Annotated in this window: 107 protein-coding genes, 1 tRNA gene and 1 riboswitch (2 of these 109 running past the window's edge); of the genes, 70 read left to right on the top strand and 38 right to left on the bottom strand. The window is 62.1% G+C overall.

The window, feature by feature from the left end; genetic code table 11:
• On the bottom strand, window positions 1–418 hold the 5' portion of the coding sequence (locus tag B4F27_RS07505; RefSeq protein ID WP_286759310.1) for a penicillin-binding protein activator. It extends 767 nt beyond the left edge of the window; 418 of the gene's 1,185 nt are visible here — the first part of the coding sequence; the start codon lies at window positions 416–418; its stop codon lies beyond the left edge, outside the window.
• Between the two features lie 89 nt (window positions 419–507).
• Between B4F27_RS07505 and rsmI the strand changes: the two genes are divergently transcribed.
• From rsmI to B4F27_RS07485, 4 genes are read left to right on the top strand one after another with little or no spacing between them, the layout of a single operon-like run.
• Window positions 508–1,368 carry a 16S rRNA (cytidine(1402)-2'-O)-methyltransferase gene (rsmI, locus tag B4F27_RS07500; protein WP_286759309.1) on the top strand — a complete coding sequence of 287 codons (861 nt, stop codon included), beginning with the start codon at window positions 508–510 and terminating at the stop codon, window positions 1,366–1,368.
• Window position 1,369: 1 nt separating this feature from the next.
• Complete coding sequence (locus B4F27_RS07495) at window positions 1,370–1,759, top strand: YraN family protein (RefSeq protein WP_286759308.1); 390 nt, start codon at window positions 1,370–1,372, stop codon at window positions 1,757–1,759.
• Window positions 1,760–1,817: 58 nt separating this feature from the next.
• Window positions 1,818–2,753, top strand: coding sequence for a glutathione synthase (gshB, locus tag B4F27_RS07490; RefSeq protein ID WP_037943139.1), 936 nt, complete (start codon window positions 1,818–1,820; stop codon window positions 2,751–2,753).
• A complete protein-coding gene (locus tag B4F27_RS07485; RefSeq protein WP_286759307.1) occupies window positions 2,750–3,667 on the top strand; it encodes an alpha/beta hydrolase in 918 nt (305 codons plus the stop codon). Before gshB ends, B4F27_RS07485 begins: the two co-directional genes overlap by 4 nt.
• On the opposite strand, the gene B4F27_RS07480 is transcribed toward B4F27_RS07485, so the two are convergent.
• Window positions 3,633–5,147: a YifB family Mg chelatase-like AAA ATPase gene (locus tag B4F27_RS07480; protein WP_286759306.1), complete on the bottom strand. Its 1,515-nt coding sequence runs from the start codon at window positions 5,145–5,147 to the stop codon at window positions 3,633–3,635. The genes B4F27_RS07485 and B4F27_RS07480 overlap by 35 nt on opposite strands.
• A 120-nt stretch (window positions 5,148–5,267) precedes the next feature.
• Complete coding sequence (locus B4F27_RS07475; protein ID WP_286759305.1) at window positions 5,268–5,849, bottom strand: histidine phosphatase family protein; 582 nt, start codon at window positions 5,847–5,849, stop codon at window positions 5,268–5,270.
• A 172-nt stretch (window positions 5,850–6,021) separates the two neighbouring features.
• Between B4F27_RS07475 and B4F27_RS07470 the strand changes: the two genes are divergently transcribed.
• The 8 genes from B4F27_RS07470 to B4F27_RS07435 all read left to right on the top strand — a co-directional run bounded on the left by B4F27_RS07470 (window position 6,022) and on the right by B4F27_RS07435 (window position 13,477).
• Window positions 6,022–6,909 carry an RNA polymerase factor sigma-32 gene (locus B4F27_RS07470; protein WP_414717691.1) on the top strand — a complete coding sequence of 296 codons (888 nt, stop codon included), beginning with the start codon at window positions 6,022–6,024 and terminating at the stop codon, window positions 6,907–6,909.
• Between the two features lie 107 nt (window positions 6,910–7,016).
• Complete coding sequence (gene coaBC / locus B4F27_RS07465; RefSeq protein ID WP_286759303.1) at window positions 7,017–8,210, top strand: bifunctional phosphopantothenoylcysteine decarboxylase/phosphopantothenate--cysteine ligase CoaBC; 1,194 nt, start codon at window positions 7,017–7,019, stop codon at window positions 8,208–8,210.
• Between the two features lie 64 nt (window positions 8,211–8,274).
• The gene (gene dut, locus B4F27_RS07460) at window positions 8,275–8,724 is read left to right on the top strand and encodes a dUTP diphosphatase (RefSeq protein ID WP_037944894.1); all 450 of its coding nucleotides are present in this window, start codon (window positions 8,275–8,277) and stop codon (window positions 8,722–8,724) included.
• A gap of 99 nt (window positions 8,725–8,823) precedes the next feature.
• Window positions 8,824–9,633, top strand: coding sequence for a phosphonate ABC transporter ATP-binding protein (gene phnC, locus B4F27_RS07455; protein WP_286759302.1), 810 nt, complete (start codon window positions 8,824–8,826; stop codon window positions 9,631–9,633).
• 67 nt (window positions 9,634–9,700) lie between these two features.
• Window positions 9,701–10,612, top strand: a complete 912-nt coding sequence (gene phnD, locus B4F27_RS07450) for a phosphonate ABC transporter substrate-binding protein (RefSeq protein WP_286759301.1) — start codon at window positions 9,701–9,703, stop codon at window positions 10,610–10,612.
• A 71-nt stretch (window positions 10,613–10,683) separates the two neighbouring features.
• Window positions 10,684–11,568, top strand: a complete 885-nt coding sequence (gene phnE, locus B4F27_RS07445) for a phosphonate ABC transporter, permease protein PhnE (protein ID WP_005851294.1) — start codon at window positions 10,684–10,686, stop codon at window positions 11,566–11,568.
• On the top strand, window positions 11,565–12,863 hold the full coding sequence (gene phnE / locus B4F27_RS07440; protein ID WP_286759300.1) for a phosphonate ABC transporter, permease protein PhnE: 1,299 nt from the start codon (window positions 11,565–11,567) through the stop codon (window positions 12,861–12,863). Before phnE (B4F27_RS07445) ends, phnE (B4F27_RS07440) begins: the two co-directional genes overlap by 4 nt.
• Entirely contained in the window at window positions 12,863–13,477 is a 615-nt protein-coding gene (locus B4F27_RS07435; RefSeq protein ID WP_286759299.1) for a chloramphenicol acetyltransferase, read from the top strand. Before phnE (B4F27_RS07440) ends, B4F27_RS07435 begins: the two co-directional genes overlap by 1 nt.
• Window positions 13,478–13,489: 12 nt before the next feature.
• On the opposite strand, the gene phnF is transcribed toward B4F27_RS07435, so the two are convergent.
• Window positions 13,490–14,203 (bottom strand): phosphonate metabolism transcriptional regulator PhnF, encoded by a 714-nt coding sequence (gene phnF, locus B4F27_RS07430; RefSeq protein ID WP_005851300.1) that lies wholly within the window; start codon window positions 14,201–14,203, stop codon window positions 13,490–13,492.
• Window positions 14,204–14,305: 102 nt separating this feature from the next.
• On the opposite strand from phnF, the gene phnG reads away from it, so the two are divergent.
• From phnG to B4F27_RS07380, 10 genes are all read left to right on the top strand, one after another.
• Complete coding sequence (phnG, locus tag B4F27_RS07425) at window positions 14,306–14,761, top strand: phosphonate C-P lyase system protein PhnG (protein ID WP_168592813.1); 456 nt, start codon at window positions 14,306–14,308, stop codon at window positions 14,759–14,761.
• Window positions 14,761–15,321, top strand: a complete 561-nt coding sequence (gene phnH / locus B4F27_RS07420) for a phosphonate C-P lyase system protein PhnH (RefSeq protein WP_286759297.1) — start codon at window positions 14,761–14,763, stop codon at window positions 15,319–15,321. Before phnG ends, phnH begins: the two co-directional genes overlap by 1 nt.
• On the top strand, window positions 15,321–16,469 hold the full coding sequence (locus tag B4F27_RS07415) for a carbon-phosphorus lyase complex subunit PhnI (RefSeq protein WP_286759296.1): 1,149 nt from the start codon (window positions 15,321–15,323) through the stop codon (window positions 16,467–16,469). The genes phnH and B4F27_RS07415 overlap by 1 nt, the downstream gene beginning before the upstream one ends.
• The gene (locus B4F27_RS07410) at window positions 16,466–17,335 is read left to right on the top strand and encodes an alpha-D-ribose 1-methylphosphonate 5-phosphate C-P-lyase PhnJ (RefSeq protein ID WP_009825972.1); all 870 of its coding nucleotides are present in this window, start codon (window positions 16,466–16,468) and stop codon (window positions 17,333–17,335) included. The genes B4F27_RS07415 and B4F27_RS07410 overlap by 4 nt, the downstream gene beginning before the upstream one ends.
• The gene (gene phnK, locus B4F27_RS07405) at window positions 17,332–18,102 is read left to right on the top strand and encodes a phosphonate C-P lyase system protein PhnK (RefSeq protein WP_005851310.1); all 771 of its coding nucleotides are present in this window, start codon (window positions 17,332–17,334) and stop codon (window positions 18,100–18,102) included. The genes B4F27_RS07410 and phnK overlap by 4 nt, the downstream gene beginning before the upstream one ends.
• Before the next feature lie 5 nt (window positions 18,103–18,107).
• Complete coding sequence (gene phnL, locus B4F27_RS07400; RefSeq protein ID WP_286759295.1) at window positions 18,108–18,791, top strand: phosphonate C-P lyase system protein PhnL; 684 nt, start codon at window positions 18,108–18,110, stop codon at window positions 18,789–18,791.
• Complete coding sequence (gene phnN / locus B4F27_RS07395) at window positions 18,788–19,363, top strand: phosphonate metabolism protein/1,5-bisphosphokinase (PRPP-forming) PhnN (RefSeq protein WP_009825974.1); 576 nt, start codon at window positions 18,788–18,790, stop codon at window positions 19,361–19,363. Before phnL ends, phnN begins: the two co-directional genes overlap by 4 nt.
• The gene (locus B4F27_RS07390; protein WP_286759294.1) at window positions 19,360–20,502 is read left to right on the top strand and encodes an alpha-D-ribose 1-methylphosphonate 5-triphosphate diphosphatase; all 1,143 of its coding nucleotides are present in this window, start codon (window positions 19,360–19,362) and stop codon (window positions 20,500–20,502) included. Before phnN ends, B4F27_RS07390 begins: the two co-directional genes overlap by 4 nt.
• A gap of 182 nt (window positions 20,503–20,684) precedes the next feature.
• Complete coding sequence (locus tag B4F27_RS07385) at window positions 20,685–21,734, top strand: HesA/MoeB/ThiF family protein (RefSeq protein WP_286759293.1); 1,050 nt, start codon at window positions 20,685–20,687, stop codon at window positions 21,732–21,734.
• Between the two features lie 87 nt (window positions 21,735–21,821).
• Window positions 21,822–23,837 (top strand): M3 family metallopeptidase, encoded by a 2,016-nt coding sequence (locus B4F27_RS07380; protein WP_286759292.1) that lies wholly within the window; start codon window positions 21,822–21,824, stop codon window positions 23,835–23,837.
• Between the two features lie 114 nt (window positions 23,838–23,951).
• On the opposite strand, the gene B4F27_RS07375 is transcribed toward B4F27_RS07380, so the two are convergent.
• The 6 genes from B4F27_RS07375 to B4F27_RS07350 all read right to left on the bottom strand — a co-directional run bounded on the left by B4F27_RS07375 (window position 23,952) and on the right by B4F27_RS07350 (window position 30,635).
• Window positions 23,952–24,884 (bottom strand): 2-hydroxyacid dehydrogenase, encoded by a 933-nt coding sequence (locus tag B4F27_RS07375; RefSeq protein WP_286759291.1) that lies wholly within the window; start codon window positions 24,882–24,884, stop codon window positions 23,952–23,954.
• A gap of 7 nt (window positions 24,885–24,891) precedes the next feature.
• Window positions 24,892–26,031 carry a rod shape-determining protein RodA gene (gene rodA / locus B4F27_RS07370; RefSeq protein ID WP_005851324.1) on the bottom strand — a complete coding sequence of 380 codons (1,140 nt, stop codon included), beginning with the start codon at window positions 26,029–26,031 and terminating at the stop codon, window positions 24,892–24,894.
• A complete protein-coding gene (gene mrdA, locus B4F27_RS07365) occupies window positions 26,028–27,971 on the bottom strand; it encodes a penicillin-binding protein 2 (protein ID WP_005851326.1) in 1,944 nt (647 codons plus the stop codon). Before mrdA ends, rodA begins: the two co-directional genes overlap by 4 nt.
• A 10-nt stretch (window positions 27,972–27,981) precedes the next feature.
• On the bottom strand, window positions 27,982–28,617 hold the full coding sequence (locus B4F27_RS07360) for a hypothetical protein (RefSeq protein WP_005851327.1): 636 nt from the start codon (window positions 28,615–28,617) through the stop codon (window positions 27,982–27,984).
• Complete coding sequence (mreC, locus tag B4F27_RS07355; RefSeq protein WP_009825979.1) at window positions 28,614–29,519, bottom strand: rod shape-determining protein MreC; 906 nt, start codon at window positions 29,517–29,519, stop codon at window positions 28,614–28,616. The genes B4F27_RS07360 and mreC overlap by 4 nt, the downstream gene beginning before the upstream one ends.
• Before the next feature lie 69 nt (window positions 29,520–29,588).
• Window positions 29,589–30,635, bottom strand: coding sequence for a rod shape-determining protein (locus B4F27_RS07350; RefSeq protein WP_037944896.1), 1,047 nt, complete (start codon window positions 30,633–30,635; stop codon window positions 29,589–29,591).
• A 174-nt stretch (window positions 30,636–30,809) separates the two neighbouring features.
• Between B4F27_RS07350 and B4F27_RS07345 the strand changes: the two genes are divergently transcribed.
• Window positions 30,810–31,394 (top strand): VOC family protein, encoded by a 585-nt coding sequence (locus B4F27_RS07345; protein ID WP_005851333.1) that lies wholly within the window; start codon window positions 30,810–30,812, stop codon window positions 31,392–31,394.
• Window positions 31,395–31,539: 145 nt separating this feature from the next.
• A complete protein-coding gene (locus B4F27_RS07340; protein ID WP_286759290.1) occupies window positions 31,540–32,403 on the top strand; it encodes a porin in 864 nt (287 codons plus the stop codon).
• A gap of 82 nt (window positions 32,404–32,485) precedes the next feature.
• On the opposite strand, the gene B4F27_RS07335 is transcribed toward B4F27_RS07340, so the two are convergent.
• Window positions 32,486–34,057: a 2-isopropylmalate synthase gene (locus tag B4F27_RS07335; RefSeq protein WP_286759289.1), complete on the bottom strand. Its 1,572-nt coding sequence runs from the start codon at window positions 34,055–34,057 to the stop codon at window positions 32,486–32,488.
• A gap of 265 nt (window positions 34,058–34,322) precedes the next feature.
• Between B4F27_RS07335 and B4F27_RS07330 the strand changes: the two genes are divergently transcribed.
• Window positions 34,323–34,988: an SDR family NAD(P)-dependent oxidoreductase gene (locus tag B4F27_RS07330; RefSeq protein WP_286759288.1), complete on the top strand. Its 666-nt coding sequence runs from the start codon at window positions 34,323–34,325 to the stop codon at window positions 34,986–34,988.
• Entirely contained in the window at window positions 34,982–36,511 is a 1,530-nt protein-coding gene (locus B4F27_RS07325; protein WP_286759287.1) for a cryptochrome/photolyase family protein, read from the top strand. Before B4F27_RS07330 ends, B4F27_RS07325 begins: the two co-directional genes overlap by 7 nt.
• On the opposite strand, the gene B4F27_RS07320 is transcribed toward B4F27_RS07325, so the two are convergent.
• On the bottom strand, window positions 36,508–38,031 hold the full coding sequence (locus B4F27_RS07320) for an MORN repeat-containing protein (protein WP_286759286.1): 1,524 nt from the start codon (window positions 38,029–38,031) through the stop codon (window positions 36,508–36,510). The two genes, B4F27_RS07325 and B4F27_RS07320, sit on opposite strands and share 4 nt — an antisense overlap.
• Before the next feature lie 173 nt (window positions 38,032–38,204).
• On the opposite strand from B4F27_RS07320, the gene B4F27_RS07315 reads away from it, so the two are divergent.
• The 3 genes from B4F27_RS07315 (at window position 38,205) to B4F27_RS07305 (ending at window position 42,760) form a co-directional block, all read left to right on the top strand.
• Complete coding sequence (locus tag B4F27_RS07315; RefSeq protein ID WP_184583242.1) at window positions 38,205–39,863, top strand: NAD+ synthase; 1,659 nt, start codon at window positions 38,205–38,207, stop codon at window positions 39,861–39,863.
• A gap of 77 nt (window positions 39,864–39,940) precedes the next feature.
• Window positions 39,941–41,266 (top strand): glutamate--tRNA ligase, encoded by a 1,326-nt coding sequence (gene gltX / locus B4F27_RS07310; protein WP_286759285.1) that lies wholly within the window; start codon window positions 39,941–39,943, stop codon window positions 41,264–41,266.
• Between the two features lie 96 nt (window positions 41,267–41,362).
• Window positions 41,363–42,760 (top strand): MATE family efflux transporter, encoded by a 1,398-nt coding sequence (locus B4F27_RS07305; protein ID WP_286759284.1) that lies wholly within the window; start codon window positions 41,363–41,365, stop codon window positions 42,758–42,760.
• On the opposite strand, the gene B4F27_RS07300 is transcribed toward B4F27_RS07305, so the two are convergent.
• Window positions 42,740–43,294 carry a gamma-glutamylcyclotransferase family protein gene (locus B4F27_RS07300; protein ID WP_037944899.1) on the bottom strand — a complete coding sequence of 185 codons (555 nt, stop codon included), beginning with the start codon at window positions 43,292–43,294 and terminating at the stop codon, window positions 42,740–42,742. The genes B4F27_RS07305 and B4F27_RS07300 overlap by 21 nt on opposite strands.
• Window positions 43,295–43,446: 152 nt before the next feature.
• Window positions 43,447–43,533, top strand: a riboswitch (glycine riboswitch).
• 153 nt (window positions 43,534–43,686) lie between these two features.
• On the opposite strand from B4F27_RS07300, the gene gcvT reads away from it, so the two are divergent.
• From gcvT to gcvP, 3 genes are all read left to right on the top strand, one after another.
• Window positions 43,687–44,811: a glycine cleavage system aminomethyltransferase GcvT gene (gene gcvT, locus B4F27_RS07295; RefSeq protein ID WP_286759283.1), complete on the top strand. Its 1,125-nt coding sequence runs from the start codon at window positions 43,687–43,689 to the stop codon at window positions 44,809–44,811.
• Between the two features lie 19 nt (window positions 44,812–44,830).
• A complete protein-coding gene (gene gcvH / locus B4F27_RS07290) occupies window positions 44,831–45,190 on the top strand; it encodes a glycine cleavage system protein GcvH (protein WP_037943184.1) in 360 nt (119 codons plus the stop codon).
• A gap of 67 nt (window positions 45,191–45,257) precedes the next feature.
• Window positions 45,258–48,101 carry an aminomethyl-transferring glycine dehydrogenase gene (gene gcvP / locus B4F27_RS07285; protein WP_286759282.1) on the top strand — a complete coding sequence of 948 codons (2,844 nt, stop codon included), beginning with the start codon at window positions 45,258–45,260 and terminating at the stop codon, window positions 48,099–48,101.
• A gap of 66 nt (window positions 48,102–48,167) precedes the next feature.
• On the opposite strand, the gene B4F27_RS07280 is transcribed toward gcvP, so the two are convergent.
• Genes B4F27_RS07280 through B4F27_RS07270 form a run of 3 tightly spaced genes read right to left on the bottom strand, consistent with a single transcriptional unit; the run spans window position 48,168 to window position 52,285 of the window.
• Window positions 48,168–49,043, bottom strand: a complete 876-nt coding sequence (locus B4F27_RS07280; RefSeq protein WP_286759281.1) for an inositol monophosphatase family protein — start codon at window positions 49,041–49,043, stop codon at window positions 48,168–48,170.
• 33 nt (window positions 49,044–49,076) lie between these two features.
• Window positions 49,077–51,605 carry an ABC transporter permease gene (locus B4F27_RS07275; protein ID WP_286759280.1) on the bottom strand — a complete coding sequence of 843 codons (2,529 nt, stop codon included), beginning with the start codon at window positions 51,603–51,605 and terminating at the stop codon, window positions 49,077–49,079.
• Window positions 51,602–52,285, bottom strand: a complete 684-nt coding sequence (locus tag B4F27_RS07270; protein ID WP_286759279.1) for an ABC transporter ATP-binding protein — start codon at window positions 52,283–52,285, stop codon at window positions 51,602–51,604. Before B4F27_RS07270 ends, B4F27_RS07275 begins: the two co-directional genes overlap by 4 nt.
• A 48-nt stretch (window positions 52,286–52,333) precedes the next feature.
• Between B4F27_RS07270 and B4F27_RS07265 the strand changes: the two genes are divergently transcribed.
• A complete protein-coding gene (locus B4F27_RS07265; protein WP_286759278.1) occupies window positions 52,334–52,984 on the top strand; it encodes an arylesterase in 651 nt (216 codons plus the stop codon).
• 66 nt (window positions 52,985–53,050) lie between these two features.
• Here the strand turns inward: B4F27_RS07265 and B4F27_RS07260 are convergent, their stop codons facing one another.
• Window positions 53,051–53,257: a cold-shock protein gene (locus tag B4F27_RS07260; RefSeq protein ID WP_005851368.1), complete on the bottom strand. Its 207-nt coding sequence runs from the start codon at window positions 53,255–53,257 to the stop codon at window positions 53,051–53,053.
• A 284-nt stretch (window positions 53,258–53,541) separates the two neighbouring features.
• On the opposite strand from B4F27_RS07260, the gene B4F27_RS07255 reads away from it, so the two are divergent.
• Both B4F27_RS07255 and preA read left to right on the top strand, forming a co-directional pair.
• Window positions 53,542–54,864: an NAD(P)-dependent oxidoreductase gene (locus B4F27_RS07255; protein ID WP_286759277.1), complete on the top strand. Its 1,323-nt coding sequence runs from the start codon at window positions 53,542–53,544 to the stop codon at window positions 54,862–54,864.
• Window positions 54,865–54,884: 20 nt separating this feature from the next.
• Entirely contained in the window at window positions 54,885–56,189 is a 1,305-nt protein-coding gene (gene preA, locus B4F27_RS07250) for an NAD-dependent dihydropyrimidine dehydrogenase subunit PreA (RefSeq protein ID WP_005851372.1), read from the top strand.
• 15 nt (window positions 56,190–56,204) lie between these two features.
• Here preA and B4F27_RS07245 read toward each other — a convergent pair whose 3' ends face one another.
• Window positions 56,205–56,840, bottom strand: coding sequence for a TetR family transcriptional regulator C-terminal domain-containing protein (locus tag B4F27_RS07245; protein ID WP_286759276.1), 636 nt, complete (start codon window positions 56,838–56,840; stop codon window positions 56,205–56,207).
• A gap of 169 nt (window positions 56,841–57,009) precedes the next feature.
• Between B4F27_RS07245 and B4F27_RS07240 the strand changes: the two genes are divergently transcribed.
• The 6 genes from B4F27_RS07240 (at window position 57,010) to B4F27_RS07215 (ending at window position 63,501) form a co-directional block, all read left to right on the top strand.
• Entirely contained in the window at window positions 57,010–58,260 is a 1,251-nt protein-coding gene (locus B4F27_RS07240) for a Zn-dependent hydrolase (RefSeq protein WP_005851376.1), read from the top strand.
• Between the two features lie 93 nt (window positions 58,261–58,353).
• On the top strand, window positions 58,354–59,814 hold the full coding sequence (gene hydA / locus B4F27_RS07235) for a dihydropyrimidinase (protein ID WP_037943194.1): 1,461 nt from the start codon (window positions 58,354–58,356) through the stop codon (window positions 59,812–59,814).
• Window positions 59,815–59,920: 106 nt separating this feature from the next.
• Window positions 59,921–60,703 (top strand): ABC transporter ATP-binding protein, encoded by a 783-nt coding sequence (locus tag B4F27_RS07230; protein ID WP_005851381.1) that lies wholly within the window; start codon window positions 59,921–59,923, stop codon window positions 60,701–60,703.
• Between the two features lie 69 nt (window positions 60,704–60,772).
• On the top strand, window positions 60,773–61,639 hold the full coding sequence (locus B4F27_RS07225) for an ABC transporter permease (RefSeq protein ID WP_009826002.1): 867 nt from the start codon (window positions 60,773–60,775) through the stop codon (window positions 61,637–61,639).
• The gene (locus B4F27_RS07220; protein WP_037943197.1) at window positions 61,636–62,475 is read left to right on the top strand and encodes an ABC transporter permease; all 840 of its coding nucleotides are present in this window, start codon (window positions 61,636–61,638) and stop codon (window positions 62,473–62,475) included. The genes B4F27_RS07225 and B4F27_RS07220 overlap by 4 nt, the downstream gene beginning before the upstream one ends.
• Before the next feature lie 36 nt (window positions 62,476–62,511).
• Window positions 62,512–63,501: an ABC transporter substrate-binding protein gene (locus tag B4F27_RS07215; protein ID WP_286759275.1), complete on the top strand. Its 990-nt coding sequence runs from the start codon at window positions 62,512–62,514 to the stop codon at window positions 63,499–63,501.
• A gap of 102 nt (window positions 63,502–63,603) precedes the next feature.
• Here B4F27_RS07215 and B4F27_RS07210 read toward each other — a convergent pair whose 3' ends face one another.
• Window positions 63,604–64,155 carry a L,D-transpeptidase gene (locus B4F27_RS07210; protein ID WP_005851389.1) on the bottom strand — a complete coding sequence of 184 codons (552 nt, stop codon included), beginning with the start codon at window positions 64,153–64,155 and terminating at the stop codon, window positions 63,604–63,606.
• Window positions 64,156–64,292: 137 nt separating this feature from the next.
• Window positions 64,293–64,499 carry a cold-shock protein gene (locus tag B4F27_RS07205; RefSeq protein ID WP_005851393.1) on the bottom strand — a complete coding sequence of 69 codons (207 nt, stop codon included), beginning with the start codon at window positions 64,497–64,499 and terminating at the stop codon, window positions 64,293–64,295.
• A 395-nt stretch (window positions 64,500–64,894) separates the two neighbouring features.
• Between B4F27_RS07205 and B4F27_RS07200 the strand changes: the two genes are divergently transcribed.
• Entirely contained in the window at window positions 64,895–65,854 is a 960-nt protein-coding gene (locus B4F27_RS07200; protein ID WP_074635983.1) for a response regulator, read from the top strand.
• Between the two features lie 100 nt (window positions 65,855–65,954).
• Here the strand turns inward: B4F27_RS07200 and ettA are convergent, their stop codons facing one another.
• The gene (ettA, locus tag B4F27_RS07195; RefSeq protein WP_286759274.1) at window positions 65,955–67,610 is read right to left on the bottom strand and encodes an energy-dependent translational throttle protein EttA; all 1,656 of its coding nucleotides are present in this window, start codon (window positions 67,608–67,610) and stop codon (window positions 65,955–65,957) included.
• Between the two features lie 368 nt (window positions 67,611–67,978).
• On the opposite strand from ettA, the gene B4F27_RS07190 reads away from it, so the two are divergent.
• The 3 genes from B4F27_RS07190 (at window position 67,979) to B4F27_RS07180 (ending at window position 70,691) form a co-directional block, all read left to right on the top strand.
• Entirely contained in the window at window positions 67,979–68,419 is a 441-nt protein-coding gene (locus B4F27_RS07190; RefSeq protein ID WP_286759273.1) for a universal stress protein, read from the top strand.
• 11 nt (window positions 68,420–68,430) lie between these two features.
• Window positions 68,431–69,984 (top strand): alanine/glycine:cation symporter family protein, encoded by a 1,554-nt coding sequence (locus tag B4F27_RS07185; RefSeq protein WP_005851401.1) that lies wholly within the window; start codon window positions 68,431–68,433, stop codon window positions 69,982–69,984.
• A 77-nt stretch (window positions 69,985–70,061) separates the two neighbouring features.
• Window positions 70,062–70,691 carry a nicotinate-nucleotide adenylyltransferase gene (locus tag B4F27_RS07180; RefSeq protein ID WP_286759272.1) on the top strand — a complete coding sequence of 210 codons (630 nt, stop codon included), beginning with the start codon at window positions 70,062–70,064 and terminating at the stop codon, window positions 70,689–70,691.
• On the opposite strand, the gene B4F27_RS07175 is transcribed toward B4F27_RS07180, so the two are convergent.
• Window positions 70,656–71,480 (bottom strand): DMT family transporter, encoded by an 825-nt coding sequence (locus B4F27_RS07175; protein WP_286759271.1) that lies wholly within the window; start codon window positions 71,478–71,480, stop codon window positions 70,656–70,658. The two genes, B4F27_RS07180 and B4F27_RS07175, sit on opposite strands and share 36 nt — an antisense overlap.
• An 88-nt stretch (window positions 71,481–71,568) precedes the next feature.
• Here B4F27_RS07175 and B4F27_RS07170 point away from each other — a divergent pair, with 88 nt between their 5' ends.
• Window positions 71,569–73,080: a D-alanyl-D-alanine carboxypeptidase/D-alanyl-D-alanine-endopeptidase gene (locus B4F27_RS07170; protein WP_286759270.1), complete on the top strand. Its 1,512-nt coding sequence runs from the start codon at window positions 71,569–71,571 to the stop codon at window positions 73,078–73,080.
• Between the two features lie 15 nt (window positions 73,081–73,095).
• On the opposite strand, the gene B4F27_RS07165 is transcribed toward B4F27_RS07170, so the two are convergent.
• A complete protein-coding gene (locus B4F27_RS07165) occupies window positions 73,096–73,518 on the bottom strand; it encodes a tellurite resistance TerB family protein (RefSeq protein WP_037944901.1) in 423 nt (140 codons plus the stop codon).
• Between the two features lie 119 nt (window positions 73,519–73,637).
• Here B4F27_RS07165 and B4F27_RS07160 point away from each other — a divergent pair, with 119 nt between their 5' ends.
• The 3 genes from B4F27_RS07160 (at window position 73,638) to B4F27_RS07150 (ending at window position 78,143) form a co-directional block, all read left to right on the top strand.
• The gene (locus tag B4F27_RS07160) at window positions 73,638–75,218 is read left to right on the top strand and encodes a lysine--tRNA ligase (protein ID WP_286759269.1); all 1,581 of its coding nucleotides are present in this window, start codon (window positions 73,638–73,640) and stop codon (window positions 75,216–75,218) included.
• A 62-nt stretch (window positions 75,219–75,280) separates the two neighbouring features.
• The gene (locus B4F27_RS07155; RefSeq protein ID WP_286759268.1) at window positions 75,281–75,694 is read left to right on the top strand and encodes a DUF4864 domain-containing protein; all 414 of its coding nucleotides are present in this window, start codon (window positions 75,281–75,283) and stop codon (window positions 75,692–75,694) included.
• Window positions 75,695–75,854: 160 nt separating this feature from the next.
• On the top strand, window positions 75,855–78,143 hold the full coding sequence (locus B4F27_RS07150; RefSeq protein ID WP_286759267.1) for a glycosyl hydrolase family 28-related protein: 2,289 nt from the start codon (window positions 75,855–75,857) through the stop codon (window positions 78,141–78,143).
• Here the strand turns inward: B4F27_RS07150 and B4F27_RS07145 are convergent.
• Both B4F27_RS07145 and B4F27_RS07140 read right to left on the bottom strand, forming a co-directional pair.
• Window positions 78,140–78,814, bottom strand: a complete 675-nt coding sequence (locus B4F27_RS07145) for a hypothetical protein (protein WP_286759266.1) — start codon at window positions 78,812–78,814, stop codon at window positions 78,140–78,142. The two genes, B4F27_RS07150 and B4F27_RS07145, sit on opposite strands and share 4 nt — an antisense overlap.
• Before the next feature lie 128 nt (window positions 78,815–78,942).
• The gene (locus tag B4F27_RS07140) at window positions 78,943–79,128 is read right to left on the bottom strand and encodes a PLDc N-terminal domain-containing protein (RefSeq protein ID WP_005851419.1); all 186 of its coding nucleotides are present in this window, start codon (window positions 79,126–79,128) and stop codon (window positions 78,943–78,945) included.
• Window positions 79,129–79,283: 155 nt separating this feature from the next.
• On the opposite strand from B4F27_RS07140, the gene B4F27_RS07135 reads away from it, so the two are divergent.
• Complete coding sequence (locus B4F27_RS07135) at window positions 79,284–79,562, top strand: hypothetical protein (protein WP_037964936.1); 279 nt, start codon at window positions 79,284–79,286, stop codon at window positions 79,560–79,562.
• A 73-nt stretch (window positions 79,563–79,635) separates the two neighbouring features.
• On the opposite strand, the gene B4F27_RS07130 is transcribed toward B4F27_RS07135, so the two are convergent.
• Window positions 79,636–79,890, bottom strand: a complete 255-nt coding sequence (locus tag B4F27_RS07130; protein WP_005851424.1) for a hypothetical protein — start codon at window positions 79,888–79,890, stop codon at window positions 79,636–79,638.
• 167 nt (window positions 79,891–80,057) lie between these two features.
• On the opposite strand from B4F27_RS07130, the gene B4F27_RS07125 reads away from it, so the two are divergent.
• Complete coding sequence (locus B4F27_RS07125) at window positions 80,058–80,243, top strand: DUF3008 family protein (protein WP_005851426.1); 186 nt, start codon at window positions 80,058–80,060, stop codon at window positions 80,241–80,243.
• Window positions 80,244–80,252: 9 nt separating this feature from the next.
• Here the strand turns inward: B4F27_RS07125 and uvrB are convergent, their stop codons facing one another.
• Window positions 80,253–82,469, bottom strand: coding sequence for an excinuclease ABC subunit UvrB (uvrB, locus tag B4F27_RS07120; RefSeq protein ID WP_037964938.1), 2,217 nt, complete (start codon window positions 82,467–82,469; stop codon window positions 80,253–80,255).
• 100 nt (window positions 82,470–82,569) lie between these two features.
• A complete protein-coding gene (locus B4F27_RS07115) occupies window positions 82,570–82,854 on the bottom strand; it encodes an antifreeze protein (RefSeq protein ID WP_184583214.1) in 285 nt (94 codons plus the stop codon).
• A gap of 140 nt (window positions 82,855–82,994) precedes the next feature.
• Here B4F27_RS07115 and B4F27_RS07110 point away from each other — a divergent pair, with 140 nt between their 5' ends.
• The 7 genes from B4F27_RS07110 to B4F27_RS07080 all read left to right on the top strand — a co-directional run bounded on the left by B4F27_RS07110 (window position 82,995) and on the right by B4F27_RS07080 (window position 90,063).
• Window positions 82,995–83,306, top strand: a complete 312-nt coding sequence (locus B4F27_RS07110; RefSeq protein WP_005851432.1) for an ETC complex I subunit — start codon at window positions 82,995–82,997, stop codon at window positions 83,304–83,306.
• A 130-nt stretch (window positions 83,307–83,436) separates the two neighbouring features.
• Window positions 83,437–84,363 carry an MYG1 family protein gene (locus tag B4F27_RS07105; RefSeq protein ID WP_005851434.1) on the top strand — a complete coding sequence of 309 codons (927 nt, stop codon included), beginning with the start codon at window positions 83,437–83,439 and terminating at the stop codon, window positions 84,361–84,363.
• A gap of 105 nt (window positions 84,364–84,468) precedes the next feature.
• Entirely contained in the window at window positions 84,469–85,860 is a 1,392-nt protein-coding gene (gene selA / locus B4F27_RS07100; RefSeq protein WP_286759265.1) for an L-seryl-tRNA(Sec) selenium transferase, read from the top strand.
• Entirely contained in the window at window positions 85,857–87,728 is a 1,872-nt protein-coding gene (gene selB, locus B4F27_RS07095) for a selenocysteine-specific translation elongation factor (protein ID WP_286759264.1), read from the top strand. The genes selA and selB overlap by 4 nt, the downstream gene beginning before the upstream one ends.
• A gap of 41 nt (window positions 87,729–87,769) precedes the next feature.
• Window positions 87,770–87,864: transfer RNA gene (locus B4F27_RS07090), tRNA-Sec, on the top strand.
• Window positions 87,865–87,927: 63 nt separating this feature from the next.
• The gene (locus tag B4F27_RS07085) at window positions 87,928–89,517 is read left to right on the top strand and encodes a TlpA family protein disulfide reductase (protein WP_286759263.1); all 1,590 of its coding nucleotides are present in this window, start codon (window positions 87,928–87,930) and stop codon (window positions 89,515–89,517) included.
• Between the two features lie 24 nt (window positions 89,518–89,541).
• Window positions 89,542–90,063: a UGSC family (seleno)protein gene (locus B4F27_RS07080; RefSeq protein WP_258182285.1), complete on the top strand. Its 522-nt coding sequence runs from the start codon at window positions 89,542–89,544 to the stop codon at window positions 90,061–90,063.
• An 86-nt stretch (window positions 90,064–90,149) separates the two neighbouring features.
• On the opposite strand, the gene nagA is transcribed toward B4F27_RS07080, so the two are convergent.
• Complete coding sequence (gene nagA / locus B4F27_RS07075) at window positions 90,150–91,280, bottom strand: N-acetylglucosamine-6-phosphate deacetylase (protein ID WP_286759262.1); 1,131 nt, start codon at window positions 91,278–91,280, stop codon at window positions 90,150–90,152.
• Window positions 91,277–92,152, bottom strand: a complete 876-nt coding sequence (locus tag B4F27_RS07070; protein WP_286759261.1) for a BadF/BadG/BcrA/BcrD ATPase family protein — start codon at window positions 92,150–92,152, stop codon at window positions 91,277–91,279. The genes nagA and B4F27_RS07070 overlap by 4 nt, the downstream gene beginning before the upstream one ends.
• 169 nt (window positions 92,153–92,321) lie before the next feature.
• Here B4F27_RS07070 and edd point away from each other — a divergent pair, with 169 nt between their 5' ends.
• Window positions 92,322–94,124: a phosphogluconate dehydratase gene (gene edd / locus B4F27_RS07065; protein WP_286759260.1), complete on the top strand. Its 1,803-nt coding sequence runs from the start codon at window positions 92,322–92,324 to the stop codon at window positions 94,122–94,124.
• Between the two features lie 21 nt (window positions 94,125–94,145).
• On the top strand, window positions 94,146–94,793 hold the full coding sequence (gene eda / locus B4F27_RS07060; protein WP_005851466.1) for a bifunctional 4-hydroxy-2-oxoglutarate aldolase/2-dehydro-3-deoxy-phosphogluconate aldolase: 648 nt from the start codon (window positions 94,146–94,148) through the stop codon (window positions 94,791–94,793).
• On the opposite strand, the gene B4F27_RS07055 is transcribed toward eda, so the two are convergent.
• Entirely contained in the window at window positions 94,790–95,314 is a 525-nt protein-coding gene (locus B4F27_RS07055; RefSeq protein ID WP_174226595.1) for a winged helix DNA-binding protein, read from the bottom strand. The two genes, eda and B4F27_RS07055, sit on opposite strands and share 4 nt — an antisense overlap.
• Before the next feature lie 184 nt (window positions 95,315–95,498).
• Here B4F27_RS07055 and B4F27_RS07050 point away from each other — a divergent pair, with 184 nt between their 5' ends.
• Both B4F27_RS07050 and B4F27_RS07045 read left to right on the top strand, forming a co-directional pair.
• A complete protein-coding gene (locus B4F27_RS07050; protein ID WP_286759259.1) occupies window positions 95,499–96,416 on the top strand; it encodes a lipid A-modifier LpxR family protein in 918 nt (305 codons plus the stop codon).
• Between the two features lie 93 nt (window positions 96,417–96,509).
• Window positions 96,510–97,583: a Hint domain-containing protein gene (locus B4F27_RS07045; RefSeq protein ID WP_286759258.1), complete on the top strand. Its 1,074-nt coding sequence runs from the start codon at window positions 96,510–96,512 to the stop codon at window positions 97,581–97,583.
• Window positions 97,584–97,616: 33 nt separating this feature from the next.
• On the opposite strand, the gene B4F27_RS07040 is transcribed toward B4F27_RS07045, so the two are convergent.
• Entirely contained in the window at window positions 97,617–98,186 is a 570-nt protein-coding gene (locus B4F27_RS07040) for a TlpA disulfide reductase family protein (RefSeq protein WP_009826027.1), read from the bottom strand.
• Window positions 98,187–98,208: 22 nt separating this feature from the next.
• Between B4F27_RS07040 and argH the strand changes: the two genes are divergently transcribed.
• From argH to B4F27_RS07015, 5 genes are all read left to right on the top strand, one after another.
• The gene (gene argH / locus B4F27_RS07035; protein ID WP_286759257.1) at window positions 98,209–99,600 is read left to right on the top strand and encodes an argininosuccinate lyase; all 1,392 of its coding nucleotides are present in this window, start codon (window positions 98,209–98,211) and stop codon (window positions 99,598–99,600) included.
• A complete protein-coding gene (locus tag B4F27_RS07030) occupies window positions 99,597–99,776 on the top strand; it encodes a hypothetical protein (protein WP_005851482.1) in 180 nt (59 codons plus the stop codon). Before argH ends, B4F27_RS07030 begins: the two co-directional genes overlap by 4 nt.
• Window positions 99,773–99,976 carry a hypothetical protein gene (locus B4F27_RS07025; RefSeq protein ID WP_005851483.1) on the top strand — a complete coding sequence of 68 codons (204 nt, stop codon included), beginning with the start codon at window positions 99,773–99,775 and terminating at the stop codon, window positions 99,974–99,976. The genes B4F27_RS07030 and B4F27_RS07025 overlap by 4 nt, the downstream gene beginning before the upstream one ends.
• Window positions 99,977–100,124: 148 nt before the next feature.
• A complete protein-coding gene (gene lysA / locus B4F27_RS07020; RefSeq protein WP_037943238.1) occupies window positions 100,125–101,390 on the top strand; it encodes a diaminopimelate decarboxylase in 1,266 nt (421 codons plus the stop codon).
• Window positions 101,391–101,429: 39 nt separating this feature from the next.
• Window positions 101,430–104,021, top strand: coding sequence for a TIGR02302 family protein (locus tag B4F27_RS07015; protein ID WP_286759256.1), 2,592 nt, complete (start codon window positions 101,430–101,432; stop codon window positions 104,019–104,021).
• Between the two features lie 52 nt (window positions 104,022–104,073).
• On the opposite strand, the gene B4F27_RS07010 is transcribed toward B4F27_RS07015, so the two are convergent.
• Entirely contained in the window at window positions 104,074–104,982 is a 909-nt protein-coding gene (locus B4F27_RS07010; protein ID WP_286759255.1) for a zinc-ribbon domain-containing protein, read from the bottom strand.
• Between the two features lie 165 nt (window positions 104,983–105,147).
• Between B4F27_RS07010 and B4F27_RS07005 the strand changes: the two genes are divergently transcribed.
• Genes B4F27_RS07005 through B4F27_RS06995 form a run of 3 tightly spaced genes read left to right on the top strand, consistent with a single transcriptional unit; the run spans window position 105,148 to window position 107,458 of the window.
• A complete protein-coding gene (locus B4F27_RS07005) occupies window positions 105,148–105,825 on the top strand; it encodes a cell division ATP-binding protein FtsE (protein WP_074636275.1) in 678 nt (225 codons plus the stop codon).
• Entirely contained in the window at window positions 105,822–106,727 is a 906-nt protein-coding gene (locus B4F27_RS07000; protein ID WP_005851493.1) for a cell division protein FtsX, read from the top strand. The genes B4F27_RS07005 and B4F27_RS07000 overlap by 4 nt, the downstream gene beginning before the upstream one ends.
• Window positions 106,727–107,458 (top strand): lysophospholipid acyltransferase family protein, encoded by a 732-nt coding sequence (locus B4F27_RS06995; protein WP_286759254.1) that lies wholly within the window; start codon window positions 106,727–106,729, stop codon window positions 107,456–107,458. The genes B4F27_RS07000 and B4F27_RS06995 overlap by 1 nt, the downstream gene beginning before the upstream one ends.
• A gap of 110 nt (window positions 107,459–107,568) precedes the next feature.
• Here B4F27_RS06995 and lpdA read toward each other — a convergent pair whose 3' ends face one another.
• The 5 genes from lpdA to B4F27_RS06970 all read right to left on the bottom strand — a co-directional run.
• Entirely contained in the window at window positions 107,569–108,957 is a 1,389-nt protein-coding gene (gene lpdA / locus B4F27_RS06990; RefSeq protein WP_286759253.1) for a dihydrolipoyl dehydrogenase, read from the bottom strand.
• Between the two features lie 147 nt (window positions 108,958–109,104).
• Window positions 109,105–109,500 carry an MAPEG family protein gene (locus B4F27_RS06985; protein ID WP_180828696.1) on the bottom strand — a complete coding sequence of 132 codons (396 nt, stop codon included), beginning with the start codon at window positions 109,498–109,500 and terminating at the stop codon, window positions 109,105–109,107.
• A gap of 12 nt (window positions 109,501–109,512) precedes the next feature.
• Complete coding sequence (locus B4F27_RS06980) at window positions 109,513–109,899, bottom strand: MAPEG family protein (RefSeq protein WP_005851501.1); 387 nt, start codon at window positions 109,897–109,899, stop codon at window positions 109,513–109,515.
• Between the two features lie 30 nt (window positions 109,900–109,929).
• Entirely contained in the window at window positions 109,930–111,459 is a 1,530-nt protein-coding gene (gene odhB / locus B4F27_RS06975; protein ID WP_005851503.1) for a 2-oxoglutarate dehydrogenase complex dihydrolipoyllysine-residue succinyltransferase, read from the bottom strand.
• A 2-nt stretch (window positions 111,460–111,461) separates the two neighbouring features.
• A protein-coding gene (locus tag B4F27_RS06970; RefSeq protein WP_286759252.1) for a 2-oxoglutarate dehydrogenase E1 component crosses the window boundary here: on the bottom strand, window positions 111,462–113,306 show its 3' portion. 1,119 nt of this gene lie beyond the right edge of the window; the window shows 1,845 of its 2,964 coding nt (coding positions 1,120–2,964); the start codon falls outside the window, past its right edge — the gene reads right to left on this strand; the stop codon is at window positions 111,462–111,464.

Here is a 113,306-nt window from a genome sequence, read left to right as displayed (position 1 = left end):
ACAGGACATTCACGCCCTGCGCGGCAACCGCGTTACCCGCCGCATTTGCGGCCTCGCCATAAAGCGGCCCCAGAATGATCTGCGCCCCGTCGGTGACGGCCTGCGCCGCCGCGGTGCCGGCAGTGCCAGCATTGCCGCCCGTGCCATAGACCCGCAGGTCAATCTGCACGCCGCCCAGATCGCGGATCGCCAGACGCGCGGCGTTCTCAAGCTCTTGCGCCAGCAAGTTATCTGCCGCCGATCCGCCGCGTGGGATCAGCAAGGCCACCGGAATAGGTTTGCTCGAGTCGACTTTGGGGCCCTTGGACCCGTTCATATTGGTCAGCGCCACAGGTTCACAGGCGGCAAGCGCCAATGCAATCAGTGGCAGGATCAAAAGCCGCAGTGGCTTGCGAAGGATGTTGAAAACAGCGATCATAACGGTGTCACTCCATTGGTGGCAGGTCGGCGGCGATGGCCCCGGGGACATATGCACTGATCATAGAGGGTGCGAAAGGCGGGTCCAGCTTGAATTATCAAAAGATTCCCCTTGCGGCGGGGCTTTACTTTGTCGGGGTGCCGATCGGCTCTGCCCGCGACATAACCTTGCGGGCGCTCGACGTGCTGGCCTCGGCTGATGTGCTGGCGGCGGAAGACACGCGGAGCCTGCGTAAGTTGATGGATATCCACGGGGTGCCTCTCAACGGGCGGCAGATTGTGGCGCTGCACGACCATTCGGGCAGTGGCGTGCAGGACAAGCTTGTCGCCGCGATCCGCGATGGGCAATCCGTCGCCTATGCCTCTGAGGCTGGCATGCCGCTGATCGCGGATCCGGGGTTTGAACTGTCCCGCGGTGTGGGCGAGGCAGGGCTCATGCTGACCTGCGCCCCGGGCCCCTCGGCGGTGCTGACCGCGCTGGCTTTGGCAGGGCTGCCGACGGACGCCTTCTTTTTCGCAGGTTTCCTGCCCAATGCGAAAGGCGCACGGCTCACGGCGCTGCAAAAGTTGAAAGAGGTGCAAGGCACGCTGGCTTTCTACGAATCACCCAAGCGGGTGGGGGCGATGCTGCGCGATGCCGCACAGGCGCTGGGCGGGGAACGTCCGGCGGCTGTCTGTCGCGAGCTGACCAAGAAGTTCGAGGAAATTCAGCGCGGTACCCTGGGTGAGTTGACCGAACACTACAGCGGTAAAGCCCCGAAAGGCGAGATTGTTGTGCTGATCGATCGCGGGCGTTTACCGGCTGTTAGCGAAAGTGATCTAACCTCTGACCTTGCGAACGCATTGGAAACGAATTCGATGCGCGATGCCGTCGATATGGTGGCGCAGGCATATGATGTGCCGCGCCGACAGGTGTATCAGGCGGCATTGGAACTGGGGAAAGAAACCTAAGATGACCGACACATTGACGACATTGGCGAAATCCGTTCAAGGCGCTGTTTCCTATCACGCAGGTCGTGCGGCTGAACTGCAGGTTTCGGATGACTACCGCCGCCGCGGCTTTGATCTGGCACATGAACGGTGGCGCGGTAAGGCGGGCGAAATTGATCTGATCATGCGCGACGGCGACGGGATCGTCTTTGTCGAAGTGAAGAAAAGCAGAAGCCATGACAGCGCCCTGCAGCGCCTGAACCGGAAACAGATGCGCCGTATCTATCGATCCGCCGAAGAATTCATTGGCGGCGAACCCAAAGGCGCGCTGACGGATGTGCGGTTTGACGTGGCTTTGGTCGATCAGACCGGTGCCCTGCGGATCCTTGAAAACGCCTTCGGGCACGACTGACCCATTGCACCCCACGCCCTGCTGCGCCATCTAGAAAGGAACAACAGGGAGACCCCTTATGAAAATCGCCTTTCAGATGGACCCGATCGGGGACGTGAACATCAACGCGGACAGCAGCTTTCGCCTGGCCGAGGAAGCACAGGCGCGCGGGCACGCGCTTTTCTACTACACCCCCGATCACCTTGCCTATCAAGAGGGGCGCATAACCGCACGGGGTCATGATCTGACCGTGCAGCGGGTACAGGGCGATCACGCCACCTTGGGGCCTGAACGCGAGGTTGATCTGGCGGATTTCGACGTTGTCTGGCTGCGGCAGGATCCGCCGTTCGACATGCATTACATCACCTCGACCCATTTGCTGGATCGTCTGAAAAAGACAACGCTGGTGGTGAATGACCCGTTCTGGGTGCGGAACTACCCCGAAAAACTGCTGGTGCTCGATTTCCCGCAGCTGACCCCGCCGACCACAATCGCCCGTGATCTGGACACGATCAAAGCGTTCAAGGCGAAACATAAGGATGTCATCCTCAAGCCGCTATACGGGAACGGGGGCGCGGGTGTCTTCCGTCTGGACACGAATGATCGCAACCTCAGCTCTTTGCACGAACTGTTCACCGGTTTCTCGCGCGAGCCGTTGATCGTACAGAAATTCCTGCCGGCTGTGTCCAAGGGCGATAAACGGGTGATCCTGGTGGATGGCGAAGCCGTCGGGGCCATCAACCGCGTCCCGGCAGAGGGGGAAACCCGGTCGAACATGCACGTGGGCGGCCGCCCTGAGAAGGTCGGCCTGACAGAGCGTGACCTTGAAATTTGCGCCGCCATCGGCCCGTTGCTACGCGAGAAAGGGCAGATTTTCGTCGGCATCGATGTCATTGGCGATTATCTGACAGAGATCAACGTGACCTCTCCCACGGGCATACAAGAACTGGAACGTTTCGACGGCACCAATATCGCGGCTAAGATATGGGAAGCGATCGAACGTAAGCGCGCATGAGCCTTTTGCGCCCTCTGCTGAACGGCTATTTACGTTTGGTAGAGAAGCGCAAGCTGGCGCGCACGCGTGATGTGCATAAGATACGTCGTGATTTCGCGAAAACCGCGCGGCTGCTGTTTCGCGCACCGCGCGGCACCCAGATCACCCGCAGCCGCTTGGTTGGTGCGGGCGAGGTTCTGCGGGTGACCCCTGCGCAGACACGCTCTGATCTGGTGATCTTTTACATTCATGGGGGTGGTTTTGTGTTCGGCAGCCCCGATACCCACGGGGCGATGCTGGGGGCCTTGGCGCAGCGTCTGGGGGCTGTGGCGGTATTGCCCTACTATCGTCTTGCCCCCGAAGCGCCGTTTCCCGCCGCAATCGACGATGTCGCCGCGGCCTATCAGGCGTTGCTCGACAGCGGTGTGTCGGCGCAGAATATCATTGTCGGCGGTGATAGCGCGGGCGGCGCGCTGGCTTTCAATCTGCTTAGCCGGCTTTGTGCAGGCAGTGGCCCCCTGCCGCGCGCGCTTTTTGCCTTTTCACCGCTGACCGATTTTCTGCACGAGGGGGCCAGCTTCCGCGAGAATGCGGCACGAGAGGCCGTGTTGCCCGCCGCGCAGGCCGGTCTTATGGCAGAGATGTATCTGGCCGGTGCAGACCCCCGAGATCCCGATATAAGCCCCTTGCTTGCGAGCTATCCGGGGGCACCGCCAGTCTGGATCACCGTCGGGTCCACAGAGATTTTACGCGATGACGCGCGCCGGATGACAGCGCATTTGCGGGATCAAGGTGTTAGCGCGTCGTTGGAAGAGGAGCATGACCTGCCCCACGTCTGGCCGATATTCCACAATACCCTGCCCGAAGCGCGGGTCACGTTAGACGCATTGGCGCGCTGGATCACGCAACTGCCACCGACGGCAACCGAAAGCTGAGCGCTTCGGCCAGATGCGGTTTGCGCACGTCGCCGGCCCCGTCCAGATCCGCGATGGTGCGCGCCACACGCAATACCCTGTGATACCCACGTGCCGATAGGTGAAACCGCTCTGCCGCGCGGGACAGCAGCTGTCGCGCCTCCGTATCCGGGGCGGCGATCTGTTCCAGCAGGTCCCCTTCGGCATCTGCGTTCAGGGCTGCTGTGGGATGGTCGGCAAAGCGGTCGTGCTGGCGCCGCCGCGCGGCTTGCACCCTTTGGGCGACCTCCGCCGAGCCTTCCGTACTGGGGGGCAGGTCGAGGTCGGTATAGCCCACGGGCGGCACATCTATGCGCAGGTCGAAGCGGTCGCGCAGCGGGCCCGAGACGCGATTCATATAATCCTCTCCGCAAGCGGGGGCCTTGCTGCATGCGCGGGACGGATCGCTGAGGTAGCCGCATTTGCAGGGGTTCGCGGCGGCGACGAGCATGAATTTGCACGGGTATTTCACATGTGCATTGGCGCGGGCGATCATCACCTCGCCCGTCTCAACGGGCTGGCGCAGGGTTTCCAGCACGGTGCGCGGGAATTCGGGGAATTCATCCATGAACAGCACGCCGTTATGGGCAAGGCTGACCTCCCCCGGTTTGGCCAACCGACCGCCGCCAATGATCGCCGCCATAGACGCCGTGTGGTGCGGTTCGCGGAACGGGCGCAGACGAGAGATGCCGCCGTCATTCAGAAGCCCGGCAAGCGAGTGGATCATAGAGGTGCTGAGCGCTTCTTGTGGGGTCAGTGGGGGGAGGATGGAGGGTAAACGCGCCGCCAGCATGGATTTACCCGAGCCGGGCGTGCCGACAAACATCAGGTGATGACGTCCCGCGGCCGCGATTTCCAAGGCGCGTTTAGCGCGTTCCTGACCTTTGACATCACGCAGGTCATGCTGGCTGGGGCTTTGCGAGACTTCGCCCGGTGTGGCAGGCGGCAGCGGGGTTTGGCCGGTATAATGCCGCACCACCGCGCCGAGGCTAGGAGCAGCGATCACCTGCGCATTGCCGACCCAAGCCGCTTCGGCACCAGAGGCAGCGGGACAAAGCAGGCTACGCCCGTTTTCCGCCGCAGCCATCGCCGCGGGCAGCGCGCCGATCACGGGGATCAGGCTCCCGTCCAGCGACAGTTCGCCCAAGGCGACGGTGCTTTGGATGACATCATTCGGCAGGATATCGATCGCCCCCAGCAGGGCCAGCGCGATCGGCAGGTCGAAATGGCTGCCTTCTTTGGGCAGGTCGGCAGGGCTGAGGTTGATCGTGATCCGTTTGCTGGGCAGGGCGATGGCCATCGCACCAAGCGCGGCACGGACCCTTTCGCGCGCTTCTGACACCGCTTTGTCGGGCAGGCCCACGATTGAAAAGGCGGGCATACCGGCAGAGAGCGCGCATTGCACCTCGACGATGCGCGCGTCGATGCCCTGGAATGCGACCGTATATGCCCGTGCGACCATTCTACCCCTGATGCCTTGCGATACCTCAGGGGTAGGGCGGGGGTATTTAATAAGCGTTAACGAACGAGTGAAGCGCGGGATTTGAGTTTAATTGGCAAAATGAAGGTAGGGGCGGGGCCGTCAGACCTGATGGTTGATGGTGCCGATGTCCCACCCCTGCGGGGTGATGTGGATATCCGTGACCGATAGGTTGTCGATCTTATGGGCCATCGCGGCATGGGCATCCACGCCAAGCGCGCGTTGGACCTGTGTCAGGATCACGCCGAAATGCGCCACGGCGATGATGTCTGTGTTCGGATGGGCCTGTGTGATCCGGTCAACGGCGGCGTTGATCCGGCGGGCCGCGTCGTTCCAGCTTTCGCCTTCGGGAGCGGCGATGTCACCCGGGGTGGTCCAATAGGCGCGGCTGAGCTCGGGGTGGCTTTGCGATACATCGCGGGCGTGCATGCCGTCCCACAGCCCGAAATCAAGCTCGCGCAGGTCGCGGTCATGGGGCAGGCGCAGGCGGCTGACAGAGGCCAGCGTATCGGCGGTGGCAGAAGCGCGGATAAGGTCCGAAGATACCATCACGGCAGTCTGCGGCAGATGCGCGTTGAGCCGCCCGAGCTGTGCGACATCGGACAGATCGGCAGGGACATCGCGCCAGCCAACAAAGTTTTTCTCGTGGGTCGGGCCGTGGCGCACCCAATGCCAGTTAGTCATGATCAGCGCGCCTTATTCGCCCAGTGGTTTGCGATTTATTTAGCGTCATTGTCACAAAGTCAAAGCAAGCTGCGCGGAAAAAAGCCGATTCTTTTTCGATTCCGCGTGAACCAACTGGCGGTTTTCCGCGTTTAGATGAAAAGGCGCAGACAGATGTGCCTCAATAGTAGGGATGGACATCATGACGCTGGCGCAATCACGTGAATTTTCTTTGACCCGCACCGCAATGAAGGCAGAGCTTTTAGATGCGGAGACAGAACTGAAGCTTGCCTATGCCTGGCGGGACGAACGCGACGAGGAAGCGCTGCACCGGCTGATCACAGCCTACATGCGTCTAGCTATCTCGATGGCGGGTAAATTCAAGCGCTATGGCGCGTCGATGAATGATCTGATCCAAGAGGCCGGATTGGGTCTTATGAAAGCTGCCGACAAGTTCGACCCCGACCGCGGGGTGCGCTTTTCTACCTATGCCGTCTGGTGGATCAAGGCGAGCATTCAGGACCACGTCATGCGCAACTGGTCGATGGTGCGCACCGGCTCTACGTCCTCTCAGAAATCGCTGTTCTTCAACATGCGCCGCGTACAGGCACGGCTTGAGCGCGAGGCTCAGGCCGCGGGCAAAACGTTGGACAAGCATCAGTTGCGTCAGATGATCTCTACCGAGATTGGCGTGCCGATGCATGACGTCGAGATGATGGAGGGGCGTTTGTCCGGCTCTGACTTCTCGTTGAACGCGACGCAATCCGCAGAGGACGAGGGCCGCGAGTGGATCGACGCGCTGGTGGATGACAGCGCGCAGGCCGCCGAACGTGTCGAGGAAAGCCACGACACGCTGACATTGCGCAGCTGGCTCTTGTCGGCGATGCAGGCCCTGAACGAACGCGAACAATTCATTGTGCGCGAACGCAAGCTGCGCGACCAGCCGCGGACGCTTGAAAGTCTGGGTGCCGAGCTGAGCCTGTCGAAAGAACGCGTGCGCCAGCTGGAGGCCGCGGCCTTTGGCAAGATGCGCAAAACGCTTGAGACACAATCCTCCGAAGTGCGCCACTTCCTGATGTGATCCCCCAGATATGATCCCGCGGTCTGCGCGCACTGCCGCAGGAACAGGCTGGCGGAAAATGAACCGCCCCCCTATGGTCGGGACGAACACCGACGACGGGGGCGATCATGCTGGCTGGCAAACATATTCTGCTGATAATCGGGGGCGGCATTGCCGCTTTCAAATCCCTTGATCTGATCCGTCGCCTGCGCGACCGCGGGGCCACTGTGACGCCCGTGCTGACCCGCGCGGGCGAAGAATTTGTGACGCCTTTGTCCGTTTCAGCGTTGGCGGGGCAGAAGCTGTATCGCGACTTGTTCGATCTGGGCGACGAGGCCGAGATGGGACATATCCAGCTAAGCCGTGTCGCGGATCTGGTTGTGGTGGCCCCTGCCACGGCGGATCTGATGGCCAAGATGGCGAGCGGTGTGGCGAATGATCTGGCCTCTACCCTATTGTTGGCGACAGATACGCCGGTGCTGATTGCGCCGGCGATGAACGTGCGCATGTGGGACCACCCCGCGACGCAGCGCAACCTTGCGACCCTGCGCGGTGATGGCATCCATGTGGTCGGCCCGAATGATGGTGATATGGCCTGCGGGGAATTCGGCCCCGGACGCATGTCTGAACCGCTTGAGATCGTCGCCGCGGTCGAGGCGCAGCTGGCCGATGGTCCGCTAAAGGGGCGGCGTATTCTGGTGACCTCCGGCCCGACGCATGAGCCGATTGACCCTGTCCGCTATATCGCGAACCGGTCCTCGGGCGCGCAGGGCACCGCGATCGCGCGCGCGCTGGCGGCGTTGGGGGCTCAGGTGATCTTTGTCACTGGCCCTGCCGACGTGCCCCCGCCCGACGGGGTAGAGGTGATCCGCGTGCAAACGGCGCAGCAGATGCAGGAGGCGGTAGAGGCCGCCTTGCCCGTCGACGCAGGCGTATTTGCCGCGGCGGTGGCGGACTGGCGCATGGCCAGTGCCAGTGATCGAAAGCTCAAGAAATCGAAAGACGGGCTGCCGGTACTGAGCTTTGCGGAAAATCCCGATATTCTGAAAACCGTCAGCGCGGCGGGGGCGCGGCGGCCCAAGCTGGTTGTGGGCTTTGCTGCCGAGACGAATGACGTCGTCGAAAACGCCACGGCGAAACGGCTGCGCAAAGGCTGCGACTGGATCGTTGCGAATGATGTCTCACCCGCGACAGGCATTATGGGCGGGGCGGAAAATGCTGTGACCCTGATCACGGATGCGGGTGCCGAAAGCTGGCCGCGCATGGGCAAGAATCAGGTGGCACAGCAGTTGGCCGCACGCATTGCGGAAGCGTTGTGCTAGAGTTTTCTTGCCTTCGGCGAGGATTTAGAACCATTTGGAAAGCGCGCGTGCGGTGGAGCGGATGATGAGCGAGATCAAATTCAAACGGGTCAGCGGCAATGATGATCTGCCGCTGCCGTCCTATGCCACTGCCGGGGCGGCGGGCATGGATTTGCGGGCCTTTCTGCCAGACGGGCCGATGGAATTTGTAAAAGGGCAGATCAGTCTGATCTCTATCGGGTTCTCGGTCGAGCTGCCGCGCGGGACGGAGATGCAGATCCGGCCACGGTCGGGCCTGGCGTTGAAGCACGGGTTTCTGATTCCCAATGCGCCCGGCACGGTGGATGAGGATTACCGCGGCGTGGTGATGGTCGGGCTGTACTATGTAGGGGATGCGCCTTTCGTTATCCGGCACGGGGATAGGATCGCGCAGGCTGTTATTGCGCAGGTTCAACAATACGTCTGTGTCGAGGTCGATGCCTTGTCCGATACCACGCGCGGGGACGGTGGATTTGGCTCTACCGGCCTGAAATAGACTGGGATCGTGAAAGGTTCCGCTGTCGTGAAACTTTCATAAAGCTGAAACGAATGTGAATTAATGCCGCCCTAGGTTCCCCGAAAAAAGGGGAACCGAATGCTTCAGCTTCAAGCCGTCACAAAAACATTTGGCGCGAATACAGCCGTTCACGCAGCGAGCTTTTCCGTCGACCGCCCGATGATGATTGGCATCATCGGCAGTTCCGGTGCCGGTAAGTCGACGCTGCTGCGGATGATGAATTGCCTAACCCCTGCCAGTTCGGGCGAGATTCTGGTCAACGGGCGCGACATCACCAAGCTGCGCGGGGCCGAGAAGCGCGACTGGCAATCCCATTGCGCGATGATCTTTCAGCAGTTCAATCTGGTGCCGCGTCTGGATGTGGTGTCGAACGTGCTGCACGGCACGTTGAACCGCCGATCGACATTGGCGACGATGTTCAACCTCTACCCCGAGAACGACATCATCCGCGCCATCGATATTCTGGACCGTCTGGGCATTGCCGAGCACGCTCCCAAACGCGCCGAGGCCCTGTCGGGCGGGCAGCAGCAACGTGTCGCCATCGCGCGCGCGCTGATGCAGGACCCCACGATTATTCTGGCCGATGAACCCATTGCCTCGCTTGATCCGATGAACGCGCAGCTGGTGATGCAGGCGCTGCGGGATATCCACGAACAGGACGGGCGCATGGTGATCGCGAACCTGCACACGCTGGACACCGCGCGTCGCTATTGCGACCGCGTGATCGGCATGCGGCAGGGGCGCATCGTGTTTGACGGCACGCCCGCGCAGCTGACCACCGGTGTGGCGCGCGACATTTACGGGGCGGATGCCAGCTTTTCCGAAGCGACGACATCGACCCAGATCGAAACGCTGCCCGCCCGTCCCGAAACGGTGGCGGCGCAATAACCCCAATTATCTTTTCATCCCCAGCCTCCGATCCTCGGGGGCCTATCTGCAAAAAGAGAGACGACCGATGAACAAACTACTTGCTGCTGCTTTCGCGACGACCGCCCTTGCGACGGGTGCTGTGGCCCAAACCGAAGCCATTTCCGAATTCCGCATCGGTATTCTGGGTGGCGAGAACGCGCAGGACCGGATGAATTCGAACGAATGTATGCGCGCCATGACCGAGGATGCCTTGGGCGTCCCGACCAAACTGTTCGCCCCTGCCGATTATAACGGCGTTATCCAGGGTCTGCTGGGCGGCACGCTGGATATGGCATGGTTGGGTGCTTCGGCCTATGCCGCAGTGTATCTGCAAGACGCTGAAGCGGTCGAGCCTGTGCTAGTGAAAATCAACGTGGACGGGTCCTATGGCTACCACTCCATCGGGTTCGCCCGCGCCGACAGCGGCATCACCAAGCTTGAAGACGTCAAGGGCAAGGTCTTTGGTTTCGGTGACCCGAACTCCACCTCGGGCTATCTGATCCCGTCGATCGAGATCCCCCAGATGGGCGAAGAGATCACCATGGACTCCGGCGCATATTTTGGCGAAGTCAAGTTCACCGGCGGTCACGAGCAGACCATCGTTGCGGTCAACAATGGCGACATCGATGCAGGCGTGACCTGGGCTGATGGTCAGGGCAACTGGGAAGACGGCTACAACTCCGGCGCGCTGCGCAAGGCCGTGGACGCAGGCCTGGTCGATATGAACGATCTGGTGGAAATCTGGCGTTCCAAGCCGATCCCTGAAGGCCCCGTCGTGCTGCGCACCAGCCTGCCTCAGGACGTCAAAGACAAGATGACCGCGCTGGTCGACAACCTGTACGAGAACGACCCCGAGTGCGCCTATGGCGTGGCGGCGGGCGAAAGCCTTGGGTTCGATCCGATCACCCATGACGCCTATGTGTCGATCATCGAAGCCCGCAAGGCAAAATCGAATTGATCCAAGTGATTTAAGCACTGTCGCTGGCTCCGATCCGCATCGGGGCCAGCATTTTTACGTAAGGGCTTCCCATGACCGCGACATCGCAAACCGACCCTGATCTGGCAGGGATTCAGGAAAACTATCTGGCACTGGCCCGATCAAAACGCTGGATGAATCTGGTGCTGCTGATCCTTTTCGTAGCGCTGCTGGTGGGTGGATTTAACACCGCAGGCAACCGCAATGCGGGCGGGTTCTGGGACGGCTTGCCGAATATTCTGGATTTCCCCGCGGATGTGATCGGCGAAGCGATAGAACGCGGGCACCTGCTGCCCGGCTATATGGCGAAATACCTGCCCTCGCTGATAGAGACGGTGAATATCGCCGCCGCCTCGACCCTGCTGGGGGCGATGGTCGGACTGTTCTTGTCGCTGATGGTCACGCGCGGGTTGGCTCCGGTGCCGTGGCTCGTGGGCCCCTTGCGCCGCGTTTTGGATCTGCTGCGCGCCATACCCGAGATTGTCATCGCGCTGGTGCTGATCTTTCTGCTGGGGGGCGGGCCGGTGCCTGCGATGATCGCCATCGCGCTGCATACCATCGGTGCCTTGGGCAAATTGTTCTCGGAGGTGAATGAAAACGCATCGCTCAAACCGGTAGAGGGGCTTGCCTCTGTCGGGGCGGGGTGGAGCCAGCGCATGTGGCTTGGCGTGATCCCGCAGGTGGCCCCGAACTACATCAGCTATGCGCTCCTGCGGTTCGAGATCAACATCCGCGCCTCTGCGATCCTTGGCTTCGTCGGGGCGGGGGGCATCGGCTATGACCTGCGCAACACCATGAGCTGGGGGCAGGGCAAATTCGACGAGGCCGCTGCCATCTTCCTGCTGCTGTTCCTGACGATTGTGATCGTCGACCAGCTTTCTTCTGTTTTCCGTAACCGTCTGACCCACGGCCTGCCGAGCGCAAAGGTGACCCTATGACCGCGACCGCCCTTCACACCCAGACGATGGTCCATTTCTCGCGCAAGCGGATGGCTGCGCTGGCGCTGCCCGTGATCGTTCTGGCCTATTTCGTCTATATCTTCTTTGCCTTCGATATTCCGGGGCTGGGGGATCGGATCAACGTAGGCAATGCCCGCACGCTGGTGGCCGATGCATATAGCTACAAGACCCATGTCACGCAGGACAACCGCGACGGCGCGTTTTCCGTCGCGATCGAAGGCGAGCGTAAGGGCGCATATGAAGCCGGCACGGCCCCCGATTGGGTCACGTTGGGGGATCGCCCTGTCGCGGATCTGGGGGGCGGGCATATCGTGACCTTTGGCCCGCAGGTCAGCTATAACATCCCGGGCTATGGCACGATCGTGGCCGAGCCGGGGCAGCGCGGCGTTCAGGCGACATTCCCGCCCGGCGATGTGCCCGACTATATCAGCGCGTCCAAGAACCGCGTGATGATCAACACCGAGGCAGGGCGGCTGACGATCACCCGCAACCGGACCGAGGTGTTCAAATACGACTACGGGTGGGAGCTGTTCTTCTTCACGCTCGACAGCCCCTATCACGGGGTTGGCCCCGTTGCGCTGATGGGCCGTGCGTTCAGCGGTGAAGCAGGTGCGATCTTTCATGACTTCTGGACCAACCGCATGTGGCGGCACGGTGACGTGGTCTGGGCGCTCTACGAGACTTTGTTGATGGCCTTTCTGGGCACATTCGGGGCGGCGATCATTGCCCTGCCGCTGGGGTTTCTTGCGGCCAAGAACTTTACCCCGCTGCGGTCCTTGCGCTTTGCTGCGCGGCGGATGTTCGATTTCCTGCGCGGTGTCGACGGGCTGATCTGGACCATCGTCTTGTCACGGGCCTTTGGGCCGGGGCCGCTGACCGGTGCGTTGGCGATCCTGCTGACCGATACGGGGTCTTTCGGCAAGATGTTCTCGGAAGCGCTGGAGAATGTGGACGGCAAACAGATCGAAGGCATCGCCTCTACCGGGGCCAAGCCGCTGCAACGCTACCGTTTTGGGGTGATCCCGCAAATCGTGCCCGTGTTGCTCAGCCAGATCCTCTATTTCCTTGAATCCAACACCCGCTCTGCAACGATCATCGGGGCGATCACCGGCGGCGGCATCGGTCTGCTGCTGACGCAGGCGATAGCCACCCAGAAGGACTGGGAAGAGGTGACCTATTATATCGTGCTGATCGTGCTCATGGTCATGGCGATGGACAGTTTCTCGGGCTGGTTGCGCCGCAAGCTGATCAACGGTGACGAGGGCGGTCACTGATGCCGCGCCTGACTGCCGACAGCCCCTTCATCCACCCCGACTGCGAGATCAAAGATGCTACATTCGGAGCCTATACAGAGGTCGGGCGCGGGTCGCGGATCGCCCACAGCCAGCTTGGCGATTACAGCTATTGCGACCGCTACGCCGACATTGCCAACACCACCGTGGGTAAATTCTCGAACATCGCGGCCTATGTGCGGATCGGGGCCACAGACCACCCGATGGAAAAAGCCAGCCTGCACCACTTTCACTACCGCGCGGGCGACTACTTTGACGGCGCGGCTGACGATGACGCTTGGTTCGCTCACCGTCGCAGCCGGCGCGTTACCCTTGGCCATGACACATGGCTTGGCAATGGCGCACAGGTGCGGCCAGAGGTAACGATCGGCCACGGCGCGGTTGTCGCGGGTGGGGCCATCGTGACCAAGGATGTCGCCCCCTATATGATCGTCGCGGGTATTCCAGCGGTGCCGCTGCGGGCGCGGTTCAGCGCGGGCATCGCTGACCGGATGATGGCGTTGGCATGGTGGGACTGGCCCCATGACGCCTTGCACCGCGCGCTGGATAATTTCCGCACGCTGTCAGCCGAGGCGTTTCTGGAGCGCTACGAATAACGCCACGCGATTTCAGGTATCTGCCAGTGTCAGGGTCACCTTGTCCCCCGCAAACCACGTGCGCCCGTATTCCAGGGGTTGCCCCTGATCATCCACATTCAGGTTGATCGTGCGCAAGATCGGCGCGCCCTCGGCCACGCGCAGATGCAGCGCCTGGGTGGCGCTGGCGAGCTTGGCGTTGATGCGGGTTGATGCGCGGGTATAATCCGTCACGCCCCCGAGCCGCAGCGCCGCCGTCACCGATTGCGCCTGTTCAAGATGCGCCAGCATGTCGGGGAAGCGCGCGGCAGAGAAGACGCTGCGAAACAGCGCGATTACCTGACCGTCGGCAAAGGACAGCCCCTCGCAGACCTGCACCTGTGCGTTCTGCGCCAGCGCAAGTGCGTCGCTTTCTTCGGGGCGCGCGGTGCGGGTTTCCAACGTCAGGAACTCTTTGCTTGGCATCCGCCCCTGCGCCGACAGGTTCTGGTGAAACCGCACGCGGCGGCCGATGGGGTAATCGGTGGGGGTCGAGGTCACGAACACCCCCGCACCGCGCCGCGGCAACACCAGCCCTTCGCCCGCCAGCGCTTTGATCGCGTGCCGCACCGTATGCCGGTTCACCCCGAACCGCGCCGCCAGCGCGCTTTCGGTCGGCAGCTTGTCGTCGGGGCCATAGACACCCGCCGCGATGTCGCTGCGCAGGCTATGGGCGATGGCGGTCCAGATCGGGGTGCGTTGGGGCATGTCACAAATATTTCGCAAAAGGAGGGCTTGGCGCTGATCGGTGCCACAGGTAGTATTTGTCTAGTTGTATAGACAACTCGAAAAGGTGTCTAGATGAATATGATGAACTCAGAAATCGACCCTCATGCGCCGCGTAAGGCATGGTTGGGTCTGCTTGCCAAATCCCCCGCCGCCGAGGTCGCGCGCCTTTGGGCCGCCTATGGCACCCACCCCGATCACAGCATTCTGCGCGCGCCGGAAATCGGCGGCGTAATGGTGCGCGGTCGGGCAGGGGCCGTCGGTGCCGCGTTCAACCTTGGCGAAATGTCCGTCACCCGTGCGTCAGTCAAACTGGACTGCGGTACAGTGGGTCACGGCTATGTGCAGGGCCGCAGCAAGGACCACGCGCTGCAGACGGCGCTGATTGACGCGCTGATGCAAACCGACGCGGCGGCGCAGGTAGAGGCCGCGATCCTCGCGCCCCTGCGCAAGGGGCGTGACACGGCCAAGGCCACCCGCGCGGCCAAGGCGGCGGCGACCAAGGTGGATTTCTTTACAATGGTACGAGGGGAAGACTGATGCAGGCCCATGCTTTGGAGGGCGGCTTTACCGACGCCCCGATCGACGCCGCCCGCGCCTTTCGCGGGCTGATGACCGCGATGGCGCGCCCGGGGACGATCTGTGACGTCTCTGGGGCCACACCGCCCGCCCCGCTTGGCGCGGCGGCGGGCACCGCAATCCTGACGCTGTGTGATCCCGATACGCCAATCTATCTCGGCACCGCTTGTGACACTCAGGATGTGCGCGATTGGATCACCTTTCAGACCGGTGCGCCCTTTGTGCCGCCCGCACAGGCGATGTTTGCCGTCGGGGGGTGGGAGGAGCTCCCGCTCTGCGAATTTGCCATCGGCACCGCCGAATATCCCGACCGCTCGGCGACGGTGGTTGTCGAGATGCCAGACCTCACGTCTCTGGGTGCGACCCTAAGCGGGCCGGGCATCAAGGATACCGCCAGCCTGTCGCTGCCGGATACTGCCGCGTTCCAACGAAATGCCGCGCTGTTCCCGCTGGGGCTGGATTTCATTTTCACCTGCGCAAACCGGCTTGCCGCGCTGCCGCGCACGACGAGGGTTCGCTGATGTATGTTGCTGTCAAAGGGGGCGAACGCGCCATCGACAACGCCCATGCTTGGCTGGCCGAGGAACGGCGCGGGGACCGTGATGTGGCGGAACTGGGGGTAGACCAGATTCGCGAGCAGATGACGCTCGCCGTTAATCGGGTGATGGCGGAAGGGTCGCTGTATGATCCCGACCTTGCCGCGCTGGCGATCAAACAATCGCGCGGTGATCTGATAGAGGCGATCTTTCTGATCCGCGCCTACCGTACCACGCTGCCGCGTTTTGGCGGCTCTAACCCAGTGGATACGGCCACCATGGCCTGCGACCGCCGCGTGTCTGCAACGTTCAAGGATGCACCCGGTGGGCAAGTGCTGGGGCCGACATTTGACTACACCCACCGTCTGCTGGACTTCAAACTCGCCGCCGATGGCGAGTTTGGCGAGATGCTGCAAACAGAGCCTAATGCAGGCGAAACGCCGCATATCATGGGGTTCCTTGATCGCGAGGATCTGATCCAGTCGGAACCCGCAGGGGCGGACACACCGGACGATCTGACCCGCAGCCCGCTGGAGCTTCCGGCGAGCCGTGCCCTGCGTTTGCAGGCTCTAACACGGGGGGATGAGGGGTTTATCCTTGGCATGGCCTATTCCACCCAACGGGGCTATGCGCGCAACCACGCCTTTGTGGCAGAGCTGCGCATCGGTGCGGTCGCGGTCGAGATGGAGATCCCCGAGCTCGGCTTTGCCATCGACATCGGCGAGATCACCCTGACCGAATGCGAAACCGTCAACCAGTTCAAAGGCTCGAAAACCGAACCGCCGCAATTCACGCGCGGCTACGGGCTGGTCTTCGGGATGACGGAGCGCAAGGCGATCTCTATGGCGCTGGTCGACCGCGCGTTGCGCTGGAAAGAACTGGGCGAGGATAACCTAGGTGCCCCCGCGCAGGACGAGGAATTCGTGCTGTATCACGCCGACAACATCCAGGCGACGGGGTTTCTGGAGCATATCAAACTGCCTCACTACGTCGACTTCCAATCCGAACTGGAGCTGATCCGCAAACTGCGCCGCGAGGCACAGGCATCAGAGCAGGCCGCGGGACAGGCCGAGGGGGAGGGCCCCTCCGGGGGGAGTTTAAAGGGCAAAATGAAGGAAGGGGTGGCGTCATGAGCGACTATAACTTCGCCTATCTGGACGAGCAGACCAAACGCATGATCCGCCGCGCGATCCTAAAAGGATTGGCGATACCGGGGTATCAGGTGCCTTTTGCCAGCCGCGAGATGCCGATGCCTTATGGCTGGGGCACGGGCGGTGTGCAGGTTTCGGCAGCAGTACTGACGCCCGAGGACCGGTTCAAGGTGATCGATCAGGGGGCCGATGATACGACCAATGCAGTCTCTATCAGGCGGTTTTTCGAGAAAACGGCGGGTGTCGCCGTGACCGAGGCCACCACAGAGGCCAGCGTTATCCAGACCCGTCACCGCATCCCCGAAACACCCCTGCGCGAAGACCAAATCCTTGTCTATCAGGTGCCGATCCCCGAACCCCTGCGGTTTCTTGAACCGTCAGAGGTCGAGACACGCAAGATGCACAGCCTTGAGGAATACGGATTGATGCACGTGAAACTTTACGAAGACATCAGCCAGCACGGCGCGATTGCCACGGCCTATGCCTATCCGGTGAAGGTCGAGGGGCGCTATGTCATGGACCCGTCCCCGATCCCCAAGTTCGATAACCCCAAGCTCGAGATGGCGGGTATCCAACTGTTCGGCGCAGGCCGCGAACAGCGCATCTATGCGGTGCCGCCCTATACGCAGGTGGTCAGTCTGGACTTCGACGATTACCCGTTCGAGCCGACCAAGGCGGATCATGCCTGTGACCTATGCGGCGCGACGGACAGCTATCTGGACGAGCTGATCATGGATGACGCCGGCGGGCGGATGTTCATGTGTTCGGATACGGATTACTGCGGCGCGCGGCGTGCGGCGGGGCATCTGGGGGCGCAGGGCACCCCCTTGGCGGAGGACGCGGCATGACCCCTTTGTTGCAAGTGGAAGGCATCGCCAAGATGTACGGCGCACGGATCGGCTGCACCGACGTGTCGTTTGATCTTTATCCGGGCGAGGTGATGGGCATCGTCGGGGAAAGCGGCTCGGGCAAGTCGACGCTTCTGAACTGTTTGGCAGGGCATTTGCAGCCCGACGCCGGGGCCGTCCGTTTCGACACCCGCGCCGAGGGCTTGCGCGATACGGTTACGATGAGCGAGCCTGAACGCCGCATGTTGTCGCGCACCGACTGGGCCTTTGTGCATCAGCACGCCCGCGACGGGCTGCGCATGAATGTCAGCGCAGGCGGCAATGTGGGCGAGCGGCTGATGGCCGTGAACGCGCGCCATTACGGCGACATCCGCGACAAGGCGATCGACTGGCTGGGCCGCGTCGAGATCAGCGCCGACCGGATTGATGACCGGCCCACGGCGTTCTCTGGCGGTATGCAACAGCGTTTGCAGATCGCGCGCAATCTGGTGACAGGCCCGCGGTTGGTGTTCATGGATGAACCCACCGGCGGTCTGGATGTCAGCGTGCAGGCGCGGTTGCTGGACCTGCTGCGGGGGCTCGTGCGCGAGATGGGGTTGAGCGCCATCATCGTCACCCATGATCTGGCTGTGGTGCGTTTGCTGGCCGACCGGCTGATGGTCATGAAAGACGGCCATGTGATCGAAAGCGGGCTGACCGATCAGGTGCTCGACGATCCGCAGCATGCCTATACGCAGCTTCTTGTTTCCTCTGTCCTACAGGTATGAACCCGATGATTACTGTTGAAAACGTGTCGAAATCCTTTGTGTTGCACAATCAGGGGGCTGCCGAAATCTCTGTTATGGCGGGGGCGTCGCTGTCGGTGGCACAGGGGGAGTGTGTCGCTTTGGTCGGGACCTCAGGCGCAGGTAAATCGACCCTGATGCGGATGATTTACGGCAATTACCTGACCCAGTCGGGGCGCATTATGGTGGGCGATCTGGATATCGTGACCGCGGCACCAAGGCAGGTGATCCAGCTGCGCCGCACCACATTGGGCTATGTCAGCCAGTTCCTGCGGGTTGTGCCACGGGTATCGACGCTGGACGTGGTGGCAGAGCCGCTTATGGCCACCGGATCTGACCGCGCCAGTGCCGTAGCGCAGGCGAAAGCCCTGTTGCAGAGACTGAATATACCCGAACGTCTGTGGCAGCTGAGCCCCACGACCTTCTCGGGCGGCGAGCAGCAGCGCGTCAATATCGCACGCGGTTTTGCCTACCCCTATCCCGCGCTATTGCTGGATGAACCGACCGCCAGCCTTGATCCCGTGAACCGCGCCACCGTGCTAAAGATGATCGCCGAGGCGAAGGCGCGTGGCGCTGCCATCATCGGGATTTTCCACGACCACGCCGCGCGCGACGAAATTTGCGACCGGCAGTTTGACGTGACCCGGTTCACCCCGGGGATGGCCGCATGACGGGGCGCTTCATTGCAGTCGTCGGGCCTTCTGGTGTGGGGAAAGACAGCGTGATGGAGGGGCTGGCCGCGGCGGACCCGTCGCTTTGCCTTGCGCGGCGCGTGATCTCGCGGCCCGCAACCCTTGGCGGAGAAGCGTTCGACGGCGTGTCGGAGCGTGCCTTCAGGAAGGCAGAGGATGACGGTGCGTTTATCCTCAGCTGGCATGCGCATGGCTGGCACTACGGCATCCCGCAGTCCGTCGCGCTAGAGGTGGCGCAGGGGCGCGATGTGCTGGTGAACCTGTCACGGGCCGTCTTGCCACAGGCGCAGGCTCTCTTTGCGCGGTTTTGCGTGATCTTGCTGCGGGCGGATCATGACATCCTCGCCGCCCGTCTGACGGCGCGCAACCGCGAGGATGCCGCCGAGATAGAGCGCCGTCTGGCCCGTGCGGATTTCGCCATGCCCCTCGGTATTCCCCATCAGGTGATCGACAACAGCGGCCCCTTGGCGCAGACCATTGCCACGATACGCCAGCACCTTTCCCAGACAGCCTGCGACGCTGGCCAGTCCAATCAGAAGATGATGCCATGACCCAAGAGACAATTTTCGCCAACGCCCGCCTGATCCTGCGGGATCGCGTCGAGACCGGAACGCTCCGCATCGCAGACGGGGTAATCACCGACATCGATTTCGGCAGCGCCGTGCCCAAAGGCGCGCAGGACATGCAGGGCGACTACATCGCGCCCGGTCTGGTCGAATTGCACACCGATAATCTGGAACGGCATATGTCGCCGCGCCCCAAGGTCGACTGGCCGCACCGCGCGGCCATCCTCGCCCATGACCGTGAACTGGCGGGCACCGGCATCACCACCGTGTTCGATGCGATCCGCGTCGGGTCCATGATCTCGGCCGAGCACCAGTACCAGAGATATGCGCGCGGCATGGTCGATACTATTCTGACGATGCGCGCCGCCGGAGCCCTGCGGATCAGCCACCACATCCACCTGCGGGCCGAGATCTGTTCGGAAACGCTGGCCGAAGAGCTGGCCGAATTCGGCCCAGAGGATCGCGTTGGCATCGTCTCTATGATGGACCACACGCCGGGTCAGCGTCAGTTCCGCGATCTGTCGAAATTCGAGGCGTATGTGCGCGGCAAACACAGCTTTGATGCCGCCGCCTTCCAGCGTCATGTGGACACACTGTACGATGTGCAAAAGCAATATGGCAAAACCCACGAGGCCGCGACCGTTGCGGCAGCCACCCGATATGGCGCAGCGCTTGCCAGCCACGACGATACCACCGCAGAACAGGTCGAGACGAGCCACCGCTACGGCGTCCGGCTTGCCGAGTTTCCCACTACGATCGAGGCGGCGCATAGCTGTCACGCCAATGGGATCGCGACCATCATGGGCGCGCCCAACGTCATTCGCGGGGGGTCGCATTCGGGCAATGTCGCCGCCCTTGATCTGGCGAAGGCGGACCGGCTGGATATCTTGTCGTCCGACTACGTGCCCGCGGGCCTGTTGATCGCGGCATTGCAACTGGGGGATCTGTGGGGGGATCTGGCGCGCGGGCTCGCGACGGTCACCCACGCGCCTGCACAAAGCGTGGGGCTGACGGACCGCGGCACGATCAAGGTCGGCGCACGCGGCGATGTGATCCGTTTTGCGCGGCTCGATGCCTTGCCGATCCTGCGCGAGACATGGGTCGAAGGGCAGCGCGTCTTTTGACCTGATGCAGCGGCGCGACGCTTGAGACGCTCTGGGGGGGCAGGGCGTAGCTTTGGGGTTGGTGTCGGCGGAAAAATGCTTAGGTTGCCGCTTTAGGGTCTGAACACCCGGAAACAAAGCGGGGGCCTTATGCGCCAATCATTCATGCAACCACATCCCCATGTCACAGGCGGAGGCGTCTGATGCTGTTGGTGCTGGGACTGGCCGCGTTGATCTGGGGCGCGGGGGCTGCGTTCGGCCAGCCGCGCGAACGGCGCGTCGTGGTGTTGGGCATGCTGTTTGGTCTGGTGATCGGGTTGAACCTCTTGCTGCCCGAAACGCACCCCTTGCGCGTGGCGACGGGTGGCTCGGCAGCCCCGTGGCTGCTGCTGACGGGATTTCTTCTGCTGATCTTTGGCTATAGCTGGGTGTTGAACCGCCTGCGCGCCCGCGCCGAACCGGTGGCCGCACCGACGCCCCCCGCGCAAACTGGCACTTTCTCGGAAACAGAGCTGAACCGCTATGCCCGCCACATCGTGCTGCGCGAGGTCGGCGGACCGGGGCAGAAGGCGTTGAAGCAGGCGCGGGTGCTGGTCATTGGTGCGGGTGGGCTTGGCGCGCCGGTGCTGCAATACCTGACGGCGGCCGGTGTCGGCACGATTGGTGTGATCGATGACGATGTGGTCGAGAATGCCAATCTGCAACGGCAAGTGATCCACAAGGACAGCGCCATCGGCACGCCCAAGGTGTTTTCAGCGCAGGCCGAGATGGAGGCGCAGAACCCTTTTGTCACCGTGCGCCCCTATCACCGCCGCCTGACGGAAGACATCGCGGCAGAGCTTTTCGCCGACTACGATCTGGTGCTGGACGGCACGGATAATTTCGACACACGCTATCTGGTGAACCGCACCTGTGTCGCGGCCGGCTTGCCGCTGATCTCGGGGGCGCTGTCGCAATGGGAAGGACAGCTGAGCATCTTTGACCCCTCCAAGGGCGCGCCATGCTACCAGTGCATTTTCCCGCAGGCCCCGGCGGCCCATCTTGCCCCCAGCTGTGCGCAGGCCGGGGTGATCGGCCCCTTGCCCGGCGTGATCGGCGCGATGATGGCATCCGAGGCGATCAAGCTGATCACCGGTGCCGGTGCGCCGCTGCGTGGTCAAATGCTGATGTATGATGCGCTTTACGGCGAGAACCGCGTGATCGGCGTCTCCAAACGGGACGACTGTCCGATCTGCGGGAACGCGGGCGAATAGACGACTCGATATGGCGGCTTGGTGCGCGGGTATTGCGATTGTATTGCCCCGCCGCAGTGCATAGCTTGATCCGTAAAGGAGACCGCCATGACAAACCCTTTGCTACAGGATTGGGACACCCCGTTTCAGATCGCCCCTTTCGACAAGATTTCCGACGATGATTTCGCCCCTGCGCTGGACGAGGCCCTGCAGACCCACCGGATGGAGATCGACGCCATCGCCGACTGCGAATACGATCCGACGTTTTCCAACACGATCGAGGCGCTCGAGGAAGCAGGCAGCCAGCTGGACCGCGTGTTGGGCGTGTTCTTCACCGTCGCAGGGGCCGACAGCAACCCCACGCGCGAAGACCTGCAGCGCAAATTCTCGCCGCTGCTGTCTGCGCATTTCTCTGACATCTCAAGCAACAAGGCACTGTTTGCGCGCGTAGCCTCCGTCTGGGAAAATCGCGACAGTTTCGATCTGACGCCCGAACAGGCACGGGTGCTGATGCTGACCCACCGCGGCTTTGTGCGCGCAGGCGCGGCGCTGGAGGGTGCGGATGATGCGCGGATGAAAGAGATCAAGAATCGGCTGGCGGTGTTGGGGACACAGTTCACCCAGAACCTGCTGGCGGATGAACGCAGCTGGTTCATGCCGTTGGAGGGATCCGATCTGGAAGGGCTGCCCGACTTTGTCATCGATGCCGCCCGTGCGGTGGGCGAGGAGAAAGAAGCAGGCGCGCCGGTCATTACTCTTTCGCGGTCCTTGATCACACCGTTCCTGCAATTCTCGCCGCGCCGTGATCTGCGCGAAAAGGCGTTTCTCGCTTGGCAGTCCCGTGGGGCCAATGGCGGCGATACCGATAACCGCGCCATCGCTGCCGAGATCCTCGCCCTGCGCGAGGAACGGGCCAAGCTTCTGGGCTATGACAATTTCGCGGCTTACAAGCTGGAAACAGAGATGGCGAAAACACCCAAAGCGGTGCGCCAGCTGCTGATGGATGTCTGGACCCCGGCAAAACGCCAAGCGCAGGCGGACGCCGAGGTGCTGACCCGTATGATGCATGACGATGGCGTGAACGCCGATCTGGCCCCGTGGGACTGGCGCTACTATGCGCAGAAACGGCGCGTGGCAGAGCATGATCTGGATGAAGCCGCGTTGAAACCGTATTTCCAGCTGGACCGGATGATCGACGCGGCCTTCGACTGCGCCACGCGATTGTTCGCTCTCGAATTCAAGCCCCTCGACGTGCCGCTCTATCACCCCGATTGTCGCGCGTGGGAAGTGACCCGCAACGGCGAACATGTGGCGGTGTTCATCGGTGACTACTTTGCACGCGGATCGAAACGGTCGGGCGCGTGGTGCAGCGCCATGCGGTCTCAGGCGAAATTCCCCGACGTGCAGTCGCCCATCGTGATCAACGTGTGCAACTTTGCCAAAGCCGCGCCTGCGCTGCTGTCCTATGACGATGCACGCACGCTGTTTCATGAATTTGGCCATGCGCTGCACCAGATGCTGTCGGATGTGACCTACGAATCCGTGAGCGGCACATCGGTCGCGCGTGATTTTGTCGAACTGCCCAGCCAGCTGTTCGAACATTGGCTCGAAGTGCCCGACGTGCTCAGCCAATTTGCCACCCATGCCAAAACAAGCGACCCCATGCCGCCCGAGATGCTGGAAAAGGTGCTGGGGGCCGCGAATTTCGACATGGGGTTCGCCACGGTCGAATATGTCGCCTCTGCGCTGGTCGACCTCGAATTCCACGACGGTGCGGCACCCGCCGATCCGATGGAGAAACAGGCGCAGGTGCTGGCCGATCTGGGCATGCCACCCGCAATCACCATGCGCCACGCCACGCCGCAGTTTGCCCATGTCTTTTCCGGCGACGGCTATTCCAGCGGCTACTACAGCTACATGTGGTCCGAGGTGATGGACGCAGACGCCTTCGCCGCCTTTGAAGAGGCCGGTAGCGCCTTTGATCCCGATCGCGCCGCCGCGCTAGAGCAGCACATCCTGTCCACCGGCGGGAGTCAGGACGCGGCGGAACTGTACAAGGCGTTCCGTGGCCGCTTGCCGGGGGTAGAGGCTTTGCTGAAGGGGCGCGGCCTGACAGCGGGCTGAGCGCCCGCGGCCGGCCTGCCTTCGGCGAGAGTTTAAGAGGCAAAATGAAGGGGCGCGCGGCTGCAGCTTCATTTTGCCAAATAAACTCAAATTCCGCCCTTGATACGGGGCGGGTCAGTAGCCTTTGGCGCGATCCACCAGATGCAGGAAATCCTCGCCTGCTTCGCCGCGGCGGATGTTTTCGACGATGGACTGTGCAGCGGTTGTCGCGCGGGTCTCGGCGGCGATGTGGGGTGTGACGGTGACCTTGGGATGCGCCCAATAGGGGTGGTCTGCGGGCAGGGGCTCGACACGGAACACATCCAGCGTGGCATGGGCGATCTGGCCGCTGTCGAGCGCTGCCAGCAGCGCGTCGTCATCGACCAGCGCGCCGCGGCCGGGGTTGATGATACAGGCACCAGCGGGCATTTGCGCCAGCGTCTCGGCATTCAGCGTGTTTTCGGTATCAGGCGTGTTGGGCAGCAGCAGCACAGCGATCTCGGCACGGCGCAGCGCATCTGCGCGCCCGGCGTCCCCATGTAGGCAGGTGACGCCCGCGATGTCCTTGGGGCTGCGCGACCAGCCGGTGACGTTGAACCCCAGATAGACCAGCGTTTCCGCCACCGCCGCGCCCAAGGCCCCCAGCCCCAGAATGGTGACCTGTCGTTCCTGTGCCAGCGGCGGGGTGCGCGGGGTCCAATCGGTGTCCGTTTTGCGAATGTCCGCGTCCAACCCCAGATGATAGCGCATCACATGGCCCGTGACCCATTCCACCATCCCCTTGGTCAGCCCCGGGTCCACCATCCGCGCCAGAGGAATTTTCAGCGTCTCGTTATTGGTGATGTTTTCCACCCCCGCCCAGAGGTTCAGCACCGCCTTGGCCCGCGTGTAGGGCGTGAAATCCTGCAAGGGGCTGTTGGGGGCATAGACGATGTAATCCACGTCCTGCGGGGCGATATCCGTTGATAGGTGAGCCGCGATCCCCGCGGCATCAAGCGCTTGGCGCAGCGGCGTTTCATACGTCACCCAGCGTTCGGGGCGCGCGGCGAAAAGGATATTGAGGGGCATGGGCTTCCTATCTGGGGCGGTGGACATGGGCCGATTGTACAAGGCCAAAAGCCAGCAGCAACACCAGCATCGCCGACCCGCCGTAGCTGACCAGCGGCAAGGGAACCCCGACAACGGGCGCCAGCCCCATCACCATCGACATGTTCACCGCGAAGAACAAAAAGAAGTTCAGCGCGATGCCAAGGGTCAGCAGCGACGAGAAACGGTCCTTGTTGATCAGCGCCGCCGCGACGCAGAAGACGATGATCAGCGCATAGAGACCCAGCAGGGAGAACCCGCCGACAAAGCCGAACTCCTCGGCCAGGGTGGTAAAGATGAAGTCGGTGTGTTTTTCGGGCAGGAAGTTCAGGCGCGACTGGGTGCCTTGCATGAACCCGCGCCCCGTCCAGCCGCCGGAGCCGAGCGCGATCTTGGATTGCGTGATGTGATACCCTGCGCCCAACGGGTCGGTGCTGGGATCGATAAACGTGTCGATGCGCCGGAACTGGTAATCCTTGATCAGCTGCCACGGCGTGCCGCGGGACTGGAACACCGCCGTCACCAGTCCGACGGCTCCGGTGATGACCACGGCGAAATAGCCCCAGTGCACACCGGCCAGAAACATCAGCCCGCCACCCGCTGCCATCAGCAGGATCGCAGTGCCCAGGTCGGGCTGTTTCAGTACCAGTGCCGTGGGGATCAGGATCAGCAGCACCGGCAGCAGCACCCAAAGCGGGCGCGAGGTTTTTTTGGGCGGGAGCCAGTCGTAATAGGCCGCCAGCATCATCACCAGCGTGATCTTCATCAGCTCGGAGGGTTGCAGGCGGAACGATCCGATCTCGATCCAGCGCTGCGCGCCCATGCCGACAGCGCCGAAAAGCTCTACCCCGATCAGCAGGATTACGGTCCCGAAATAGGCCACGCCTGCAAGGTTTCGCCAAAGCCAGATCGGCACCATCCCCGCGGCGATCATCAGTGCGATGCCAAGGGCAAAGCGTTTCATCTGCGGTTCGGCCCAGGGGGTAAAGCTGCCACCGGCCACGGAGTAGAGCATCAGGAACCCCACCCCCGAAACAGCGGCCAGCAGGATGGTCAGCGGCCAGTTCAGGTGCAGGATCTTGGCAAAGCCCGTGGGGACATGTTTGACCGTATATTCAAGGTAGCTCATGCTTGGTCTTTCCCGCTGAAGTCCGCTTGGGGCTGGATCGCGCGCAGGGCTTTTTGCTGCTCGGCGATGCGGCCGCGGTCGGCGGTGGGGTAGGCCTCTAGCGGCGGTTCGCCGCCATAGATCGCTTGCAGTATGACATCGCGGGCGATGGGGGCCGCCGCGGTCGATCCGCCGCCGCCGTGTTCCACCAGCACCGATACCGCATAGCGTGGCTTGTCATAGGGGGCGAAGGCGACAAACAGCGCGTGGTCGCGGCGTTCCCAGGGCAGGTCCTCGTTGCGGCTGACCCCGCGCGCGCGTTCGGCTGCGGTGATGTTGCGCACCTGGCTGGTGCCGCTTTTGCCGGCCATGCGCACACCCTCGGCGATGACGCGCGACCGGTAGCCGGTGCCGCGTCGGTCGTTCACCACCGAATACATGCCCTTGCGCACCTGCCGCATGTTGTTCTCGTTCATGCCCAAAGGCTCGCCCGCGCCGCTGGGTTGTTCGACACCGTCGATGGATTTGATCAGCCGCGGGACCACGGCGCGGTTGGTGGCGATCCGCGCGGTCATCACCGCCAGTTGCAGCGGTGAACTGAGGGTGAAGCCTTGCCCGATAGAGGCATTAACCGTGTCGCCGATCACCCATGAATCGCCCTTGGTCGCTTGCTTCCACTCTTTCGTGGGGGCCAGGCCGGCAGCGACCGAGGACAGCGGCAGGTCGTGTTTCCAGCCCAGACCAAAGCGGTTCGCCATGGCCGAGATCTTCTCGATCCCGACTTTCATCGCCAGATCATAGTAATAGACGTCGCAGGATTGCTTGAGCGAGTTCTCAAGGTCGATCCAGCCGTGGCCTGCGCGTTTCCAGCAGTGGAAACGGCGACCGCCGACCTCTAGGTGGCCGGGGCAATAGACGGTTTCTTCGGGGCCGACGATGCCCTCTTCAAGGGCGGCCATGGCCACGACCATCTTGTAGGTCGATCCGGGCGGGTAGGTGCCCTGCACGGTCTTGTTGACCAGCGGGCGGTATTCCGATTGCAGCAGCGGGTTATAATCGGCCGAGGATATCCCCCCGATGAACAGGTTCGGGTCGTAGCTGGGCGAAGAGGCATTGGCGACCAGATCGCCGTTCTCGCAATCCATGATCACGACGGCGGCGCTTTCGCTTCCCAGCCGGGCCTGCACAAAGTTCTGCAGCTTGGAATCGATGGTAAGTTGCAGATCCGCCCCCGATTGCCCTTCGCGGCGGGCCAGTTCGCGCATCACACGGCCGGTGGCGTTGACCTCGACCTGTTTGGTGCCGGCAGAGCCGCGCAACAGGGATTCCTGACGCGCCTCTACGTTGATCTTGCCGATCTGGAAACGGGGGATGCGCAGCACCGCGTCGGGGTTTTCCAGCGCATCCAGATCGGCTTGGCTCACGCGGCCCACACGGCCGACAATATGCGCAAAGTCCGATCCACGGGGATAGACACGGGTCAGGCCGACCTCGGGGCTGACACCGGGCAGGGCGGGGGCGTTGACCGACACGCGGCTGACCTCGTCCCATGTCACATCATCGGCGACGGTCACCGGCAGGAACGGGGCGGAGCGTTTGATTTCGGCCATCGCGCGGTCGCGCATTTCGGGATCAAGGTCGATGACCTTGCCCAGCCGGTCCATCACCGCATCCACATCATCGGCATCCTCGCGCACGATCACGATCCGGTACGACGGCACGTTTTGCGCCAACCGCACGCCGTTGCGGTCAAAGATTTCGCCTCGTGCAGGCGGGATCAACCGGATGTTGATCCGGTTCTCTTCGGCGAGCAGGCGGAACTGGTCAGCCTGATCGACCTGCAAGTAATTCATCCGCGCGGCCAGACCGCCCATGAACAGCAGTTGCGCGCTGCCCAGCAAAACAGCGCGGCGGCTGAGCTTGGAGTGGCTGGCTTCGCTATCGGCCCTGCTGCGTCTCATCTTGGTCTCCTCATGAGCGGTTGCCCATACTGTCCAGATCGCCGGGGGCGGATTTGCGCACACCCATCAGCGCATGGGTCACAAACACCACAGCCGGATAGGTCAGGATCGTAACGGCCAGTTCAAACAGGCTCAGCGACCATTGTGGCGGTGGGACCAGCAGCAACGATAGCACGATCCGGTTCAGCATCAAAATAGCGATCAGCCAAACCGAGACCGCCAGCCATTCCGCGCCAAAGGTGCTGTCGCGCAGGGTGCGGCCACGGGTTTTCATATTCTCGCATGCCAGCAACGCCAGCAGCGCCCAGAGGCCGGGCGGGCGTTGCAGCAACAGGTCCGTCAGCAGGAAGGCGACGGCAAGCAGCAGGGCGGGGACATAGTCGGGCCGCCGCACAGACCACGCCAGCGCAAAGGCGATCAGCAGGTCGGGGGCGATCCAGATGCGGTCACTGCCCTGGTCCAGCAGGGCCCGCAGGCGCGCCTCTGCTGGGTCGATGGTGGCCAGTGGGGGCGACAGCTCGGGCGCGAACAGCGCGATCGGCTGGGTATCAAGCGGCAGCAGATGGAAAAACAGCAGGACCACCGTCAGCGCCAGAAACGCCGCGCGCATCAGCCACAATCGCAGGGGCGACAGTTCGTCCATCATTCGGTCGCAGGATCAAAGGGCAGGGGCGCGATCATGCCCGTGGCGTCATCCCGCACCACGGCCGCATCCTCGTTCACTTTTTCGGAGCCATGGTGGCGCAGCACGCGCAGGAATTCGAGCCGCTCGAAATCCGCCGCAAGACGCACGCGCAGCCGCCCGCCGGGGTCGGCGGCGACCTGACCGATCAGGATACCCGCAGGAAACACGCCGCCATCGCCAGAGCTGCTGACCCGATCACCGGGACGCACGAGGTCGGGGTTCTCGAGAAAATCAATCGGTGGCGCGGCGGAGTTGTCGCCCGCAATAATCGCCCGCTGTCCCGACGGCTGGATCACCGCAGGTATGCGGCTAGAGGTATCGGTCACCAGAATGACGCGCGCGGTGTTTTCGCCCACGCCGGAAATACGCCCGACCAGCCCGATGCCGTCCACCGTGGCCCAGCCATCGACAATGCCGTCACGGGCCCCGACGTTCAGCAGCACAGATTGGCGGAAGGGCGACCCGGAGTCTGCCTGCACCACACCGGTGATATGGGTCAAACGCGGATCAAGCCGCACCTTGTTCAGGTCCAGCAAACGGGCGTTTTCCTGTTCAAGCTGTAGCGCGGCCTCTTTCCAGGTCTGCATCTTGCGCAGCTCGGACCGCAGTTCCTGGTTCTGCACGGTCAGACGTTGATAGCTTTGGAAATCGCGGAACAGGTTCACCGTACCGGTAACAGGGGTCATCGCCCAATCCAGATTGGGGACGATCCGGTCGGTGATCTGCGCGCGAAACCGTTCGACACGGGGGCTGTCGATCCGCCACAGCAGAAAGATGCCCGCCAGCACCAGCACGATGACGGCCAGCAGCAAGCGGCGCAGCGGGCGCCCAAAATCGTTCGAAGAGGATCGGTCGATGGCCATGCGTTATACGTTTCCCACCGCGAGGGCAGCGCCGTCCTGCCGCATCACGGGCTGTTATAGCTGCGCTGATTAGCTGTCGTAGTCGATGGCGTGGCGCAGCTGCTTTTCATACTCCAGCGCTTTGCCGGTGCCCAAGGCCACGCAGTTCAACGGTTCATCCGCCACGGAAATGGCCAGCCCGGTCTGTTCGCGCAGCGCCAGATCGAGATCGCCCAGCAAGGCACCGCCACCGGTCAGCATGACGCCACGGTCCACGATGTCAGCCGCCAGATCGGGCGGGGTGGTTTCCAGCGCGGTCATCACCGCCTCGCAGATCTGCTGCACAGGCTCAGCCAGCGCTTCGGCGATCTGCGCCTGGGTCACTTCGATCTCTTTGGGGACACCGTTCAGCAGGTCGCGTCCGCGGATCTGCATCGAGGTGCCGCGCCCGTCGTCGGGCATCCGTGCGGTCCCGATAGAGGTTTTCACCCGCTCGGCCGTTGTTTCACCGATCAGCAGGTTCTGCTGGCGACGCAGGTAGCTGATGATCGCCTCGTCCATACGGTCGCCGCCCACACGGACAGAGCGTGCATAGACGATATCGCCCAAGGACAGCACCGCAACCTCGGTTGTGCCACCACCTATATCGACAACCATGTTCCCGGTCGGATCGGTGATCGGCATGCCCGCCCCGATGGCCGCGGCAATCGGTTCGGCAATCAGGCCGGCGCGGCGTGCGCCCGCAGACAGCACCGACTGACGGATCGCGCGTTTTTCAACAGGCGTCGCCCCATGCGGCACGCAGACGATGATCTTGGGCTTCGAGAAGGTCGACCGTTTGTGCACCTTGCGGATGAAATGCTTGATCATCTCTTCGGCGGTGTCAAAGTCGGCAATCACGCCCTCGCGCATGGGGCGGATCGCTTCGATGCTGCCGGGGGTCCGGCCCAGCATCAACTTTGCGTCTTCGCCCACGGCCAACACCTTTTTGACGCCATCCTTGACGTGATAGGCGACAACCGAAGGTTCGGACAGGACGATGCCCTTGCCTTTGACATAAACCAAGGTGTTCGCGGTCCCGAGGTCGATGGCCATATCGGACGAGAACAAACCACGGAATTGATCAAAAACGGACATGGGCAGCAGGACCTTGCAAAAATTCATTTTGGCCCGTCGACTCTGACAAGTCACGGGCTAAACGGCTTATAGGCCGATGAGGTCAAAGACGAAAGGGGGGTTGACCTTTGTGGTGGCATGATGCCGCCACCGCGCTATGGTTTGCGGCAAGCTGGACAATAGGGGGAGAGAGAAATGCAGAAGATTCAAGTTATTGGTGTGCATCACATTACGCTGATGGGCGCGGACCGTCAGACCAGTATCGACTTCTGGGAGGGTCTGCTGGGCATGCCGTTCATCTTCGATCAGCCAAATCTGGACGATCCCGACGAAGGGCACCTGTATTTCGATCCCGGCGACGGCCGGTTGATCACCATCTTTACCAATGAAAACCGCAAACCCGTCTACAGTCGCACGCCGATGGACGCGGGCTGCGTGCATCACCTCGCGTTCGAGGTCGACCGCGCCATGTTTGATCAAGTGCTCGACCGGCTCAAGGAGCGGGGGATCGGCAATTCGGGCGTGAAGGATCGCGGGTTCATGCATTCGATCTACTTCAAGGATCCGCTGGGGTTCCTGATCGAACTGGCCTGCTACACCTTCATCCCGCCGCGCGGATCGTCCCACGCGGAAGTGATGCTAGAGGCGCATAAGCTGCGGGTCGCCCGCGGAGATCACCATATCGAACGCCAGCATCTGGCCGATGCCACAGTGATGATCGTCGAACGCTCGCAACGGTCGCTGTCAGAGGATCGCAGCCCCAAGGATCCCTATCGCTAAGGGGCGGCGGGCACCGGTTCAGGCGGGTCAAAAATACCACAAGTAAACGGATCGTAACGGCGGTTTCGCTTGGGTGTTGCGGGCGGATTCCGCTGCGCCTAAGAGCCATGGTACGAGCAACCGTAAATTGTGCGAAGGAACCAGCATGATCCGTAATATTTTTGTCGCCTCGCTTCTGAGCGTGACCGCAACCGCAGCTGCTGCCGAACTGACCTATGGCACGGCTTTCGCGAAATTCCACGACTTCGACGTTGACGGCGCAGGCACGATCGACGTGAAATCCTTTGGCGGCGGCATCGAATACCGCTACGACAACTTCATCTTCTCGGGTGAGCTGTCGAACATCTCTATCGAGGGCGACGATATCGATCTGGGCACAGTGGGCGTCGAATACGCTTTGGCCAACGGCTTTAACATCGGCCTCGACTATTCGCGTTTTGACATCGAAGGCTTCGACGCGGATGTCACCAGCCTGTTCGGGTCGTATCAGTCCGGCGCGCATACTTTTGGTGCCGCTATCGGTGATTCCTCCGATCTGGACGACATGACCTTCAGCATCTTCGCCGCTTGGGATGTTACCCCAACTGGCACCGTCGGTCTGGACCTCGTTCACATCGAAGACGAGACGCTTTACGCCGCCTATGCCGATTATGATGTCGCGCAATACAATGTGCAGGCAGACCTGCTGAAACTGGATGATCTGAGCGTTGTCGCTGTCGCAGGCGGCTATGAATTCGCCAACGGCTTCTCTGCTATCGGTTCTGTCGGGTTCCTGGATCTGGGGCCCGAAGACGTGCGGTCGATCACCATCGGCGGTCAGTATGAATTCACTCCCGGTGCGAACGTAGAGCTGGCCTTGGGCCGTCTGGACTTTGACAGTGGCGAGGACGTGGACCAGCTGACTTTCGGCGTGAACTATGAATTGGGTCGCCGTACCTCCAAACGTCGTTCGCTGGGTAACATCTTTTCAAGCGCGACCGGTACTTTTGCGGGTCTGACCGATTTCTAATCTGCGCTGACAGACCACCAGATACAGAAAAGGCCCCCGACTTCGGGGGCCTTTTTGCGTTCGCGGGGGAAGAGCGGGCGGGTTAGCCCACCACGTCTTTATAGCTGATCTCGCGCTTGTCGGTGCCGCCCTTCTCGCGGCGCACCAACAGACGGTTGAGCGCGTGGATATAGGCGCGGACCGATGCCACCACGGTGTCTGTATCGGCCGACTGACCGGTCACGATGCGGCCGTCTTCCTCGAGCCGGACAGAAACGGTGGCCTGCGCGTCGGTGCCTTCGGTCACGGCATGCACCTGATACAATTGCAAGCGCGCGCTGTGTTCGACCAGTGCCTTAATGCAGTTGAACGCGGCATCCACAGGCCCGTCACCGGTTTGCGAGGTAGAGGTTTCGGCACCATCCACTGTCAGCGACATCTCGGCCTTCTGCGGGCCTTCGGTGCCGCAGACGACGGTCATGCTACCCAGCACAATGCGGTCGCTTTCAGGATCGGTGGCGGTGCGCATCAGGGCGATCAGATCGTCGTCGTAGATCTCTTTCTTGCGGTCGGCCAGTTCCTTGAAGCGGACAAAGACATCCTTGAGCTGGTTATCCCCCAATTCATAGCCGAGGTTTTCCAGCTTCGAGCGTAACGCCGCACGGCCAGAGTGTTTGCCCATCACGATGTTGGTCTCGGTCAGGCCCACGTCTTCGGGGCGCATGATCTCGAATGTTTCGGCGTTCTTCAGCATGCCGTCTTGGTGGATGCCGCTTTCGTGGGCAAAGGCGTTCTTGCCGACGATGGCCTTGTTGAACTGCACGGCGAAGCCCGAAACAGCGGCAACACGGCGCGAGATATTCATGATCTTGGTGCTGTCGATCTTGGTCTGGAACGGCATGATGTCATTGCGCACTTTCAACGCCATCACGACCTCTTCCAACGCGGTGTTGCCCGCGCGTTCGCCCAAGCCGTTGATCGTACATTCGATCTGGCGCGCGCCCGCTTCGACGGCGGCAAGGCTGTTGGCGGTCGCCATGCCAAGGTCGTTGTGACAATGCGTGGCAAAAACGATCTCGTCCGCGCCGGGCACGTTTTCCAAGAGCTTGCGGATCAGATCGGCGCTTTCGCGGGGGGCGGTATAGCCGACGGTATCGGGGATGTTGATCGTGGTCGCCCCTGCCTTGATTGCGATTTCCACGGTGCGGTAAAGGTAATCAAGCTCTGTCCGCGTGGCGTCCATCGGCGACCATTGCACATTGTCGCAAAGGTTGCGCGCGTGGGTCACCGTTTCGTGGATGCGCTCGGCCATTTCGTCCATCGTGAGGTTCGGAATGGCGCGGTGCAGCGGCGAGGTGCCGATAAATGTGTGAATGCGGGGCTGGGCCGCGTGCTTGATCGCCTCGTAGCAACGATCAATGTCGCCGAACTGGGCGCGGGCCAAACCGCAGATGACCGAGTTCTTCGACAGCTTCGCGATTTCGCTGACGGCGGCAAAATCCCCTTCGGAGGCGATAGGGAAACCGGCCTCGATAATGTCGACGCCCATCTCGTCCAGCAGGCCCGCGATCTCGATCTTTTCGGCGTGGGTCATGGTGGCACCGGGGGATTGTTCGCCGTCGCGCAATGTCGTGTCGAAAATCAAGACGCGGTCTTGTTGTGTGGTATCTGTCATCGTTTGGGTTCTTTCATTCTGCTATCTAAATCCGTGGCGCGCGGCACTTCCCTCTGAGCGGGCGCGCCGGATGGCACGCTCAGAGGCGGATTAGCAGCAGTAGGTTGGCACGCAGGAAAGTCGCGCAGCGGCGCGGCAGGATCGCAATATGATCGGCGTGTGTCATGGCGACAAGTTATACCCGTGCATTCGCAAATGGGAAGGGTTTTTCTGCGCCCTTTTTTCCGCGCTTGAAGGGGGGCTGTTTTCCGCTACCTCCCCTTGCATGAAACAGGTTTTGATCATCGGGGCGTCGGGCGGTGTGGGTGCCGCCTTGGCCGCCGCTTACGAGGCGCGCGGCGATACGGTCACGCGGCTGTCACGGTCGGTCGATGGGTTCGACCTCACGGACGAACGCAGTGTGGACCATCACTTGACCGCGCTGAACGGGCGGTTTGATGTGGTGCTGGTGGCCACAGGCGCGCTTGAGATTGACGGGGCCGCACCGGAAAAGACGATCAAATCCATCAGCCAAAAGGCGATGTTGGACCAATTCGCGTTGAACGCCGTGGGCCCTGCACTGGTGCTGCGCCACGCGGGCGACCTGCTGCGGCGGGACGCGCCTTGTGTCTTTGCCGTATTCTCGGCGCGTGTGGGGTCGATCGGCGACAACCGGATCGGCGGCTGGATCAGCTACCGCAGCGCCAAGGCGGCGGTGAACCAGATCGTGCACACGGCCGCGATTGAACTGACGCGCAGTCACAAGAGCAGTATCTGCGTCGCTCTGCACCCCGGCACGGTCAAGACCGCCTTTACCGCGAAATACCTTGCCCGCCATCCCGCTGTCGCACCGGCGGAGGCGGCGGAAAATCTGCTGGCTGTGATCGACGGGCTGACGCCTGCGGACACAGGCCAGTTCTTTGACTGGGCCGGAAAGCCGGTGCCATGGTAGGGCGCTTGGTGCTGGTTCTGGGCGACCAGCTGACAGAAACGCTCAGCGCCTTGGCGCAGGCGGATAAGGCACGCGATACGGTCGTGATGGCCGAGGTCGCGGACGAGGCGGCCTATGTCCGGCATCACCCCAAGAAGATCGCCCTGATCTTTGCCGCGATGCGCAAGTTTGCCCATGCGTTGGAACAGGACGGCTGGACGGTCGCCTATACGCAACTGGACGATACGGATAACGCGGGCTCTATCGTGGGGGAATTGCTGCGCCGCGCCGCGCAGACGGGGGCAAGCGAGGTGCTGGCGACAGAGCCGGGGGAGTGGCGCTTGATCGACAAGCTGAAATACGCCCCGCTGAAGGTGCATCTGCTGCCCGACGACCGCTTTCTTGCCACTCATGCCGAATTCGAGGCATGGGCCGAAGGCCGCAAGGCGCTGCGGATGGAGTATTTCTACCGCGAGATGCGCCGCAAGACCGGCCTGCTGATGGAGGGGGACCACCCCGCCGGTGGCAAATGGAACTTCGACCACGACAACCGCAAAGCCGCGCCCGAGGATGTCACCGTAGATGGCCCCCTGAAGTTCGACCCTGATGCCACAACGCGCGAAGTGCTGGAGCTGGTTCAAGCGCGTTTCGGCGATAACTTCGGCGCGCTAGAGCCTTTTTGGTTCGCCACCACCCGCGCCGAGGCGCTGCAAGCGCTGGACCATTTCATCGCGAACGCCCTGCCGCGGTTTGGGGACTATCAAGACGCGATGCTGAACGAGAATGAATTCCTGTATCACGCGATCCTGTCGCCCTACCTCAACATCGGGTTGCTGAACGTGACCGAGATTTGCGAGGCCGCCGCCGACGCCTATGCCGCAGGACACGCCCCGATCAATGCCGCCGAAGGGTTCATCCGGCAGATCATCGGCTGGCGCGAATATGTGCGGGGCATCTATTTCATCGAGGGGCCGGACTATACCGCCCGCAATATTCTGGGGCACGACCGCGACCTGCCGTGGTTCTACTGGGGTGGCGAAACGCGGATGAACTGTGTGGCCAAGGCCGTGGGGCAGACCAGGACCCAAGCCTATGCGCATCATATCCAGCGGTTGATGGTGACAGGCAACTTTGCCCTATTGGCGGGGATTGATCCGGCGCAGGTGCATGAATGGTATCTGGCGGTCTATGCCGATGCCTTTGAATGGGTAGAGGCCCCCAATACCATCGGCATGAGCCAATTCGCCGACGGCGGCGTTATCGCGTCCAAGCCCTATGTCTCGTCCGGGGCCTATATCAACCGCATGTCGGATCACTGCAAAAGCTGCCACTATTCAGTCAGCGCAAAGACGGGTGACACCGCTTGCCCGTTCAACCTGCTTTACTGGCACTTTCTGGACCGCCATCGCGACCGGTTCTCGAACAATCCGCGCATGGGCAATATGTACCGCACGTGGGACCGGATGGACGCCGACAAACGCAAGACAGTTCTGGCCGAAGGCGATGCCTTGCTCGCCCGTCTGGACGCGGGCGAGGGGATCTAGCCGTCGTTGCTTTCGGCCGCGTCCGTACTGTCGGCGGGTGCCTCTGACGGAGTGTCGGCGTCTGCCGGGGCCTCATCCGTGGCGTCGGGCGTGGCCGCCGCACCAGCACCCTCGGCAGGGGCTGTGCCTGCTTCTTGCAGCGCGCCGTTGACCCACTGGCCCGAGACTTCCTCGCCCGATTTATAGCGCATGGTGCCCTGACCCTGACGTTTGCCGCCCTCGAACGCGCCTTCGTAGATGTCGCCGTTGGGGTAGGTGGCGGTGCCGGTGCCTTCGATCTCTCCGCCGGACCACTGGCCGTCATAGGTGAACCCATCGGGCATGGTGATCTTGCCGGTGCCGTCGCGTAGCCCGTCGACAAAGCCGCCGGTATAGACGGTGCCATCGGGATAGGTCGCGGTGCCCATGCCGTTGCGTTGGCCGTCTTTCCAGCTGCCTTCGTACTTATAGCCGTCGGCATAGGTCATCACGCCCTGACCGTCGTTGCGCGCGTTCTTGAAACCGCCCTCGTAGACGATGCCGTTGGGATAGGTCGCGCGGCCTTCGCCTTCGATCACGCCCGCGACCCATGATCCTTCATAGGTTGATCCGTCGGGATAGGTGATCTTGCCCTCCCCATCGGCCAGATCATCGCGGAAACTGCCTTCGTAGACAGAGCCGTCGGGGTAGGTCACCTTGCCCATGCCTTCGATCTGCCCGGCAACCCATGATCCGGTGTAGACATAGCCATCTGTGCCGGTGAACGTGCCCTGACCCTCGCGGCGGTCGTCCTCGAAGCCGCCCTCGTAGGTGTCGCCATTGGCATAGGTCACCTTGCCCGTGCCCTGGCGCTGACCGGCGACCAGATCGCCTTCGTAGACATCGCCATTGGGTTGGGTCAGCGTGCCGGTGCCGTCGATCTGCCCGTCTTTCCACTGGCCGGTATAGGTCAGCCCGTCGGGCATGGTCAGCGTGCCCGTGCCATTGCGTTCGCCATCGGCGATGTCACCGTCATAGAGCGCGCCATCGGGATAGGTGATCTTGCCCACGCCCTGCTTGACACCATCGACCCAGTCGCCCTGATATTCATACCCGCCGGGGGATTGCATGACGCCTTTGCCGTGGTGGTTGGCATTGCGGAACGACCCTTCGTAGCGCACCCCGTTGGCATAAAGCGCGATGCCCTGACCGGTGATCGCACCGGCCTCCCATTCGCCCTCATAGGTGCCGCCATCGGCAAAGGTGATCTTGCCGAAACCGTCCGGTTTGCCCTTTTCAAAGTTGCCCTCGTAGACAGACCCGTTGGGGAAACGCGCGACGCCTTTGCCCTTGATCTCTCCGTCTACCCAGGCACCTTCGTATTCATAGCCGTTGGGCAGCGTATAGGTGCCGGTCCCGTGCTGTACGCCGTCCTTGAACGTCCCCTCATAGACGCCGCCATCGTCGTATTGCTTGCTTTGAACCTCGCCGTCTTGCGCAAGCGCGGGGAAGGGCAGCAGCCCAAGGCAAAGGATCAGCGGGGTCAGGGTCAATTTCGTCATACAGCAACTTTCAAAAGAGAGTGCGGCCAAGAGCGGCGGGCGAGTTTGTTAACGCTTAGCCTATTCAATGGCCTGCAAGGGGGCAATCGTCTTTTACCCGGCGGTGCGCCTTGGCCTTTCACTTGGCGCGTGATCTGCTACATCACTTGCGTAGATTATCGAAGGATCGCCTCATGACATCGCGTTTTCGCATCACGCTTGGCCAGTTGAACCCCACCGTCGGGGATCTGGCAGGAAACGCAGACCTCGCGCGGGAGGCCTGGGCGCAGGGCAAAGAGGCAGGCGCCGATCTGGTCGCTTTGCCCGAGATGTTCCTGGCCGGGTATAACGCGCAAGATCTGGTGATGAAGCAGGCGTTCCAGCTGGATGTGATGACCCACCTCGAAGCGCTGGCGGCTGATTGTGCCGACGGGCCCGCGCTGGCCATCGGTGCGCCTTGGGTCGAAGGGGCCAAGCTCTATAACGCCTATCTGATCCTCAGAAACGGCAAGATCGCCAGCCGTGTCTTCAAGCACAACCTGCCGAACGAGACCGTGTTCGACGAGGTGCGCATTTTTGACAGCGCGCCTTTGGGTGGGCCGTACGCCGTTGGCGATACCCGCATCGGCAGCCCGATCTGCGAAGACGCATGGCACCCCGATGTGGCCGAAACGCTGGCCGAAACCGGGGCGGAGTTCCTGCTGGTGCCCAACGGGTCGCCCTATTATCGCGGAAAATTCGAGACGCGGTTGAACCATATGGTCGCCCGCGTGGTCGAAACTGAACTGCCGCTGATCTACCTCAATATGGTGGGCGGTCAGGATGATCAGGTCTTTGACGGGGCGAGCTTTGCGCTGAACCCCGGCGGCAAGCTGGCGTTCCAGATGCCCGCCTTTGACGCGCAGATCGCGCATGTCGATCTTGAACAGACCCCCGAAGGCTGGCGCGTAGTCGAGGGCGAGAAGGCGCATATGCCGTCGGACCTCGAGCAGGATTACCGCGTCATGGTGCAGGGCTTGCGCGACTACATGGGCAAGACCGGGTTCAAGAAAGTGTTGCTGGGTCTGTCGGGCGGGATCGATTCGGCGATTGTGGCGACGATCGCTGTGGATGCGCTTGGCGCTGATAACGTGCGCTGCGTGATGCTGCCGTCCGAATATACCTCCCAAGCCTCGCTGGACGATGCTGAATCCGTCGCCAAGGCGCTTGGCTGCCGGTACGACTATGTGCCGATTGCGCAGGGCCGTGCCGCGATCACCGACACGCTGGCCCCGCTGTTTGACGGCACCACCCCAGACCTGACCGAGGAAAACATCCAGTCGCGCCTGCGCGGTTTGCTGTTGATGGCGGTCAGCAACAAGTTCGGCGAGATGCTTTTGACCACAGGCAACAAGTCAGAGGTGGCGGTGGGCTACGCCACGATCTATGGCGACATGGCGGGGGGCTATAACCCCATCAAGGATATGTATAAAACCCGCGTTTTCGACAGCTGCCGCTGGCGCAACGAGAACCACCGCGACTGGATGAAGGGCCCGGAGGGAGAAGTGATCGCACCGCGCATCATCGACAAGCCGCCCTCGGCCGAGCTGCGCGAGGATCAGAAAGACAGCGACAGCCTGCCCGACTATCCCGATCTGGACGCGATGCTGACGATCCTTGTCGACGACGACGGGTCCATCGCCGATTGCGTGGCGGCGGGCTTTGACCGCGAGGTTGCCAAAAAGGTCGAACACCTGCTCTATATCAGTGAATACAAACGGTTCCAGTCCGCCCCCGGTCCGCGTTTGACCAAGGGCGCGTTCTGGTTGGACCGCCGCTATCCCATCGTGAACCGCTGGCGCGACCCCAGTTGACCGCGCGGGCGACGCTGCACGTTATCTAGACAATGGTGCCGCGCTGTGACAAGCCAGCGGCCAATCAGGAGAACCCAATGACCATCACCCGCTTCGCCCCGTCCCCGACCGGCTATATCCACGTAGGCAACCTGCGCACGGCGCTGATGAACTATCTGATCGCCCGCAAGAACGGCGGAGAGTTCATCCTGCGGATCGACGACACCGATCCGGTGCGCAGCAAGGAAGAATACGTCGACGGTCTGAAAGAAGACCTGACATGGCTCGGCCTGCATTGGGACCGCGTTGAGCGTCAGTCCGAGCGGTTGGACAAATACCACGCCGCCGCGGACGAGCTGCGCAAGATCGGGCGTTTCTATGAAGCCTGGGAAACCCCGACCGAGCTGGACCTCAAGCGCAAGAAACAGCTCAACATGGGCAAGCCGCCGGTCTATGACCGCGCCGCGCTGAACCTGTCGGACGCCGAAAAAGCCAAGCTGCGCGACGAACGCGGCCCCGGTGTGTGGCGCTTCAAGCTGGATCAGGAACGGATCGAGTGGAAAGACGGTATCCTGGGCGATATCTCGATCGATGCGGCGTCGGTGTCCGACCCTGTGTTGATCCGCGGCGACGGGCAGATCTTGTATACTCTGGCGTCCGTGGTCGATGATACCGAGATGGGCGTGACCAATGTCGTGCGCGGGTCCGACCATGTGACCAACACGGCGACACAAATCCAGATCATGCAAGCGCTTGGCGGCACCGTGCCGACCTTTGCGCACCATTCGCTGTTGACTGGCCCGCAGGGCGAAGCGCTGTCGAAACGTCTGGGCGTGCTGGCGCTGCGCGACTTGCGCGAGCGCGGTGTGCATCCTTTTGCGCTGCTGTCGACAATGGCGCGCCTGGGCTCTTCGGACCCGATTGAACTGCGCACCGATATGGAGAGCCTGATCGACGGTTTCGACATCGAACGCTTCGGTTCAGCGCCGACCAAATTCGACGTCGAGGACCTGTTCCCCATGACCGGCCGCTATCTGCAGACCCTCCCACTTGAGGCCGTCGCAGGCGACATCGCAGCCCTTGGTGTGCCCGAGGATAAAGCCGCGCTGTTCTGGCAGGTCACCCGCGAAAACATCACCACGCTGCACGATCTAAAAGGTTGGTGGCAGATGTTCAGCGAAGGCGCAGAGCCTGTGATCGCGGACGAGGATAAAGAGTTCGTCGCCGAAGCCTTGGCGCTTCTGCCCGAGGGCGAGTTTGACGAAAGCACCTGGGGCACATGGACGGCCGCCGTGAAAGAGCAGACCGGCCGCAAGGGCAAGGGGCTGTTCATGCCGCTGCGTCTGGCGCTGACTGGTAAACCCCACGGCCCCGACATGGCGGCGGTGCTGCCGTTGCTGCAAGTCGTGAAGGCACGCGGGTGAAACGGGCCGGGTTCACGGGCGCAAGTTCGGGAGCCTTCGGCGAGAGTTTATCTGGCAAAATGAAGCCGCTGTCGGCTGATATAGGGCGCGTCCATCATGGTTGATGGGCGCGCCAAATTTTTGTCGGGCAATCTGTTCGGGCATGTCGCCAATATGTCTTTGCTGGCCTCTGTCGGGCTGGTGGCCGTGTTTCTTGTCGATTTCGTCGACATGATTTTCATCTCTATGTTGGGCAAGGCAGAGCTGGCGGCGGCCATCGGCTATGCCGGTGCGATCCTGTTTTTCACCACCTCCTTCGGGATCGGATTGGGCATCGCGGCGGGGGCCTTGGTCGCGCGGGCCTTGGGGCAGGACAACGCGCAGCTCGCGACAGAGAGGACGACCCATGCGCTGTGCTATGGCGCGGTCTTTGGCGTGATCTTTGCGCTTTGTGTGTTCCTGTCGCTGGATGTGCTGGTCGGCTGGGTCGGCGCAGGCGGTGAGACGGCGGCGCTGGCGGTAGATTTCCTGCAGATCGTCGTGCCGTCGGTGCCTTTTCTGATGGTGGGTATGATGGGCAGCGCGATCCTGCGGGCCCATGGGGATGCGCGGCGGGCGATGATGGCGACGATCGCGGGGGGCATCGTGAATGCCATTCTCGATCCGATCCTGATCTTTACCTTTGATCTGGGCCTGACCGGCGCGGCCTGGGCGTCTTTCGTGGCGCGGGTGGTGATTGCCTATACCGCCCTGATGCCAATTGTGCGCCACTATGGCGGGATCGCGATGCCGCGCCCCGCGGGGCTGTGGCGCGATCTGATGCCCGTGTTGTCTATCGCGGTGCCCGCCATTCTGACGCAGGTCGCCACGCCGGTAGGGCAGGCCTATGTGACCCGTGCAATGGCGGCCTATGGCGAGGATGCTGTCGCAGGCATGGCGATTGTCAGCCGCATGATGCCGGTTGCCTTTGCCGTGATCTTTGCCCTGTCGGGTGCGGTGGGGCCGATCATCGGGCAAAACTTTGGCGCGGGCGATCTGGGGCGGGTCAAGCGGACCTATGCCGCGGGGGTCAGTTTTGCCGCTTTGGTGATCGTCGTCATCTCGGCCGCGCTGTTTACGTTCCGCGCGCCGCTGGCGGCGATGTTTGATGCGCAGGGGATCACCTTGACGTTGATCTATCTGTTCTGTGGGCCGCTATCCCTGGCGTTCTTTTTCAACGGCGTGTTGTTCGTTTCGAATGCGGCGTTCAACAATATGGGCCACCCCTATTATTCGACCGTGACCAACTGGGGTCGCAACACGCTGGGGATGATCCCGCTGGTCTGGGTTGGCAGCCTGCTGTTCGGGGCCCCCGGTGTGCTGATCGGGCAGGCGGCGGCGGGGGTGCTGTTCGGGGCGCTGGCCTGGGTGCTCGCGCGGCGGATGATCGCGCAAGGGGGGCAGCGCAAACGCGCCAAGCCCGAAGCTTTCGCCCGTGACGGGCGGTTGATGTCGCTACTGCACCTGCGCCGATAGGCGGGTCAGATGCTGGTCGACCAGCGCGGTTTCCTGCGCGGTAAGCTCTTGCGCGCGCGGGTATTTCGGCGCGGCGCGGTCGTTAAGGATCGGCGTGTCCCAGCCCCTCGTCGTGTCAAAGAAGCGCTGCACCCCGTCGATGCCATATTCGCGCAGGAACCCCTGCACCACCACATCAAGATAGCTGAGCAAGATGGTATGGTCGCCCGATGTCACATGGGTGTCTGTGGGCACGGAATAATGCGCCATATCGGGGGCCGGGATGATGTCATGCACCACCGCCCCGTTCGACCCGATGCGATCATAGTTGGTTTCGCGCGTATCCAGCGCCACCCAATCGGCACCGGGGACCGCCGCGATCAACCCGTCGATCACGGTGCCCTCTTCGGGCAGCACGCTCAGGAACACATGCGCGGCACCTTCGATGCGCACCCAAAGCCGGTGCCAGCCGCGAAGCTGCGCCGGACGGGCGTCTGGATAGGCGTGGGTATTGCGGTTTACGAGGCTGCCGTAGCCGAAGAAATATGGTGTCATGCGGGTGTTTTGGCGCCGCTGCGCGATGATGTCCACATCTTGCACGCGCAGCACCCGACGTGCTGCCCAATATCGCGGCGCCAGATGAAAGTTTTCGCGCCGCCCTATCAACTTTGCTTGACGCAGCGCCGCGTTCCGGCATAGCACTTGCCCACACCGTTACGGGAGAACCGGCGCAAGCCGGTGCCGAAGGAGCAACCGCCCCGGAAACTCTCAGGCCAAAGGACCGCAACGGGACCTAACAACTCTGGAGAGTGACGCGACAGCGTCCGCCGAAGGGATAACGATCTCAGGCGAAAGGACAGAGGGGGCATTTGACAGGCTGCATTCCCGCGGTCTGCTGGGTGCCAGTATGGTCGTTGGCCTTCTGGATAGGGAAAGGCCGCGTGACCATGAGCGATTTGCAACAGACACCGCTATACGATTTTCATCTGGAACTGGGGGGCAAGATGGTGCCCTTTGCGGGCTATTCCATGCCTGTGCAATATCCGATGGGCGTGATGAAAGAGCACCTGCACACCCGCGCCGCGGCGGGCGTCTTTGACGTCAGCCACATGGGGCAGGTGATGGTGACCGGCCCGTCGTGGGACGCCGTGGCGCTGGCGTTCGAGACATTGGTGCCGATGAATGTGCTGGGGCTGGAAGACGGGCGGCAGCGCTATGGGTTCTTCACCAATGACGCCGGCGGGATCGAGGATGACCTGATGTTCGCGCGCCGTGGGGATGACCTGTTCGTCGTGGTCAACGCCGCCTGCAAGGATGCCGATATCGCACGCATGAAAGCCGCGTTGGAGCCCGAGATCACCGTGACCCCGATCACCGACCGCGCGCTGGTGGCTGTGCAGGGCCCTGCGGCGGGGGCGGCTGTGGCGTCGCTTGATGCCGCTGCGGACGGAATGCGGTTCATGGATTTCGGCACATTGACGCTTAACGGGGTAGAGGTCTGGGCCTCGCGGTCGGGCTATACCGGCGAGGATGGCTTCGAGATTTCGGTGCCGGAGGCGCAGGCCGAAGCGCTGGTCCGCCGGTTGCTAGAGATCGAGGGTGTGGAACCCATCGGTCTGGGCGCGCGGGATTCGCTGCGGCTCGAGGCGGGCTTGTGTCTTTATGACAATGACATCGACGCGGGCACCAATCCGGTAGAGGCCAGCCTGACCTGGGCGATCCAGAAAGCGCGCCGCGCCGGTGGTGAACGCGCGGGCGGCTACCCCGGTGCCGAGGCCGTTCAAGCGGCGTTTGACGATGGTGTCGGCCGCAAGCGTGTCGGTCTGGCCCCCGAAGGCCGTGCGCCGATGCGCGACGGGACACCGCTGTTTGACGCGGCGACAGGGGGCACGCAGGTGGGCGAGGTTACCTCGGGCAGTTTCGGGCCGACGGTAGGCGGGCCTGTCGCAATGGGCTATGTCAGTGAGGCGCAGGCGGGTATTGATACGATGCTGTGGGGCGAAGTCCGTGGCAAGCGTCTGCCGGTGACTGTGGCCAAGCTGCCCTTTGTTGCGGCGAATTTTAAAAGATAATCTAGCGAAGGATGAAAGAATGAAGTTTACCGAAGAGCACGAATGGCTGCGGGTTGAAGGCGACGAGATCGTCGTTGGCATCACCATCCACGCCGCCGAGCAGCTGGGCGACGTGGTGTTTGTCGAACTGCCCGACGAAGGCACGACCGTCAGCAAGGACGACGAGGTCGTCGTGATCGAATCCGTCAAGGCTGCGTCTGATATTCTGGCACCGATCGATGGAGAGATCATCGAGGTCAACAGCACGCTGTCCGACAACCCCGCGATGGTGAATGACGATCCGCAGGGCGATGCGTGGTTCTTCAAGATGAAGGCGTCCGATCCAAGCCAGATGGACGAGTTCATGGACGAAGCCGCCTATCAGAAGTTCATCGGGTAAATCCCGCTGCCCCCGTCGGAGCCTCCGGCGGGGATTTTTATACCATTTGGAAGAGGGGCCCCGCGCCATGGTTTTCAAACCGACCGAATATTTGCCGTATGATTTTGCCAATCGCAGACATATCGGGCCGTCCCCGGCAGAGATGTCGGACATGTTGAAAACCGTCGGCGCACAAAGCCTTGGCGCGTTGATCGATGACACGATGCCCGCGCAGATCCGCCAGAAAGAGCCGCTGGATTTCGGCAAGCCCATGTCAGAGCGCGAAGTGCTGGAATACATGCGCGTGGTGGCGGGCAAGAACAAGGTGCTCACCTCGTTGATCGGGCAGGGCTATCACGGCACGGTGACGCCGCCTGCGATCCAGCGCAATATTTTTGAAAACCCCGCATGGTACACGGCCTACACCCCCTACCAGCCCGAGATCAGCCAGGGGCGTCTTGAGGCATTGCTGAACTTCCAGACCATGGTCAGCGATCTGACCGGGCTTGAGGTCGCCAATGCGTCCCTGCTGGACGAGGCGACGGCTTGTGCCGAGGCGATGACCATGGCGCTGCGCCTGTCGAAATCAAGGGCCAAGGCGTTCTTTGTCGACCGCGATTGCCACCCCCAGAACATCGCCGTGATCCAGACCCGCGCAGCCCCGCTGGATATCGAGGTGATCATCGGCGACCCTGACAAAATGGACGCGAGCGCTGTCTTCGGGGCGCTGTTCCAGTACCCTGGCACCTACGGCCATGTGCGCGACTTTACCGACCATATGGCCGCGCTGCATGAGGCCGGCGCCTTGGGTGTCGTATCCGCTGATCCGATGGCGTTGACGCTGTTGAAAGAGCCCGGTGCGATGGGGGCCGATATCGCCGTTGGCTCCACTCAGCGGTTCGGCGTCCCTGAAGGATATGGCGGTCCGCATGCGGCCTATATGGCGTGCAAGGATGCCTATAAGCGTGCAATGCCGGGGCGGATTGTGGGTGTGTCGATTGATGCCCACGGCAACCGCGCTTACCGACTGTCCCTTCAGACCCGCGAGCAGCATATCCGGCGTGAAAAGGCGACCTCTAACGTTTGCACGGCGCAGGCTTTGCTGGCGGTGATGGCGTCGATGTATGCGGTGTTCCACGGGCCCGAGGGGCTGAAGGCCATCGCGCAGCGCATCCATCGCAAGGCGGTGCGTCTGGCGAACGGGCTGGAGGAGGCCGGCTTTAAGGTCGATCCCAAATCCTTCTTCGACACGGTGACGGTTGATGTCGGCCCCTTGCAGGCCGCGGTCATGAAATCCGCAGTGGACGAAGGCATCAACCTGCGCCGCGTCGGTGAAACACGTGTCGGCATCACGCTGGACGAACGTACAGTGCCCGAGACGATCGAAGCCGTCTGGCGCGCCTTTGGCATCCGCCGCAGCGACGAGACATTCGAGGCGCAGTATCGTTTCCCTGACGACATGCTGCGTGAAAGCGCCTATCTCACCCATCCGATCTTCCACATGAACCGCGCCGAGACCGAGATGATGCGCTACATGCGCCGTCTGGCCGACCGTGATCTGGCGCTGGACCGCGCGATGATTCCGCTGGGGTCGTGCACGATGAAGCTGAATTCGGCTGCGGAGATGATGCCCGTTAGCTGGCGCGAGTTCTCGATGATCCACCCGTTTGTGCCGCAGGATCAGGCGCTTGGCTATAAGCACATGATCGACGACCTGTCGGCCAAGCTTTGTGACATCACCGGGTATGACGCGATTTCCATGCAGCCGAATTCTGGCGCGCAGGGGGAATATGCGGGCCTGCTGGCGATTGCGTCCTATCACCGTGCCAACGGGCAGGGGCATCGCAACATCTGCCTGATCCCCATGTCGGCCCATGGCACCAACCCCGCCAGCGCCAATATGGTGGGTTGGAAGGTGGTCGTGATCAAGACAGCGGCCAATGGTGACATCGACCTGGACGACTTCCGCGCCAAGGCGGAAAAGCACAGCGAGAACCTTGCCGGTTGCATGATCACCTATCCATCCACCCACGGCGTATTCGAGGAAACCGTGACCGAGGTGACCAAGATCACCCATGACCACGGTGGGCAGGTCTATATCGACGGGGCGAATATGAACGCGATGGTCGGTCTGGCGCGTCCGGGCGATGTGGGCGGGGATGTCAGCCACCTGAACCTGCACAAGACCTTCTGCATCCCGCACGGGGGCGGCGGTCCCGGCATGGGGCCGATTGGCGTGAAATCACATCTCATCCCCCATGTGCCCGGCCATCCGAACGGCGGTGAGGGTGCCGTTTCGGCGGCACCCTACGGGTCGCCATCGTTGCTGCCGATCTCGTGGTCGTATTGCTTGATGATGGGCGGTGACGGGCTGACGCAGGCGACGCGGGTGGCGATCCTGAATGCCAACTACATTGCCAAACGGCTCGAAGGGGCGTTCGAGGTGCTGTACAAGGGGCCGACGGGACGCGTTGCCCATGAATGTATCTTTGACGTGCGCCCGTTCGAGGATAGCGCAGGCGTGACGGTCGATGACATTGCGAAACGTCTGATCGACGCCGGCTTCCATGCGCCGACGATGAGCTTCCCTGTCGCGGGCACGCTGATGGTGGAACCGACCGAGTCGGAAACCAAGGCCGAGCTGGACCGTTTCTGCGACGCGATGCTTGCGATCCGTGACGAAATCCGCGCAATCGAGAACGGCGATATGCCGCGCGAGAACAACGCGCTAAAGAACGCGCCGCACACGGTCGAGGATCTGGTCGGCGAGTGGGATCGTCCCTACACGCGCGAGCAGGGCTGTTTCCCCCCGGGTGCGTTCCGCGTCGACAAATACTGGCCTCCGGTCAACCGTGTCGACAACGTGCATGGCGACCGCAACCTGATCTGCACCTGCCCCCCGATGGAGGAATACGCAGAGGCGGCTGAGTAAGCTGTTCCCTATATATGTGATCGAACGGGCGCGGGGGAAACCTCGCGCCCGTTTTGCATTGGGGGCTCAGTCGTCGGCGAGGAAGGCAAAGACCTTGCGCAGGCGGTTCCATGTCGTTTTGTCCGGTGCCACCAGAATATGCCCTGTGCGCAGCGTCGCGTCATAGGGGCCGCCCGACAGCATCTCGACATGGGCACCGGCTTGGACGCAGATCAACGCGCCGGCTGCGTGGTCCCAAGGGTGCAGCGTCCCGCTGAGCACGAAATCGGCGTGCCCTTGGGCGACAGTACGGTATTCATGCGCCGAGCAACGAAGCGAGTTCACCTTGGCAAAGCTGGGCAGGGTGGCCGCGACTTTGACCCGCAGCTCTTTGCTGAAGTTCCCCAGCGGGACGAAACCGCTGAGGTCCTCGATCTGTTTGCCCATGCTGACCCGCAGCGGGCGCGACTGCCCAAGGGCGCGTTCAAAGCGCGGGGTGCTGGTGTCATCGCTGATCACCCAGTCGTCATTGACCGGGTCATAGATGACGCCAAAGGCCGGTTTGCCAAAGCGCGTGACCGCAAGGATCATGCCGAAGGTGGACAGCCCGTGGGCGAAATTCGATGTGCCGTCGATGGGATCAAGGATAAAGGCCAGCGGGGCATTGGCGATCTTGTCCTGCAGGGCGGGGTCGGCCGATACCGCCTCTTCTCCGATGATCAGCGCATCCGGATAGGCCGTGGCGAGGGCGCGGGTGATCATTGCCTCGGCAGCCAGATCGGCAGCGGTCACCAGATCATGGGGGCCGGATTTGGTGTCGATGTCAGCCGGGGCAAGGTTGCGGAAACGCGGCAGCACCTCGGCGCGTGCGGCACGGCGCAGGACATTCACCACATGCGTTTGCTGGGCTGCCGTCAGAACGGGTGGCAGGGGGGCGGGCAGTGTCTGGGTGGTCTGCGTCATTGTTGTATCCCTCTTTCGGTCTATCGGTTCCATCTATTCGCGGGCGCGCAGCACCTGTGCGGGTCTGGCGTTCAAGGCTTTGATCGCAAAGCCAAGCGAGGCAAGGATCGACGCCAGCGCGCCCCCAGTGACGATCAACAGCGCCGAAGGCCATACCACGGCAAAGCTGGTGTCCATCACAAAGCGGCTGACGGCCCATCCGCCCAAGATACCTGCCAGCAGGGCAACGGCACCGGCGAAAAGCCCCAGCAGAGCGGCGCGCAACAGAAAGCTCGCGGCGATGCTGCGGCGCGAGGCCCCCAGCGTTTTCAGCAAGGCGGCTTCATAGCGACGGGCATCCGCCCCGGCCGCGGCTGCCCCGATTAATACCAGAAAGCCGGTCAGAAGAGTAGCCGCCGCGCCGTAGGATGTCGCCGCGGCCAACCCGCTAAGCACCGCCGCCACGCGGTCGATCGCATCGCGCACGCGGATCGCGGTGATGTTGGGATAGGCGGTGGCCAGATCGCGCAGGATCGGTGCCTCGGCATCGGGGTCGGCGTAGACGGTCGAGATATAGGTATGCGGCGCGCCGGTCAGGGCGGCGGGGTTCATGGTCAGGATAAACCCGATCCCCGCGGTCGAGAAATCAACTTCTTGGAAGCTGGCGATGGTGCCGGTGATATCGCGCCCCAGGACGTTGATGGTCAGCGTATCGCCAAGCTCTAACCCGATCTCCTCGGCCTCTTCGGCGGCAAAGCTAATGAGCGGCGGGCCGTCATAGTCAGGCGCCCACCATTCGCCCGCGGTGATCACCGTGTCGTCATCGGGGGCCTCGGCATAGGTTAGTCCGCGGTCGCCGCGCACCACCCAATGATCGCCCGCGACCTCTTTGGCGGGCTTGCCGTTGATCTGGGTCACGACGCCGCGCAGCATCGGCGCGCTGTCGATGCGGCGCACGGCGGGGTCATCGGTCAGCCGTTTGGTATAGCCGTCGATCTGGTCTTTCTGGATGTCGACAAAGAAATACGACGGGGCCACATCGGGCAGGTTGCCCGAGATCGCCTGCCGCAGGTTGCCGTCGATCTGCCCCACGGCGGCCAGCACCGACAGGCCGAGCCCCAGCGATAGCACCACGGCCCCGGCACCTTCGCCGCTGCCGCCAATCGCGGCCAAAGCCCAACGCAGCCGCGGTCGCCCGCGTGCCAGAACCGCAGCGCGTTGTGCGAGGAACCGCACCAGCAGCGCTGCCAGCGTGAGGATCCCGAGCGCGCCTGCGATGCCGCCCAAGGTCCAGAGCGTCAGCCACCAACTGCCATTGAACCACCCCGCCAGCGCGACCAGCAGCGCCACGGTCATCACGATAATCGCTACATAGCGCGGTGCCGGAAAGCGCGCGGCCCCGTCCCATGCGTCGCGAAACAGGGTTGCTGCGCGGATGTTCTCGCTGCGGGCCAGCGGCCACAGCGTGAAGGCAAAGGCGGTCAGCAACCCGTAAATCGCCGCCTCGGCCAAGGGTGCGGGATAGATGGCAAAGGCCGCAGGGATCGGCAGCCGCGCAGAGATCAGCGGCGCAAAGATCAGCGGGGCCACCGCCCCAAGCACCACGCCGATGGTGACCCCCAGAAGCGATAGGGCACCGATCTGCATGAAATATGTCTGGAAGATCGTCGCGCGGTCTGCCCCTAGCGCGCGGAGCACGGCGATGACTTCGGTCTTGCCGGTGAGGTAAGATCGCACCGCAGCCGATACGCCCACGCCGCCCACAGCCAGACCGGATAGGCCCACAAGGATCAGAAACGCCGTCAACCGTTCGACAAAACGCGACACCCCCGGTGCCCCGTTGCGCGCATCGGTCCAGCGCATCCCGCTGTTTTCGAACCGCGCACGGGCGGCAGAGCGCAGTTGATCAAGGTCGGTATCGGCAGGCAGCAGCATCCGGTATTTGGAGTTGAACAGCGTCCCTTCCGCCAGCAGGCCGGCCCGCTCAAGCGCCTCGGTCCGGAGCAGGGTGCGGGGCCCAAGGGCAAAGCCGCTGGCGGCGCTGTCGGGTTCGCGCACGATCAGGGCGGATAGGCGGAATTCCTTGACGCCAAGCTTGAAGGTGTCGCCGGGGGACAGGCCCAGACGGTCGGACAAGGCGCGCTCCATCACCGCGCCGGACAGGCCGTTTTCCAGCCCGAGCGCCTGTTCCAGCGGCATCGCCGGTTCCAGCACCATCTCTCCCACCAGCGGATAAAGATCATCGACCGCCTTCACCTGCGTCAGCGCACGGTCAGCGGCGGCCCCGTCACCCGCGACAGCCATGGATCGGAACTCGACAACCTCGGACACGGCGCTGGCTTGGCTCTCGATCCAGTCGCGTTCGGCATCGGTGGCGAAACGATAGGTGAAATCAATCTCTGCCGCGCCACCAAGCAGGGCCGCACCTTCGCGCTGCAAGCCGCCCTCGATCGCCGAGCGGACAGAGCCGACGGCAGCGATTGCCGCGACGCCAAGGGCGAGGCAGGCCAGAAACAGACGGAACCCCCGCAGCCCCCCGCGCATCTCGCGGCGGGCAAAGCGGCCGGCCAGACGCAGGCTCATGCGCCCGCCCCGCTGACGATCCGCCCGTCGGTCAGGGTGACGACCCGGTCACAGCGCGCGGCCAATTCATCGGCGTGGGTCACCAACACCAAAGTCGCGCCATGTTTTTCGCGCAGATCGAACAACAACTCCATGATCGCGGCACCATTGGTACTGTCGAGGTTCCCTGTCGGCTCATCCGCCAAAAGGATCGCCGGACGCGGGGCAGAGGCGCGGGCCAGTGCAACCCGCTGCTGTTCGCCGCCCGACATCTGCGCGGGATAGTGGTTGAGCCGGTGCCCCAGACCCACCGCGTGCAATTCCGCCTCGGCCCGGTCAAAGGCGTCCGCGACGCCGTTCAGTTCCAGCGGGGTGGCGACGTTTTCCAGCGCGGTCATGGTGGGGATGAGGTGGAAGGACTGGAACACGATGCCCATCCGCCCGCGGCGAAATTTGGCCAGCCCATCCTCGGACAGGGTGCTCAGGTCTTCGCCCAAGGCGCGCGCCGATCCGCCGGTCGCACGCTCCAACCCGCCCATGACCATCAGCAACGAAGACTTGCCCGACCCCGATGGACCGGTAAAGGCGACCGTCTCTCCTTGTGCGACGTCCAGGGTGATCCCATGTAGGATATCGACCTTTCCGGCGTTGCCATTCAGTTTCAGGGATGCATCTTGAAGCTGGAACACCGGGTCGGTCATAGGGCTGCCTTTTGAAATACGGTCCCTGTTGGATATGGAGGTTCGACCATGATGCGCAAGGTTACGACGGCACTTGTTCTGGTATTATCAGGCCCCGCACTGGCGGAACCGCTTGTTATTGCAGCATTGGGCGACAGTCTGACGCAGGGCTACGGCCTGCCCGCCGAGGATGGGTTCGTGCCACAGTTGCAAAACTGGCTGGATCAGAACGGTGCGGATGTGACGGTGATCAACGCAGGCGTGTCGGGGGATACGACCGCTGGCGGGTTGGCGCGGGTCGCCTGGACCATGACGCCCGAGGTCGATGGCATGATTGTGACCCTTGGCGGGAATGACCTGTTGCGCGGGATCGACCCCGCGGTCAGCCGCGCCAATCTGGATGGAATCATGAAGGCCGCCCAAGACGCCGAGGTAGAGGTGCTGCTGGTCGGCATGACCGCGCCGGGCAACTTTGGCCCCGACTATAAAACCGCCTTTGACAGCATCTATCCCGATCTGGCCGCGCAATATGACGCGAGCCTGATGGGCAGCTTCTTTGACGGCCTGTCCGACAATGGCGAGACGCCCGATCTGGCGCAGGCACGCGGGTTTTTCCAGGCCGACGGGGTGCATCCGAACGCGCAAGGCGTCGCGAGAATCGTTGATGCTTTGGGCCCGAAAGTGCTGACGCTGATCGATCAGATCAACGAGAACGAGTAGTTTTGCACAAAAAACGGGCACCGAAGCGCCCGTCGTCAAAAATATTATGAACCGGTTTTGGGCCGGTTAGGCCAATGCGATATTCGCGGCGCTTTCGCGGCCATCACGGCCCGCTTCTACGTCGAATGTCACCTTCTGGTTGTCGGCAAGCCCGGTCAGGCCAGCGCGTTCAACCGCCGAGATGTGAACAAAGATATCTTTGCCGCCACCATCAGGCGCGATAAAGCCGTATCCCTTTGTGGTATTGAACCATTTTACGGTGCCAGTCGCCATGCCCCGTTTCTCCTCGTGTTTGTCCTGCCCACATTATGCGGCAGCGTGGCTCGGTCAGAACTTGATCGCACCAGCGCCGGAGGGCTGAGGGGTCGAAAGTCTTTCGCGTCGCACCTCTGACTTTGGCGCCAAATAGGACAAAATCAAGAGTTTTTGCCCCGAAACGCGTAACCGGCGGGCATTTGCGCAAGAAATTTCACAGTTATGAAATAATTTTACCAGTTGATAAAAAAATCATTCCGTGGGAGCGTTTCAGCATAAATAGTGACAGCAGGGATAAAAAAATGTCGCAGAAAATCTTTGAACCGGGGGTGGCTGCCGGACGGCTGGACGCCGACGCCTATGCCGCGCAGTTTTCCGATTTGCACCCGCCACTGGATGTGCACGAAGCGCTTGTCGCGGCGGACCGTTGCTACTTCTGTCACGACGCGCCGTGCATCACGGCCTGCCCGACGGATATCGATATTCCGCTCTTCATCCGGCAGATCGCCACGGGCACACCGGATGCCGCCGCCAAAACGATCCTGAGCCAGAATATCATGGGCGGTATGTGCGCCCGCGTTTGTCCGACCGAACAGCTTTGTGAACAGGCCTGCGTGCGCGAAGTGGCCGAGGGCAAGCCGGTCAAGATCGGCGAGCTTCAGCGCTATGCCACCGACCATCTGCAAGCACAGGGCGCGCATCCGTTTGAACGCGCGGCCTCGACGGGCAAGCGCGTGGCCGTGGTTGGCGCAGGTCCGGCGGGGCTGTCTTGTGCGCACCGTTTGGCGATGATGGGGCATGATGTCACCGTTTTTGACGCGCGGCCCAAGCCCGGCGGTCTGAATGAATACGGGATCGCCACCTACAAGACACCCGACGGCTTCGCGCAGGCCGAAGTGGACTGGCTGCTCAAGATCGGCGGCATCACCGTGCAGAACAATGCAGCCCTTGGGGTGGCGATGACGCTGGACAGTTTGCGGGCCGACTATGACGCCGTGTTCCTTGGTATGGGCCTTGGCGGTGTGAACGCCTTGGGGGCCGAGGGCGAGGATAAGACCGGCGTGCTGGATGCGGTCGATTTCATCTCTCACCTGCGTCAGGCGAGCGATGTGGCTGCGGTCCCGATCGGTCGTGACGTGGTGGTGATCGGCGGCGGGATGACCGCGATCGATGCCGCCATTCAGGCGAAACTGCTGGGCGCGCTCAATGTGACGCTGGTCTATCGTCGCGGGCGCGACCGGATGAACGCCAGCGTGTTCGAACAGGATCTCGCGGCCTCTAAGGGCGTGCGGATCGTGACCCATGCCACGCCGGTCGCCGTGATCGGCAACGGTGCGGTGCGCGAGATCGAATTCGAATATGTCGACGACCAGATGAATGGCACGGGTCAGACCCTGCGCCTGCCCGCGGATCAGGTGTTCAAGGCCATCGGCCAGACCCTTCAGGGCGACGCGCTGCCCACGCTGGAGGCGCGCAAGATCAAGGTGGATGGCACCGGACGCACCAGTGTCGACGGGGTCTGGGCCGGTGGCGATTGTGCCAGTGGCGGCGACGACCTGACCGTGACCGCTGTCGCCGAAGGGCGCGACGCGGCGATGGACATTCACATGGTATTGATGGGCTAAGCACCTACAGGAGAACGCAAATGGCTGATCTAAGAAGCGACTTCGTGGGCATCAAAAGCCCCAACCCGTTCTGGCTGGCATCCGCGCCACCCACGGATAAGGAATACAACGTCCGCCGCGCCTACGAGGCAGGCTGGGGCGGTGTCGTGTGGAAGACCCTCGGCATGGAGGGCCCGCCCGTCGTCAATGTCAACGGCCCGCGCTATGGCGCGATCTGGGGCGCAGACCGGCGGCTGCTGGGGCTCAATAACATCGAGCTGATTACCGATCGCCCGCTGGAGGTGAACCTGCGCGAGATGAAGGCGGTGAAACGTGATTACCCTGACCGCGCACTGATCGCGTCGATCATGGTCCCGTGCGAGGAGGAAGCGTGGAAAGCGATCCTGCCGCATGTGGAGGAAACCGGTGCCGATGGGATCGAGCTGAACTTCGGCTGCCCGCACGGCATGGCGGAACGTGGCATGGGATCGGCCGTGGGGCAGGTGCCGGAATACATTGAAATGGTCACCCGCTGGTGCAAGCAATACACGCGCATGCCGGTGATCGTGAAGCTGACGCCGAACATCACCAATGTGCTCTACCCCGCCGAGGCCGCCAAACGCGGCGGCGCGGATGCGGTGAGCCTGATCAACACGATCAACTCTATCACCTCGGTTGATCTGGACCTGTTCGCCCCTGAACCGATGATCGACGGCAAGGGCACGCACGGCGGCTATTGCGGGCCGGCGGTAAAGCCGATTGCCTTGAACATGGTGGCGGAAATCGCGCGCAACCCCGAGACGGCGGATATGCCGATCAGCGGCATCGGCGGCGTGACCACATGGCGCGACGCGGCAGAGTTTCTGGCCCTTGGCGCGGGCAATGTGCAGGTCTGCACGGCGGCGATGACCTATGGCTTCAAGGTTGTGCAAGAGATGATCTCGGGCCTGTCGGAATATATGGACGACAAGGGGATGACTTCGGTCGATCAACTGGTGCGCCGTGCGGTGCCGAATGTGACCGACTGGAACCAGCTGAACCTGAACTATGTCGCCAAAGCCAAGATCGATCAGGATCTGTGTATCTCCTGCGGGCGCTGCTTTGCCGCCTGCGAAGACACGTCGCATCAGGCGATTGCCATGTCCGAAGATCGCACCTTCAGCGTGATCGACGACGAATGTGTGGCGTGCAACCTCTGCGTCAACGTTTGCCCGGTCGAGGATTGTATCTCGATGGTGGAGCTGGCCCCCGGCACCACGGACCCGCGCACGGGCAAGCCCGTCGATCCGAATTACGCCAACTGGACGACGCACCCCAACAACCCCTCCGCCACAGCGGCCGAGTGACCCTTGCCCCCGCCGCTACTGTTGCGGCGCGGCGGGGGTCAACAACGTCGAGAACATCAGTCGCAGATGGTCCGACGCCTGCTGGTGCTGATCGCCATCGCCGTCCAGCAGCAGCGCGACTTGCGGCGCGAAATCGGCATAGTGTTGCGTGGTCGACCAGATCGAGAAAATCAGATGGCGCGGGTCCATCCGCGCGATCTTTCCCGCCGCCATCCAATCGGAAATAACCGCGCATTTCTCGTCGAACAGCGGTTTCAGATCGCTTTGCAAACGCGGCTCCATATGGGGCGCGCCGCGTAAAATTTCACCAGCAAACAAGCGGCTTTCACGGGGCAGATCCCGCGCCATATCCAGTTTGCGCTGCACATAATCCAACAGCTCTGTGCGCGGGTCACCATCGGCGTCGAGCTCTACCAGCGGGTCGAGCCATGTCTCCATCAGCTGGCTCAGCAGGGTCGTGTGGATTTCCTCCTTCCCGCTGAAATAATACAATATATTCGGTTTGCTCAGCCCCGCCTCGCTGGCGATCTGATCCAGCGTGGCCCCGCGAAACCCGTAGGTCGAAAACACATCAAGCGCCGCATCCAGGATCACACGGCGGTTGCGCCTTTGGATTCGGCTGGGCTTTTTCTTGGCGGTTGTCTCGGGCATGGCGCGTCCCCTATCGGTGTAAGTGCCTGAAAATGCGGCACCCCACTTCGGACGGGTGGCCCTATGGGAAAGCATTTCTTGACAGACTTAACCCTAGCCGCAATCGTGGATTTACCAAATGGTAAAAATTTACGCCTTGCACAAGGTAGAAAACGCAAAGGAAACCGCTATGGCCGCGCCCGGTGAAAACCTGAAGATCAACCCGGATCGTTTGTGGGACAGTCTGATGGAGATGGCCAAGATCGGCCCCGGTGTGGCGGGTGGCAACAACCGCCAGACGCTGACCGACGAAGACGCCGAAGGTCGCGCCCTGTTCCAGAAATGGTGCGAGGAGGCGGGCTGCACCATGGGCCTTGATACGATGGGCAACATGTTCGCGCAGCGCGATGGCACCGACCCCGATGCGCTGCCGGTCTACGTCGGGTCGCATCTGGATACGCAGCCCACGGGCGGCAAGTATGACGGCGTGCTGGGTGTGCTGGGCGGGCTGGAACTGCTGCGCACGATGAACGATCTGGGGATCAAGACGAAACACCCCGTGGTCGTGACCAACTGGACCAACGAAGAGGGCACCCGCTATGCCCCCGCGATGCTGTCGTCTGGCGTTTTTGCTGGCATCCACACGCAGGAATGGGCCTATGCCAAGACCGACGCCGAGGGCTTGCGCTTTGGTGACGAGCTCAAGCGGATCGGCTGGCAGGGCGACGAAGAGGTCGGCGCGCGCAAGATGCATGCGTTTTTCGAGCTGCACATCGAACAGGGCCCGATCCTGGAGGCCGAAGGCAAGGACATCGGCGTCGTGACCCACGGGCAGGGGCTGTCGTGGACCCAAGTCACCGTGACCGGTAAGGATGCGCATACCGGATCAACACCGATGCCCATGCGCAAGAATGCGGGGCTTGGCATGGCGCGTATGCTTGAAGCGGTGGACCAGATCGCATGGTCCCACGCGCCGCATGCGGTTGGTGCCGCCGGGCATATCGAGGTTTACCCGAATTCGCGCAATGTGATCCCGGGGCAGGTGATCTTTACCGTCGATTTCCGGTCGCCCGATCTGAGCGTGATCGAGGATATGGAAAAGCGCCTGCGCGTCGAGGGTCAGAAGATCGCCGATGACATGGGGCTTGAGGTCGCTTTTGAAAAGGTCGGTGGCTTTGATCCCGTCGCCTTTGACGAAGGCTGCGTCTCGGCCATCCGTTCCGCGGCAGAGCGGTTGGGGTATAGCCATATGGACGTCATCTCGGGGGCGGGTCACGATGCCTGCTGGATCAACGGGGTGGCCCCGACCGCGATGGTCATGTGCCCCTGCGTGGATGGGCTGAGCCATAACGAGGCCGAAGAGATCACCAAGGAATGGGCCAAGGCCGGTGCCGATGTTTTGCTGCATGCGGTGCTGGAAACGGCTGAGATTGTGGGCTGAACCCGTCGGGGGCCTGAGCGGGCGTGGCCTGGGGGCCAGCCCCCAGACCCCCGGGATTTGGACCATTTGGAAGACAGATAGGGGAGAGGACAGATGAGCAAGGTTATCAAGGGCGGCATGGTCTGCACGGCGGATCGCACCTGGAAAGCGGATGTGTTGATCGAGGGCGAGATCATCAAGCAGATCGGCGAGGATCTGGTGGGCGACGAATATATCGACGCCGAAGGGGCCTATGTCATCCCCGGCGGGATCGATCCCCATACCCATCTGGAGATGCCCTTTATGGGCACCACAGCGGCCGAGACATTCGAGACAGGCACCTGGGCCGCCGCCGTGGGCGGGACCACGATGATCGTCGATTTCTGTCTGCCCGGGGCGGACGGGTCGATCAAGAACGCGATCAATGAATGGCACCGCAAATCCGCGCCGCAGATCTGTTCGGATGTCGGCTATCACATGGCGATCACCGGCTGGAACGAGAATGTCTTTGACGAGATGAAAGACGCCGTCGACATGGGGGTGAATTCGTTCAAACACTTTATGGCCTATAAAGGGGCCTTGATGGTCGAGGATGACGAGATGTTCGCGTCCTTCCAGCGCTGTGCCGAACTGGGGGCGCTGCCGATGGTCCATGCCGAGAACGGCGATCTGGTCGCGGCCTTGCAGGAGAAGTATTTCAATCAGGGGATCACGGGGCCGGAGGGGCATGCCTATTCGCGCCCGCCCGAGCTGGAGGGCGAGGCCGCCAACCGCGCGATTACCATTGCCGATGCCGCCGGTGTGCCGCTTTATATCGTGCATGTCTCGTGCGAGCAGACCCACGAAGCGATCCGCCGTGCCCGGCAAAAGGGGATGCGGGTCTATGGCGAGCCGCTGATCCAGTTCCTGACCCTGGACGAGAGCGAGTATTTCAACAAAGATTGGGACCATGCCGCACGCCGTGTCATGTCGCCGCCCTTCCGGTCCAAGGATCATCAGGACAGCCTTTGGGCGGGCTTGCAGTCGGGGTCGTTGCAGGTGGTTGCCACGGATCACGCTGCGTTTTCGACCGAGCAGAAACGCGCGGGCCGCGATGATTTCCGCATCATCCCCAACGGGTCCAACGGGTTGGAGGAACGTCTGGCGGTGCTCTGGACCGAAGGGGTCGAAACGGGTCGTCTGACGCCGAATGAATTCGTCGCTGCCACCTCGACCAATGTGGCGAAGATCCTGAATATCTATCCGCGCAAGGGTGCGATTGTCGAAGGCGCCGACGCGGATATCGTGGTGTGGGATCCCAAGATCAGCAAGACGATTTCGACGGCGAACCACCACTCCATTCTGGATTACAACGTCTTTGAAGGCTTCGAGGTGAAGGCACAGGCGCGCTATACCTTAAGCCGTGGCGAGGTCATCTGGGCCTGGGGGCAGAACTCGCAGCCCAACCCCGGACGCGGGCGCTTTGTGCCGCGGCCTGCGTTCCCGTCGGCCAACCTTGCGCTGAGCAAGTGGAAAGAGTTGACTGCGCCGAAACTGATCAAACGCGATCCGCTGAACATCCCTGCGGGGATCTGAACGCGGGACTATCAACGCAGCGCGGCGGTTGCGCCGCGCTGCCCTGAAGAAGAAAGAGGCCAGCATAGATGCGAGCACGTTGTACGGCAGAAGAGGGACGCAGCTTATGAGCACCGCGCCCGTGATCTCGGCCCAGAACCTATCCCTGACATTTGAAACCAACGACGGCCCTGTGCATGCGCTGAAAGACGTGTCGCTTGATATCGAGAAAGGCGATTTCGTCAGCTTTATCGGGCCGTCGGGCTGCGGCAAGACGACGTTTCTGCGCTGTATGGCGGACCTGGAGCAGCCCACAGGGGGCGAGATCACGGTGAATGGCGTCAGTGCTGCCGAGGCACGGCGGGCGCGGGCCTATGGCTATGTGTTTCAGGCGGCGGGGCTTTATCCCTGGCGGACGATTGGCGGTAATATCCGGCTGCCGCTTGAAATCATGGGGTATTCCAAGGCGGATCAGGCGGCGCGGGTTCGCCAAGTGTTGGAGCTGGTCGAGCTGGCAGGGTTCGAGCGCAAGTTCCCTTGGCAGCTGTCGGGTGGGATGCAGCAACGGGCCTCGATCGCGCGGGCGCTGGCGTTTGATGCGGATATCTTGCTGATGGATGAACCCTTTGGCGCGCTGGACGAGATCGTGCGCGACCATTTGAATGAACAGCTGCTACGCCTGTGGGCGCGCACGCAAAAGACCATCGCTTTTGTCACCCACTCGATCCCGGAGGCGGTGTATCTGAGCACCAAGATCGTGGTAATGAGCCCGCGTCCCGGACGGATTGCGGATGTCATCGACAGCCCTTTGCCGAAAGAGCGCCCCTTGGACATTCGCGAAACGCCCGAGTTTCTGGAGATCGCGCATCGGGTGCGGGAAGGATTGCGGGCGGGGCATGCGGATGATTGATCGCGCGCCTGCTGCAGCCCGGCCCTTCGGGGAGGATTTTCGGACCATCTGGAAGCAGGGGGGCGCGCGATGAGGTCGAGCTTCTTGCCTGTCCTGACTGTGGTCGGGGTCTTGTTTGCGCTGTGGTATGCGGCGGCGGTCTGGCTGAATGCGGACTGGACCTATGACAAGGCCACACGGTCGGGCGAGACGGTGACCGCCACGTCCTTGGTTGCGGATACCTGGGCGCAGAAAAAGCCCAAACTGCCCGCGCCGCATCAGGTCGCGTCAGAGATCTGGGACACGACCGTGATGAAGAAAGTCACGTCGAAGCGGTCCTTGGTCTATCATTCCTGGATCACGCTCAGCGCGACCCTGCTGGGCTTTGGCATGGGCACCTTGCTGGGCGTCTTGCTGGCGGTGGGGATCGTGTTCAACCGGGTGATGGATATGTCGGTGATGCCTTGGGTGATCGCCAGCCAGACCATTCCCATTCTGGCGATTGCGCCGATGATCATTGTGGTTCTGAACGCCGTGGGCGTGTCGGGGCTGCTGCCGAAAGCGATGATCAGCATGTATCTGTCGTTCTTCCCCGTCGTTGTCGGCATGGTGAAAGGGCTGCGCAGCCCTGACCAGATGCAGTTGGACCAGATGCGCACCTGGCATGCGAGTGCGGGCCAGACCTTCTGGAAGCTGCGGTTGCCTGCGTCGATGCCGTATTTCTTTACCTCGCTCAAGATCGCGATGGCTGCGTCGCTGGTGGGGGCCATCATTGGTGAGCTGCCAACGGGTGCCGTGGCGGGTCTGGGGGCGCGGTTGTTGGCTGGCAGCTACTATGGCCAGACGATCCAGATCTGGAGCGCGTTGATCATGGCGGCGGCCTTGGCGGCGTTGCTGGTGGGGATCATCGGCTTGATCCAGCGTGTGACATTGAAACGGATGGGGATGGCGCGATGATCTGGCTGGTTTTTGCCGCAGTGGCCTGGGCCTTTGGCATGTGGGTCAACATCCGGTTGGCGCGATTGCGGCCGGCCCGCTGGGTGTCCCTTGCAGCGCCCTTGGTTTTTGGCGCGACGCTGATCGCTGTCTGGGAAGGCATTGTACGCGGGCTAGAGATTTCGCAGGTCTTGCTGCCTGCGCCGTCGCTGATTGCCCTGCGGCTGGTGTCATCGCTTGATATCCTTTGGGTGGATTTCGTGCAGACCGTGCTGAAGGGCGCGTTGTCGGGCTATGTGCTGGGCTGTGGTGCGGCCTTTTTGATCGCCGTTGCGATTGACCGTTTCCCCTTCTTGCAACGGGGGCTTTTGCCGGTGGGGAACTTTGTGGCCGCGCTGCCGGTGATCGGGATGGCCCCGATTCTGGTGATGTGGTTCGGCTTTGACTGGCAGTCCAAGGCCGCCGTGGTCGTGGTCATGGTGTTCTTTCCGATGCTGGTGAACACGGTGCAGGGCTTGCAAGCCACCGACGCCATGCAGCGCGATCTGATGCGGACCTATGCGGCCAGCTATTGGGCGACGCTGTTCAAGCTGCGCTTGCCTGCCGCGATGCCTTTCGTGTTCAATGGGCTGAAGATCGGCACGACCCTTGCCTTGATCGGGGCGATTGTTGCTGAATTTTTCGGCTCTCCTGTGCGGGGGATGGGGTTTCGGATCTCTACCTCGGTGGGCCAGCTTGCGCTTGATCTGGTCTGGGCCGAGATTGTTGTCGCGGCGATTGCCGGGTCCGCATTCTACGGCGCGATGTCATTGTTTGAACGGCGGGTGACCTTTTGGCACCCGAGCCAGCGAAACTAACCAAGACGACCAACCAACCAAGAGGGAGATATAAAAATGAAAAAACTATCAACATATGTCGCCGGGGCCGCTGTGGGCCTGATGGGGACCATGGCCCAAGCGGCGGATGATGTGACGCTTCAGTTGAAGTGGGTCACGCAGGCGCAGTTCGCGGGCTATTATGTGGCGCAGGACAAAGGGTTCTACGAAGAAGAAGACCTAGACGTCACGATCAAGCCGGGCGGTCCGGACATTGCGCCGACACAGGTGCTGGCCGGTGGTGGTGCCGATGTCGCCGTTGAATGGATGCCTGCCGCTTTGGCCGCGCGCGAGAAGGGCCTGCCGATGGTGAACATCGCGCAGCCGTTCAAATCCTCGGGCATGATGCTGACCTGCCGCAAGGATGCCGGGATCGAGACCACGGATGACTTCAAGGGTAAGACGTTGGGCGTCTGGTTCTTTGGCAATGAATTCCCGTTCCTCAGCTGGATGAGCAAACTTGAGCTGCCCACCGAAGGCGGCGAGGACGGTGTCACCGTGCTGAAACAAGGCTTTAACGTGGATCCGCTGCTGCAAAATCAGGCCGCCTGCGTGTCGACCATGACCTATAATGAATACTGGCAGGTGATCGACGCAGGTCTGACGCCGGATGATCTGAACGTGTTCAAATACGAAGAGCAGGGCGTTGCCACATTGGAAGACGGGCTTTACGCACTGGAAGAGAACCTTGCCGATCCGGCGTTCGAGGACAAGATGGTGCGCTTTGTGCGGGCCTCTATGAAGGGCTGGAAATACGCCGAGGAAAATCCCGATGAAGCGGCTGAAATCGTGTTGGACAACGATGCCTCCGGTGCGCAAACCGAAGAGCATCAGAAACGCATGATGGGCGAAGTGGCCAAGCTGACCGCAGGCAGCAACGGCGCGCTGGACGAGGCGGATTACGAGCGGACCGTGCAATCGCTGCTGTCCGGTGGGTCGGACCCCGTCATCACGGTAGAGCCGTCGGGCGCATGGACCCATGCGATCACCGACAAAGCCTTGAACTAAGGCGCGCTGAACTAAGGGGACACGTCCCCGATACGGTGCAGAAATGCGAAGGGGCTGGCAGCGATGCCAGCCCCTTTTGCGTGGTGAATAAAATCAGCGGCGTTACAGCACCGTGACTTTGGTGCCGATGGGCACACGTTGGTACAGGTCTTTGACGTGTTCGTTCAGCATGCGGATACACCCGTTCGAGACAGAGCGCCCGATGCTGCTGGGTTGGGTGGTGCCGTGGATGCGGAAATATGTATCGCGGCCATTCTGGAACAGATAGAGCGCGCGCGCCCCCAGCGGATTGGACGGGCCACCGGGTTGTGCATCGGTATTGCCGATGAACCGCGCATAGGTCTTGGGCTCCCGTTCGATCATCTCGTCCGTGGGGCGCCAGGTGGGCCATTCCTTTTTGACATCGATCGTCGCGGTGCCGGTAAACTCCAGCCCCGCCTTGCCGACGCCCACACCGTATCGCATGGCCTGACCGGGGGCGGTCACCAGATACAGGTAGTGGCTGCGGGGCAGGATCAGCAGCTCGCCCACGGCATATTGTGGCTTGATCGACACCATTTGCGGCGTGGGGTCATAGGCGGCACCCGCGGCAAACAGCGCGTGGGGAAAGGCGAGGGCGGCCAAAGAACCTGCGATAAACTGACGGCGGCGCATGGGGGGCTCCTTTAGGATGTGATGCCGGTATTTTGCCCCTTGGGTTGTGTTTGGCAACCCTGAGGACATAAAAAAACCGGCCGTCCCGTGAGGGTCAGCCGGCAAATTCATCCTGCGGGCCTAAGGCCCTGCATGGCTTATGCCAGTGCGATGTTCGACGCGGATTCGCGGCCGTCACGGCCAGCTTCGATGTCGAATGTCACTTTCTGGTTGTCGGCCAGACCGGTCAGGCCTGCGCGCTCAACAGCGGAGATGTGTACGAATACATCTTTGCTGCCGCCATCGGGTGCGATAAAGCCGAAGCCTTTTGTTGTGTTGAACCATTTTACGGTGCCAGTGGCCATATCCGTAGTCTCCTCTAGTATGCCATCCGCGTCGTGCGATGGCTTGGCGTTGTCGGTCTGGATCGAAGTCTGAACGCCGTATGAGGGAGACAGTTGGTCGAAAAAGAATAACGTTAGCCATTCGGATATGGCAGGTCGTGGGGATTCGCGCAAGGGGCTGTCAATGGGCCTTGAAAAACAGGCCGTTCCTTGCTGATTCCGGCACATTTGCGCCTTATTCTTCGGAGAGGCAAGGTGAAACCCTAACGCGCATTGGCAGAGGCAGCGGGACAAAGGGTTAACGGATTGGCCGAAATTGCCTAACTGCTGACAGATTCATCTGCGATTTTGCTCCGAGCCATAAGAGAATTTAACCAGTCCCCCTTCTGCCGACACGACAACGAGTGAGCCACCGTATGAAAATCCTAGCCGTAGATGACGATCCCACCATTCTTGACCTGTTGCGCGACTGTCTGACGCCGTCGCTGGGGTTCGATCTGGTCTGTGCAGACTCGGCCGAGGATGGGTTGGCCAAGATCGACGAACACGGGGCAAGCTTTGACTGCTTCTTGCTGGATATCATGCTGCCCGGCGTTGACGGGATCACCCTATGTGACGACATCCGCAATATGCAGGCCTATAAAAGTGCGCCGATCATCATGATCACCGGCAGCCGGAAACATGATCTGATGGACACTGCCTTCCGCGCCGGGGCGACGGATTTCATCTTCAAGCCCTTGAACGGGATCGAACTGGGCGCGCGTATCAACATGGCGGGCATGCTCAGCGACAGTCTGCGCCGTGAACGCGAGGCCGCGCATACGCTGGCGGAGCTGTCGGGCCTGATGAAGGTACGGGTCGAGGAAAGTTTTGATCTGAACGTTGTCGGCGTCGACGATCTGCACGGTTTCGAAAACCACATGCTGCGTCTGCCCGAAGGCTGCTATGCCATGAGCCTTTTTGCGGTCAAGCTCCCGCAGATCCGCAATATCTTCGAGGCCGCAAGCCCGGCTGAGTTCTGTCGCCAGATGGGCTTGGTTGCGCAGGCCACGGTCGCGGCACTGGCCCATGAGAAATGCTTTATGGGCTATGCGGGCGAGGGGATCATCGTGGGCACCGTGATGGGCCGCCACCGGATCAAGCCCGAAGAGATACAGAAAGACATCGAAGACATCCTGTCCCATGATGGCACCGCCGCACGTATCGGTGGGGATTTCAGCGCCGATGTCACGGTCAAGCTGGTGTCGAACCAGCGGCTGTGGTCGGGGCTGTCTGCCTGCAACACGCTGCGCGATTTTCTGGGCCGTGAAACCGTGCCCGACAGCACCAGCACCGACCGCACCGATGGCTATACGGAACTGGCCGACGGGGTGTAACGGGAAACCCGTGCCGCGTCGCTGCGGCGCGTTGACCGACACATAAAAAGGCCCCCGCAGTTTCCTGCGGGGGCCTTTTTTCTTAGAACTTTCGCCTAGATCAGCGCGAGAATTTCTTGTGCTTCATGCGCTTGGGTTCCATGGCGTCTTCGCCCAGACGACGCTTCTTGTCCTCTTCGTAGTCAGAGAAGCCGCCTTCGAACCATTCAACATGCGCGTCGCCTTCAAAGGCGAGGATGTGCGTACAAATCCGGTCAAGGAAGAAACGGTCGTGCGAGATGACCACGGCGCAGCCCGCGAAATCGACCAGCGCGTCTTCGAGCGCGCGCAGGGTTTCAACGTCCAGATCGTTGGTAGGTTCATCGAGCAGCAGCACGTTGCCGCCTTCTTTCAGCAGACGCGCCATATGCACACGGTTGCGTTCACCGCCCGACAGCAGGCCGACTTTCTTCTGCTGGTCACCGCCCTTGAAGTTGAAGGCGCCGCAATAGGCGCGGGAGTTCACTTCGGCATCACCAAGCTTGATGATCTCGGCCCCGCCCGAAATGGCCTGCCAGACGTTGTCATCAGGGTTCAGGTCATCGCGCGACTGGTCAACATAGGACAGATCAACGGTATTCCCGAGTTCGATCGTGCCGGTATCGGGTTGTTCATGGCCGGTGATCATCTTGAATAGGGTCGATTTACCTGCGCCGTTGGGGCCGATGACGCCGACGATTCCGCCCGGTGGCAGAGAGAAGTCCAGCTTTTCGATCAACAGCTTGTCGCCCATGGCTTTGGACAGGCCCTCGACCTCAAGCACCTTGTTGCCCAGACGGGGACCGTTGGGGATAACGATCTGGGCGCGGGTCAGACGCTCGCGCTCTGAGCTGTCGGCCATTTCGTTATAGGCGTTAATACGTGCTTTGGATTTCGCCTGACGGGCCTTGGCCCCCTGACGCATCCATTCCAATTCGCGCGACAGTGTCTTTTGTTTGGACTTGTCTTCGCGGGCTTCTTGCTCAAGCCGTTTGGCTTTCTGGTCGATCCAGTTGGAATAGTTCCCCTCGTAGGGGATGCCATTGCCGCGGTCGAGCTCGAGGATCCAGCTGGTGATGTTATCAAGGAAATACCGGTCGTGGGTAACGATCAGGATCGTGCCCTTATAGTCGATCAGGTGCTGTTGCAGCCACGCGATGGTTTCCGCGTCCAGGTGGTTGGTCGGTTCGTCAAGCAGCAGCATTTCGGGCGCTTCCAGCAGCAGCTTGCACAGCGCCACGCGGCGGGCTTCACCACCGGACAGTTTGGTCACATCGGCATCGTCGGGCGGGCAGCGCAGGGCTTCCATCGAGACGTCGATCTGGCTGTCGAGATCCCAGAGGTTTTCGGCGTCGATCTGATCCTGCAAGGCGGCCATTTCGTCGGCTGTCTCGTCGGAATAGTTCATCGCCAGTTCGTTGTAGCGGTCCAGAATGTCTTTCTTGGCTTTCACGCCCAGCATGACATTTTCGCGCACGGTCAGGGCAGGGTCCAGATAGGGTTCCTGTTCCAGGTAGCCGACCTTGGCCCCTTCAGCGACCCATGCTTCGCCCGAGTAATCCTTGTCCTTGCCGGCCATGATCTTCATCAGCGTGGATTTACCCGCACCGTTGACGCCGACCACACCGATTTTCACACCGGGCAGGAAGTTCAGGTTAATGTTGTCGAAACACTTTTTGCCGCCCGGGTAGGTCTTTGAGACACCGGACATGTGATAGACATATTGATAGGCGGCCATTGAGAATCCTCGGATAAGCTGAATACGGTTTGGAACGTGCAATATCGCCACAGGCGGGCAAGAGCAAACATTCAATATATAGGGCCTATGCCACGCTTTTGAAGCCCGCCTGTTACCGGGCGATTCACAAGGCGCAGGGGAAAGACGCACAAAGCGCGGATCGCGCGGGCGGCAAAGGCTGTTTTTCCGATAACTATCCCTTTTTGCCGTTTTCGAGCGGTGAACTGGGGACGAATGACCGAATTTTACGCGAAATTCAGTCGAAAAAAATTTTGGACCTCGTTTATATTCGCCTAATCCGGGTGCGTTCAGCGCCCCGGTACAACGCGGCCGCAAAAAGACCGCGTCATACACAAAGGGACAAATACATGACAGCATCCACTATTGTTGTTGGACTGGACGGGGGGGAAGCCGGGGCGCGCGCTTTGGATTTCGCAGCGAAACAGGCCAAATTGATCGGCGATTGCGAGCTCAAGCTCGTTTACGTGATTGAATGGTCTCCATTCAGCTTCCAGACCTCGGAAGAGAATGACCAGCGCCACAAGCGGCGCGAAGAGGAACTGGCACTGGCCCGCGAACGTATCGTCGATCCCGCGGTCAAGAAGGTCAGCGAAGAGGGGGGCACCGTTCAGGGCATCGTGAAACACGGCGATGTGGCCGATATTCTGGACGATCTGGCCAAGAAGCACGGCGCACAGCAGATCGTGGTGGGCCGTGTCGGTCTGCGCGGCCTGAAAGAGCGTATGTTCGGCGGCGTAACGGGCCGCTTGGCTGTGGCGTCCCGCGTGCCTCTGACGATCATTCCTTGAAAGGTCATATCATGAAAAAATTTCTGACAACGGGTGCGGGGGCTGCTGCTGTCTCTGCTTTGCCCATGGTTGCCGCGGCACAAGAAACCGTCGGCATGGATCAACGCATCAATGATATTTTCGCGGGTTCGACAGGCTGGTTCGTCAATCTGATCTTCATGTCGCTACCCGGCACCAACTTCCCGTGGATCGTGCTGTGGCTGGTGGTCGCCGCGTCGGTGTTTACGCTGTATTTCGGCTTCATTCAGGTCAAAGCGTTCTGGCATGCGATCTCGCTGGTCAAAGGCGATTATTCCGATCCCGATGACGCGGGCGAGGTGAGCCATTTTCAGGCGCTTGCAACGGCGCTGTCGGGGACTGTCGGTCTGGGCAATATCGCGGGCGTCGCGGTGGCCGTGGGCATCGGCGGTCCGGGGGCGACCTTCTGGATGATCCTGGCCGGTTTGCTGGGCATGGCCTCCAAGTTCACCGAATGTACGCTGGGTGTGAAATACCGCAATGAATACGCCGATGGCACCGTCTCCGGTGGTCCGATGTACTATATGACAAAGGGCTTCAAGGAGCGCGGCCTGCCTTTGGGCGGGGTGCTGGCGGTGATCTTTTCGATCTTTACCATCGGTGGTGCCTTGGGCGGCGGGAATATGTTCCAGGCCAATCAGGCCCATGCGCAGCTGTCCGGTATCATCGGAGACTACCCCGGCTGGATCACGGGCATCGTCTTTGCCGCAGTGGTCTTTGCGGTCATCGTCGGCGGGATCAAATCCATCGCCAATGTCACCGAGAAAATCGTGCCGCTGATGGGCGTGATCTATGTTGGTGCCGCGCTGATCATCCTGATCGTTGAATACGACAAGATCGGTTGGGCCTTTGGCCAGATTTTTGAAGGCGCGTTCAGCGGCTTGGGCGTTGCTGGCGGTCTGGTTGGCGCGCTGATCCAGGGCTTTAAACGGGCGGCGTTCTCGAACGAGGCGGGTGTCGGCTCGGCGGCGATCGCACACTCTGCCGTGCGCACCAAAGAGCCGGTGACCGAAGGCGTCGTGTCCCTGTTGGAGCCCTTCATCGATACCGTTGTCATCTGTACGATGACCGCGCTGGTGATCACCATCTCTGGCGTGCTGGTGATGGACCCCGAAACCGGCCGCTTCATCCTGAATGACGCAGGCACCGCGATCCAGACCATCGACGGGTCAAGCGGCGTTCAGCTGACATCGGCTGCCTTTGCGACCGGATTCAGCTGGTTCCCCTATGTGCTGGCGCTGGCGGTGATCCTGTTCGCCTTCTCCACCATGATCAGCTGGTCCTACTACGGGCTGAAGGCGTGGACCTATCTGTTCGGTGAAGGCAAAACCAAAGAGATCGTGTTCAAGGTGATCTTCTGCCTGTTCATCATCGTGGGGGCGGCGGCCAATCTGGGCGCGGTTATCGACTTCTCTGATGCGATGATCTTTGCGATGGCGGTTGTGAACATCACGGCGCTGTACTTCCTGATGCCGATCGTGAAACGCGAGATGAAGAGCTATTTCGCGCGGTTGAAATCCGGCGAGATCAAGAAGTTCGTCGATTAACGCACGGATAACGCGATTGACAAAGGGGCGTTGCTGCCCTTCTTTCGGCCCCTGATGTATATCGGGGGCCGTTTTCGTTGGGTTATCCATTTCCATATGCGCCCCCGGGGCAGGTGATCGGGCTGCTTGGCGGGTCGTTTGATCCGGCGCACGAGGGTCACGCCCATATCACCCGCGAGGCGATCAAGCGTTTCGGGCTGGATCGGGTGTGGTGGATGGTCAGCCCGGGCAATCCGCTCAAGGCGCATGGGCCGGCCCCGATGGCGTCCCGTCTGGCCCGCGCGCGCGAGGTGATGCAGCACCCGCGGGTCGAGGTCACCGATATCGAGGCCCATCTTGGCACCCGCTACACCGCGCAAACCCTTGCCGCGCTGCGGGCCCGCTATCCCGGTGTGCGCTTCGTCTGGCTGATGGGGGCGGATAATCTGGCGCAGTTCCACCTGTGGCAGGATTGGCGGCAGATCATGGAGACAGTGCCCCTAGGGGTGCTTGCACGGCCCGGCCAGCGCATATCGGCACGGATGAGCCACGCCGCAACGCTTTATGCACCCTACCGGATTTCGGGGCGGCAAAGCCAGCTCTTGGGGCAGGCACCGGCCCCCGCGTGGTGTTTTGTGAACGTCCCGATGGTCGATGTCAGCTCAAGCGCGATCCGGGCCGCGGGCAAATGGTCAGCGCAATCTGGCAGAGGCGATACCCGCCCCTAGGATCATCGCCATGCCGGCCCATGTCAGGGCGTCGGGCCATGCGCCGAACACCAGCCACCCCAGCCCCACGGCGGACAGCAGTTGCAGATACACCAGCGGTGCGACCTTGGTCGCAGGGGCCATGCGATAGGCGTATAACATCAGCAGGTTGCCCAGCATCGAACACAGCGCGCTTGCGAGGCTTAGCCCCAGGACGGGGCCGGTCAGTGGCGGGAAATAGGCCACCCCCAGCGGCAAAAGCAGCAGCCCGCTGATCACCAACTGGCTGAAGGTCAGCGCAAGGGGCGGGGCGAGATGCGACAGCCAGCGCGACATCGTGAGGAACACGCCATAAAGCGTCCCCGCGGTCAGCGCCCAAAGCAGCCCTGCACTGGGTTCAAGCCCCGGTCGGACCACGACCAGCACCCCCAGAAACCCCGCCACGATCAACGCGCTGCGCTGAAGCGATATCGCCTCGCGCAGGAAGAGCGCGGCCAGCACATAGCTGAGCAGCGGGCCGATAAAGAAGGCGGCAAAGACATTGGCCACGTCCTCGGTCACCAGTGCTGTCTGGATGCAGGTGATGCTGCCGCACAGGATGGCGGCACGGACCCAGATGCGCCAGTTGCCGAACAGGGCGCGCGTTTGCGGCGGGGCGAAGGGCACAAGCAGCAGCGCCCCGATGGCAAACCGCGACCACGCCACAAAAACGGGGGCCACGCCAAGCTGTGAGGTCAGGATCTTGCCCGCGCTGTCGCCTGCGGGAATCAGTGACATGGCGACAAACATGATCAAAATAACGCGTTGCATGTTTTGTCAGTTAGCATGGGCCCCCGCCCATGAAAATGTGATTTGCAAGCGCTTGTGTCGCTCTGTCCTGTCAGGTTTAAGTCGCCCCATGAAAACTGTTTTATCCCGTCGTTTGTTTCTGAGTACCGCTGCGGCGGCTGTTGTGGCTCCTGCGGCCTTTGCGGCCCCGCCAACTGAATCGCTGCGCCCCGTCTTGCGCGGGGACGATTTGTTCCGGCAGGCGATCCCCTCGGCGCAAGAGCTGATCGACAAGGCGCGGTTGAACGGTGCTGTGACCTTTAGTCTGGCGGATGCGGAAACCGGTGCGGTGCTGGAACAGAACGGCCCGCTTGACGGGATGCCCCCGGCGAGCGTGACCAAGGCGATTACCGCGCTTTACGCGCTGGATACCTTGGGCGCGGCGCATCAGTTTCAGACGCGCATCATGGCGACCGGTGGCATTGTGGACGGCGAAGTGCAGGGCGATCTGATCCTTGTGGGCGGGGGCGATCCGACGCTGGATACGGACGGGCTGGCCAAAATGGCCGATGACCTCAAGGCGGCGGGCATTATCGGCGTCAAAGGCGGGTTGAAGATTTACGAACGCAGCCTGCCGGTCTTCCCGTTGATTGATGCGGATCAGCCGGATCATGTGGGCTATAACCCCGCCGTGTCAGGGCTGGCGCTGAACTTTAACCGCGTCCACTTTGAATGGAAGCGCGAGAACGGCAGCTATTCGGTGCTGATGGACGGGCGGTCGGGGGCTTATCGCCCCGACGTCGCGATGGCCGCGATGGAGATCAGCGACCGCAGTGCGCCGGTCTTTGCCTATCGTGACGCAGGCACCCGCGATGACTGGAGCGTCGCGAAAAGTGCCTTGGGCAATGGGGGGTCGCGCTGGCTGCCGGTGCGCAAGCCGGGGCTGTATGCGGGCGATATCTTTAAGACGTTGGCTGGGGCACAGGGCATCCGTCTGCGCGACATGGCGTTGATCACCAGCTTGCCCGAGGGCGAGGTGCTGGTGACCCGTTCCAGCGCGCCGCTGCGCGATATCCTGCGCGATATGTTGAAGTATTCCAATAACTTGATCGCAGAGATGGCGGGGCTATCCGCCACGGTTTACCGCACGGGCACGCCCGCGTCACTGCGCGCGTCTGCGGCAGAGATGAACGTGTGGGCCAAGGCCAATCTGGGCATGGATGCACCCGCGCTGGTGGACCATTCGGGGTTGGGCGAAGACAGCCGCGTGACCGCGCAGGATATGGTGACGGCGCTGGTGCGGGTCTATGGATCGGGCACGTTGAAACCGTTGCTCAAGTCGATTTCCCTGCGCGATTCCAAGGGGCGGCCCGTGCAGGATCACCCGATCAAAGTCGAGGCGAAGACCGGCACGTTGAACTTTGTCTCGGCCTTGGCAGGGTATCTGACGGCACCGGACGGGCGGGTGATGGCCTTTGCCGTGTTCACCGCCGATATGCCCCGTCGCGCCACCTTGACCCGCGCGCAGCGCGAACGCCCCGAGGGGGGGCGGGCGTGGAACGGGCGCTCCAAACGGTTGCAGCAAGGGCTGATCGAACGCTGGGGGGCGTTCCATGTGGCTGCGGATTCGGCCTCTCTTTAATCGCGGTGTCGCGGCCTATTTGACGTGACGGGCGCGGGCACCGCGTTCGATGGCGGCGGCGTGCAGGCGGTCGAGGTCAAGCTCGTAGCGGATTTCTTCCAGCAGACGCAATTCGGCTTCGTCCAACGTGCCGTCGGCCGCGGCCACATCGCAGGCCAGCGCATAGGCCGTTTCGTTCAGCCGGTCGGGCAGCGCGCCCTTGATCAGGCCGAACAGGGCATCCAGCCCGTCTTCCTGTTCGAACAGGTCGAACACCATCGAGCTGACAGAGCTGATGCGGTCCACATCATAGCCCGAAAAGACGGGGAGCATGTTTACAGCCGTCTGGATCTTGAGCAATTCGGTGGTGCGGATGTCCTCGTCTGATGCGGAAACCGCGATCATCACGGCGACAAGGCAATCCTGCGCGCTGAGGGTGAGGGAGGTGTCGTCATTCATGCGCATTTCCGTTCGGTCATTCCGTTGATCTGCAGATTATTGACGGGCCTACGGGGACGCAATAGGTACGGACTGCCTGCGCGCATTGGGTGCGGGGTGAAAATGATGGAATTGATGACATGTCGCAGATGCGTGAAGCAGCCCTAACCAGTAAAGCGTGGCCGTTCGAGGAAGCACGTCGGGTGTTGAAACGCTATGCAAACAAGGCCCCCGAGAAGGGATACGTCTTGTTCGAGACCGGCTATGGCCCGTCGGGTCTGCCGCATATCGGGACCTTCGGCGAAGTTGCGCGCACGACGATGATCCGCCGCGCATTTGAGCAGATCAGCGACATTCCGACGCGGCTGGTGTGCTTTTCCGACGATCTGGACGGGATGCGCAAAGTGCCGGGTAACGTGCCCGACCCCGCCGCATTGGAAGAACATCTGCAGCGCCCGCTGACATCGGTGCCCGATCCTTTCGGCAAATACGACAGCTTTGGCGCGCATAACAACGCCATGCTGCGGCGTTTTCTGGATACCTTCGGGTTCGAGTACGAGTTTATCTCGGCCACGGAATTCTACGGCTCCGGCAAGTTCGACGAGGTGCTTTTGCGCGCCGCCGAGAAGTATGACGAGATCATGGAAGTGATGCTCAAGTCGCTGCGCGAGGAGCGTCGGCAGACCTATTCGATCTTCCTGCCGATCCACCCTGAAACGGGGCGGGTAATGTATGTGCCGATGAAAGCGGTCAACGCCAGGGAAGGCACGATCACCTTCGACGATGAAGACGGCACCGAAATGACCCTGCCGCTGACCGGTGGTAATGTGAAGTTGCAGTGGAAGCCTGACTTTGGTGCCCGTTGGGCCGCCCTTGATGTCGACTTTGAGATGTACGGCAAGGATCACAGCACCAACACGCCGATCTATGACAAGATCTGCCGTATTCTGGGCAACCGCCCGCCCGAGCATTTCACCTATGAGCTGTTCCTTGATCAGGACGGGCACAAGATCTCCAAATCGTCGGGCAATGGTCTGACCATCGACGAATGGCTGACCTATGCCAGCGCGGAATCGCTGTCGTATTTCATGTACCTCAAGCCCAAGACGGCCAAGCGCATGTATTTCGACGTGATCCCCAAGGCGGTCGACGAATACCACCAGCAGCTGCGCGCCTATGAAACGCAGGACGACAAGGGCAAGCTGAACAACCCCGTTTGGCATATCCACGGGGGCGATGTGCCCAAGTCGGATATGGTTGTGCCGTTCTCGATGTTGCTGAACCTCGCGTCGGTCTCCTCGGCCGAGGACAAGTCGCAACTGTGGGGCTTTATCCAGCGGTATGCGCCGGATGCGACGCCCGAAGGCAACCCCGGTATGGATGCGGCGGCCGAGCATGCGGTGCGCTATTACAATGATTTCGTGAAGCCCGCCAAAGTGTTCCGCGCCCCTTCCGAGCTGGAGCGGGAAGCCTTGGAAGACCTGCGGGACCAGCTGAAAACATGGGACGGCGGGCTGGATGCCGAGGCGTTGCAGACGATGGTTTTCGCCGTCGGGAAAGAGCGTTTCGACCCGCTGCGCGACTGGTTCACCGCGCTTTACGAAGTGTTGCTGGGCGCCAGCCAAGGTCCGCGCTTCGGTGGGTTCATCGCGCTTTATGGTGTGGATGAAACGGTCGCCCTGATCGACGACGCGTTGGCAGGCAAGCTGACCACGGCGTGAAACTATTGCCCTATGATGTGCGTGGCTTAGGTTAAGTTCAACACATCATAGGGAGCATTCTCATGCGTGGCGCGGTTCTTTCGGCATTTTTCGGGATGGTTTTGACCTTTGCGACGGCGCTTGGTGCCACGGCGCAGCAGGCGGATATCGAAAGCACGATCACAGGCCAGTTCGAGGCTTTCAAGGCAGATGATTTCGAGGGTGCCTTCGCTTATGCGAGCCCCAATCTGCAGATGATGTTTCAATCTACCGAGAACTTTAAACGTATGGTGACCACGGGCTATCCGATGGTCTGGAAACACGCCGAGGTGCGGTTTCTGGACCTGCGCGAGATCGCTGGTGCGCAGTGGCAGAAGGTGCAGGTCACGGACCTGAAAGGATTTACCTATTTGCTGGATTATCAGATGGTTGAGACGCCCGAGGGCTGGCGTATTGCCGCCGTTCAACTGCTGGATGCGCCAAGCGTTTCTGCCTGACAGGCGCGACATCTTTGGCACGCTCATGTGACCGTTTGCGGCGTACGCTGCGGTTAGGCGTGGTTAACCCTTTGTGCATAAATCTTTCCCCCTGCCGGCCAAGCGCCGGAGTTTTGCAATTCATGGGGGGCGACATCGCAACCCGACGAAGGGGATGACGATGAACAAGGCAATCACGGACGGTTTGCTACTGACACCTGCGGCATTTGCGCAAGGCTTGGATGTGTATTCAAGCGGGGATGGCACGGCGGGGTCTGATACCTATGCCAATGCCATAAATGCGGCGTTTATCCCTGCGGATCAGGACTTTGGCGGGGCGCTTGAGCTGATAAAAACGCAATCCACGCAAAAGCTGCGATACATGGGGCAAACGCCACTTTTGCCGGGGTGTTACCTGCGGATCACGGCGCGGGTGAAGGCGATCAGTGGGAATCTACCGTCGGTGCGGATCGCGGGGTATCCGGCGCTTGGCAATGGCAGTCGAGCGGGCGGGCTGGTGGAGGCCGGTCCGGCGGTGACGCTGACCAGCTATGGCGAGGTGGTCGAGGTCAGCGCGATTGTCGGATCGGGGCTGCGCGGCGGGGTCGATATGGTCTGGGGCAATGCGCCGGTCTATGGGCATTTCGGGCTGGACCTGACGGGGCAGAATGGCGGGGTCGTTCGCATTGACGATTTGCAGATCGAGGATGTGACGGGCGTCTTTCTGCGGGACATGCTGGCACAGGTGGATGTGCGGGATTATGGCGCGGTGGGGGATGGCAGCACCGATGATACGGCGGCCTTTGTGGCGGCGAATGCGGATGCGCAGGGGCGCAGCGTGTTGATCCCGCAAGGGACGTATTTGCTGAACGGGGACGTGACGTTTGACGCGCCGACGCGGTTTGAAGGGACGGTGATCATGCCCGCCAGCGCGATCCTGCTGCTGCGGCGCAACTTTGATCTGCCAAATTATATCGAGGCGTTCGGGAATGAAGAGATCGCCTTTCGCAAGGCGTTTCAGGCGTTGCTGAACAATGCGGATCATGAATCGCTCGATCTGGGCGGGCGCAAGGTCAACGTGACCGGTCCCATCGATATGCAGGCCGCGACGCCCGAACGCAGCAGCTATGCCACGCGGCGGGTGATTCGCAACGGCCAGTTTGAAGCGGCCACGAATGGCGATTGGGATACGGTCACGATGACCTCGCAAGCTAGCTATTCGCCCTCGGATGCGCGCAAGCTGACAAATGTGGTGAATGTGGCGAATGTGCCTGTGGGGGCGCTGATCACGGGCAATGGGGTAGGGCGCGAGATTTATGTGCGCGCCAAGAACGTCGCCACGCAAGAGATCACCCTGAACGCGCCCTTGTATGATGCGGCGGGGACGCAGAATTTTACCTTTACGCGGTTCCAGTATCTGCTGGATTTCAGCAACTACAGCCAGCTGAGCAAATTCGTTCTGGATGACATCGAATTCCAGTGCAACAACGTGGCCAGCGCCATCAACCTTGCGCCATCGGGGACGATTTTCCATGTGCGGGACTGCTTTATCTCGCGCCCGAAGGATCGGGGGATCACGTCGATTGGTGGCGGCTGTCAGGGGATGTTCGTGGACCGTTGCCAGTTCCTGTCCGCCGAAGATGCGCTGGACGTGCCGGACCGGACCACGATCGCGATCAACTGCAACGCCAATGACGTCAAGATTCGCGACAACCGTGCCACGCGCTTTCGCCATTTTGCGCTGCTGGCGGGGCAGAATAATATCGTCACGGGGAACCACTTCTTTCAGGGGGATACGGTCAAGAACGGCGTCCGCTCTGCCGGGTTGATCCTTGCGGCGCAGCACACGGCGAGCGTGGTCAGCGGGAACTATATCGACAATTGCTTTGTCGAATGGACCAACGAACAAGACCCCGCGCCGGACTACAGCAGCGAGTATTCTTTCAGCTCCCTGTCGATCAGCGGTAATATCTTTCTGTCGGGTGAGGTGGCCCCGTGGTTCAGCTATATCGTGATCAAGCCCCATGGGGCGGGTCATGTGATCAATGGGCTGACGATCAACGACAACCGCTTCCGCAGCATCAACGGGTTCATTGATCGGGTCGAACGGATCGACACGAGCTTTGCGGATATGGATTTCTCGCGCATGCGCAATATCGAGATGACCGGCAATTCGTTCCACGGCATCCACAATCCGGTGTCGAACCCGGTGCAGGTTGAACATACCGAAGCCAGTCTGGCCAAGACCTGGGTGGTGGATATTGCCGACCGCTTTCCGTTCGGCGGGTGGGCGATTGCGGTGGATAGCATCACGATGGACGGGCCGGTGCGCAACGGATCGAATGTGGCGCAATACAGCGTGCCCTATGTGCTGACGGATCAGGGTGCGGATCGTGATCTGCTCCATCTGGTCTGGAGCACCAGCGTCAAAGGGTCGATCTTTATGCAGGCGCGCATGGATAAACGCTAGAACTCGCGCCAGAGCGAGAGTTTTAGCGCGGGGTTGGAGGTGTCGTTGATCAACGTCTCTGCCCCGATCTGGAAGCGGATGTCGGGGCGGCTTTTCAGCGGGCGCATGACGATAGAGGGCGCGACAGAGGTGGCGCTGGCGACAGAGGTCGAGGCATAGTAGATTTGCAGCATCCCAGAAAACCGGTCGCCGAAGTTGATGCCTATGGTGCTGTCGACTTTGGCGAGATGCTCTTGCAGGTAGATGTCCCACGCGAGGGAGCTGTCGATGGTCACCCAGCCGTGTTTCTGCCCCAGCGTATAGCCGCGGCCCCAAGACAGCCCCGCTTTGACATTGGGATAGACCGCATCCCCCACCCATGCCGCGCCGAACCCCAGCTCCGCCGACCAGACGTTAGGGCGGTCGCGACGGCCTAAGGGGCGGCGCAGGAAAACCGACGCAAATCCCGATTGCAGGCCGATGGAACTGGCGAGAAAGCCGACCTCTGCCCCCAGGGTCAGGTCGTCGCGCACGCCATATTCCATGAAGGTGCTTTCCGAAATGTCGTAGCTGCGCGTGACGTTTACCGTGGTGGAGGTAAATCCCGTGCCCTTTTCGCGCAGCCACGCGCCGCCCTGTGCAGGGGTGGGAAGCTGCAGTAAGCCAAGCAGAAGGAACGGCCAGTAGCGCATGGGGTACCCTTTCGGCGGGTAGCTTGGCGCGTCATGCTTAACAAATTACTTACAGACCTTTGGGGCGGCATGCGAAAAGGCCCGCAGCAATGCTACGGGCCTTTCTCGTTGAATCGTGTGTGCGTCGTTTAGACGTTGACGCTGCCGCCGCGTGGGCCAGCGATCAGCCATACGATAAAGCCGACGACCGGGAAGATCAGGACGCCGAGAATCCAGAGGATTTTCGCAAGCCCCGAAGCGCCGGAGGTGAAGATTTGATAGATCGCGTAGATGTCTGCGATCAGGATAATGAGTCCGAGAAGGCCGAATTCCATTGTAAAGCTCCTGGGTTGTAATCTGCATTACTGTCTGGGGTCACAACTTCCCGCGTGGCCCAGATGTTCCCGAAATTGTTACTGGAACCATTTCCCGCTTCGCCGAGTTGCCCTTGCATCGCCTAGAACGGCAAGTGAATTTGGAAGGAAATACTATGAAGACCTCTACCGCAGTAATCGCAGGCCTTGCCGCAATTCTGGTCATCGCATTTGCGATCTTTTTCATCGATATCGATCAGACTGAAGAAGGGTCGCTGCCGGATGTTGATGTGTCCGTTGAAGGCGGCAATCTGCCCGAGTTTGACGCGCAGACCGGTTCGGTTTCCGTGACTGAAGAAGAGGTCGACGTTGAAGTTCCGGACGTTGAAGTGACCACCGAAGAGAAAACGATCACCGTCCCCGGCGTTGAGGTTACTCCGCCCGCAGGTGACTGATATCGTTTGATGGTTTGAACGCAGAAAGCGCCCTCTGATTTGGTCAGGGGGCGCTTTTGTTATGGGACAGGGCTTAGTTGCGGGTCAGTTTGGTCGCGGGTTTCGCACCGTTGTCGCCGTCGGAGGCGAAGGTCAGCGTGACTTTATCGCCGGCCATCAGGTCGGACGGGACAAGGGTTTTGGCATCCAGCGTCCAGGATGATTTGTCTTGCAGGACGATGATATTCGCAAGGCGGTCATAAGCAAGGATCGTGCCGGTTGTCTCATCGGCAAAGGCGGGGGCAGAGAGGGCGGTCAGGCCCAGTGTAGCAAGGGCGATCAGGCGCATTTGGGATCCTCCGGATAAAGCGCAGACTCCGAATGTGGGGTGGGTGCGGGTGCAAAGCAATCACCTTGCAACGGGCGCATGAAAATAATTTTGCGCCAAGCCGTAGCAGGGGAACTGCGGGCGGGTGGACGGGTTTTGCCGCTACATCCAACTGACAGGAGACAGCGATGAAAGCCCAATCGAAAGCCCAACAACGCGCCGCCGGTGCAGCCCTGTCTGCCAAGCGGGGCGAGACCAAGGTCAAGGATCTGCAAGGCGCGTCGAAAGATATGTACGACAGCATGTCAGAGGACGAGCTGGAGGAGATGGCCTCGACCGACCATGACGGGTTGCCGGACGAGGTGGATGACTAGACGCGCCGCCTAGCGTTTTTTGCCGCCGTAGCGGGATTTGCCACCGCGCATCCCGCCGCGACCGCCGGTTGATCGGCCCGACGCCTTTTGCGCGTCGTCGACGGCTTTTTCGACAGCGTACTGACGCGCCATCGGATCGTCGGCGATGGCCAGATCGACGGATTCGAGCCGTTTGACCTCGTCGCGCAGGCGTGCGGCTTCTTCGAACTCGAGGTTCTCGGCGGCTTTGCGCATATCGGTGCGCAACCCGTCGAGCACGGTTTGCAGGTTGCCGCCCGCGAGCGGGTTATCGATCTTGGCCGTGACGCGGCTCATGTCCACATCGCCTTTGTAGAGACCGGCGAGGATATCATCGACATTCTTCTTGACCGTTGTCGGCGTGATCCCGTGTTCTTCGTTATAGGCCAGCTGCTTGGCGCGACGGCGGTCGGTTTCGCCAATCGCACGCTCCATCGAGCCGGTGATCCGGTCGGCGTACATGATCACGCGGCCTTCGGCGTTCCGCGCGGCCCGCCCGATGGTCTGGATCAGCGAGGTCTCCGAGCGCAGGAACCCTTCCTTATCCGCATCGAGAATCGCCACCAGCCCACATTCGGGAATGTCCAAGCCTTCGCGCAGAAGGTTGATCCCGATCAGCACGTCAAAAGCGCCAAGCCGCAGGTCGCGCAGGATTTCGATGCGTTCGATCGTGTCGATATCGCTGTGCATGTAGCGCACGCGGATGCCCTGTTCGTGCATGTATTCGGTCAGGTCTTCGGCCATGCGTTTGGTCAGCACGGTGCAAAGCGTGCGATAGCCGTCGGCGGCGACCTTGCGCACCTCGTCCAGCAGATCGTCGACCTGCATTTCGACAGGACGGATTTCGATTTTGGGGTCGATCAAGCCGGTGGGGCGAATGATCTGTTCAGTAAACACACCGCCGGATTGTTCGATTTCCCACGCGGCGGGGGTGGCCGAGACAAAGACCGACTGCGGGCGCATAGCGTCCCATTCCTCGAACTTGAGGGGGCGGTTGTCCATACAGGAGGGCAGGCGGAACCCGTGTTCGGCCAGCGTGAATTTGCGTCGGTAGTCGCCTTTGTACATCCCGCCGATCTGCGGCACGGAGACGTGGCTTTCGTCTGCAAAAACAATCGCGTTGTCGGGGATGAATTCGAACAGCGTGGGGGGCGGCTCTCCGGGGGCGCGGCCCGTCAGATAGCGCGAATAGTTCTCGATCCCGTTGCAGACGCCGGTGGCTTCAAGCATCTCGATGTCGAAGTTGCAGCGCTGTTCAAGCCGTTGCGCTTCCAGCAGCTTTCCTTCGGCGACAAGCTGGTCCAGCCGCATCCGCAGCTCTTTCTTGATGCCGATCACCGCTTGGTTCATCGTTGGTTTCGGCGTCACATAGTGGCTGTTCGCATAGACGCGGATCTGGTCGAAAGTGCCGGTCTTCTCGCCGGTGAGCGGGTCGAATTCGGTGATGCTTTCCAGCTCTTCGCCAAAAAAGGACAGACGCCATGCGCGGTCCTCAAGGTGGGCCGGAAAGATTTCAAGGCTGTCGCCGCGCACGCGGAAGGTGCCGCGCTGGAAAGCAGCGTCATTGCGTTTATACGCCTGCGCGATCAGGTCTGCGATCACTTGGCGTTGGTCATAGTTGTTGCCGGTCTTGAGGTCCTGCGTCATCGCGCCATAGGTCTCGACCGAGCCGATCCCGTAGATGCACGATACCGACGCGATGATGATCACGTCATCGCGTTCCAGCAGCGCCCGCGTGGCAGAGTGGCGCATCCGGTCGATCTGTTCGTTGATCTGGCTTTCCTTCTCGATGAAGGTATCGGACCGCGCGACATAGGCTTCGGGCTGGTAGTAGTCGTAGTAGGAGACGAAATATTCCACCGCGTTGTCGGGAAAGAACCCCTTGAATTCGCCGTAAAGCTGCGCCGCCAGCGTTTTGTTCGGCGCGAGGATGATCGCGGGGCGCTGTGTTTCCTCGATCACCTTGGCCATCGTGAACGTCTTGCCCGTCCCCGTGGCCCCCAAAAGCACCTGATCGCGTTCGCCTGACCGCACCCCTTCGGACAGTTCCTTGATCGCCGTGGGCTGGTCGCCTGCGGGTTCGAACTCGGTCGCCAGCTTGAACTTCTTGCCGCCCTCGAGCTTGGGGCGCTCGCGCACGTTGGGCGCGGGATTGGCAAGATAGGCGTCTTTGCGCTCGGGCAGGCTGTCAGAGTGGGCGTAGGCCATAACATCGTCCTTTGGGGGTGTTCCCTAAGGTGTCATATTTTCGCGCGGGTTCAAGGGGCGGAGCCTTGCGCGACGCGCATATGTCGCTTTCGTCGCAGGCTTATTTGGTCAGTCGCTTGCGGTTGGCCCTGACCTTTTTGCTGACCGGGACCATCGCGGCCGAGAAAATCTGGTCGGGCGTGCCCCCGGCAAAGGCGGCTTTGGTGGCCGCCTGATAGGCTTTGGCCATAGCGGGGCCTTTTTCATTGACCATGCGGGCGTTCTCTCCGCGGGTCTGGGGAAGGGCACCGGCCATCCCCAAAAGCCTAAGCGTCATAACGGCTTGGGTGTCGATCATCAGCTTGGCGAGGTTGGCATTGAGCGTCATCAGGGTCAGGGGGGTCATGAGAGGTGCTCCGATTGCATAAGGTCAGTCTATGCTGCGCCGCAGCATATGTAACGCGAATTCGGCACAAATCACTGTGATGCCTTGATCCTTGGCCGTATTTGGCTGATAAACCGCCTGATCACAGCGGAGATTCAGCTATGCGCGCGCGTATTTATCAGCCTTCCCGAACTGCCATGTCCTCTGGCACGGCCAAAACCCGTGTCTGGTTGCTGGAATTCGACCCAGAGCACGCGCGCGAGATTGACCCGTTGATGGGCTGGACCTCGTCGAAGGACACGCAAACGCAGGTGCGTTTGCAGTTCGCCACCAAGGAAGAAGCGGTGGAATACGCCCGCGATCACAACATCGACGCGCTGGTGCAAGACCCCAACAAACGCCGCGCAAATGTCCGCGCCGGCGGCTATGGCGAGAATTTCGCCACAGGGCGCCGCGGGGCCTGGACGCATTAACTCTTTCTACGTTTTCTTATGCTAGGCCCGTGACGGGCGGTGTGAGCGATACATATTCACAGGGCGGCCCCTCGCACGGTCGCCCGTTTTCATTTCGACCTGCTGAACAGATGCGCAAAGGTACAGAAACATGACGATCACCCAACTCGTGACCCACTCAGGCGGTTTTCATGCGGATGAACTCCTATCCTCTGTCATCCTGACGCGGCTGTTTCCCGACGCCACGGTGCTGCGCAGCCGCGACAAGGCGCTGATCACACCGGCCGAGGGGCGTATCATCTACGACGTGGGCGGTGACTTTGATGCCGAAGCAGGGATTTTCGATCACCATCAACGTCCCAATCCGCTGCGTGAAGACGGGCAGCCCTATAGCTCTTTCGGGCTGATCTGGGCGCATTACGGGCATGATTATCTGCGCGCGCTCGACGTGCCCGAGGCCGATGTGAATGCCATCCACGACAGTTTCGATCGCGGGTTTGTTCTGCCGATCGACCTGCTGGACAATGGTGCCGTCAACGCGTCAGAGGCGGGGCCGCTGTTTGCCGGTCTGACCTTGCCCGCGCTGTTGGAAAGCCTGAAACCCGTCTTCGATGACCGCGAGGAAGGCGTGGACGACCGCGCCTTTGCCGCCGCCTTGCCCATTGCGCGCGCCTTTGTCGAAGCGTCGATCCGTCGCAAAGCCGCCAAGTTCCGCGCCGAAGCGATGGTGATGACCGCCATTGATGCCGCGGGCGAGGGCCATGTGCTGGACCTGCCCATGGGCATGCCGTTTCGCGGGGCCGTGGTGAAGGCGGGGGCGGATCATCTGCTGTTCGTCATCCACCCGCGCGGCGAGGAATGGACGCTGACAACGATCCGGTCGGGGGATGATACGTTCGAGAACCGCGCTGATCTTCCGGTGGCTTGGGCGGGTCAAAAAGACGCCGCGCTTGAGGAAGCATCAGGCGTCAAAGGGGCAAAGTTCTGCCACAACGGCCGCTTTATCGCCGTCGCCGATAGCCGCGAGGCGATTTTGCAGATGGCCGACATCGCGGTGAAGGAAGCGCTGGCAGCGTAACCCGCGCTGCGGGCCTTTTGGTCGCCTGCCTTTGGCCTGCGTTCCGGCTTGCCCCCGTGGCCCGCGCGATTACACTGCGCGTTCAGCCATCGGGGGGCGTGACGCGTGAACAGCCAGCTTAGACATTTGCCACAGATCGATACGCTGTTGCAGCAACCGCATGTGGCGTCTTTGGTTGCGACCTACAGCCACGACGAGGTGCGCCGCGCCCTGCGCGAAACGCTCGACCAGCTGCGCCGTGATATTCGGGGCGGCGGGGTGGTCGATTTGCCCGATTTCGCCAGTGAACCCTTTGCCCATAGCCTTGCCGACCGGATAAAGGCAGCCCGCCAGCCGAACCTGCGCCCTGTCATCAATGCCACGGGTATCATCATCCACACCAATCTGGGCCGCGCCCGTCTTGCCCCCGAGGCGCTGCAGGCGATGGACCAGATCGCTGCGCGGCCTTCGAACCTTGAGCTGAACCTAAAAACCGGCAAGCGCGGGTCGCGCTATGACCATGCCGAGGCGCTGATCTGTCAGTTGACGGGCGCAGAGGCGGCGCTGTTCGTGAATAACTGCGCCGCGGCGGTGGTCTTGGCCCTGATGGGCACCGCCGCGGGGCGCAAGGTGATCGCCTCGCGCGGGGAGCTGATCGAGATTGGCGGGTCTTTCCGTCTGCCCGATGTGATCGCGCAAAGCGGCGCAGAGCTGAAAGAGGTGGGTGCCACCAATAAAACGCGGCTTAGTGATTATGCCGATGCGGTGGACGGGGATACGGCGGTTCTGTTGAAAAGCCACACCAGCAACTTTCGCATTGTGGGCTTCACCTCTGCCCCGTCACGCAATGATTTGGCGCAACTGGCGGCGGAGCGGGATCTGATCCTGATGGAGGATCTGGGCAGCGGCGTGCTGATTGACCTTGCCCCCTTTGGGCTGCGCGACGAACCCGTGGTGGCGGATATCCTCAAGGCGGGTGTCGATCTGGTCATGTTCTCGGGCGACAAGCTGCTTGGTGGGCCGCAGGCGGGGATCATCGCGGGACGGGCGGATATTATCGCGGGGCTACGCAAGCACCCGTTGCTGCGGGCTTTGCGCATCGACAAGCTGTCGCTCGCCGCGCTCGAGGCGACCTTGCGTCTTTACCTGCCGCCCCATGATCCGCTGGCGCGGGTGCCGGTCTTGCGCGCGCTCTCGCAGCCTTTGGCAGAGGTAGAGGCGCGGGCGCAAAGGCTCGCGGGTTCCCTCGCTGCGGTGAAGGGGGTGGATGTTGAAGTGATGGCGTCAGCCGCCTATGTCGGCGGCGGGTCGCTGCCGCAGCAGGACCTGGACAGTTTCAGTGTCGTCGTGGCCTCTGCCGCGCTGTCTGCTGAAACCCTTGCGGATCGTTTACGGGGCGGGGTGGTACCCATTGTCGGGCGTCTCCATCAGGGCAAGCTGTGGCTGGACATGCGCACGGTAATGGATGACGAACTACCCGATATCGTCGCGGCGCTGGGCGCGATCGCCGCCACATGACATCGGCCTGCGTGATCGTGATCGGCCATGTGGATCATGGCAAGACGGCGCTGGTGCGCGCGCTCACGGGGATGGAGACGGACCGGCTGGCCGAGGAAAAAGCCCGTGGCCTGTCGATCGCGCTGGGCTTTGCCCATTGCGAGATGGCGGGTGGGACGCTCGACCTGATTGACGCGCCGGGGCACGACGATTTCATCCGCACCATGGTGTCGGGTGCGAGCGGCGCGCAGGGCGCGATGCTGGTCGTCTCGGCCGTGGAGGGCATCGCGGCGCAAACGCGCGAGCATGTGCAGATCGCAGGACTGTTGCAGGTGCCCGTGGCGGTGGTCGCGGTGACCAAGGTGGATTTGATCCCCGACGCGACATTGCCCGCCCGTCTGGCGGAAATTGCGGATGCCCTTGCCGCGCAGGGCGTTACCGGGGCCGAATTGGTGCCCTGTTCGGCCCCGGCCGCTGGCGGGACGGATCATCTGCGGCAGGTCTTGGCGCGGCGGTTCAACGCTTTGCCCGCGCGGGCCGCGCCGATGGAGGCGTTCCTGCCGGTGGACCGCGCGTTCACACTGGCGGGACGCGGAACGGTGGTGACGGGCACGCTGCTTGGCGGCGCGTTGGCGGTTGGCGCGGCGTTGACCGTGCAGCCAAGCGGTGCGGCCACGGTGGTACGTGGCCTGCAAGCACGCGGCGCAGCGCGGGAGAGGGTCACGGCGGGCGAGCGGGTCGCGGTGAACCTGCGCGGTATCGCGCTGGAGGATATTGCCCGCGGTGATGTGATCTGTACGGGCGGGCAGGGGGCGACGCTTTGTATGGATGTGCGGTTGACCGTTTCTGACACGGCACCGCGACCGGTCAAACACATGCAGGATTTGCGCGTGCTGTGGGGCACGGCGCATGAGGTCGCGACCCTGCGGCTGATGGGCGGTGGCCAGATCGCGCCGGGGGACGCGGGGCTGGGGCAGCTGCGCTTTACACGCCCCGTGGTGGGGTTCGCGGGGCAGGCGGCGGTGTTGCGTCAGCTTTCCCCTGCGGCGACGCTGGCGGGCGCGGTGATCCTTGACCCGCAGGCCACCGCAGTCGGGGCGGGCGACAGACGGCGGTTGGCGGTGATGCAGGCGGCACATCAGCAGGATGGTACCGCGCTTGCCGCAGCGCTTTGTGCGCAGGGGCGCGGGGTGGCGCTGTGGTCTGATCTTGTCCGGTTGGCGCGCTGCGATGCGACGGCTGCGTTGCCCACGGGCGTTGTGCGGCTATCGCCGGAACATATCGCGCTGGCTGACGATCTCGCCACGGTGCAAACGGCGGTGGTGGCGACTTTGCAGCGCTTTCATACCGACCACCCGATCAAGCAAGGGGCGGCGCTTTCGATGCTGCAACGGGTGACGCCGCTGCGGGGTTTGGTGCCTTTCGCCCAAACCGAATTGGTTAGGGGCGGAGAGGTTGTTTTGCGCGACGGTTTGGTCAGTCTCGCACGGCATGACCCCTTCGCAGCGCTTGCTCCGCAACAGCTTGCCCGCCTGACGGAGATCGAAGAGAGTATGCGCGCAGGCGGCACCTCCCCCCCTGATGTGCGGCAGTTCGATGCGCCTGAGGACGCGGATCTGATCGCGCTGATGGTGGCGCAGGAGCGGTTGGTGTCTTTGGCGAATATCGCGTTGAAACAGCAGGTTGTCTTTCACGCGGCGACCATCAATCACGCGCAGCGGAACCTCGCGGCCAGCTTTCCGCCGCCCGTGGCCTTTACCACCAGTGAAGCGCGCACCGCCTTGGGCACCAGCCGCAAGTTCATCGTGCCGCTGCTTGAGCATCTGGATGCGCTAGGCATGACCCTGCGAGATGGTGACACGCGCCAGATCGCGCCGCGGGCGCATTAGGCTTTCGCTTGCCCTGCGGCAGGGCTACGGTGTGGCAACGCGGAGACGACCGGAGTCTGGTGGCTTCCCTGGTCTTCAAAACCATGGACGCGTCGATACGGCGTGTGGTGGGTTCGATTCCCATCCGTCTCCGCCAAGCTGTCTGGACATGCCTGACGATCCCCCACAGTATGCAGCGGCATACTTGGGAGGGGGCGACATGAGTGATCGGAAACCGGAATTTACCCTGAAGGATCTGCAAGGGGCGGCCCATCATTTTGACGGCACTGGCCCTGTGCTGGTCTGTTTCGTGAAAGAGGATTGCGAGACCTGCAATATCGCGGGGCCGGTCCTGCAGGCGCTGTCGCAGGCCTATGGCGATGCGGTGCGGTTTCTGGTGCCGGGGCAATCCGGCGAGAAGAACGGCGATTTCGCGCAGCGCCACGGGCTGACCATGCCGGTGCTTGAGGATGCGGGCTGCAAGACCTCGTTCGACTGGGATTTCGAGATCGTGCCCGCGCTCTACTGGATTGATGAAAGCGGCGCTGTCGTGACCCACTTCGAAGGATTCGTGCGCGATGACTGGCAGGCATTGTCCGACCAGATGGCCCGTGCGACGGGCAAAGCTGCGGCGCAAGTCGATTGGGACAGCCTGCCCGCCTGGCGTCCGGGATGCGGGTCGAAACATTTTGACCCCGAGGTCTACGACGCGCTGCGGGCAGAGGCCGAAGGCAGCCGTCTGCGCGCCCGCAAGGTAGAGGTCGCCAGCGGCGATGACATGGCGGAATTCATGTTCGATCAGGGGTTCTCGGACGGGTTGCCCTTGGTGCCGCCGACGCCCGAACGGGTGATCCGCATGTTGGAAGGGACGCATCGTGATCCGCAGGATGTCATCGCCACGGTGCCGCCGAATATGGGCATCGCCACGGTCGAAAAGATCGCGATCAATGCGGTGATGGCGGGGTGTAAGCCTGAATACCTGCCCGTGGTGATCGCAGCCGTCGAAGCTGTCTGCACGGATGAATTCAACATCCACGGGGTCACTGCCACGACGATGGGCGCGGCGACGGTCATGGTGGTGAACGGGCCGATCGTGGACAAGATCGGGCTGAACGGCGGCTTGGGCGCTTTGGGCGCGGGGAACCGTGCCAATGCCACCATCGGGCGCGCGCTTCGGCTGATCATCCGCAATGTCGGCGGGGCGACCACGGGCGGGGTCGAACGGTCGGTCCTGGGTAATCCGATGAAATACACCATGTGCTTTGCGGAGAACGAGGCGGCCTCGCCGTGGGAGCCGCTGCATGTGGAACGCGGGTTCAAGGCGGAGGATTCGGTCGTCACCGTCTTTGCCATGACGGGCGGGCCGGTGCATCTGGTGGACCAGACCTCGCGCAGGCCGGACCAGATCGCGGGGTCATTGGGGCAGGGGCTTGAAGGGGTGTTCCTGCCGAAGATGCATAACCTGCCGATTGACGCGCTGTTGGTGGTCTGCCCCGAGCATATCCAGACGCTGACCGTCGATGGCCCCTACTCCAAGGACAGGCTGCGCGACCGTATCCAAGAGGTCACGGCGCGCCCCTTGTCGGAGATGGTGCAGGATGACCATTCGGGCGCGGGTATCCCCGTGGCGGACGCGGAACGCATGGGGCCGGAAAAACTGGCGCAGTTGGCCCCTAAATTTGCGGGCAAGGAATATATCCATATCGTCGTGGCCGGTGGCGATGCGGGCAAATTTTCGTCCGCGTTCCACGGGTGGGCCACGGGCGAAGTGGGGTCGATTTCCGTTTCCAGAAAGATCGATCTAGGCTAGCTTTCACAGCAGAGGAGGACGTGAATGACAATAATTCTTGACCCGACGGACGAACGTGTCCCCGTCGCGCGTCAGATCAGCGAACGGTCCGGTTCGGTGCAGGGGGTTGTCGGGCTGCTGAACATCAGCAAGCCGCGCGGCAATATTCTGCTGGATGAACTGGACAGGTTGTTGACCGAAAACGCACCCGGCGTTGAGATCCGGCATTATACCAAGCCGACTTTCGCCAAACCGTGCCCCGACACGCTGCGCCACCAGATCCGCGATGAATGCGACTTTCTGGTCGAAGGGCTGGCGGACTGAGGATCATGTACCACGTGCAGTATGCACGATACAGTCTGGTTTGAAATCCAGGGGATCCCGTCTGTTTCCATCGCTTCTAGCGTGTTTGGCCAAGCCGCTGAAACGCAGCGCAAGGCCTTAGGCATGGAGGGCGCACGCTATGTGCTGGTGCCGCATCCTATTCAGGATGCCACGGACGACGAAATGCGCGCCAAGGCGCGTGAGGCGTTCGACCAGATCATCGGGGCGTTGCGCGACGCGTGACTGACGCAAAAGACATAGACGTAAAAGACATAGGGCGGCGCGGGAAACCTGCGCCGCCTTTTTCGTGGGCGCGGGGTGGGCGGGCGTTACAGCTCGGTCAGCCAGTGCAGCTTTGACAGGTCGTCGTTGATCCAGATCATCGCATCGACGCTATTGGCTTCGGGTGGGTGCGCCAGCAGTTGCGCGGGGATTACTGTGGCACGGGCCAGCGCCCGCTCTAACGGCTCGCCCACGGTGTTGTGCATATAGCGCACGGCTTGCAGCAGGGTCAGGTCGGCCCCGGCCAGCGTTCCGTCGGCCAGCGTCAGCCGTCCGTCGCGGCGCAGGATCTCGCGGTCGTTCAGGGTGAAGCTGGTGATATCAGAGCCGCCAGTCGCCATCGCGTCGGTCACCAGAAACACCTCTGCCGCGCCGCGGTTGGCGGCAAGTGCGGCGCGGATCATGGCCGGATGGACATGCACCCCGTCGGCAATCAGGCCGGATGCCACGCGCGGATGGTCAAGCGCCGCCCCCACAAGCCCCGGACTGCGCGCGTTGGCTTGGCTCATGGCGTTGAACAGATGCGTCGCCATGCGGGCACCGGCGTCGAAGGCGCGCATGGCGGTGTCATAGTCGCAATCACTATGGCCCAGCGATACCAGCACGCCCGCCTGCGTCAGCGCCGCGATCTGATCGGGGGTGGCGTTTTCGGGGGCGAGGGTCATCATCAGGTTCGGGATCCGGGCCACGGCATCGGTCAGCATCGCCATATCATCGTCAGACAGGGGGCGGATCAGGCTGCCGTCATGGGCACCTTTGCGGGCAACGCTCAGATGTGGCCCTTCAAGGTGGAGCCCCGCAATACCGCGCATGCCCAGGTGCAACGCCTCTGCCACGGCGGCGATGGCGGCGCGGCTATGGGCGGGGGTGTCGGTGATCAACGTGGGAAGAAATGCGCGGGTGCCAAGCCGTCGGTGCGCGGCGGCCATCGCGCGCAGCGTGTCCAGATCGGGCGCGCTATTGAGCATCACGCCGCCCCCGCCGTTCACTTGCAGATCCACAAACCCGGGGGAGAGGATGCCCCCGTTCAGCCTCCGGGTTTTGGCCGCCGTCGGCAGCGCGGTCAGGGGTGTGATGCGCGGGATGCCGTCGGGGTGCACCACAAGCGCGTGACCGGTCAGCAGATCGTGCCCGTCAAAAATGCGCGCGCCGGTATAGGCGGTGAGGGGTGCGGTCATGCCCGCGCGGCGCGCAGGGCCAGTGCGACGGCCCCATCCAGCGCGCGGCCTTTGGTTTCGACCAGATGTGCAGTCTGCGTGTCGGGCAGATAGGCGGCGTAATGGGGGCCGACGCCGCCGGTCAGGCACAGCGGGCCGCCGGGTTGGTGGTCGAGCGCGATCAGGGCGCGGGTCAGGTAATCGGCCCCGCTTGCCATCAGCGCCTGTCCGATGCTGTCGCCCGCCGCGGCGGCCTGTACCACATCGGGGGCAAGGGTAGCGAAATCGCCGGGCCGCGCCTTGAGGCTGAACTGCACGATGCCCGCGCCACCGCCAAATTTATCCAGCATCTGCTGCGACAGGGGGCTGGCGGGGGTGATCCCGTCGACGACGAGCAAGGTCTGCTCTAGCACGCCATGCCCCAGCCACGCACCCGACGCCTGATCCGATACCTGATAACACCAGCCGCCGATACAGGTCTGCACGCCGGCCTTTTGGCGGCCCACGATGGTGCCGGTGCCAAGGGCGATCAGGTGGCAGTCCTGCTCTCCGACAGCACCGACGATGGTGGTGGTGGTGTCTTCGGTCACGACGGATTTGGCAAAGGGCAGACCCGCCTGCACGCGTGGGCCCATTTCCGGCCCCGTGTATCCCGCAAGCCCCAGGTGCGCCACGGCACGGGGCATGTCGGCGACATCCAGACCGGCGCTCTCTATCGCGTTGCGCGTCGCGGTGAGCACGCTATCGATCGCGGTGGCGCAATCTGTGCTGACATTCGCCCGCCCGCCTTTGCCTTCGGCAAGGATACGGCCATCGGGGGTGGCAACAGCGGCGCGGCAACCGGTGCCGCCTCCGTCAACGCCGATCAGAAAAGGAGGGTCTATTTGTGTCATCCGAATTGTTTAGGGCACCTGTTTTGGCGGGGAAAGACAATTTTCGCCATTCGTTTTACCCATGGTCGCAACGGGTTTGCAAATGGCACATGCGCGTGATAAGTTAGCGCTAACATACTCACGTCTTTGTAGGAAGGCCCTTAGGCCCACCCACGTCACGAAGGAAAGCATGATGTTGAACGATACCGTAGCCCGTGTCACCGACCGGATCATCGAACGCAGCGCGCCAAGCCGGGGTGCCTATCTGGCGCGGATGCGCCGCGCCGCCGAGGAAGGGCCGGCGCGGGCGCATCTTTCGTGCAGCGGGCAGGCGCATGCCTATGCCGGTGCGGGGCAGGATCAAGCCGCGCTGGCGACGCAATCGGCGGGCAATATCGGGATCATCACGACTTATAATGACATGCTCTCGGCGCACCAGCCGTTCGAACGCTTTCCGACCCTGATCCGCGACACCGCGCGCGCGGCGGGCGGGACGGCACAGGTTGCAGGCGGCGTGCCTGCGATGTGTGACGGCGTGACCCAAGGCACCCCGGGGATGGAGCTGAGCCTGTTCTCGCGTGACATCATCGCCATGGCGGCGGGTGTCGGGCTTAGCCACAACACATTTGATTCCGCGATCTATCTGGGGGTCTGTGACAAGATCGTACCCGGTCTGGTGATCGCGGCGCAGGCTTTCGGGCATCTGCCGGCGGTGTTCCTGCCTGCGGGGCCGATGACCTCGGGTATCTCCAACGACGAGAAAGCTATCGTGCGCCAGAAATTCGCCGCAGGCGAGGCCACGCGCGAAGAGCTGATGGCGTCAGAGATGGCGGCCTACCACGGGCCGGGCACCTGCACTTTCTATGGCACCGCCAACACCAACCAGATGTTGATGGAGTTTATGGGCCTGCACCTGCCCGGCGCGTCCTTTGTGAACCCCAATACTCCCCTGCGTGATGCGCTGACCGTTGCGGGGACGCAGCGGGCGCTGGCGATCAGCCATCTCGGCAATGAATACACACCAGTTTGCGATGTGCTGGACGAAAAAGCCTATGTGAACGGCATCGTCGGGCTGCATGCGACGGGCGGGTCGACCAACCTGCTGATCCACCTTGTCGCGATGGCGCGGGCCGGTGGGATCGTGCTGGACTGGCAGGATTTCTCGGACCTTGCCGATGTCACGCCGCTGCTGGCGCGGGTCTATCCGAACGGCTTGGCCGATGTGAACCACTTCCACGCGGCGGGGGGCTTGGGCTTTATGATCGGTCAGCTCATGGCGGGCGGCTTGCTGCATGACGAGGTCAAGACCATCGCGGGCGACGGGCTGTCGCGCTATACCCAAGACCCCAAGCTCAAGGATGGCGCCGTCGAATGGGTCGCAGGCCCGACCGAGACGCTGAACGAAAAGATCGTGCGCCCCATTGGCGATCCTTTCCAGCCCACCGGCGGGTTGAAACGTCTGGCGGGGAACCTTGGCAATGCGGTCACCAAAGTCTCTGCCGTGAAGCCGGAGCATCACATCGTCGAAGCCCCGATCCGCGTGTTCCATGACCAAGAAAGCGTGAAAGACGCCTATCGCAATCGCGAGTTCAACGAGGATGTCATCGTCGTCGTGCGTTTTCAGGGGCCCAAGGCCAACGGCATGCCCGAATTGCACAGCCTGACGCCGGTGCTGGCGAACCTGCAGGCGCGCGGGCTGAAGGTGGCGCTGGTCACCGACGGGCGTATGTCCGGTGCCTCGGGCAAGGTATTGAGCGCGATCCACGTGTGTCCCGAAGCGGTGGACGGCGGGCCGATTGCACGTTTGCAAGACGGTGATATCGTGCGCGTCGACGCCCGCGACGGGCAGCTGACGGTGCTGACCCCCGGCGCGATGGAGCGTCCGGTCGCCACGGCTGATCTGTCGGGCAATGAATACGGGCAGGGGCGCGAGCTGTTTGCCACTTTCCGCAACACGGTTGGCGCGGCTGATACCGGCGCCAGCAGCATTTGAACCTGACCAGAGGAAGATCCGATGACCCCGCAAGACGCCAGCGCCGCTGCCTATGCCATCTGTAAACGTGCCCCCATCGTGCCGGTCCTGGTCGTGCATGACGCGCTGCACGCCCGCCCCCTGGCCGAAGCTTTGGTCGCAGGCGGATTGCCCGCGCTAGAGGTGACGCTGCGCACCGATGCCGCGCTTGAGGTTATCGCCGAGATGGCAAAGGTCGAAGGCGGCGTTGTCGGGGCGGGCACGTTGCTGACCCCCGATGATGTCAAACGTGCGGTGGATGCGGGCGCGACCTTTGGGGTGTCGCCCGGTGCCACGGATAAACTGCTGCAAGCGGCCGAAGATCTGGGCCTGCCGATGTTGCCCGGTGCCGCCACCGCGTCAGAGGCGATGCGTCTTTATGAACGCGGCTATGATATGCTCAAGTTCTTCCCCGCTGAAGCTGCGGGTGGGGCGCCCTTCCTGAAATCGCTGTCCTCGCCGCTGCCTCAGGTGCGGTTCTGCCCCACGGGCGGCGTGAGCCCTGCCAATGCGGAAAGCTACCTGTCGCTGCCCAACGTGGTGTGCGCGGGCGGCAGCTGGGTCGCGCCGGACAATCTGATGCGCAAGGGCGATTGGGCAGCGATCACCGAACTGGCCCGCGCCGCCAGTACCCTAGGCAGCCGCGGTTAAAGCGACGCCGCCGCGCGACTGGCCTGATCATACTGACCCGAGATCGCGCGTAGCTGCGCCGCGATCTCGCGCAGGTCGTCGCCTTTGATATCGGTGCGCCCCATGCTGTCGATCAGGCAGGTGTTGCGCACCGCGCGGTAGGTCTCTATCAGCTCGGCCCCGCTGGCGGAGGTGCGATAGAATACCTCCTTTCCGCGTTTCTCGGCCTCTAGCAGGCCGGATTTCAGCAGTTTGCGCAGCGCGTAGTTCACCGTATGCGTATCTTCGATATTCAGCAGAAAGCAGATGTCCGTCAGCCGTTTTTCACGGTCGCGGTGGTTGGTGTTGTGCAGGACCAGAATTTCCAGCGGGGTCAGGTCGGCATTGCCCGCCGCCGCCATGCAGCGCGACATCCAGCGCGAGAAGGCGTTGTAGGCGATGATCATCCCGTATTCGAGCTCGGACGCTTCCCATCCTTCGCCCTCGGCAAGGTGACGGGACGAGACGATACGGCGGGACGGGTGCGATTTTGGGTCTGACATCAGTGCCTCAAGGCTGGTTTTCACTGTCGTTATGTTAGCGAATTGTCGGTATCGCGCAATCCGTCTGTGCGCCAAGGACACGCCCGCCTAAGAAAAATGTACCAAGGATAGCGCGACGCGGCAGGGCGCGGTAGCAAAGGGGCAACGGGTGCCGACCCTTACAGCCATTGCGATAGGAGTGACGATGCTGCGATTTCTTGTGCCGGTATTGGCCGCGCTTTTGCTTTTGCCCGTGGGTGCGCAAGCGACAGAGCGGGAACGCCTTGGCTATGGCCGTCTGATTTCCAATGATTCCATCGGAGAGTTTCGCGACCGCGAGCGCACGGGTGCCTATGTGTCGTCCCGCGTCTGGGGGCCTGAGTGGACGGGGCGCTTGCCGGACCGCTTTGGGCAGTTGATCGAGCTGCGTTTGGGGGTAGAGGTATTCTCCCCCGCGAACCTGCGTCGCCCGCAAGCCGGATCGCGCCCCTGGGCCGGTGCCCTGTCCGTCGGGACGCACACCCATTTCGAACGCGATGCTGTGGAATATTCGGTCGGGGCCGCGATCTATGCCACCGGCCCGCAGACCCATCTGGATGATCTGCAACGGGGCATTCACGACATCATCGACGCGACCTCGCCCTCTGATCGGGTGTTGGATAACCAGATCGAAGACGGCTTTCACCCTACGGTTCTGGTCGAGATCGGGCGCAGCTTTCCGATTGGCGCGCGGACAAGCCTGCGCCCCTTTGTCGAGGGGCAGGCGGGGATAGAGACATTCGTTCGCGCGGGCTTCGACCTGACCTTTGGCGACATCACACGCGGGGAAATGTTGGTGCGCGACAGCACCACCGGCCAGCGTTACCGCGTGGTGCAGAACCGCGACGCGACGGGCTTTGGCTTTGTCGTTGGGGCCGATATCGCGCGCGTCAGCGACAGCGTGTTCCTGCCGTCGGATCGTGGCTATGACCTGACCCCGCGCCGTGATCGTGTGCGTGCCGGGGTGCATTGGCAGGGCAAGCGGGCCTCGGCGTTCTATGGTCTGACGTGGCTGGGCAAGGAATACGAGACGCAGCCCGATCACCAGCTTGTCGGCTCTGTACGCATCAAGATCGACTTCTGACGCGCAGGCCCCGTGCATAGGGTGATTCGTTCTTTCCAGCGGGGAACGGTTTTGATAGCCTTGGGGCAATAATAATACGACGAGGCACGAACAGTGGTCAAAACGGGCTTTCGAGGCACGTTTGTCATAAGCTGGTCGCAGACAGAAATAGACGGGCTGGATGCCGCACCGGTGCAATCCCTCAAGGTGGGGGCAGCCTGGGCATGGCGGGGCGATTCAATTCGCGTTGACGGGCCGAATGACGTGTTGCGGCTGGATCAGGCGGACGAGGCAGGGGATCTGCGCAGACGGGCTGCGCGGATGGTGCATCGTTTGGTCGGGGCCGCCCTGGACGGCACCACGCCGCCGCACCGGTCTTTCGCCAGTGACCGCGACACCCCGTTGATGGACAACAGCTTTACCGTGACCGACGGCGCGCAGACCTATCTGGTGACAGTGATCGAGGTCGGTCAGGGCAGCCAGCCGCTGCTGATGTTCCTTGACGCGCTGCCGCCGCGCAATACCGATCTGTGGGTCGTCGCGCATACGTTGAACACCGCCGCGGCGGATCGGGCGGCGCAATACAGCAGCGGCGTCATCTGCTTTACCCCCGGCACGATGATCCGCACCGCCGATGGCGCGCGCCGGATCGAACAACTGCGCGAGGGCGATCACGTCCAGACGAAAGACAACGGCCTGCAACCCGTGCGCTGGATCGGCAGCCGCCGGATGAGCGGGGCGCGATTGTTCGCGATGCCGCAGCTGCGCCCCATCCGATTTCGCGCCGGTGCTTTGGGGGTCGCGCAGCCTGACGCGGATTTGCTGGTGTCGCCCAGCCACCGGATGCTGGTGAAGGGGCGCGTCGCGCATGACTTGTTCAACACGGACGAGGTGCTTGTCACCGCGCGGGATCTGGTGAACGGGCGCAGTGTCACCATCGATGCCCATGCGCGCGAGGTGACCTATATCCATCTCCTGCTCGATTTCCACGAGGTGCTTTGGGCCAATGGCGTAGAGACGGAAAGCTTTCACCCTGCCTCTGCCGCGCTAGAGACATTGGACGCGACCGACCGCGCGCGGCTGCTGGACCAGTTTCCGCAGATCGCCTTTGATCCGCATACCTATGGCGGCTATGCGCGGCGTAATCTGTCGATGTCCGAAGCGGCGATCCTCGCGCACGCCGCCTGACGCTGCCGGATCGCCTGCTTTCTTGGGGCGGGCCTAGCTGTCTGCCTTGCCCGCGATCAATGCCTGAACGATGGCTTTTGCGCTGTCGCTCGACCAATCCGCATCACCGCGCAGACGTGCGATTTCACGTCCCTCGGGGTCCATGATCACGGTGATCGGCAGGCCGAAAATGCCCATCTGACTGGCCAGCGCCTGTTTCGGGTCCTGGTGGCGTGGCAGGCTATCGACGCCCGCATCCGCAAAGAACCGTTTGATCCCGTCGGGCGTGTTGCGGCCCGTGGCGATGGTCAGCACCTCGAAATCATCGCCGCCGAATTCCTTTTGCAGCGCGTTCAGCTGCGGCATTTCCTTGCGGCAGGGGGCGCACCATGTGGCCCAGAAGTTGATCAGCACATATTTGCCCTGCCACGCCTCAAGCGTCGTTTCGCCGCCGTCATCCTCAAGCTGGAACGCGACAGAGGAGGTAGCAACGGGGGAATCGTGCACGACCAGTTTCTTCATATCACCGTCGCGCAGGGGCTTGATGTCGGCGCTTTGCCCAAAGCTGGGGTTTGCACCAAGGGCAAGGGCCGTATAAACGAGCGCGAGCATAATCTTTTTCATTTTCCCTCCGAGGGGTTGCCTGATGACCGATACGACTTCGAACAAAATGTGGGGTGGCCGTTTTGCCGCCGGACCAGACGCGATCATGGAGGCGATCAACGCCTCGATCTCGTTTGACCAGCGTATGGCCGCCCAGGACATTGCCGGGTCGCGTGCCCATGCTGCCATGTTGGCTGCACAAGACATCATTAGTGATAGCGATGCCGACGCCATTCGGAAAGGGTTGCTCACGGTGTTGTCAGAGATCGAGGGCGGGACATTTGCCTATTCGACCGCGCTGGAAGACATCCACATGAACGTCGAGGCGCGCCTGAAAGAGGTGATCGGCGAACCCGCAGGCCGTCTGCACACGGGCCGGTCGCGCAACGATCAGGTCGCGACCGATTTCAAACTGTGGACCCGCGACCAGTTCGACGCCGCCGAAAGCGGATTGTTGGCGTTGATCAAGGCCTTGCTGGGTCAGGCAGAGGCCGGAGCCGATTGGGTCATGCCCGGTTTCACCCATTTGCAGACCGCGCAGCCGGTCACCTGGGGCCACCACATGATGGCCTATGTCGAGATGTTTGGCCGCGATCTGAGCCGGATGCGCGACGCACGGGCGCGGATGAATGAATCGCCTTTGGGCGCGGCTGCGCTTGCGGGCACGTCCTTTCCGATCGACCGCGACATGACGGCGCAGGCGCTTGGCTTTGACCGCCCGTCGGCCAACTCGCTCGATGCGGTTAGTGATCGTGACTTCGCGCTCGAATTCCTGAGCGCTGCGTCGATCTGCGCCATGCACCTGAGCCGTTTCGCCGAAGAACTGGTGATCTGGTCGTCGGCGCAGTTCCGTTTCGTGACCCTGTCGGACCGCTTCTCGACCGGGTCCAGCATCATGCCGCAGAAAAAGAACCCCGACGCGGCAGAGCTGATCCGCGCCAAGATCGGCCGGATCATGGGGGCCAATGTGGCCCTGATGATGGTGATGAAGGGGCTGCCGCTGGCCTATTCCAAGGATATGCAGGAAGACAAAGAACAGGTCTTTGACGCCGCTGACAACCTGATGCTGGCGTTGGCCGCGATGGAAGGCATGGTCAAGGATATGTCCGCCAACCGCGAAAGCCTTGCTGCAGCGGCGGGATCGGGCTTTTCCACCGCGACCGATCTGGCCGATTGGCTGGTCCGCGTGCTGGGGCTGCCGTTCCGCGATGCGCATCACATCACCGGATCGCTGGTGGCATTGGCCGAACAGAACGGCTGCGACCTGCCGGACCTGACGCTGGAACAGATGCAATTGGCCCATGGCGACATCACGGCAGATGTCTTCGACGTTTTGGGCGTGGAAAATTCCGTCAATTCGCGTATGTCTTACGGGGGCACCGCGCCCGCACAGGTGCGCGCGCAGGTGGCCCGCTGGAAAGGGATCATCGGATGAAACCCGTCGCTGCTATTGCCTTGTTGCTGACTCTCGCCGCCTGTGGTGTGGACGGGGAACCCGTGCCGCCGCAGGTCAATAGCACGGTGACGCTGTCGTCCTCCGGCATGTCGGTGGGCACTGGCGTCACCCTTGGCCGCGGCCCGTTCCGGCTGGGTCTGGGGGCGGCGCTGTGATCCGCGCGGCGGTGCTGGCCGTGGTTGCACTGGCGGTACTGGCGGGCTGCGACAGCGCGCAACGCCATGCGCCAAGCGCCCATGACAGCCGCGCCTATCCCCCCGCGACGGATACCGCCACCCGCAAGCATCGCAGCAACTATGAACCCGGTGTGCATATCTCGGGGCATGTGGATGTGGGCGTTTCCAAGACATTCTGACCGCCGGGGCGGGTGGCGCTGATTGCCATTCCCGCCGCCTTTGGTATTGGGGTAAGCTGTGGTCTGCCGCGATGCCTGTCCCTGCGGTCCGCCGCCCGTAAACGATCGCCGGCAGCTTTCGGCGGGAAAAGCTTAGGAGCCTGAAACTATGGATCATTTCCTGTACCGCGATGGCGCGCTGTTCGCCGAGGATGTCGCCATCTCCGAGATCGCAGCCGCGGTCGGCACACCCTTTTACGTCTATTCCACCGCCACGCTGTTGCGCCACTTCAAGGCTTTTGACGATGCGCTGGACGGGATGGACCATCTGGTCTGCTACGCGATGAAGGCGAACTCGAACCAAGCGGTGCTGAAAACGCTCGCGCAGGCGGGGGCGGGGATGGATGTCGTGTCGGCGGGGGAATACCTGCGTGCCAAGGCGGCAGGCGTGCCCGGCGACAAGATCGTGTTCTCGGGCGTGGGCAAGACCGTGTCTGAAATCCGGCTCGCGCTTGAGGGCGGCATCCGCCAGTTCAACGTCGAATCCGAACCCGAGATGGAGGTGCTGGACGCCGTCGCGCGGTCGATGGACAAGGTCGCGCCGATCACCATCCGCGTGAACCCCGATGTCGACGCCAAAACCCATGCCAAGATCGCGACGGGCAAGTCCGAGAATAAATTCGGTATCCCCATCGCCCGCGCGCGCGAAGTCTACCGCATGGCCGCCGCGATGCCGGGCCTAGAGGTCGTGGGCATCGATGTGCACATCGGAAGCCAGCTGACCGATCTGACGCCGTTCGAACTGGCGTACCAGAAGGTTGCCGAACTGACAGAGCAGCTGCGCGCCGACGGGCATACCATCCGTCGTCTGGATTTGGGCGGCGGGCTGGGAATCCCCTACGAGCGTAGCAATGCCGCCCCGCCACTGCCCACGGACTACGGCGCAATGGTGCAAAAGACGCTTGGCCATCTGGGCTGCGAGATCGAGATCGAGCCGGGCCGCCTGATCGCGGGCAACGCCGGCCTCATGGTGAGCGAGGTGATCTATGTCAAATCCGGCGAGGGCCGCGATTTCCTGATCATCGACGGTGCGATGAACGACCTGATCCGCCCCGCCATGTACGAAGCCCATCACGATATCATCCCCGTCGTCGAAGCCGAAGCAGGGGCAGAGCAGCAGCCCTATGACATCGTCGGGCCGGTCTGCGAATCCGGTGATACCTTTGCCAAGCAGCGCATGATGCCAAAGCTGGCCGCGGGCGATCTGGTGGCCTTCCGCAGTGCCGGTGCCTATGGCGCGGTGATGGCCAGCGAATACAACTCTCGTGCGCTGATCCCCGAGGTGCTGGTCCATGGCGATCAATTTGCGGTTATCCGCCGACGCCCGACCTTTGACGAAATGATAAATCGCGATACCATTCCTGAATGGCTGTGACCGCGCCTTGCGTGTCCGGCTTTTGAAAGCAGGGCCCGCATGACGCTTTTCACCGCCAAGGATGACGACCACTCGCCCGATCAGGGTCTCAAGTCGATCCGTTGGCCCCTGCGTCTGACCTGGGCCGGTATCTGGGCCGAGGTGTTGGTGCAGGCGTTCTGGCCGCTGATCGCCTTGGTGCTGGCTGTTCTGGCGGTGCTGATGCTGGGGCTGCACGATACCGTGCCGATGTCCGTCGTGACCGGCGCTGTCGTTGCAGTGACGCTGGCCGCTGTCGGGGCGCTGGTCTATGCGCTGCGCCATTTACGCATCCCCCGCCGGATAGAGGCGCTGACCCGCCTTGACGCCAGCCTACCCGGACGCCCCATTCAGGCGCTGATGGATGTGCAGGCGATCGGCACGGGGGATGATGCCTCTGCTGCGGTGTGGCAGGCACACCAGCGCCGCATGGCCGCCCGTGCCGCCGCTGCGCAGGCGGTGCCTGCGGACTTGCGCATTGCGCGTCGTGATCCCTTTGCCCTGCGCTATGTCGCGCTGCTGGCTTTCGTTACGGCGCTGGTCTTTGGGTCGGTGCTGCGCATCGGGTCGGTTGCGGGTCTGACGGCGGGCGGGGGGGCTTTGGCCTCCGGTCCGGTCTGGGAAGGCTGGGCGGAGCCACCGCGCTATACCGGCAAGCCGACGCTCTATCTCTCCGACCTTGCGGAGGGGCCGTTGAACCTGCCCGCGGGCACGCTGATCACCCTGCGCATGTATGGCGAAGTGGGGGCGCTGTCGGTGACCGAGACCGTTTCGGGCCAGCCCCAGCCAGAGGGGGACGCCCCCGCCATCGTGCAGGATTTCAAGGTGAGCCAAAGCGGGCAGATCACCATCGACGGGCCGAACGGGCGCGCGTGGGACGTGACGATGCTGCCCGATGCCAAGCCGCAGGTCGAGATTGTAGGCCCGCCCGAGGTGACCGCCCTTGGCGAGATGCAACTGCCCTTTGTGGCGCGGGACGACTATGGCGTCGAGGCGGGCGAGGCGCGGATTGATCTGGATCTGGCCGCTGTGGACCGCCGCTATGGGCTGGCGATTGACCCTGACCCGCGGGCCGAGATGATCGTGCCGCTGTCGCTGCCCATTGCAGGGGACCGCCGCGATTTCGAAGAGAACCTGATCGACGATTTTTCCAAACATCCGTGGGCCAACCTGCCGGTCACCGTCACGCTGAGCGTGCTGGATGCGTCGGAACAACAGGCGACCACCCCGCCGACGCAGATGACCCTGCCGGGACGACGCTTTTTCGATCCGCTGGCGGCGGCCGTTATCGAACAACGGCGCGATCTGCTGTGGGCCAAGGGCAACGCCGACACCCTCGCGCAGGTCTTGCGGGCGGTGTCCTATCGTCCGGAGGATGTGTTCCGCTCTGACACGGCGGCGCTGCGCTTGCGGCGGCTGATTGAACGGATCGAAATTCGCGCCCGCTATGGTTTGTCCGACGAGGTGCAAACCGAGATCGCGGATGATCTATGGGATCTGGCGATTGAACTGGAGGAAGGCGTGCTGGCCGATGCGCTGGACCGGATGCGCCGCGCACAGGAGCGTTTGCAAGAGGCGATGAAGAACGGCGCCTCGGACGCCGAGATCGCAGAGCTGATGGAAGAGCTGCGCCGCGCCACCGACGACTATATGCGCCAGCTGCAACGCCAACAGGCGCAAGAAGGTGAGAACGGCGACCAGCAGCAAGGCCAGCAGGGCGAGACCATGCAGATGACGCAGGACGACCTGCAACGCATGATGGACCGGATCCAGGAGCTGATGGAGCAGGGCCGCATGGCCGAGGCCGAACAGGCACTGCGCGAACTGCAAGAGATGATGGAGAACATGCGTGTTACCCAAGGCCAGCCGGGCGAAGGTGGGCAATCCGAGGGTGAACAGGCGATGGAGGGGCTGGCCGATAGCCTGCGCGAGCAGCAAGAGCTAAGCGATCAGGCGTTCCGCGATTTGCAGGACAGGTTCAACCCCAATGCCGATGACGGCCAGCAACAGGGGCAGGACCAGGGCCAGCAACCCGGCCCGCAACAGGAGGGCAACCAGCCCGGCCAACCGGGGCAGCAGCCGGGCCAGAACAATGGCCAGGGCGAACCGGGGCAGGGACAGGGATCGATCGCTGACCGTCAGCAAGCGCTGCGCGATGAGCTGCGCCGTCAGGAAGGGCGTCTGCCCGGTGGGGGCACCCCCGAAGGTGACGCCGCGCGCGATGCGCTGGACCGTGCCGGCCGCGCGATGGACGGTGCCGAAGAGGCTTTGCGCCGCGACGATCTGGCCGAAGCGATCGATAACCAATCGCAGGCGATGGAAGCGCTGCGCGAGGGCATGCGCGCCTTGGGCGAGGCGATGGAACAGGACCAGCAAGCGTCCGAGCCAGGGCAAGGCACCGCGCAGGGCAACCGCCGTGCCGAAAACACGGACCCTTTAGGGCGCGAGCAGGGGGCGAATGGCGCGCAGGGGTCAGAGGGTGATCTGGCGCTGGATAATGACGCCTATGGCCGCGCGCGTGAACTGCTGGACGAGATCCGCCGCCGCTCGGGCGAGGCGACCCGGCCAGAGGTCGAACGCGACTATCTGCGCCGTCTGCTGGACCGTTTTTGATAGGATTGATGACGAAAGGACGGGGCCGCCAAAAGGACGGGCCCGATCCGTTTTAGCTGCCCGACTGCGACGCCCGTGCATCCAGCCATTGCAGTGTTGATTGCAACATCTCGTCCAGCCATTGGCGCGCGCTGTCCACCTGCGCGACGTAAAGCGCAAGATAGGGGCGCAGCGCGGGCACCGCTTCCGAGATTTGCGGCGAAAAGACGTATAGCAGCACCAGCACAGAGGCGAGCGCGACAATCAGCACGAACCCGCGGCTGAACCCGCTACGCTGTTTCGTGTCCGCATGGGTATCGCGCCCGGCGTCTGCGCCCGTGTTCGGGATCACGCGCCGTTCTGATCCGGTGCGCAGGGTGGAATTGATCTCTTCGATATCGGGCAGCAATTCGCGGCGCGATGCAACGGCCGCAGCGGCGGCTGTGGTCTCGGCAGCGCTGTGCTGCTCTTCGCCGCGCAGACGCGACATGCGGGCCTTGGCCTGCTGCGCGCGGTCGCTTTCGCTGGGTTGGTCTGCTTCTTCAAGCCCCAGATCAGGCTGGCTTTCAAGGGTCTGAGCCTGACGGTGACGGCGGGCTTCTTGTTCCGCCTCGGCCTCTTGCCGGAGAATATCGGCGACCGACGGGTCAAGCTGCTTGCGCGGTGGCGGGGCGGGATGCGCGGGTTCGCCCGCGTCGGGGTCTTCCGCTGCGTCTGCGTCGGGCTCGGGCGGGCTTGCTGGGGGGGGCGCATCTGCATCGTGTTCGGGCGCGACGCCGTCATCCGCATCATCGCGCGCCGACAGAGCGGCGGAAACCGTGCTGATCCTGCTGTCGTCCTCGTCATCGAGAGGGGGGAAATCGGGGTGGTGCTGGAACCAGGTCTGGCCACAGTTCGAACATTGCACATCGCGACCGGAAGAGGGCATCACCTCGTCCGGGACCTCGTACTGCGCATCGCAATTGGGACAGATCAGTCTCATGTTGCGCCCCGAACCATTGGAAACCTCTTCGTTTTCACGTCAGATCAACCTTATGTCCTAGAAAACCGTAGGAAAAGTGCAATCTTCATGCAATGGCTGCGCCGGGGTGCATTGAAACCCAAGCGGTGCTGGGGCACAACAGTTCAAACCAAGCGGGATATGCGTGTGATCGAGTTTGAAAACGTGGCCTACAGCTATGGCGGGGGCGAGCTTTTGTCCGATATCTCGGTCAAGCTGGCGCCGGGGTCGTTCCATTTTCTGACGGGTCCGTCCGGCTCTGGCAAGACCACTTTGATGAAGCTCTGCTATGGCGCGCTGCTGCCCACGGCGGGGCATGTGTCGCTGTTTGGCAAGGACGTGCGTGCGATGGACCGCGATGATATCGCGATGATCCGGCGACGTGTGGGCGTGGTGCACCAAGATTGCCAATTCCTGAACCATTTGCCGGTTGCCGAAAACATCGGTTTGCCGCTGACCGTGTCGGGCCGCCATGCGGAAACCGGCGGCGACGATCTGCAAGAGCTGCTGTCGTGGGTCGGGCTGAGCAGCCGCGCCGAGGCCCTGCCGCCAGAGCTGTCGGGCGGTGAGCGCCAGCGTGCGGCGCTGGCCCGTGCGGTGATCATGTCGCCCGATGTGGTGCTTGCGGATGAACCCACCGGCAACGTTGACTGGGAAATGTCGCAGCGCCTGCTTCGCCTGCTGGTAGAACTGAACCGCATGGGCAAGACCGTGTTGATCGCGACCCACGATCTGGGGCTGATCCGTGCCACCAAGGCGCAGGTGCAGGCGCGTGTCTTGCGCATTGCCAACCGGCGCATCCAGTTGGCGGGGGCGGATCTATGAAGATGCTGCGCATTGCGCTGACAGCGCTGTGGAACGGCGACCGTCAGGCGGACCGTGTGGTGCCGCCGTCGGGGTTTACCGCGCAGTTGACCCTGTTTGCCGCGGGAACGATGGCGTTTCTGGCAGTCTTTGCGCTGGCGCTGTCGCTGGCGTCGGGACGGTTGGCGAATATCTGGGGGCAAGAGCTGGCACGCACCGCGACGATCCGGGTTGTGGCCCCTATCGACCAGCGCAGTGCCCAGACCGAGGCCGCCTTGCGCATCCTCGAGACGACCAAAGGGGTCGCCACAGCCCGCGCCCTCACGGATGAAGAGCAGCAATCCCTGCTGGCCCCCTGGTTCGGGCCGGAACTGGCCATTGATGCCCTGCCGGTGCCCCGCCTGATCGAGATCATCGAAGAGGACGACGGCATGGACGCCGATGGCCTGCGCCTGCGCCTCGCGGCAGAGGTGCCGGGGGCGGTTCTGGACAATCACAGCCGCTGGCGCGCGCCGCTGGTCAAGGCCGCGTCGCGTCTGAAGCTTCTGGGCTGGGTCTCCATGATCCTGATCATCGCGACGCTGGCCGCGATGGTGACACTTGCCGCCAATGCGGCGCTGTCGGCCAACGCTCAGGTCATTGCCGTTTTGCGACTGGTCGGCGCGACCGACAGCTATATCGCGCAGGCTTTTATCCGGCGTTTCACCCTGCGCGCGCTGACCGGCGCTGCGGCAGGCACGGGGGTCGGGCTGCTGGCGATACTGCTGTTGCCAAGCACCGCTGACGCGGGGGGCTTTCTGACGGGTTTGGGCTTTCAGGGCTGGCACTGGGTTGTGCCGCTGGTGATCCCGTTTCTGTCCGGTGGTGTCGCCTTTGCGGCCACAGGGGCGGCCGCGCGCCGTACATTAAAGGAACTCGCATAATGTTGCAGTGGATACGATCCTTGACCTTCATCGTGCTGGCCACGGTCTATATGCCGCTTCTGGGGCTGTTTTACGCGCCTTGGGCCATGTTTTCGCGGCGGGGGGCCTATGCGGCGTGCAAGGCCTATGCGGCGGGGACTATGTGGATGGCGAAGGTCATCGTCGGGTTGCGGTGCGAGGTGCGGGGCGACGTGCCGGACGGGGCCGTGTTGGTCGCCGCCAAACACCAGTCTTTCCTTGATATCCTGATGATCTTTCACATTCTGCCACGCGCGAAATTTATCATGAAACGCGAGATCCTGATGACGCCGGTGATCGGGCAATATGCCAAGCGTATGCAGATGGTCGCGGTGAACCGTGGCAAACGTGGTGCGGCGATTTCCAAGATGCTGGCCGATGTCAAAGCGGGCGAGGCCGAACCGGGCCAGCTTGTCATCTATTCGCAAGGCACACGCGTCGCGCCCGGTCTATCGGTACCCTATAAGGCAGGCACTGCCGCACTTTACGAGCAGATGAACCAGCCCTGTGTCCCCGTCGCCACCAATGCCGGTTACTTCTGGCCACGGCGCGGGCTGTACCGGCGTCCGGGTGTGGCAGTGGTCGAGTTCCTGACCCCCATCGCGCCGGGGTTGGAGCGGGCCGCCTTCATGAAGCGGCTTGAAGAAACGGTCGAGACACGGTCGGACGCGCTCTTGGCCGAAGCGGGGTTCAAAGCCCCTCAACCGAGATAGGCGCTGCCCCTACCGATCGGCGCGCACGACGGATAGAGCACGACGGTTAGAACACAAAAAAGGGTGGGCCAAACGGTCCACCCTTTGTCGTTTCGATGCAGTCGGCTGCCTTACATGTGGATCGGGCCATCGCCACAGGCCAGCGCCGCTTCGCGGACCGCTTCGGAGTAGGTCGGGTGCGCATGGCAGGTCATCGCCAGATCCTCGGCAGAGGCACCGAATTCCATCGCAACGCAGACCTCGTGAATCAGATCACCGGCACCGGGGCCGATGATATGCGCGCCGAGGATGCGGTCGGTTTCCTTGTCAGCGATCAGCTTGACGAAGCCTTCGCCCGCGAAGACGGCCTTGGCACGGGCGTTGCCCATAAAGCTGAACTTGCCGACCTTATAGGCGCGGCCCGCTTCTTTCAGCTGCTCTTCGGTGGCACCGACATTGGCAACCTCGGGGTGGGTGTAGATCACGCCGGGGATCACGCCATAGTTCACGTGGCCATGTTTGCCCGCCACGACCTCTGCTGCGGCCATGCCTTCGTCTTCGGCCTTATGCGCCAGCATCGGGCCTTCAATGACGTCGCCGATGGCGTAGATGCCTTTGACCGAGGTTTCCCAGGTGTCGCTTACCGCGATCTGGCCGCGTTTGGTCAGCTCGACCCCCAGACCTTCAAGGCCCAGACCGTCGTGGAACGGCTTGCGGCCTGTGGAGACGAGAACAACATCGGCGTCCAGCGTGTGTTCGCTGTCATCCCTGCGCAGCTTGTAGGTCACCTTGGCTTTGGTCTTGGAAGCTTCGGTGCCTTGTACGGCGGCACCCATGACGAAGTTGACGCCCTGCTTTTTCAGGATGCGCATAAAGTTCTTCTGCACTTCGCCGTCCATGCCGGGGGTGATCGCATCGAGATATTCGACAACCGTCACCTCGGCCCCCAGACGCGCGTAGACAGAGCCGAGTTCGAGCCCGATGACGCCCGCGCCGATCACGACCAGCTTTTTCGGGATCTTGTTCAGCGCCAACGCGCCGGTGGAGGTGACGACGACCTTTTCGTCAACCTCGACACCGGGAAGGGCAGAGGGTTCGGAGCCCGTGGCGATGATGATGTTCTTGGCCTCGTGCACCTCGTCGCCGACCTTGACCTTGCCGGCTTCGGGGATGGTGGCCCAGCCCTTGATCCAGTCGATCTTGTTCTTCTTGAACAGGAACTCGATCCCCTTGGTGTTGGTGTCGATCGTGTTCTGTTTGTAGGTTTGCATCTGCGCCCAATCGACCGAAGGGCTTTTACCCTTGAGGCCCATATCGGCAAAGTTGTGTTCGGCTTCGTGCAGCATATGCGTGGCATGCAGCAGCGCCTTGGACGGGATACAGCCGACGTTCAGGCAGGTGCCGCCCAACGTCTCGCGGCCCTCGACACAGGCGGTTTTGAGGCCCAGTTGGGCGCAGCGGATGGCGGATACATAGCCGCCGGGGCCGGAGCCGATGATGATGACATCGTAGCTGGACATGGAAGGTCTCCTTGGTGGTCGGGAATTGGGGTAGAGTAGAAGAGGTGGCGTTCAGGCATGCAGGGGCGGGGCGTGTTGCGGTCAAGGCTAGGGGGCGCTGCCCCCGTGCGCAAGCGCACGCCCCCGGGATCTATGCCATTTGGAAGATCAAAACAGCGCGGCCAGCAGCATCAGCACCGTCGCGCTCAGGCCCACGGCCCAGATCAGCGAGCGTCCGGGACGCAGGCCAAGCGCATAGGCTGGCACATAGGCGACGCGGGCCGCGAGGAAGATCCATGCGAGAATGGCGGTGTAGGTTGTATTCTGACCGGACATTTGCAGCACCACGACGGCGACGGCGAAAAGCGCCAGCGCTTCGAACATATTGTTGAACGCGCGGCCCAGACGGGCGGTCCTGTCAGAGAGCGATTTCGACGGCTCTCGGTCGCGCGCGGACATGGTGTAGCCGGGGCCGACCTCGCGGTTGGCAGGGATCGCATAGGCCACAAAGGTCACGACCTGAAGCAGCGCTGCGAGGGTCAGAACGGTGAGTTCGGGTGTCATCTTGGCGGTCCGCTATAGCGCGAGGAAATAGAGAATGGCGGTGGCGGCAAAGCCCGCCAGCCATGCGAGGGTCCGGATCGCAGGGACGCCAAGCGCATAGACCGGCAGATAGATGATCCGCGCGATGAGGAAGACCTGCGCGGCCAGCAGGGACGTGGCATTGGTGCGGTCCAGCATTTCGAGGATCAGCACCGCCGGGGCAAAGAGCGCCATTGCCACGATGGAGTTGTCCAATGCGCGTTTCAGCCGGGCCGTCATGCCGGTCATCGACCGGTCCTCGTCGCGCGACGAGAGCAGATAGCCCAGGCTGAGTTGTTGCGCACCGCCCAGAACCTGAAGCAAGATTGTCAGCATAACGAGCAGGCCATAGGCGGCGAGTATCGTGGTCTCTGTCATCATTTGTCCTTTCTGGGCGGTGGGTGTGGTGGGTTACAGGTCCATCAGCAGGCGGCGTGGGTCTTCGAGCGCTTCTTTCACGCGGACGAGGAAGGTCACGGCACCTTTGCCGTCCACGATGCGGTGGTCATAGCTGAGCGCCAGATACATCATTGGACGGATCACGACCTGACCATTGATCGCCATGGGGCGGTCCTGGATCTTGTGCATCCCGAGGATACCCGATTGTGGTGGGTTCAGGATCGGCGAGGACATCAGCGAGCCATAGACACCACCGTTAGAGATAGTGAACGTGCCGCCCTGCATTTCCGCCATGGACAGTTTGCCGTCGCGGGCCTTGGCCCCCAGTTCACCGATTTCCTTTTCGATGTCGGCAAAGGACATCGCTTGCGCGTCCTTGACCACGGGCACGACCAGACCGGTGGGTGTGCCGGCCGCGATGCCCATGTTGACGTAGTTCTTGTAGACCACATCGGTGCCGTCGATTTCGGCATTCACTTCGGGCACTTCGTTCAGGGCGTGGATACAGGCCTTGGTGAAGAAGGACATGAAGCCGAGTTTGACGCCGTGCTTTTTCAGGAACAGGTCTTTGTATTCGTTCCGCAGGGCCATGATCTCTGTCATGTCGACCTCGTTATAGGTCGTCAGCATGGCAGCGGTGTTCTGGCTGTCTTTCAGACGTTTCGCGATGGTCTGGCGCAGACGGGTCATCTTGACGCGTTCCTCGCGGGCGGCGTCCTGGGGGGCCGATGGGGCGCGTGGCGCGGCGGCGGCAGGTTTTGCCGCGTTCTTGCCAGCGGCAACGGCCTTGGCCACGTCTTCCTTCATCACACGTCCGTCACGGCCTGTGCCGGTGACCTGATCGCGGCTGATGCCGGCTTCGGCCATGGCTTTCTTGGCGGAAGGCGCGTCTTCGACATCGCCCGAGGGCGCGTTGCCGGGGGCAGGGACCTGACCGCCCGCTTTGGGTTCAGCGGTATCATCGGCGGGTTTGCTTGCGCTGCCGCCTTCGCCCTGGCTGATCACGGCGAGCTTGCCGTTGGCCTCAACCGTGCTGCCTTCTTCGGCGATGATCTGGGTCAGCGTGCCCGATGTCGGCGCGGGCACTTCGACGCTGACCTTGTCGGTTTCCAGCTCGCAGAGCATTTCATCGGCTTCGACGTGGTCACCGACGGTCTTGAACCACGTGCTGACGGTCGCCTCGGACACGGATTCGCCCAAGGTGGGGACCATGACATCGACATCATCCGCAGCGTCGCGGGGTTTCACGTCTTCGGCACCGGCATCGACCGCTTTGGGGGCTTCGGATTTCGCTGGGGCCGCATCCCCTTCGGAGATATTGGCCAGCAGCGCGTCAACGCCGACGGTTTCGCCTTCGGCGGCGACGATGTCGGCCAGAGTGCCCGCCACGGGGGAGGGCACTTCGACGGTGACCTTATCGGTTTCCAGCTCGCAGAGCATTTCGTCGACTGCGACGCTATCGCCGGGCTTTTTGAACCATGTTGCCACGGTCGCTTCGGTTACGGATTCACCCAAGGTAGGGACGCGTACTTCGCTTGTCATGGTTATTTTCCTTCGATGGTCAGCGCTTCGTCAACGAGGGCTGCTTGTTGTGCTTTGTGTTGGGAGGCAAGGCCGGTCGCAGGCGAGGCCGAGGTGGCGCGACCGACATAGGTCGGACGGGTGTGGGTGGCGTCGATACGGCCCAGAACCCATTCGATATTGGGTTCGATGAAGGACCATGCCCCTTGGTTCTTGGGCTCTTCCTGACACCATACCATTTCCGCATTCTTGAAGCGTTCCAGCTCTTTCACAGCGGATTGCGCGGGGAACGGGTAGAATTGTTCGAAACGCAGCAGGTAGATGTCGTCGATGCCACGGGCGTCGCGTTCTTCCAGCAGGTCGTAATAGACCTTGCCCGAACACATGACGACGCGCTTGATCTTGTCGTCCGCCGCCAATGTGGTGTCCGAGTTGCCCTGTTCCGCATCGTCCCAGAGGACGCGGTGGAAGGAGGAGCCGGTGGTGAATTCCTCGGCCTTGCTGACGGCCAGCTTGTGGCGCAGCAGGGATTTCGGCGTCATCAGCATCAGCGGCTTGCGGTAGCTGCGGTGCAGCTGGCGGCGCAGCAGGTGGAAGTAGTTCGCGGGCGTGGTGCAGTTCGCCACGATCCAGTTGTCACCGCCGCACATGGTCAGGAAGCGTTCCAGACGCGCGGAGGAGTGTTCGGGCCCTTGCCCTTCATAGCCATGGGGCATCAGGCAGACGAGGCCGGACATGCGCAGCCATTTGCTTTCGCCCGAGGAAATGAACTGGTCGAACATGATCTGTGCGCCGTTGGCAAAATCGCCGAACTGCGCTTCCCATAGGGTCAGCGCGTTGGGTTCCGCCAGCGAGTAGCCGTATTCAAAGCCCAGAACCGCGTATTCCGACAGCATGGAGTCGATGACTTCGTATTCTGCCTGACCTTCGCGGATGTGGTTCAGCGGGTAGTAGCGGTCTTCGTTTTCCTGATTGATCAGGGCGGAGTGACGCTGCGAGAAGGTGCCGCGGGCGGAGTCCTGACCGGACAGGCGGACCTTGTACCCTTCGGTCAAGAGCGAGCCAAAGGCCAGCGCCTCGGCTGTGGCCCAGTCGAAGCCTTCGCCGGATTTGAACATCTCGGCCTTGGCGTCGAGCAGGCGCGCCACGGTTTTATGCAGCGGAAAGCCGTCGGGTGCGGCGGTCAGCGCCTTGCCCACATCCGCCATGGTTTCGGCGGCGATGGCTGTCTTGCCACGCTGGTATTTCTTTTCCTTGGCCTTATCGAGGTGCGACCACTTGCCATCCAGCCAATCGGCCTTGTTGGGGCGGTATTCTTTGCCGGCCTCGAATTCACTGTTCATCTTCTCCTGGAAAGCGGCTTTCATATCCTCGATCTCGCCCTCGGGGATCAGGCCGTCTTTCACCAGACGCTCGGTATAGAGCGTCAGCGTGGTCTTTTGCTTTTTGATCTTTTTGTACATCACCGGGTTGGTGAACATCGGCTCGTCGCCTTCGTTGTGACCAAAGCGGCGGTAGCAGATCAGGTCGATGACCACGTCTTTCTTGAACTTCTGACGGAATTCGGTCGCCACGCGGGCCGCGTGCACGACCGCTTCGGGGTCGTCGCCGTTGACGTGGAAGATCGGAGCCTCGACGACCAGCGCGTTATCGGTCGGATAGGGGCTGGAGCGGCTGAAGTGCGGCGCTGTGGTGAAACCGATCTGGTTGTTCACCACGATATGCATGGTCCCGCCGGTACGGTGCCCGCGCAGGCCCGAGAGGGCGAAACATTCGGCCACGACACCCTGACCGGCGAAAGCCGCATCCCCGTGCAGCAGGATCGGCATCACGGAGGTGCGTTCCTTGTCGTTCAGCTGGTCCTGCTT

It is taken from the genome of Sulfitobacter sp. UBA1132 (assembly GCF_002311545.1).
GTDB lineage: Bacteria > Pseudomonadota > Alphaproteobacteria > Rhodobacterales > Rhodobacteraceae > Sulfitobacter > Sulfitobacter pontiacus.
This window is presented reverse-complemented; position numbering and strand designations above follow the sequence as displayed.

Bases quoted from the DNA above. Each gene is read 5' to 3' on its own strand.
- B4F27_RS06985 (WP_180828696.1), bottom strand. From the start codon at position 109,500: ATGACACCCGAACTCACCGTTCTGACCCTCGCAGCGCTGCTTCAGGTC.
- B4F27_RS07410 (WP_009825972.1), top strand. From the start codon at position 16,466: ATGAGCGACTATAACTTCGCCTATCTGGACGAGCAGACCAAACGCATG.
- phnL (WP_286759295.1), top strand. From the start codon at position 18,108: ATGATTACTGTTGAAAACGTGTCGAAATCCTTTGTGTTGCACAATCAG.
- B4F27_RS07280 (WP_286759281.1), bottom strand. From the start codon at position 49,043: ATGACGCAGACCACCCAGACACTGCCCGCCCCCCTGCCACCCGTTCTG.
- B4F27_RS07320 (WP_286759286.1), bottom strand. From the start codon at position 38,031: ATGACGAAATTGACCCTGACCCCGCTGATCCTTTGCCTTGGGCTGCTG.
- B4F27_RS07160 (WP_286759269.1), top strand. From the start codon at position 73,638: ATGTCGCAGATGCGTGAAGCAGCCCTAACCAGTAAAGCGTGGCCGTTC.
- B4F27_RS07010 (WP_286759255.1), bottom strand. From the start codon at position 104,982: ATGAGACTGATCTGTCCCAATTGCGATGCGCAGTACGAGGTCCCGGAC.
- gcvH (WP_037943184.1), top strand. From the start codon at position 44,831: ATGAAGTTTACCGAAGAGCACGAATGGCTGCGGGTTGAAGGCGACGAG.
- rodA (WP_005851324.1), bottom strand. From the start codon at position 26,031: ATGAGCTACCTTGAATATACGGTCAAACATGTCCCCACGGGCTTTGCC.
- B4F27_RS07330 (WP_286759288.1), top strand. From the start codon at position 34,323: ATGAAACAGGTTTTGATCATCGGGGCGTCGGGCGGTGTGGGTGCCGCC.
- B4F27_RS07435 (WP_286759299.1), top strand. From the start codon at position 12,863: ATGCCGCGCCTGACTGCCGACAGCCCCTTCATCCACCCCGACTGCGAG.
- gshB (WP_037943139.1), top strand. From the start codon at position 1,818: ATGAAAATCGCCTTTCAGATGGACCCGATCGGGGACGTGAACATCAAC.
- B4F27_RS07140 (WP_005851419.1), bottom strand. From the start codon at position 79,128: ATGGAATTCGGCCTTCTCGGACTCATTATCCTGATCGCAGACATCTAC.
- hydA (WP_037943194.1), top strand. From the start codon at position 58,354: ATGAGCAAGGTTATCAAGGGCGGCATGGTCTGCACGGCGGATCGCACC.
- B4F27_RS06995 (WP_286759254.1), top strand. From the start codon at position 106,727: ATGTTGCAGTGGATACGATCCTTGACCTTCATCGTGCTGGCCACGGTC.
- B4F27_RS07470 (WP_414717691.1), top strand. From the start codon at position 6,022: ATGGACATCATGACGCTGGCGCAATCACGTGAATTTTCTTTGACCCGC.
- B4F27_RS07205 (WP_005851393.1), bottom strand. From the start codon at position 64,499: ATGGCCACTGGCACCGTAAAATGGTTCAACACAACAAAAGGCTTCGGC.
- B4F27_RS06980 (WP_005851501.1), bottom strand. From the start codon at position 109,899: ATGATGACAGAGACCACGATACTCGCCGCCTATGGCCTGCTCGTTATG.
- B4F27_RS07340 (WP_286759290.1), top strand. From the start codon at position 31,540: ATGATCCGTAATATTTTTGTCGCCTCGCTTCTGAGCGTGACCGCAACC.
- phnE (WP_005851294.1), top strand. From the start codon at position 10,684: ATGACCGCGACATCGCAAACCGACCCTGATCTGGCAGGGATTCAGGAA.
- B4F27_RS07375 (WP_286759291.1), bottom strand. From the start codon at position 24,884: ATGCCCCTCAATATCCTTTTCGCCGCGCGCCCCGAACGCTGGGTGACG.
- B4F27_RS07240 (WP_005851376.1), top strand. From the start codon at position 57,010: ATGGCCGCGCCCGGTGAAAACCTGAAGATCAACCCGGATCGTTTGTGG.
- B4F27_RS07220 (WP_037943197.1), top strand. From the start codon at position 61,636: ATGATCTGGCTGGTTTTTGCCGCAGTGGCCTGGGCCTTTGGCATGTGG.
- phnF (WP_005851300.1), bottom strand. From the start codon at position 14,203: ATGCCCCAACGCACCCCGATCTGGACCGCCATCGCCCATAGCCTGCGC.
- B4F27_RS07200 (WP_074635983.1), top strand. From the start codon at position 64,895: ATGAAAATCCTAGCCGTAGATGACGATCCCACCATTCTTGACCTGTTG.
- B4F27_RS07155 (WP_286759268.1), top strand. From the start codon at position 75,281: ATGCGTGGCGCGGTTCTTTCGGCATTTTTCGGGATGGTTTTGACCTTT.
- B4F27_RS07345 (WP_005851333.1), top strand. From the start codon at position 30,810: ATGCAGAAGATTCAAGTTATTGGTGTGCATCACATTACGCTGATGGGC.
- B4F27_RS07380 (WP_286759292.1), top strand. From the start codon at position 21,822: ATGACAAACCCTTTGCTACAGGATTGGGACACCCCGTTTCAGATCGCC.
- B4F27_RS07270 (WP_286759279.1), bottom strand. From the start codon at position 52,285: ATGACCGACCCGGTGTTCCAGCTTCAAGATGCATCCCTGAAACTGAAT.
- B4F27_RS07000 (WP_005851493.1), top strand. From the start codon at position 105,822: ATGAAGATGCTGCGCATTGCGCTGACAGCGCTGTGGAACGGCGACCGT.
- B4F27_RS07210 (WP_005851389.1), bottom strand. From the start codon at position 64,155: ATGCGCCGCCGTCAGTTTATCGCAGGTTCTTTGGCCGCCCTCGCCTTT.
- B4F27_RS07265 (WP_286759278.1), top strand. From the start codon at position 52,334: ATGATGCGCAAGGTTACGACGGCACTTGTTCTGGTATTATCAGGCCCC.
- selB (WP_286759264.1), top strand. From the start codon at position 85,857: ATGACATCGGCCTGCGTGATCGTGATCGGCCATGTGGATCATGGCAAG.
- coaBC (WP_286759303.1), top strand. From the start codon at position 7,017: ATGCTGGCTGGCAAACATATTCTGCTGATAATCGGGGGCGGCATTGCC.
- gcvP (WP_286759282.1), top strand. From the start codon at position 45,258: ATGGTTTTCAAACCGACCGAATATTTGCCGTATGATTTTGCCAATCGC.
- B4F27_RS07110 (WP_005851432.1), top strand. From the start codon at position 82,995: ATGCGCGCGCGTATTTATCAGCCTTCCCGAACTGCCATGTCCTCTGGC.
- phnH (WP_286759297.1), top strand. From the start codon at position 14,761: ATGCAGGCCCATGCTTTGGAGGGCGGCTTTACCGACGCCCCGATCGAC.
- B4F27_RS07245 (WP_286759276.1), bottom strand. From the start codon at position 56,840: ATGCCCGAGACAACCGCCAAGAAAAAGCCCAGCCGAATCCAAAGGCGC.
- B4F27_RS07215 (WP_286759275.1), top strand. From the start codon at position 62,512: ATGAAAAAACTATCAACATATGTCGCCGGGGCCGCTGTGGGCCTGATG.
- preA (WP_005851372.1), top strand. From the start codon at position 54,885: ATGGCTGATCTAAGAAGCGACTTCGTGGGCATCAAAAGCCCCAACCCG.
- B4F27_RS07125 (WP_005851426.1), top strand. From the start codon at position 80,058: ATGAAAGCCCAATCGAAAGCCCAACAACGCGCCGCCGGTGCAGCCCTG.
- B4F27_RS07415 (WP_286759296.1), top strand. From the start codon at position 15,321: ATGTATGTTGCTGTCAAAGGGGGCGAACGCGCCATCGACAACGCCCAT.
- nagA (WP_286759262.1), bottom strand. From the start codon at position 91,280: ATGACCGCACCCCTCACCGCCTATACCGGCGCGCGCATTTTTGACGGG.
- B4F27_RS07260 (WP_005851368.1), bottom strand. From the start codon at position 53,257: ATGGCGACTGGCACCGTAAAATGGTTCAATACCACAAAGGGATACGGC.
- phnN (WP_009825974.1), top strand. From the start codon at position 18,788: ATGACGGGGCGCTTCATTGCAGTCGTCGGGCCTTCTGGTGTGGGGAAA.
- B4F27_RS07190 (WP_286759273.1), top strand. From the start codon at position 67,979: ATGACAGCATCCACTATTGTTGTTGGACTGGACGGGGGGGAAGCCGGG.
- B4F27_RS07145 (WP_286759266.1), bottom strand. From the start codon at position 78,814: ATGCGCTACTGGCCGTTCCTTCTGCTTGGCTTACTGCAGCTTCCCACC.
- B4F27_RS07030 (WP_005851482.1), top strand. From the start codon at position 99,597: ATGAAACCCGTCGCTGCTATTGCCTTGTTGCTGACTCTCGCCGCCTGT.
- gltX (WP_286759285.1), top strand. From the start codon at position 39,941: ATGACCATCACCCGCTTCGCCCCGTCCCCGACCGGCTATATCCACGTA.
- phnC (WP_286759302.1), top strand. From the start codon at position 8,824: ATGCTTCAGCTTCAAGCCGTCACAAAAACATTTGGCGCGAATACAGCC.
- B4F27_RS07135 (WP_037964936.1), top strand. From the start codon at position 79,284: ATGAAGACCTCTACCGCAGTAATCGCAGGCCTTGCCGCAATTCTGGTC.
- B4F27_RS07055 (WP_174226595.1), bottom strand. From the start codon at position 95,314: ATGTCAGACCCAAAATCGCACCCGTCCCGCCGTATCGTCTCGTCCCGT.
- B4F27_RS07350 (WP_037944896.1), bottom strand. From the start codon at position 30,635: ATGTCCGTTTTTGATCAATTCCGTGGTTTGTTCTCGTCCGATATGGCC.
- lysA (WP_037943238.1), top strand. From the start codon at position 100,125: ATGGATCATTTCCTGTACCGCGATGGCGCGCTGTTCGCCGAGGATGTC.
- B4F27_RS07255 (WP_286759277.1), top strand. From the start codon at position 53,542: ATGTCGCAGAAAATCTTTGAACCGGGGGTGGCTGCCGGACGGCTGGAC.
- uvrB (WP_037964938.1), bottom strand. From the start codon at position 82,469: ATGGCCTACGCCCACTCTGACAGCCTGCCCGAGCGCAAAGACGCCTAT.
- B4F27_RS07225 (WP_009826002.1), top strand. From the start codon at position 60,773: ATGAGGTCGAGCTTCTTGCCTGTCCTGACTGTGGTCGGGGTCTTGTTT.
- B4F27_RS07360 (WP_005851327.1), bottom strand. From the start codon at position 28,617: ATGATGGACGAACTGTCGCCCCTGCGATTGTGGCTGATGCGCGCGGCG.
- B4F27_RS07325 (WP_286759287.1), top strand. From the start codon at position 34,982: ATGGTAGGGCGCTTGGTGCTGGTTCTGGGCGACCAGCTGACAGAAACG.
- B4F27_RS07115 (WP_184583214.1), bottom strand. From the start codon at position 82,854: ATGACCCCCCTGACCCTGATGACGCTCAATGCCAACCTCGCCAAGCTG.
- mreC (WP_009825979.1), bottom strand. From the start codon at position 29,519: ATGGCCATCGACCGATCCTCTTCGAACGATTTTGGGCGCCCGCTGCGC.
- mrdA (WP_005851326.1), bottom strand. From the start codon at position 27,971: ATGAGACGCAGCAGGGCCGATAGCGAAGCCAGCCACTCCAAGCTCAGC.
- phnD (WP_286759301.1), top strand. From the start codon at position 9,701: ATGAACAAACTACTTGCTGCTGCTTTCGCGACGACCGCCCTTGCGACG.
- phnG (WP_168592813.1), top strand. From the start codon at position 14,306: ATGAACTCAGAAATCGACCCTCATGCGCCGCGTAAGGCATGGTTGGGT.
- B4F27_RS07390 (WP_286759294.1), top strand. From the start codon at position 19,360: ATGACCCAAGAGACAATTTTCGCCAACGCCCGCCTGATCCTGCGGGAT.
- B4F27_RS07130 (WP_005851424.1), bottom strand. From the start codon at position 79,890: ATGCGCCTGATCGCCCTTGCTACACTGGGCCTGACCGCCCTCTCTGCC.
- gcvT (WP_286759283.1), top strand. From the start codon at position 43,687: ATGAGCGATTTGCAACAGACACCGCTATACGATTTTCATCTGGAACTG.
- B4F27_RS07085 (WP_286759263.1), top strand. From the start codon at position 87,928: ATGAGTGATCGGAAACCGGAATTTACCCTGAAGGATCTGCAAGGGGCG.
- edd (WP_286759260.1), top strand. From the start codon at position 92,322: ATGATGTTGAACGATACCGTAGCCCGTGTCACCGACCGGATCATCGAA.
- B4F27_RS07230 (WP_005851381.1), top strand. From the start codon at position 59,921: ATGAGCACCGCGCCCGTGATCTCGGCCCAGAACCTATCCCTGACATTT.
- B4F27_RS07305 (WP_286759284.1), top strand. From the start codon at position 41,363: ATGGTTGATGGGCGCGCCAAATTTTTGTCGGGCAATCTGTTCGGGCAT.
- B4F27_RS07165 (WP_037944901.1), bottom strand. From the start codon at position 73,518: ATGAATGACGACACCTCCCTCACCCTCAGCGCGCAGGATTGCCTTGTC.
- ettA (WP_286759274.1), bottom strand. From the start codon at position 67,610: ATGGCCGCCTATCAATATGTCTATCACATGTCCGGTGTCTCAAAGACC.
- B4F27_RS07040 (WP_009826027.1), bottom strand. From the start codon at position 98,186: ATGAAAAAGATTATGCTCGCGCTCGTTTATACGGCCCTTGCCCTTGGT.
- B4F27_RS07275 (WP_286759280.1), bottom strand. From the start codon at position 51,605: ATGAGCCTGCGTCTGGCCGGCCGCTTTGCCCGCCGCGAGATGCGCGGG.
- B4F27_RS07335 (WP_286759289.1), bottom strand. From the start codon at position 34,057: ATGACAGATACCACACAACAAGACCGCGTCTTGATTTTCGACACGACA.
- B4F27_RS07070 (WP_286759261.1), bottom strand. From the start codon at position 92,152: ATGACACAAATAGACCCTCCTTTTCTGATCGGCGTTGACGGAGGCGGC.
- B4F27_RS07475 (WP_286759305.1), bottom strand. From the start codon at position 5,849: ATGACTAACTGGCATTGGGTGCGCCACGGCCCGACCCACGAGAAAAAC.
- odhB (WP_005851503.1), bottom strand. From the start codon at position 111,459: ATGACAAGCGAAGTACGCGTCCCTACCTTGGGTGAATCCGTAACCGAA.
- phnK (WP_005851310.1), top strand. From the start codon at position 17,332: ATGACCCCTTTGTTGCAAGTGGAAGGCATCGCCAAGATGTACGGCGCA.
- B4F27_RS07015 (WP_286759256.1), top strand. From the start codon at position 101,430: ATGACGCTTTTCACCGCCAAGGATGACGACCACTCGCCCGATCAGGGT.
- B4F27_RS07385 (WP_286759293.1), top strand. From the start codon at position 20,685: ATGCTGTTGGTGCTGGGACTGGCCGCGTTGATCTGGGGCGCGGGGGCT.
- B4F27_RS07485 (WP_286759307.1), top strand. From the start codon at position 2,750: ATGAGCCTTTTGCGCCCTCTGCTGAACGGCTATTTACGTTTGGTAGAG.
- B4F27_RS07175 (WP_286759271.1), bottom strand. From the start codon at position 71,480: ATGCAACGCGTTATTTTGATCATGTTTGTCGCCATGTCACTGATTCCC.
- B4F27_RS07480 (WP_286759306.1), bottom strand. From the start codon at position 5,147: ATGGTCGCACGGGCATATACGGTCGCATTCCAGGGCATCGACGCGCGC.
- dut (WP_037944894.1), top strand. From the start codon at position 8,275: ATGAGCGAGATCAAATTCAAACGGGTCAGCGGCAATGATGATCTGCCG.
- B4F27_RS07150 (WP_286759267.1), top strand. From the start codon at position 75,855: ATGAACAAGGCAATCACGGACGGTTTGCTACTGACACCTGCGGCATTT.
- B4F27_RS07185 (WP_005851401.1), top strand. From the start codon at position 68,431: ATGAAAAAATTTCTGACAACGGGTGCGGGGGCTGCTGCTGTCTCTGCT.
- B4F27_RS07050 (WP_286759259.1), top strand. From the start codon at position 95,499: ATGCTGCGATTTCTTGTGCCGGTATTGGCCGCGCTTTTGCTTTTGCCC.
- B4F27_RS07105 (WP_005851434.1), top strand. From the start codon at position 83,437: ATGACGATCACCCAACTCGTGACCCACTCAGGCGGTTTTCATGCGGAT.
- B4F27_RS07315 (WP_184583242.1), top strand. From the start codon at position 38,205: ATGACATCGCGTTTTCGCATCACGCTTGGCCAGTTGAACCCCACCGTC.
- B4F27_RS07300 (WP_037944899.1), bottom strand. From the start codon at position 43,294: ATGACACCATATTTCTTCGGCTACGGCAGCCTCGTAAACCGCAATACC.
- eda (WP_005851466.1), top strand. From the start codon at position 94,146: ATGACCCCGCAAGACGCCAGCGCCGCTGCCTATGCCATCTGTAAACGT.
- B4F27_RS07495 (WP_286759308.1), top strand. From the start codon at position 1,370: ATGACCGACACATTGACGACATTGGCGAAATCCGTTCAAGGCGCTGTT.
- argH (WP_286759257.1), top strand. From the start codon at position 98,209: ATGACCGATACGACTTCGAACAAAATGTGGGGTGGCCGTTTTGCCGCC.
- phnE (WP_286759300.1), top strand. From the start codon at position 11,565: ATGACCGCGACCGCCCTTCACACCCAGACGATGGTCCATTTCTCGCGC.
- lpdA (WP_286759253.1), bottom strand. From the start codon at position 108,957: ATGTCCAGCTACGATGTCATCATCATCGGCTCCGGCCCCGGCGGCTAT.
- B4F27_RS07170 (WP_286759270.1), top strand. From the start codon at position 71,569: ATGAAAACTGTTTTATCCCGTCGTTTGTTTCTGAGTACCGCTGCGGCG.